Origin of the sequence: Paenarthrobacter sp. R1 (genome assembly GCF_030264015.1) — a bacterium.
Lineage (GTDB): Bacteria > Actinomycetota > Actinomycetes > Actinomycetales > Micrococcaceae > Arthrobacter > Arthrobacter ureafaciens.
Genome location: NZ_CP127115.1, coordinates 228965 through 342964, shown reverse-complemented (window position 1 = coordinate 342964; position 114000 = coordinate 228965). Strand labels below are relative to the sequence as shown.

The window sequence follows — 114000 nt, the reverse complement described above, 5'->3', positions numbered from 1 at the left end:
TGGTAGCAGTTGTACAGCGTGACCTTGCCCCACATGTCGTCCAGGCGCTGCTCGAGCGTACCCGGGTCCATGCCGGTCGCCGCGGCGTACTCCCGCAGCTCGCGCTCCTCCTCGAGGTAGTAGTCGATGAGGCCGTAGGCCGCGCGCTTGAAGGCGTTGTTCGCCGCGTTCGGCCACACCGGGTCCTCGCCGCCGTCGAGCGGGAAGAAGACCTCGCCGATGTTCTCGATGTAGAGCGCGCACTTGGTCGAGTCGCCCTCGCGGGCGGCGTCGGCCGCCATCCCCAGCGGGTTGTAGATGTCGGTCTTCATCGAGTTGATCAGGTTGAACTGCACCGGCTCGAAGCCGCGCGTGACCAGCGGGATGTAGTTCTTGACGAGCAGTTCGCCCTTGGGGTCGTTGATGACCATGTTCGAGGGCTTCTTCTCCCGCGACCACATGTCGATCATCGGCTCGATGTAGGTCTGGCCCTTGCCCGCACGGGTGATGGCCAGCACCATCGTGTTCACCGGAGCGGTGTCGACGATGTAAGCACCGGCAGGACGCTGGACCTCGTACGCCGGGAACTCCCAGTCATCCTTGATCAGGTCCGCCACCGTACGGTACGGCCCGAGCTTGTCGCGGTTCGCGCCTTCGAGCCTGCCGGGGTCCTTGGCCTCCTTGGCCTTGCGCCGGCTTTCCTCGGTCGGCGGGTTGTACGGGATCACGGTGGCGTCGTACTTCTTGCGCAGCCGCTTGTCCCGGGGCAGACCCGAGGCGTCGAAGAGTGCGTCACCGAACTCCTCGTCGATCGTGGGCAGGGTATCGACCAGCGGCTCGCCGTCGTCACCGTCCATGACCTCGCCCTTGTAATAGACGATGTTGCCGTCCTGGTCGATGATGTCGGCTTCGGCACGCCGGGAAACCTTGACGGTACCCAGCCCCTTCCTGCTGAGCATCATGTGGCTGATCATCGAGCTGACCTGCACCGCCGAGTGCGCGCCGGCGTCCGGGAACCAGTCGTAGTTCTGCTGGACCTCCTCCGGAAGCGCGATGTGCTGGTCGTTGCGGTGGTCGTTGATGTCCGTGTGGTCGACCGTCGCGTTGTGCTTGGCGACCTGGCGTCCGGTCCAGGTGGAGATCACGATCATGACCAGCGCGCCCGCTCCCAGCGTCAGGAAGAGCTTGAACCCGGTGACCTGCCCCAGCTGCCCGCTGAAGCTCGTCGCCGTAGGCGTGGTCCCCTGATCCGCCTTCGGGGCATCCTGGGCGGCGCTGCTTGCCGGGGTCCACCACGCGGGCACCGGTACGTCCTTGAGGTCCGGGTGGCACTTCGAGCCGATCTCGGGGTTGCCCTTCTCATTGACCGCGCGGTAGCACGTCATCGGGGCTCCGCCCTGGCCGGTCGTGGTGTCCTCGATGTAGTACGAATCCGGCTTCCCGCTGCTGTTGCCGCCCAGGCCGCCACTCATCGTGGCTCCGAGTGTGAGCACCGCCGTGGCGATGACCGAGTACAGCACCCATGCCACGACCGCGACCAGCAGGCCGGCAATCCCGGCGAGCACGAGGCCCGGCATGTTCGACTTCTTGGACAGCCGCTCACCGCGGTCCAGCTGCTGGTCCTCATAAACGTCCCGGTTCGTCAGCGTCTCCTCCGGCCGACGCGCCGAGATCTTCTCCCAGCCGCTGGCCTTGGGCCGTGCGGCCCTGCGCTTGCTGCCTGCCATGGTTCTCCCTGCCTGTTCCCGCATCTGTCTGTGTGTCCTGTGCCTGTGGTAGTCCCGGAAGACGCCGACGGCGCACGGGGTGCGAGCCCCGTACGCCGTCAAACCCCGAGCCGATCTCCGGTTCGGATCAGCCGCCCATGGCCGCCCCGCCGATGAAGCCGGCGAGGCCGCCGAGCATGGGCAGCGCGACGATCAATGCGATGAGCATCTTGTTGTAACGGCTCTGGATCTCCGAAGCCCGGGCCAGTTCACTGGCGTAGGAGTCCTTGTCCGCTGCCATCTCCTCCAGCCGCGCCTCGTAGCGGCGCTTGACCGAGTCCTCGACGACCTCCATCTGCTTCAGCAGGTCCGTGTTGCGCTGGGTGGCCGAGTCGGTCTTCTCCTTCTCGAGGGACAGGCTGTGCTGCCACTCCGCCTCACGGGCCTGCATCTGGGTGATCGCGTCCTTGCGGTTGCGGTCGAGCTCGTCCTCCATCCGGCGGATCCGGTCGGCGTGCTCGTTGCGGATCGACTCCAGCAGCGCCTCCTGCTCGCGGCGCAGGACGCCGATCTCGTCGGTGGTGCGCTGGTGCTCGGCCAGGGCCTCGGCCTGGGCGATGTCAGCCTTGCGGTTGTCATCAACGATCCGCTGGATCTCGGTCTTCCACTGCGCCAGGCGCTGCTCCTCGGCCTCGAGGTAGGCCTTCTGCTTCTCGGCCAGGACCTCGAAGATCCGCGTGGTGCCGACCTGCATCTTCAGGGCGGCGTCGGAGCGGCGCACGCGCAGGATCTCCTGGCGGTCGTGCGAGTAGGAGTTCTCGATGACGCGCTCGATTTCAGCGACGGCGTCGGCCTGCTCGCGCTCCATCCGGGAGCGGTTGCGCTCCTTGTACTGGATCTCCGCCTGAAGTGCGGCCTGCTCGGCGATCTTCTTCGCCTGGGCCTCGTAGTCCTGGACGATCTCAGTCTTGCGGGTGCGGATCCGCTGTTCCTTCTCGGACTCCCGCTCGCGGTGCGCCGCCTCGGTGCCGTCCTTGAGAGCCTTGTAGCGAGAGCCTTCGCGGTCGGTGGCGACGTCGCGGATGACCTGCTCGACGTGGGCGGACATGAGGTTCACGTACAGCGTGCGCAGCTCGTCCTCGTGTGCCCACCGCAACTGAGCGAGGTCGGCGTTGGCCTGCCGGTTGAGCTGGGCGACCTGGTCGCCGAGCCATTCGGTCGCACCCTGCGGGACCTCGATCTGCACGACCGGTGCGCCGATGGCGAAGGTCGCGTTGAACTCGTCCAGGCGCACGTCGAGGTCCAGGTCCTCCGAGAGGAAGCGGCGGGCGATGACCTCGCGCACCTGCTCCTGGTTCTCCAGCAGGACGGCGTCCTCCTCGGCCGGGGCGTGGGCCGCAGCGTCGGCGGCCACGGGACCGGGCGCGTCGAACTCCTCAAAGCCGGCCGTGCCGTCGAAGTCAGGCTCCGGCTCCACCGCGACCGGGGCCGCGTCATCGTCCCCGAAGTCGACGGCTTCGTCGTCGAACACCGGCTCATCGCCCGCGGCGTCGAAGACCGGCTCGTCGCCGGAAACCTCATCCCCGCCGGGGATCGAGTCGAAGATCGGGTCGCCGTCGTCGGCGGTGTCCGCGGCCGCAGCAGCATCCGCGAGGAGGGTCCCGCCCTCGTCGGTAGCGATGCCGCTGTGCTCACGCCAGGCCTGAGCCCCGACAGCCTCCTCGAGGCTCAGCGCGCCGGAGGCCACCTCCTGGGCCTGCTTGAACGTCGCCTCGGCGACCAGGTCCACCAGCAGCTCGCCGCTGGGCTTCTGCCAGACGACGGCCCAGGAGTACTCCGCGCCGGTCAGGAGTGAGTACTCCTCCATGCGCGCGAGCGTCTCCGCGTTGGGAATGATGCCGAAGACCTCTTCGCCGAGCATCTCTGCCGTGGCGACGGTCTTGATCTGGTCCGAGTCGATGAGCTCGATGAGCGAACCCTTGGCCTCGTCGCGGCCGTGCCGCTTGCTCAGCCCGCCGATGGACTCGGCAGCCAGCACGAGCATGACCCACGCCGTGCCGCTGGGGAAGACGAACTTGGCGTTCGACCGCAGCAGTTCGACTGCTGCGGGGATCGCCGTCTCCCTGACCACGGACGACAGCAGCTCGTCAGGCTTCTTCTTCCGATCCTTGTTCCGGCTTCCCGTAGCCGAGCCCAGAATGCCCATTGGTGTCGATCCCTTCAATGATGAAACGCAGTTCGCCTGGTATATGAGTATCCTATCGCGCATGAGTCGATAGGTGCAATGATAGGCAGTCCGACACGATGTCGAATGACCTTCAATGACCGGTGGTGCAGATCAGCGCACGGCACTCACCTCGATGCGCGCATCGGAAGTGAGCATGTCCTTGTGGTCGCTCGCCAGCTCCCCGACGACGTCGATCCGGATCCGTCGCTCGGAGGGGTGCTCATTGATGAACGTCGCCACGCCGGTGGTAACCTCATCGGTCATCTTCGCCACCGCACCACGGGCACCGCCGGCATTGGAGTCGGTATCGCCCTTGTCGTCGATGAGGTACTGCAGGACCCTCTGGTCGATGTCCACCCGCACGTTGTGCTTGATGAGGACCTCCTGCACCATGTGCCGCAGCTTGTTGCGCACGATCTGGCGCTGCGTGTCCTCCGACAGCGGCTGGAACGGGACGATGGCGTCGATACGACCCAGCAGCTCGGGCGGGAAGCGGTTGTCCGCCGAAGTCTCAGTGATCGAGCGGCGGATGAGCTTGTCGTACTTCAGCAGCTGCTCGCCCGAGCCCTTGTCGTCGGCCGCGTACTGCGCGATGGTCTTGTAGATCTCTGAGCCCGCGTTCGTCGTCATGACGATGTAGGTGTTCAGAAAGCTGACCTCGCGGTTGTTGTCGTCCGAGAGCCGGCCGTCGTCGAGCACCTGCAGCAGCAGGCGGGTGACCATCGCCGAGGCCTTCTCGACCTCGTCGAACAGGAGCACGGCGTGCGAGAGGTCCCAGACCCGCTTCGTCAGTTCAGAGCGGAAGAGGTCCATCGAGGAGTCCTGGGCGTACTCGGACATGTCGAAGCGGATCAGATGGCGCTGGTCGTCGCCGAAGAGAAGCCGTGCCAGCTGCTTGGCGAGCTCAGTCTTGCCGACGCCGGTGGACCCGGTGAACAGCAGCGAGGCCTCCGGACGGCTCTTGTCGTTCAGGTCCGCCACCGACAGCTGCAGCCGCCGCGCGACCGCGCGCGTGGCCAGGTCCTGGCTGAACACCTTCGAGTCCAGCTGCTCCTTGATCTTCGCGCCGTCGACCTTGAAGGCCACATTCACACCGAGGGACTCCTGGAGCACATCCGAGAGCAGCTCGCGGTCCAGCGCCCGCTTGGTGAGGCGGTGCCAGCCCACCATGCTGTCCAGCACCAGGATCGACTTGCGCGGCTGCGAGCTCGCCGGTATGTAGCGCTCCGTGTACTCATATATCTGGCGGCAGATGTGGTCGTCGTAGAACTGGTCGGCAACGTCGTAGTGCTCGGCCATACCCTGCAGGATCCGGATCGTGGTCTCCTGGTCAGGCGGCGTCAGGTTGATGCGCTGCAGCCGCTCAACCAGCGGCTGGTTCGGCGCGATGTGCCTGTGGAACTCGTCGTAGGTCGTCGCGGCGATGATGCGGATGCCGCGCGCCCCGGAGGCCGCCAATACCGGCTTGATCGCCTCGACCGCGGCGTCGGAAAGCTGGACGATCTGGTGGAACTCGTCGATGAACAGGACCAACTCCTGCTTCTCGACCGCCACGAAGTGCTCGGCCTCGTCGAAGAAGCCCTTGAGCATGGCGGCCATGCGGTCCGCGTCGCCGGCCTCGGAGATCATCCGGGAAGGGTCGACCTCGAGGTAGAGCCGTTCGGCATCGGTGTCCATCGTGGCCTGAACGAGAGCGGTCTTACCCGTACCCGCCTCGGCCAGCAGCAGGGCGTTGCACAGCTCCGGCCGGCTCATCGAGGCTAGCAGCTGGAGCTTCTCGTGCTCGCGGCCGACGATCTCGCGTTCGGCCCTCTTGAGCGGGTCCGACAGCTTCGACAGGAGCGGATAGCCCTCATTCAGGTGCGCTTCGTGGAACATGCTGTGGAAGACCTCTCGCCAAGACTTGATTCATCTGATAGATCAGTCGAAAGTCTATCATGACGCCATTCGACAAGGCGTTGATAGGACAATGAGAGACCCCCGGACTCGTGTCCGGGGGTCTCCTGGCCATTCACGCCGTTCAGCGGCCGTCACAGCCCCTGCTGACGGTCCTCCTGGGACGGGGACTCGTCCTGCTCGAACCGGTAGTCGTACCGCTCGCTCAGCGGCCTGCGGGACTCCCGGTCGCGCCGTTCCCGCTCATTTGCTTCGCGCTGCTGGCGCATCGAGGCACCAACGCGGTCGACCAGGACGCGCCCGGCCTCCGCCCACTGGTCCTTGCCCTCGTCCGGGACCGTGATCTCGTCCAGCCCCAGATCCAGCAGGCTTGTGCCGCTGAGCGGACTGGGATCGTTTGTCGCCATCGCCGTCTCCTCCTCCGTACTTGAATCAGGCCCCGCGCTGATGCTCGATGCCCTCGGGCCCGTCCTGGCCCTCGAATTGGTAGTCGTACCTCTCACTGACCGGCTTGCGGCCCTGTTGCGCGGTGACAGGCGTCTGTTCCCGGGCACCACGGCCGACGATCGAGCCCATCCGGCCGACCAGGTCAGCCCCGGCAGCAGAGCCCTGCGGGAGCTTCTGCTCACCATGTCCGGACAGCTCCGTGTGCAGCCCGCGGGCCGCGCCCATGGCAGCACCCTTGGCAGCGCTGGCAGCGACGCCCGTGGTCGACGCGCCGGACTGCCGGCCCCGGGCGGCATGGGCCGCGGCATCCCGTATCACGTGGGTGCCGAGCCGCTTGGCTCCCTCCCGGAAGCCCTCGGACTGCACCGCCCGTCCAACCTTCGGCTCTGCAGCCCGCTGGGTGAGCGGGACCTTCGCCGGACCCTGAACGGTGCGGGACTGCCCCGGCTTCGGCACGTCCGCAGAGGTGATCATCCCCGGTGCCGGCTCGGCCTGCGGCCGCGGCCGACGCTCGACGACGTTGGGGTTGAATCTCGAGCCCGGCTGGCCGGGAGCGGGGGAGGAGGGCACGCTGTACCGGGGACCCCGCACCGCGCCGAGGCCCGCTTGCGAGCTCGGGCCGCGCTGGGCTCCGGCATCGGGGGTGGCTCCGCGGATCGCCACCAGCTGCTCGGGCGTGTACGACGTCGGACGCTGGCCGTGCTCCGGTCCGCTTTGGGGGCCGTTGCTGAGATCTGCCATGATGATTCGTTCCTCTCTATGCGAAAGGCCCCCGGAGAGATCTCTCCCGGGGGCCTTTCAATGAGTTCTGCTGAGCCGGTGGATCGGTGTCAGCCGACCGCAGGAGCCTCGGCCTCCGCGACCTGCTCGGCCTGGGCGGTCTGCTCCGGACCCGCGGCCTGGCTCTGCTTGGCAGTCGCCTGGGCCTCCTTGGCCGCCTTCATGGAGGCGAACTGGTTGTCCAGGGTCTTGGCGTCGACCTTGAAGTCGCTGGCCTCCACGGACTTGGTGTTGACCACCAGGCCGGTGCCGCGCGAGGCCGGCATCACGTTGCCCTTGAAGCCGTAGACGGTGCCCACCTTTTCGTTGTCCTTGTTGAGCAGCGGCTCCGTGTTCGGACCAGCGGCCTTGATGATCTCCTCCAGCTGGCCCACCGAGTAGGGGGCGGTGTTGGCGAAGCGCTCCTTGCCGTCCGGGCCCTTCACGCGTTCGGACTTCAGGTGCAGGTTGCTCTGCTCCGGTCCGCGCGGGTCACGGGCGTCGACCTGGATGTCGGCGTAGTGCGACTTGCCGTCCTTGGTCGCGCCGTTGTCGTAGACCTTGGCGATGAGGTTGACCCCGGTCATCGCGCCCTTGCCCTTGAGAAGTGCCATGATCTCGTCCTTTCGTCGTTCCGTCCGCCACTCGGCAGAACGGCCTTGATCATTCACATCGTCCGAACAAAGCCTCGAAGTGCCTGCCGAACTGATCTATACACTAATACTCCTATAGATCATTCCGCAACTATTCGAATCATCTTTCCATTCGTTTCCCTACTCGTGCTGCATCCCGCCGGACCGACCGGCCGGCTCCTGCCCGGGGACGGGAAGGGCACCGGTAACGGCCACTGCGGCGTCGACCCGCTGCTGGACGCGGACCACCAGGCCTGCGTCGAGCGAGGAGGCTTTCGACCGGCGCATCCGGGCCTCCTGTTCCTGCTCCTCGCGCAGCGCGGCGATCCTCGAACGCAGTACCGGCCGTGCGGAGCCGTCCTCCACGGCAGCCAGCTCACGCGAGACCCGGGTCATCGCGGCAACGTCGTCGACCGGGAGGTCGGCGATAGCCTCGGACTGGCCCGACTGGTCGAGGTACGCCATGGCCGCCAGCAGCAGCCGGCGGCGCTCGGCCGCGGCAGCGGTGAACTCCTGCCGGGCCCGCTCGCTGATCTCGACGTCGGCTACGAAGTCATAGCCCAGGTGATGCAGGTCCAGCGCCTTGACCTCGTCGAAGGGGTGCGCCGTCCCGGTCTTGATCGACAGTTGGGCGGCGACCTCCGGATTCCCGTCGGCGACGGCGCTGCGCTGGTCTGCAGGGCCGGCGACGAGCACCAGCCCCGAGTCGGCCAGGTCCGTGCGCAACTCCTGGAGCCGCTCGTCGTAGACCTGCTTCATGGTCGCGATCCGCGCGTCCAGCACCGCCCGCCCGACCTTGCCCGCGGTCAGGTGCCGTCCGCCGGGCTGGCCGTAGATCTCCCGGCCCATCTCCTCGGCCTGGTCGGCATCCCTCATCCGCTGCAGCGAGGCGTCCTGGCGCAGCGCCATGAGCGAGAGCAGACGCTGGCCGTACGCGGCGACCTCCTGCTGCTGGGTGTACCACTGGCCGGCGTCGCCGACGAACGGCAGGAAGTGCTGATACTTGCTCATCACCCGCCGATGCCAGTCCTCTTCGAAGCGGTAGAAGTCGTAAAGCGGCCGGGAGTCCTCCACGGCCACGTCGGCCTTCTCGGCCCGCTCCCACTGCCGGGCCAGGTCGCGGTAGGCGCTGGCCTTGGACTTGTGGTGCTGCAGGCGGGAGGCGTAGCTGCGCAGCCGGAAGCCGAAGGAGACGACGTCGTCCTCGGTGCTGCCGTGATGCTGCTGGCGCTCTGCGGCGAGGGCAGCCATCTCGGCGTAATCCATACCCATGACCTCGAGCATCGGCGTGCGCACCCGCAGCTCCTCCTCGGGCAGGGCGCGCAGCATCTGGTAAACGCCATTGACCGCCCGCTCGGTGATCTGACTGCGGCCCGCGTCGACCAGGCGCTGCCACTGGTCGGTGGACAGACCCTCGGCCTCGCGGCGCTGATTGGCGTAATCCACGACCTTCTCCATCGCCGCCGGCAGCGGCGAGCCCGGCCGCTCCAGCTGCTCGGCCACCAGCTCGGAGACCAGGCGGTTTGCCTTGCGCATCCGCAGGTCGTTGGTCCCGGCGCGCCACAGCGTGCGGTCAGCGGGCAGACAGGCCAGCAGGAACTGGGGGAGGGCCTCGGAACGCATGCGCTCGTGCGCCCAGCGCTTGATGAAGGTCGTCACGTTCCTGCGTTCGTAGCCGACGGCGCTGGACAGGTGAGCGACGGCCTGCTTCTCGTCCAGCCAGGCGTCCACGCCGCGCCGCAGCCGGGACTTGTGCCGGTCCAGCAGCTTGCCCCGCTGGGTTCCGTCCTTGGCCAGGTGGCCGTGTCCGGCGTCGACCATCACCAGGTGGCAGTGGACATGCTCGGTGTCGACCTGGATCACGCCGACATAGCGCAGGTCGTCGAAGCCGCTCGTGCCCGAGCTCATGCGCTCCAGCCCGTGCATGATGGCCATCCGCAGCTTCATCTGGTCGATGTGACCGCGGTAGTCCCCGCGGCCCTCGCAGTGGAAGTCCTCGCCGACGATGCGGTGCCGCTTCAGGTACTCCTCATCGAAGGAGAGCACGGTCTTCAGCACGGTCTTGCCGCTCTCGAAGTGCTTCTGGATGTCCCGGGACGCAGCCCGCAGCTGCTCGTCGGAGAGTGACACCGAGCCGTAGCCGAAGGCCACTCCGCCGTCGCCCTGCGCCTGGCGCATGGCCGCCTTGGCCTCGACCCTGCTCATCCCGGCGCGCTCGACTGCACTCTCGCGGGCCATGTAGCGCAGGATGAAATCGTCGGTGCGCAGGCGCTGGATCGGCGCGAGCGACTCGGTCGCCTGCTCCCGGGCCATGTACCGGGTGACGTAGTCGCCGGGGGTGCCGCCCCGGGACCCCTTGCCGCCGGGCAGCGGCACACTGAACTCGTTGACCACTACGATCGAGCTCTTCAGGCTCATCCCGCCTCATCCCTCCGTCTTATGAATGCACGGGACCCCGGCCGCTGTCCTCCAGCGCCCGGGGCCAGTCCTGACTGCTCTGCCCGCCTCGGCCTCAGTGACCCAGGCCGTGCCCGTCGTCCTCGCCGAAGTCGAGGTCGGCGGCGCGGCGGGAGGCCTCGCGCTTGCGCTCCTCAAGCGTCGGAGCAGGCACGTCGTCCTGCCCGGTGTCCCCGTCGTCCAGACCGAAGTCCAGGTCGTGGGCCACGCCGGCGTCCGGCTCCGCGTCCGCAGGGACAGGAGCGTCGTCCGGTCCGTCCAAGCGCAGGGCCGGGGCCACGCGCTCGTGGTACAGGTGCTCGGGCGTGCCCTCGGTGCGCTCCAGTTCGGCCTGGTACCGCTCGCGCTCCGCGGCGATCTCGGCCTCGACCGCCTGCAGCTGCGCGGTGACGCCCTCGGCGGCCGGCTGCTGCTCCCCGGGCCGCTGGAGGTTCTCCGTCTGCGCGACCAGATCGAGCTCATCCTCGCTGAACAGCGAGTTGATCGCGTCGGAGCGGGCCCGCAGACCCCGCTGGTCGACGACGGCCTCGACCGGTCCATGACCGTCCCTGGAGCGGTCAGCGAAGTAGGCTGCCAGGTCGTACTCGGTGGACGCCAGGTCAATCTCGAGGTCAGCGATGCGGTGCACGTTCATGAAAACCACGGGGGCATCGGCCTGATCCTCGGAGGGGGTGAGCACGAGGGCATCCACCGTCGCGGGCAGCTCCCACTCGATCCCCGTGAGCTGCTCGGGCACAGTGAAGGAGGGGCTGAAGTAGCCCTTGGCGGCCAGTGCGACCAGCTGCTCGTCGTCGAACTCGTAGAAGGCGTCGACCTTCTCGCCCTGGCCGTGAGAGTAGGTCACCTGGGTGATCCCGTACGGCAGCGGCTCGGAGGGAGTGATCGAGCGCAGCTCGCCCACGACGTGCAGGTAGGGCCGGTAGTTCTCCTCCTTGCCCCGGTGCTTGAGCTCGACAGAGTCGACCAGCACCCCGATCTGGGCATCGAGCCCGTCATACCGGTGCGCCTGCACGCCCCGCTCCCGCAGGACCCGGTCGGCCCACACGTCGTTCATCATCAGTCCAGCAGTGCGCATCAGTTGCTCCTCTTCCGGTTGGTCTTCTTGCTCGGGCGGGTGGTCCTGGGTGCGGTGCTGACCTGGGCCTGCGCCAGGACGCGGGCCTCGCGCACGGCCTCAATACGACGGGTGGACCAGCGCCACATCCCGCGCATCGCGGCGATCTCCGCGGCGGCCAGGAGCAGGACCACGAACAGCAGCGGGGCTACCCACATCGCGACGGTTCCGGCCATGGTCAGGTCACCGCCGGCCGCGCCCGACTGCCGGTGCAGCCACGCGCCGAGCATCGGGATCACGACCATTGCGGTCATCGAGGCCAGCAGGTAGTCGGCGATGAGCACGACCGAGCGGAAGAACACCGCCCAGATCAGCACCGGCGATCCTCCGGAGCCCTTCCCGGGTGCCAGGCGGCGCAGCGCGCCGGCCAGAGTCGAGGGCCCACGCCCGGCCTTCGGCCTGGCAGGGGCCTTCCCGACGGTGGCCGCAGTGGTGGCCTCCCCACGGGCTTCGTCCTCCGTCGCGCTGCCGGTCTTGTCCAGGGTCTGGATCGTCATCGTCTCGTCCTTCGTTGTTGTCGTGTCTGTGTGGGTGGGCCGCAGGTCAGCCGCTGTGGCCGGGCCCGGGGCTGGCCGTCGGGGCCGGTGAAGCAGAAGCAGGCGGCGTCTGCGCGGCAAGCTGGTCCCGCGTCCGGGCCGAGGCCCGGTACGCCTCAAACGAGGCGACAGTTCCGTCCTGTCCGGTGGCGAAGGTGAAGACCACGTACTCGCTCTTGGCCGTGGGCTTGCCGTCCACGGAGACCGGGTCCAGGCGCGCAACTCCGGCATAGGCGTAGTCCAGGCCTTTCACCGCGATCACGTCGGCATCAAAGTCGGCCAGCTGGTACGCTGTCCCCGCCCCCTGTCCGGCACCGGTTGCTGCCATCCATTCGGGTATGAACTCGGTGAGGCTTCGGGACGAGTTCCCGAGGAACCCGTACCGGGCGTCGAGGGCAACCTGCGTCTCCCTGACGGTCCGCGACGAGGCCGAGGAGTCCGTCAGGCTCAGCAGCACCGAACGCGCTGTGGCCCGATCCCGGTCGGCCCGCTCGGCGTCCATCCCCGGCAGGTCGGACAGCAGCCGGGCGTGCTTGGTCTCAAGGGCCGCCTGCGCGTCCTCCTGCTTACCTTGGAGCTGCACGATGAGCTGGTCGGCTTTGCTGTCGGCGTCCGCCGAGCCGTCGGCCAGCAATGCCGGAACCAGGGAGAGCAAAGACAGCGCCAGCAGCGTTCCGGTGCTGCAGACCAAGACCTTTCCGGCCCTGGCGCGTACCCAGTCCTTCGCGTCCTCGATCACGGTGTCTTCACCTCCTGCCGCAAGGCCTCGCCCGTGGTCGTCGTTCCGGTCTGGACCCCGGAGAAGCTCTTGCGGGTCATGTCGTAGTCGGCGCGTGCCCAGGCCAGCACCCCCGGGGCCTGCCCGGCCGCCGGACGGGTCTGCAGCGCCAGCCAGGTGACCCGGATCGTGCCGCCCACCTCCACCGAGTAGGGGCGCTGGGCGACCCACTCGAAGCCGGAGTCGAAGCTCATCGGGATCTCATTGCCCGCGGGCACGGCCTTATCCGAGGCCAGCAGGTACCAGGGCTGGAGCGCGGCCTGCCCGACGTCGGGGACGAAGTACGGGGTGAGGTTCCGGCGCGTCGGCTCGGCGGCGGTCTGGTCCAACGTCCCGCCCGCGCCCGTCACCGAGGGCGTCAGATGGCGGTACTCGTTCTGCAGGCGGGCGATCTGCTCCGCAGCACCCTGCGCCGTAACCAGGGCGCGGTCGGCGTCCATGGCCTCCGGGAGGGCATCGGCATGCACCTGCGCGGTGCGGATCTGTTCGCGCAGGGAGACGATCTGCTGGGCCTTGTCGTGGCTGACGGCGGCCTCGCCGCCGGAGAGACCCGCGCCGACCACAAAGCACAGTAGCGCAGCCGCTCCCATGCCCACCCCGCCGATGGCCGCCCGGCGGCTCATCAGCGCGCCCGGAACATTTCCGTCCCCGGTGGGCTCGGCGTCGCCCGGTGCAGCACCGGCGTCCGGCGCTGCCACGAAGCGGGTCTTGCGGACAGGCTTGTCAGCCCGCACACCCGACTCGTCGATCTTTGTCGATGCCATTGCCCCTCAACTCGCTCTTCGTCTCGAATACCAGTACAACTCTATCAAGAAGATGAGTCGAAAGGGAGTCGGATCATCTGGAATGGCGAGTCGAACCGCCAGAGGGAATCGCGGACAGGCCCGAGACCTTTCCCTGCGCGTCGACGGTGAGGAACACCAGCACGGTCCGGTACGACTTGACCCGGTCCGGTGCCACCTTGTTCTGGGACACCGCGTCGGAGGTGACCGCCACCTCGACCTGCACCGCGTATGTGTACTGGTCCGCCGTGACCTTCACGACTTCGAGGTCCATGTCGGCATTGACCGACGAGTTCAGTCCCTGCGTATCGATGTAGTAGTAGCGCTTGCCCGAGGCGTCCTCGTTGAAACGCGCCGGCGGCATGAACTGCGTCAGGAACTGCCCGTCCTCGGAGAGGTCGTAGCGCTCCTTCAGGTTCCGGCGCACCGCCTCGTAGGCCTGGCCGGAGTCCCAGGTGAACGCCGTCTTCACCAAACGGTCCACGACCTGCGTGTCGTCATGGATCCGACCCTGACTCACGCCGAGCGACTGCATGACATCCTGCTCGACCTGCTCGGACTTCGCGGCCTCGATCGAGGCAAGGTGCCCCTGCAGGCCCGTGATCGTCTGCTGCTGCCCATCCAGTGCGTTGCGCTGGGACCCCCAGGTCAGTCCGGTCACCGTCACGGCGGTAGCCAGCAGCGCCGCGACCCCTACCACCAGTGCGTTGCGCCGCATGAAGCCGGGCCCCGCCGCTGCTGTCGCGTCCGTGCCTTCGCTGTCAATCTGCTGCTCCTGCATCATCAGCCCTCTCCGCTTCCGTTGCCCGTCGCTGATGCACCCTGCTGGTGCTCCGCCCCGGCGGCGGTCACCACGACCTTGAGGTCGTCGAATGTCCCGGTCCTCCCGTCGTAGGAGTAGGCCGCATTCGCCCACGCCAGCACCTGTCCACTCGCAGTGTCCCGGCACAGCCAGATCACCCGCGCCGTGCGCGTGGTGCCCGTGGCGTCCTGGACGGCGAGGTCCGGCATCACCGACTCGACCGACCAGGCGTACACGTCGGGGGAGGAGGCCTTCACGCCCTCGTAGCGCACGTACCAGGGGAACCGCGGATCGATTTGCGTGCTCGGGTCGAACGGCGTCACCGAGGTCCAGGAGTAGGCTCCCTTCTCGTCGGCCAGGAACGAGCGCAGGCTGAACAGCGGTGCCAGCGTCCGGCGGTGCTCGGCGATCTGCAGCATTGCCGCGTTCGGCGTGCCATTGCCTGCGTTGGGCTGCGTGGCCGCCTCATGGTGCAGCTGCGCGAAGCCCTGCTGGGCCTCGGCGACCTTCCGGGCGTCCTTTGCGGCGGCCTCCGTCAGCCGCATCATTTTCCCGGACAGGTCCGTGGCGACCGGCGTGCTCCTGGCATCCTCGACCTGAACCTGGAGCGAGGCGATCCGGTCGGCGTTGGCCGCGTGCTCAACCTCGAAACCCCTGCCGGTCACTCCCGCGGCCGCCGCCAGCCCCAGGATGGCCACGCCCATCACGCCGCTCAGGACCAGGCGCGTCCGCCGCGCCGACTCCTGCGGGGTGCGGGCCTGCAGCTCGCAGTGCCGCTCGGAACGCCAGCTCTCGAAGCGGGCCTCGAGCTCAACCCCACTGACCCGCCTGCGGGTGGCGGGGGCCTTCAGCTTTTTCGGCACGCCGTCGTCTGCCTTCGCACCGTCGTTGTCCACGACCGTGTTCCCGGCTCTGCCATGCGCGTCATCGTCCGCACTTGTCACGGTGCCCGTCCCTTCTCGCGTTGTCCTCATATATGACTCCAAGTCTATCGGCAATGGTCATTGAATAACGAGTCTGAACCATTCGACAGGTCTCTTTGGACAGATCTGGATGCAGAAAGGGCCGGTGCCCGGATCATCCGGACACCGGCCCTGCAGTCCGCCGGCTACGCCGGCAGCTCGCCGCCCTTGGCGATGAGATCCGTGACGTCGACGAACACCCACCCCTCGGACTTCATCCGCTCGGCGCTGTCGACGCGGACACGGCCCATGAACGCGCAGTATCCGGCCTCGCCGAGAATGACCTTGTCGCCCTGCACGCCCAGCACCACGAGCGTGTGGCCCGCAGACCCCGAGCCGGGCCCGGAACCGACCGAGTACGCCGTCGGCGTGCTCGAGACCTGCTTGCCCGTCATGGACGCGATCGCGTTCGCCGTGTCGATGCCGTTGCCCGGCGGGTACTGCTGAAACGAGGTGTACTTGTTCATGAAGTAGACCGAGAACGACACGCAGTTCATGGCGTGGTTGTCGCCACAGGAGCCCGGTCCGCCAGCGCCGTACTTGTCGTCCAGGAACTTGTCACCCTCCTGGTTGTACAGGTCGACCAGCTGCTGGGCCTGCTCCGCGTTCATGCCGCCGTCGACGAGGCTGCCCGGGCGCACCTTGGTGCCGCTGTCGCAGTTGCCGAAGATGGAGCGGATGCCGCTGCCGACCGTGTCGACGATGCCGCCCACGATGTCCTGGACCCCGCCCACAACCGAGGTGTCGACCGTCCAGCCGCTCATCTTGCCGAACCACATCTCGGCGTCGGCGGCGCGCTCCCGCATCTGCGCGGCGTTGTCCGCCGAGCGCTCCCACTTGTCGTGAAAGTGCTGCGCAGCAGCAGAGGGAGAACCCTGGGAGGTCTTGATCATGTCCTTGAATACGGCCACGTCACCCGGGTTGTCGCCCTCCGCCATGAACGCCAGCTGGGCCTTGATGGTGTACCAGTCGAGGTTCTTGGACTTGGCGTAGTCCAGCAGCATCGTGGTTCGCCCGTTCGACCACTGACCCAGGCCGATGCCGCCGTGCGACTGGCCGGGGATGTGGGTGAAGTTCCCGTCCCAGGCGGTCTGCTTGCGCGGACCGATCTGGTACGGCTCGTTGTAGATGCCCTCCACGCTGGTGGGGTCCACGCCCGACTCCTGCGACCAGTTGCCCAGGATGCCTGCAATGTTCTCTTCGGGCATGCCCCAGGTCTTCAGCACGGAGTAGACGGCCCTGGCGTTCGCCTCGGTGTTCGCCGGGACGTCAGCGCCAGAGCCATTGCGGCTGGTGTTGACGATGCAGTTGGTCATGGTCGAGCCGCGGCCGCCGTCGAGGCCGGACTGGTCCAGCACACCGGTGAGGACCGTGCTGAGCACGGCCGCCACGGCAACAGCAGTGGCCAGACCGGATGCAGCGGTGGCCACCGGGGCGACGGTGGCCGTGACGGTGACCCCGAACACGGCTCCGGCCGCCTTGCCCACCAGGCCGCCCAGCGCGATGAACGGCGCGACGATCGTGTGCCCGACGGCCTTGGCGATCCCGAGGATGAAGCCCCAGATCATGCTGGCCGCGTTGGCGGCCATCGCGAGCATCGCGAAGAACATGGTCTTGAGCCACTTCAGGAACGCCATGAGAATAAGCAGACCCGCAGCCGGGGGAGCGGCCACCGCCGTGCTGCCTACGGCGACTCCCTTGGCGGTCTTGGACAGCAGCTGGCCGTCCTTCTCCTTCTGCGAGGTCCGCTCGTAGCCGGTGCCCCCGGCACCGAGTCGCTTGTCGGCAGGCTCCGCGTCCGGACCTCCGCCGGTGACCTTGGACGCTCCGTCGACAACGTCCTTGCCGGTCTCCAGGCCCACATTCTTGGCAGCGCCGACCGCTGCCCCGGGCAGCGCGCCGACACCGCCGGCGGCGGCTCCGGCCTGCGCGCCGGCGACAGCTCCCGAGGCAGCCGCTCCCGCGTACCGGGCGGCACCGCGGCGGACCGCGCTGCTGCCGTCGCCCTCGACCGCCTTACGGGCCGCTCCTCCGGCTGCCCCGGCGGCGACACCGTCAAGGCTCTTCGCGGCCTTGGCGGCCGTGCTGGGCTTGATGCCCGTGTCAGCAGCATCCGCGGCCTTGTCAGCGGCAGCCGCTGCATCCGTGGCCGGTGCGGCTCCCAGGCTCTTTGACCCGCGACCCGCCGACGTCGAGCCGGCCGGCCGTGACGCGGGGGAGGTCCCCGAAGTCTTCTGCAGGCCCTTGATCTTGTCCGCATCCCCGGACGGGGTAGGAGCGGCGGCCGCCCCGGTACGGGGTCCGGTGCTGCGCGCGCCGGACCCCTCTCGGCGAGGGGGCTGCGGCTCCTCCTTCGCACCCCCGTCTGCGGACCTGCGGTCCCCGCGGGGCGATGCACCGCGCCGTGCCGGGTCATCCCGCCGCGGCGGCTTGTCGATGGCCATGAGCTTGTCCTTTCCGGCTCGATGCCTTGGTGGTGAGAGCCCGCTCCGAGGAGCGCGCTCAGTGGTAGACGGTCAGGAAGTTCCCGGCCGAGTTCGCGGTGCTGTTGGACTGCACGTCGCGCAGCTTCACATCCAGGCCGAGCAGCTCGAGCAGGAGCCCGGACTGGTACTCCGACTTGGCCTTGCCGTAGTCCTGGTAGGCCTGGGAGAGGTTGTTCATCACGTTCGTGAGCGGGCGCATCGTCGCGTCGGAGGACCGGTAGTCCTTCTTCAGATCGGTGCCGTCGGAGAGGACCCACTTCATGTCCGAGACCTGCTGGCTCGTGCTGTCGCTGCCCTCGGCGCGCTTGTCGGCGAGGAACTCCACATAGCCCTTCCCGGCGGGCACGAGCGTGTCGAGGTAGCCGTCGTAGGCGTTGCCCGCGCGCCAGTTGAAGTCCAACCCTCCGGGCACGACATGGCCGGTCTTCAGCTCCAGCGTCGCCTTCCCGTCCTTGGCCTCGGCCGTCGAGGCACCAGTCACCTGGTCACCGGCGAGGGAGGTCGGCACGGCCGGCGGACGGAGGAAGAGCCCGTCGACCTTAGTGGTCGCCAGGTCGGAGGTGTACGACTCGATCTGCTTCAGGCTCGTGCGCATCGCGAGCAGCTTCTGGTCGAGCTTGTCCCGTGTCTGCTGCTCCTGGGCCTTTAGTACGACGTCGTAGTAGGCGCGGGCCGGATCGAAGCTGGCCGCGTCCAATGCCGGGATGTTGGTGGTGCCCGACGCGCCGGGGTTGATGATCACGCGCCACTGGTCGTACTTCTTGAAGCTTGAGTCGCCCACGGCCTGGTCGTCCTTGCTCTGCTGCCGCTCGTCGTAGGTCAGCTCGGCGTTCGCGCGGATGGTCAGGTTGAGCACCTGCCGGTCGAAGGGCCGATCCGCGTCCAGGAGGACCCCGACGTAGCCGGTCGAGCCGAAGACGTGGAAGGTGCCCCGGATCCCGCTGGTGCTGACCTTCTCGGTCTGCAGCTTGTCATTAGTACCCAGCAGGAAGGCTTGGTAGTCCGCCGCGTTGTACGAGATCGCCGCGCTGGCGGGAAAATGCATCATGACCAGCGCCTTGTTGCCGCTGTGATTGGTGTAGACCCCGTCGACCGTGCCCTTGAGCTGGGTCTTCGAAGAGGTGAACTCGGTGTTGTAGAGCGCGGTGTGCGACAGCGCATCACTGCCAGCTTTGAAGGCGGCGGCTCCCGAGCCGGACACCACGACCAGCCCCAGCACCGCGAAGATGCCGAAGAACACCCCGAAGCGCTCGATCGCGTGGTGCGAGTCGAGCTTGAACCGCCTGCCGATGGCCAGCGCCTTGTCCTTGATCCCCATGTCCGTTCCCGTTCGTCCTGTCCTTGCTCTGCCTGTCCTGCTCTTCATCAGCGCCCGTCGTCCGACCCCGGAAACGACGCACCGGGCCGGAAGAGGCCTGGTGACCTCAACCGACCCGGTGCGGTCCGTTGACGCTCTGTGTGCCCGGCCTGATTCCCGCCGCGCCGGGCCTAGCCCAGTCCGCCGCTGGTCAGCACGTGGCTGACCGTCTGCACGAGGACCGAGCCGCCGCCGAGGTCCTCCAGAGTCTTCTGGCCACCGGAGCCGATGGTGTTGATCAGCGACCACCCGCCGGTGCCGAGCGCGCCGCCGACCAGGATGAGCAGGGCGATGGTGCCCCAGCCCTGCTGCTGGCCCGCGGACTGCGGGGTGGCCATCAGCTTCTTGATCAGGAGCACGCCGCCCCAGACCAGTCCGACCGCACCCAGGAGCATGAGCAGCAGCCCGCCCCAGAGCTGGATCTGGGACTTCGCGTTCTCCAGGAAGCTCGTCAGGTCCCAGGCCGCGGTGGGCAGGGCGACCCGCTCGAGTGCCGCCTCGTGGATCTTCGTCATGATTCTTTCCTCTCGCCTATCGAATGGTCGCTTGCATGACATGAGTCACGAGGCGACTGGCACAACCGATTCGCAAAGATAGAGCATAGCGCCCTATCAATAGTCTCTCCCGATGCGGCGTGAGTCCTCGTTGAGCGGAGTCGGGCGCTTGCCGCCAAGCCTCCGGCCACTCTCTAAGGACTCGTATACGTGCACATCTTCAATGACCAATCTACAGCATTTGAGTCATCAGTCATAGTCGTATCAGTGACGAGTCGGATACGAATCTGGAATGTACTCGAAGACCAGCGCAAACGAGGTGTCGGAGGAGGCCTGACGTTCTGCTCAAAAACGTGTAGATTTCACATGACGGGGCGCGCGGTGTGCGGCTCCGGCACGGCTCGGCATACGCTTCTTACTGAGCCCTTCGCGCCCATGTACCGACCAGGAGCCCAAACCAGATGAATGCCTTGCCCGGAGACCTCTTCGCCCGCCGACTGCGACAGGAGAGGGAACGCCTGGGCATCAGCCAGGCTGAGCTGGCCCGCAGGATCGCCGAGATCCTCGGAACGAACGTCGATCCCTCGGCGGTCACCCGGATAGAGCAGCAGATCCGCGCGGTCCGCCTGGACGAGGCGGTTGCCGCCGCCAAGGCCCTGGACATCCCGTTAGCGATCCTGGTTGCCGAGGATCCGGAGGCGGAGAGCGAGGCCCAGCTGCAGCAGTACCTCGCCGACCTCGCAGTGGCCCAGCGCGAGTGGGAGAAGAACAGGCTGGAGGTGCTGCGGCTCTCCAAGGCCATCCAGGTGTTGGGCGGCGGCGCACATCTACAGGGCGCGGTCGACTTCCGCCTCCTGGAAAGCATTGACGCCCGTGTCCCGGTCGAGGAAGACGACAAGGACGGGCACCCGGTTGCCCCCGGTATCGAGGGGCCTACAAACCCAGGCGCATGACGCTGTTGCGTGCCGCCGGGTTGAACTCACGGTCGTAGACGTCCACCGTCGCTGCCCGGCTCCACCGGCCGGCGCGCATGATCTCCTCCGTGCTCGCACCGTTGCGCCGCGCCTGGGTGACATGCCCGGCCCGCAGCGAGTGGAAGCCGTAGGCGGCCGGGTTCATCCCCGCCTCGACCATCCGCGACAGCAGCATCGTGTGCAGCGCATCGCCGCTCACGCCGCGCGCATGGATCCGGGCGTCCTTCCTGTTGCGGTACGTCGCCCGGAGCAGGGGCGCACCAGAGGCCAGGTCGGCGCTGCTGATGAGCGCCACCGAGTCGACGACCCCGCAGACATGCTCCTCGAGGCCGTACGAGAACAGCTGCTGCATAATCCCCCGACGCCGCATGCGCGCGTCGTCGTGCCGGGCGAGCCCGAGCAGCGCGATCCACCGGTGCACCGCACACGGGGGACAGGATGCCGGCGAACTCCCGAACGGCAGCACAACCACGTCCGGCAGCGCGTTCTCCGGGTCGGCCTTCGAGGCTCCCACATGAACGTGGACACCATCGACCGCGTGCAGCTCGAGCCGGTTCAGCGTCAGGGCCGCCGCCTCGCTCCGGCGCAGGGCCCCTGCGAACCCGAGCCAGACCGCCAGGGCGTCCCTGGTGGCCGAGACACCTCCCGGATAGGTGTCATGCTCCATCGCCGCGATGATCCGGACCACGTCGTCCAGCAGCAGAGGACGCTTGCGCCGGGGCCTGGTGGCCCGCAGCTTGGCCAGTCCGCGCACAAGGTCCACGACGCCGCGGTGCGCCGTGGGATCCAGATAGCCTCCACGCAGATGCCTCTCCCCGATGCCGGCCAGGCGCTGGCGGATCGTCGCGACGGAGAACCGGGGCAGGCCGTCGTCGTCAAGCTGGGTGGACATCCAGGCGACGTACCAGCGCACGGTCTCCGGGTGCGCAGGCAGCGCCTCCAGGCCGTGTCCGGCGCAGAAGTCATCGAAGGCACGCCACGCCGTGGCGTAGGCGCGCCGGGTGGCAGCAGAGAGCGTGTGTCCTTCCAAGGACCGCGAGATATCCTCGAGCTCGCGCAGCTCGTCGTCCACCTCCGGCTCCGGCGGGACCGTCGGAGCGCTGAGTGCTGCAAGCCTCGCCTGTGCTGCCATGACTCCAGTCTCGACTCACTGGCCGGAGAATCCAAGTCGCAATGGTCTGTCAGTGGCGATTCCCATACCGCGATCGACGGAGCGGCTTCGAACCGGGTCTCTGGTAACAGCGCTTATCGGGCCATGGAGAACGGGGGGTGTCGCGTGAGCCGGGGGAGGCCGGGCCGGCGTCGCCTCATGGTCCAGCGCACGCCAGGGGAGGACAATCGGGAAGATGACAACCGCAGCACTGCCTGAGCTCTGGTCCGACTGGTGCGCCGTGGCCCGCGTGCCGGAGGACCGGATCGACGACGCCTCGCTTCAGGCCTTCGCCCTGCAATCCGGCCCGTCGAAGGCCGTGCTCGAGCGGCTGCGCAGGGCGGCCGCCCCTCCTGTGGAACCTGCTGTCGCCACGGCCTGGCCGACTGCTCACAGCTGCGACCGCTCGTCGATGCGCCGACTGCTCGCTCGAGGCGACGTGCTCGTGCGCGACCGGGCGACGGACTGGCAGCTGAGGCTGCGCCTGCGGCGCATGCTCTTCGCCGCGGTGCTCAGCGCTCCGGCGTCGCACGGCGGCCTGGGGCTCACGCGCTCCGAGATCCGACAGTTGCGGCCCGAGGACGTCCAGCGCCTGCGTCCCCGCATCGGCGTGGCCGAAGACCCGGAGTCCTGCGCTGCCTGCGCCGTGTGGTCGTGGCTAGAGGTCATCGGTACCAACAGCAGCTGGTCGCGCGCCGGCCTCAGGTCGCTGGCCCACCGCCGCGACGACCAGATGGTGGGCCACCGGCACGAGCTGCCCGACCCCAGCCCGGACTGGCTCACCTGCGTCGGGGTGCTGCCCGCGATCGACCGGTGGGGCTGGATGGACCCATACTCCTCCCTGCACCCGTCGTCGATGTCGGTCGTCGTCCGAGCGATCGACGCGCTGCTGGACGGACCAGCCCCGATGCCAACCCCCGAGCCCGAACCCCGCGCCCCCGTGCGCGTATTCACCGAAGCGGAGCGCGAGGAGGTCTACGCCAGGGCCGACGAGCTGACGGCACGCGTCGCCGCGATCCTCCTCGAGTACGAGCAGCGAAGTTAGGATCGACCCATGGGATTCGACTGGGGTCAGGTGTTCGACGTTGACGAGAAGGCGGCCGGCGGGGTCTACGACCAGGCTGCCTCCGACGCGCTGTATCAGGACCATCCCCGGCAGGTGCCGGACATGATTCCGGGGAGCCCCGTCGATCCTGGCGACAAGAAGATCGTTCTGCCGTTCGACGAGGTGTGAGCGGGAACAGCAGCTCAAGGAGCCTCGTCGTCGGGAGGCATCAAAGGGCCGCAATAAGGCCAACGCGCTGGACCTGGTCCTCGTCGTCCTCGTCGAACTCCTCCGATTCGTCGACGGCGTCAGTCGCGCCGTAGGCCGCCGCTCGCTCGGCTGCACGCTTCTCCCGCAGGTGGTCGATGAAGACCGATGCGATCGCGCTCTTCTGCTCATCGGTAAGCGGCACCGCCGTAGCCCGGATCTTCGCCACGTGCGCCTCATGCCTGGCCTGGGCCGTCATCTCCCTGCCGAAGCACTCGTCCAGGGCTGCCTCGTCGAAGGTGAGCTTCCTCACCAGCCGTCCTCCGCGACCTGGGGTCATCGCGTATTCGCCTCGCAGGTCGCCACGCTTGAATGACTGGCGAATCCGGGCTTCGCTGCAGTTCTGCCGCTGAGCCGCCTCGCGCACGTCGAGCCGTCCTGCGTCGCCGATGTCGACGGTGTGGTTCGCGCGATCGCGGATGTGCGCCAGCGGGCCTGCGAAGGCCGCCTCGAGATCGGCCTCGTCGAAGGTGAGCCTCTTCTGGACGGATCCGTTGCGCCCGGGGTACGTCTCGTATCGCCCCTCGATGCCGCCCTGCTTGAACAGGCGTCGAAGCGTCTCGTGGTTGCAGCCGTACTTGTCGGCCGCTGTCATCACGTCCAGGCGCATACGTCCCCCCTCGGGAAGATCGAAGACCGCCTGGTTAGTCTGCCGGGGGTCGAATCGAATGGTCATCTGATAGATGACTGTACACGATTCGACTCATCTATCAAATGACCTATGCGATGGCCCGGCTAATCCTTCTATGCGGACGGGGGAGTGAAGTCGATGTCCACGAGAGAGGAGTCGAAGCCGCGCGAGCGACCGCTGCCCGGCGGTGCGGGCAGGATCGTGACCGTTGCGATCTTCTCCAGGATGAAGCGCTTGCGCGAGAGCTCCAGATCCTTCCACTCCTCGATGAGGTTCCCTCCCCGGAGCAGGTCTCGCCCCGGATTGCTGGGCGGCGGTGCAAGCTGTCCCTCGATCTTGAGCATCAGGCCGCGGATGCGCCCCGACTCCTCCCGGACGCCCTCCTCGTCGAGGATCCCCGCCGTGAAGAGGCGTGCGAGCCCGCTGTACTTCTTCCGCAGCTCTTCGAGCTCGTCCTGCAGCTTGTCGCGATCGATCGACTTGTCCTCGGCGATGTCGAACAGCGCCATGGCGTCCGGCTGGCTCAGACGCCACAGCACCTGCTCCTCGACGAAGTCGTCGACGGGCTGCGCCGTCCGCGACAGATGCTTGTGCTTGAGGCAGGCGTACAGCCTCTTCGGCTCGAACTCCCTGTACACGCCGTCCTTCCCCGTGTACGCCGAGCGCTGGTAATACTGCGTGAACAGGCGCGTGTCGTCGTCGCAGCGCCCGCATCGGGCGATCCCGCTGAGCAGGTACTTCGGGTCGGTCCCCCAGTCGCGCTCGCGAAGCGGGTCATTGAGCAGCAGCTGGACACTGTCCCAGACGTCCGCCGTAACGATTGGGTCGAAGTCGCCTGCATAGGACTTGTCGGACATCCTCGCGCCCGCTGCCCGCTTCTTGTCGTCAGACTCCCATTTCGAGATGATCCCCTTGTACCGGGTGTTGCCGAACATCGAGCGCAGATTGTGAGTGCTCCACGGCCGGCCTCGGCTCGTCGTGAAGCCCTGCGCATTCAGGTCGCGGGCTATCTGAGCCATGCCTGTGCCGTTGAGATAGTCCTCGAACGCCTTCTTGACCGCCGCCGCCTCGTCGTCGATCTGAGTCACCCCATCGTCGTCATAGCCAAGGATCCGCACGCGGCCGATGGGCAGCCCACGACGACGCCTTGTCTCGTTGGCGTGGATGGCTCGCTCAGACTTGCGCCGGATCTCGAACCTTGCCACCGCAGCGAGCATGGTCGCCCTGAACTCGCCATCGGCGGTCGTCAGATCGATGTCGCCGTCGACGGTAGCGACCTTCGCCTTGAGGTCGATCAACTTGACCAGGTCCTGCAAGGTCCGCAGCAGGCGGTCGAGGTCACGGGCCACGACGACGTCGAACTTGCCCGCGCGCAGGTCCTGAAGCATCGAGGCCCAGCGAGTAGTCGAGTCGCGGGCCTTCGTCGCTGAGATGCCGTCGTCGATGTACTCCGGACCGTACTCCCAGTCGCGCGCTTCGCAGAAGGCGCGGATGCGTCGTCGCTGCGTCTCCAGGGTCAGCGACTCGTCCGAGTCGTCGTCGGACTTGGAGACGCGGAGGTACACAGCAGCAAGGGTCACGTATCTGAGCCTAACTGCATCAATGCAATAAACGTGTGAAGGACGGTGATGCTCGTGTTCAAGCAGCCAGTGCGGTCAGCCGCATGCCATGCTTGATTGGGTTCCTATCGCCCCGCGCGACTCACGAACCACTGGGCCAAACTCGCCCCTCTCCAGGGAAAATGCCGTCTCGGGAGGTGCGCCGCGACCACTCTGTCTACCCCCGTGCTGTTCGCCACCTGAGTCTTGGCCGAGGTTGCCAACGCCGGCTTCGTGGTCGTCGCGCTCAGCATGAAACCGGTCTTGTAGCCGCGGACCAGAAAGGGCAAGCCCTGGCGGTCCTTCCGTCCGGCACCGCGACAGCCGCCCTGGCCGGCGTCCCGGCGAGTGCGCCGCTCGGCACAGTGATGGTCGCGTAGACGTGGCGCGTACCTACTTCCGTGCGAGTGCCTCGCCTCAGACACGAGACAGGATGTCACGTTACTGATACACGTCCGTGTAAAGTCTCTGATACAGGAATAAGAGCGACAGCAGGAGCAAGCACGTATGGCCGAGTTGGCAGAGGCATCCAGGAAAACGACCGCGCGGATCGTCTGGGACACCGCTGACAAGTACCTGCGCAACATCGTCGACGAAGAAGACTACGGTGACTACATCCTTCCGTTCACGGTGCTCCGCCGACTGGAGTGCATGCTCGCCGACACCAAAGACGACGTCATCAAGTTTGTCGATTCATTCGCCAATATGCCCCAGCACCTGATCGACATCGCGGTCAAGGACAGGTTCGGCTTGGGCTTCTACAACGTGTCCCGGCTAGACCTGGCGACGATCGCATCGGTAGACGACAACGTGGACAAGTCTCTCAAGAGCTACATCGACGGGTTCTCGAACAACATTGCGGACATCTGGGTCTCGTTCGACTTCAATCGGCGCGCGAAGGTCCTTGCCGACGCGAACAGGCTGCACGCCGTTGTCAAACATTTCTCGACGCTCGATCTCAGTCCGAACAGCCTCAGTAATACTGGCATGGGCGACGTCTTCGAGGACGTCATGTACCGGGCCTTCAATAAGAAGGGCAAAGCCGCCGGTAACTTCTACACCCCGCGAGACGCAATCCGGCTCATGGTAGACGTACTGATCAGCAACGACGACGACACTATCGCCTCCGATCACGCCGCGCGTTCGGTCTACGATCCGACGGCCGGCTCCGGAGGCATGCTGCTGATCGCGCAGGAAGCGCTGAAGCGCACCAATGAGAAGGTCGACGTCACTCTCTATGGCCAGGAACTCATGCCGTCCGCGTTCGCGCTTGGTAAGGCCGACCTGCTCATCCAGGGTGGCCGTCCCGACGCGATCAAGAAGGGCAACACCCTCGTTGAGGATCTCTACGAGGAGCAAACCTTTGACTACGTACTCTCGAACCCTCCGTTCGGCGTCGACTGGGAGGTCGAGGAGAAATCGGTGCGCGAGCAAGCGAAGACGCCGGGATCTCGCTTTAGCCACGGTCTTCCCAGCACTGCCGACGGCCAGATGCTCTTCTTGGCCCACTGCGCGTCGAAGCTCAGCCCGGCAGCCAAGAATGGGCAAGGGGGCCGCGCTGCTGTGGTCTCGAACGCCGCGCCGCTATTTGGTAGCGACAAGGGACCAAACGCGATCCGCCAGTGGCTGCTGGATGAGGACCTCATCGATGCGATCATCGCGCTGCCTACAAGCATGTTCTACGGCACCGGAATCGCCACATACGTGTGGATCCTGGACACCAACAAGGATCCGGAACGCGAAGGCAAGATCCAGCTCATCGACGGCTCAGCGCAATGGGAGACCATGCGTAAGCCAATGGGCGACAAGCGCCGTGAGATGAGCAAACGCAACCGGAGCGTCGTGCTGGAGGCGTACAGAGCCTTCGAGCTTGCTGACCCTGCGATCTCCCGCGTCATGACGCCGGATGACTTCAAGTTCCAAGACATTCCCATCTTCCGACAGGCGCGATTCTCGACCCAGTTCAGCGAGAAGGTCGTCGAAGAATTACGCGCGCGCCGCGACTTCTCGGATGGTCATGTCGACGTGCTGAAGAAGCTCGACGGAACGGCATGGAACGAAATACCTCAAGTGTTACCGAAGCTTGCAAAAGCTAATGGGCTCAAGGCCGGTATTGGGCTGGTGGATGCTGTCATGAGGGCGATGGGCGTCCCAGACGAGGCGGCGGCTCCGGCCGTTGATCGTAAAGGCAACCCCGTCGCAGCGGATGGCTGGAAGATCACTGAACGCGTCCCCCTGAGCGAAGATATCGATGAGCACATGAAGCGTGAGGTGCTTCCATTTGCACCAGACGCGAGGTGGGACCCGGCGAAGGCCAAAGATGGGAATGACATCCCGTTCACAAGAATCTTCTACACGCCAGAAACGCCACACTCACTCGCCGAAATCGATGCCGACGTCGAACGGATTATGGGCGAGCTTGTCGATATGTTCAAAGTCGTGAGCGACGAATGAGAAAAGATATTGCTGCACGTCTAGGGGTAGCCAGATGGAATCTCCATCCACTATGGTCGCTTGCGCCACGTGTGGACTGTAAGAACGTCGGACTGATCGAAACCAATCTGCTCTCGTTGTCGTACGGAAACATCATCCGCAAAGACATCGACGAAGCCGGTGGGCTGCGTCCAGAGTCTTATGAGACATACAACATTATCGAAGCTGGCGACATCGTCTTGCGGATGACTGACTTGCAGAACGACAAGAAGTCGATCCGCACAGGGTACGCGACAGAGCGCGGGATTATTACCTCCGCTTACATCACGGTTCGGGCCGATCCTTCAAGGGTAGAACCGCGCTTCTTGGCGGCCGTGCTTCGCGCATATGACGTCAAGAAGACGTTCTACGAGATGGGTGCAGGCGTTAGGCAGACGTTGAAATACAGCGAACTGGCGGACATTCCTGTTCCGCTGCCTCCGCTCGCTATTCAACGCAGGATCGCGGAGTACCTTGACCGGGAAACGAGCGAAATTGACACGATGATGGAGAAACTGGATGAGCTCTCCGCAACATTGGAGACGCGCCGTCGCCGTGCCATCGATAGTTCCTTTCGGTCCATATCAGATCGCATCCCGCTTTGGGCGCTCACCGACGGGGTGATCGACTGTCCTCACACCACGCCAGTCGCCGACAATAGCGGCGCAGCGGAGGCAGTCAGAACAACATCAGTTCGGAACGGCGCGTACCGCCCCGGGAACGGGATCATTGTGTCAGTAGATACTGCTAATGAGCGCAATGGGAGCTACCCGCCGAGGCCTGGTGATGTATTTTTCACGAGGGAGGCCCCTGCTGGTGAGGCCTGCCTCGTGCCTGATGGCAGCTTCTGTCTGGGGCAGCGCATGGTCTTAATCCGTCCAACTCCTGGTGTGCTCGACGGCCGCTTCCTCGTGTATGCGATGTACACGGATGAGGTGCAGGACGAGTTCGCGCTGTCCGCAGGCGGATCGACAGTGGTGAATCTCAAGCTCGGCACGATCAGGTCAACAAGGATTCCGTTGGCACGGTTCGATGAACAGATCCAGATCGCCAGTTACCTCGACGAGGTGACCGCCAAGATCGACACCATGCTGGCGAAAGTCGCTGATCTCAAGTCCCTGCTCTTAGAGCGCCGAGCGGCGCTCATTACCGATGTCGTCACGGGCCAAAAGGAAATCGCATGAGCCACGCGCAGTTGATGGAGCTCGAGTTCGAGGAGAACCTTTGCTCCGCGCTGGCCGATCGCGGCTGGCTGTACGACGACGACGGAAAGCCGATCGGCTGGGACGTAGGTCTGGCGATGCTGCCCGCCGACGTGCTGAATTGGCTTAGCGCCCAGTACCCGGACGAGTACGAGAAGGCCGTCCCCGAGGATTTGGTTGACGAGCAAAAGGTCGCCGCTGAGCGGAAGCTCCTCGAGCACATCACCAAAGAGCTCGCCAAAACGACGCGCATGGACCCGACGACTGGTCACCCCGTCGGCGGTCTGCTTGGCGTGCTGCGCAAGGGCTTCTCCTATGCTCAGATCGGCCGTCCCACCGCGAAGTTCGGGCCGATGATGGCCTTCCCGCCAGCGAACCCGAACCTGACCGAGGTCGTCGAGGCGGCAGACTCGGTCCGGCTGCGCGTTCTACGCCAGGTGCGCTTCGACACGAAGACCAACGAGAGCATTGATGTCGTGCTCCTCGCCAACGGCCTGCCGGTCGTCACGCTTGAGCTCAAGACCGACAATACGCAGACCGTCAACCACGCGATCCGCCAGTACAAGGAAGACCGCAAGCCCGGCAGGAACCGCCCGCTCCTCGCTCCCGGTCGCGCGCTCGTGCACTTCGCGGTGTCCAACGACCTGGTCTACATGACGACCAAGCTGCAGGGCGGGGACACCGTCTTCCTGCCCTTCAACCAGGGCAACGAAGGACACGAGGGTAACCCTCCTTCGAGCACGGGGTCATCAACCAACTACCTGTGGCGCGAAATCCTTGCTCGTCCGACCTTCATGCGCATCCTCAAGGACTTCGCTCTTTTCGAGCCGGGCAAGTCCGGCAATAAGGACGACGGCAGGCTCGTCTTCCCGCGGTTCCACCAGCTGAGGGCCGTCGAGCGCGTGGTCGCCGACGTCGAGGCGAACGGCCCGGGCAAGCGCTACTTGATCTGGCACTCGGCCGGCTCGGGCAAGACGAAGACCATCGCCTGGCTCAGCCATCGCCTGATCCGACACATGAGCGCCGACTCGAAGTCGACGTTCGACTCGGTCATCGTCGTCACCGACCGCACCGTCCTCGACGAGAACATCCGCGACGACATGAACCTGGTGCAGTCGAGCAAGGGCCTCGTTGTGGCCGTAGGCGAGAAGTCCGGGGCGAAGTCGCCGCAGCTGAAGAAGGCGCTCCTCGAGGGCGACCACATCATCACTTGCACCCTGCAGACCTTCCCGGAGGTCATGAAGCTCATCGAGGACACCGAAGAACTGCGCGGAAGGCGCTGGGCCGTCGTTGCCGACGAAGCGCACTCATCGCAGTCAGGCTCTGCGGCCAAACAGCTCAAGGAGCTGCTCGTGGACGTCGAGATCGACCCCGACGAGGAGATCAGCGCCGACGATTTCCTGGCGGCGAAGGATTCGGCCATCGCGGCCTCAGCCAACATCACCTTCGTCGCCCTGACCGCCACGCCGAAGGGAAAAACCCTGCGTCTGTTCGGTAACCAGGTCGGAGAGCGCTGGGAGGCCTTCGACACGTACACGATGGCGCAGGCGATCGAGGAAGGCTTCATCCTCGACGTGCTCACCAACTACTCGACCTACGACATGTTCCTCCGGGTAAAGAAGACCCTCGAGGGCGAGGAGTCAGAGAGCGAGGTCCAGGTCAACACCGGCGAAGCGGTCTCGAGCATCGTCCGTTACGCGAGGCTCCACCCAACCGCGATCGCACAGAAGGTCCGGGTCGTGGTCGAGCACTTCCGACGCAACGTGCAACCGCTCCTCGGCGGCCAGGCGCGCGCCATGGTCGTGACCAGCTCACGCATGGAAGCGCTGAGCTGGTCCCGGAAGATGGACGCGTACATCGCCGAGAAGGGGTACGACCTTCACACGCTCGCAGCATTCTCGGGCTCGCTCACCGATGAGGCCGGCGAGAGCGTCACAGAGGTTTCGGAGAACGGGGTCAGCGACGTCGGCCGGGCGTTCCGGGAGCAGGGTGTCTACCGCGTCCTCATCGTTGCGAACAAGTTCCAGACCGGCTTCGACGAGCCGCGCCTGATGGGTATGTACGTCGACAAGAAGCTCTCGGGCGTCGCGACTGTGCAGACCCTCTCGCGGCTGAACCGGATCTACCCTGGCAAGACCGCGCCGATGGTTGTCGACTTCCGGAACACCCCGGCGAGCGTCCAAGCCGACTTCAAGCTCTACTACTCTGACGCGCACGTCGACGGTGACGTGGACCCGAACGCCCTGATCACGGTGGGCGAGCGGCTGGACACGGCAGGGCTCTATACCCACGAGGAGATGGACGCCGTCGCCGACGCGTTCCTGACTGACGCCGGCGGCGAGGCCATTGCCAAGGCGCTGGCTCCGATCAAGAACCGCTGGAGCGGACAGTGGCGTCAGGCCGTGCTGTCGAAGGACAAGAAGCAGAAGGAGGCGCTGCAGTCGTTCCGCGCCGACGTGCTCGGCTACCGCAACGCCTGGCAGTTCCTCAGCCAGATCGTCGATTACCAGGACCCGGAGCTGCACCGCCGCGCCATCCTCGCGACCCTGCTGGGCCGAAACCTTCACGCTGACGGCGACGACCGCGACGACAGCTTCCTCGAGGGCGTGCAGCTCTCCGGCGTCAAGCTCGTCCCGTCCGCTATCGAGGAGGACCACTCGCTCAGCGAAGGCAGCCAGGATGGCATCAAGCTCCCGATCTTCGACGGCGAGTACGGCGGCAGCGCCACGCCGAAGAAGGGCCCCCTCGACGAAGCAATCGAGAAGGTCAACGAGATGTTCAAGGCCAAGGGCGTCGAGGTGAGCCCCGAGAGCGTCTCCGGGTTCATCACGACCTTCTGGGGTTTCCTTGACGCCAACGAGGAGGCCGTGGCGATGGCGAAGAACAACACGGTCTCCCAGCTCAAGGCGTCCGAGGGCTTCAGCGGTGCCGTCGGGCTCGCGGTGCTGAAGACAGTGAACGAGTCGAAGGAGATTCAGTCGTACATGACAGATCCGGCCTTCATTGGTCAGATCGCCGACATCGCCGCGGACGCCCTCCATGCCCAGCACCGCCCCGACACAGACGCGGGCTCTGACCCGGTAGGGGAATAAGCATGGGCGAGGCGGAGCAACACGGCTTCGGCGAAGTCATCCGCGAGGCCCGGAAGAAGCAGGGGTGGTCGCAGGCGGAGCTTGGGGAGAAGTCCGGGCTGTCGCGCCCGACCATAGCGCGCGTCGAGACGAACCACGACGTGTCGACCGCGACCATCGCGAAGGTCGCGCAGGCGCTGGGCCTGAAGCTCGAGCTCAGGAGCGACGTCTAATCATGCGGATCCCGTTTAGCTTGTCTCCGCGCATCTTGAGTCAGTGGTCATCAGTATGGTCGTCTCGTCTAATGAGGGAGGGAAGACTGTGACGCTGACGACGTCTCTCGCCGACAGGGTTCGAAGGCTCGTCGGGACAGAACCGCCCAAGAGTGAATTGAATCATGATTGAGTGACGAGTCGATTGGCGATTCGACTGACGATTGAGTGAATGTCACAAACGTGTGTAGTTGGGTTACTTCGCCCGCTCGCTGAATGCGTACGGCCGGGCGGGGGAACCATGCAGCCGCTGCGAGGCAGCGGGCCTTCGCGGGATCATCAAACGCGAACAGTTCATGAACCGTTCTTCCTATACGTGTCCCATCTGCCAGCCCCGGCCTCGTAACGGCCGCTGGTAACCGGTTTTTCACAGGGGAAAACTGTTCCGGATTGGCGGGCTCGATGGTTTACTGTCCCCATGAAAAGCTTGGCGGTCAAAATCGCCATCGCACTTGTTTTCAACGCCATCACCTTGTGGGTGGCGTCGGTGCTACCCGGGGTCCGGTTGGGGTCCGGGTTCCTCTGGGCCGTCGTGGTGTTCACGGCCGCCACCCTTCTGGTGAAACCGTTGGTTACCGGGCTGCTGCGCAGGCGGTGGGACCAGCGACAGCAGGCCGGCGGGCAGGAGCGCAGGACCTGGCTGATGACCAAGGTGTCCACCCTGGGCGCAAGCTTGCTGGCCACGCTGGCCGTCCTGATCTTGACCAGCCTCTTCTCGCAAGGGTTCGCCATCACAAGCCTGTTCGGCTGGATTGCCGCCACGATCGTCATCTGGCTCGCGTCCTTCATCTACGACTTCGTTGACGACGGTCTTGAAGCGAGGGCGCACCAGCTCCTTGGCGGCTCAGCCAACCCGGGGAAGCCATGAATGCCCGGCGGCTGGTCATCGCGGGCCTGGCCCTTGCCGTGCTGATCGCGGTCATCGCGGTCGTCTTTGACCAACTGGCCGTGCGTCCGGCCCAAACGACAGCCCAAAACTCCAGCCCTGCCAGCCCCTCTGCGGCGGGTTCCTCGCCCACCGGAAGCGGGGAAGCAGGCTCCGGCCCGCAATCCTCCGGAAGTCCGACGTCGGGCCCTTCCGCCGGCGGGGACGGCAACGGCGGTGCGTCCCCGGGTGCCAAACCCCTTGAAGTCCTGCCGCCTGTGACGGTGACCCCTACGGGCCTGCCGGAACCATCAGCTGCAGCGCCCCTGCTCAAGGGGAAACTGCCGGACCCTGGAAACGCTACAGGCGCCGTCGTGGACGGGTGGCCGAGCAGCGTCCTGACGCTGCCGGAAGGCACCACGATCGGGTCCACGAGTGTTTCGGGTTCAGGCGACGTCCTGCAGGTGATTGCCGACGGGGTGGTGGGCAAGCCGCAACAAGCCGTGATCGAGGATTTCAGGGCTTCGTTGGTTCCCCATGGTTTCTGGTCCGAAGAAGCACCTGCCCCGGACGGCGCGACGGCTGCCCGGTTCGTCCGCGGCACCGACACGATTACGGTCTCCGTGGCCACCACCGGAACCGGTAACTCGCGCTTCCAACTGCTGGGCAGTCTGCACTCGGACACGGAGTAGGGGTAGGCATGTACATTTCGCTTTCGGACCGCAGCGGCGGTAAGCGCGGAAAGTCTCCCAGCGAGCAGACGGCACTGTCGAAGGTGCCGTTTCGTTTGTCCCCGGTCATCGTGTGGCTTGGAATCGTCAGCATGGTCACGGATATCTCCTCCGAGTCGGTCACGGCCATCCTGCCCTTGTACGTCACGGGCTTCCTCGGTTTGTCGACCATAGCCTTCGGCTTCATCGACGGAATCAACCAGGGCGCGAGCGCCATCGTCCGGATCGCCGCAGGCTGGGCGTCAGACCGCAGCGGCCATCCCAAACGGATCGCCCTGGCCGGTTACGGACTGTCCATGCTGGCAAGGATCGGATTCCTTTTCGCCGGGGGCTTCTGGGCCGTAGCGGCGATCGTCACGGGGGATCGGATCGGCAAGGGAATCCGGACGGCGCCCCGGGATGCGCTGATCACGGTGTCGGCGCAACCGGAGCATCTGGCGCGGTCCTTCGGTATGCACCGGATGCTGGACAACATCGGTGCAGCGGCAGGGCCTCTGATTGCTTTCCTGATTCTGCTGGTCATCCCCAATGGCTTCAGCACAGTCTTTGTGGTGTCTTTGGCGTTTGCCGTGATCGGCGTGGCCGTCCTGGGATTGGTGGTTCCCGACCTCCGCGCACGGAGCGCGAAGGATGCACCGAAGGGCCAGCGGCTTCTTGCTTTTTCCTGGCGCCACTTCAAGGAACCGGGGTTGGGGAAGCTCCTTGTCGCTGCGGGACTCCTCGGGCTGGTGACCATCGGTGACGGCTTTATCTACCTGGTGCTCCAGGACCGGGACTCGTTCGCCGTCCAGTGGTTTCCGTTGCTGTTCGTGGGCACCAATGTCGCCTTCCTGGTGATGGCCGTCCCCTTGGGCCGCCTCGCCGACCGTTTAGGCAGGGTACCGGTCTTCATCGCAGGGCACGTGGCACTCCTGGCCTGCTACTTCCTGGCTGCGGCTCCGCTTGGTGGTCTCTGGGCAACGTTGACGTGCCTGCTCCTGCTCGGTGCGTTCTATGCGGCAACCGACGGGGTGCTGGCCGCGTTGGCGAGCCAACTGACGCCGGAGGGAAAGCTTGCCACCGGCATTGCCGCGGCCCAGACGGTCGTGGCTTTGAGCCGGATGGCGGCTTCGGCAGGGTTCGGTGTGCTGTGGTACGCCGTGGGGGCATCAGCTGCCGTCACGATCGCCGGCATCCTGCTGGCCTGCGTTGTGGTGGCAGTGATCTTCATCCTTCCTGGAGCCCGGCCCGGGCGGGCCGGCGCATGAGCGGAAGGATGGCTGGCGCAAAGCTTCGTTGGGGCATCCTGCTGGCTGTTACCGCCCTCATGCTGACGGCGGCGGGGGTTTACGCCGTCGGCGCCTACCAAAGATTTGAGCAAAGCCGGACGGCTGCCCCTTCCGTGGGGGTGACTGCGGGACAACCCTTGCCGCAGGCTCCCTTCGTCCTTTTCCGCAACACCGCGGCCGGTCAGGGTTATGGCAACGCGGCAACGGTACCCCTCGCCGATCCGAAGGGCGAACGTGCCGTCAGCGAAAAGGCGTGCGACAGGGTCTACGGAACGTCAGCCGAAGTGGTGTGCTTGAAAGCGAACAGGGGACTGGTCACGGCATTTGAGGCCACGGTCCTGGACCGGAACTGGCAGCAGCAAAGATCGTGGGCCTTGCCCGGCATTCCCAGCCGGACACGCATCAGTGCCGATGGCTCCCTGATCGCCACCACAGTGTTCGTGACCGGGCACTCCTACTCAACCTCCGGGTTCTCCACCGCAACGGAAATCAGCCGTGGAACCAGCAACCTGGGAAACCTCGAAGACTTTGCCCTCATGGTCAACGGCGAGCGCTTGGTGGCTGCGGACAGGAACATCTGGGGCGTGACGTTCGTCCCCGGCCAGGAGGATTCCTTCTACGCCACGGCCGCGTCGTCGGGTCGTCTGTGGCTGGTCAAGGGCAGCCTCTCCGGCAGGACGCTCACTGCGGTGCATGACAACGTTGAGTGCCCGTCCATCTCGCCGGACGGTACCCGGATTGCGTTCAAGAAGAACGACGGCGGTGCGCTGGGGACGCATTGGAAGGTGGCCGTTTTGGACCTCGCTACCGGGGCGGAAACGGTCCTGTCGGAAAAGCGGAGCGTTGACGATCAGATCGAATGGCTGGACGAGGATACGTTGCTGTATGGCCTGCCTGACCAGGCTGTTGAGGGCGACAGCAACATTTGGCAGCTGGACATCGAACCCGCGGCACAACCGGAGTTGTTCATCGCCCACGCCTGGTCACCGAGCGTCGTCCGCTGACAGCGAGGCTCAGCAGAGCATCAGAAGACCGCACAGGAGTCCACCTACTGCGTGGCTGTCGGTGTCGGCGTCGGTGTGGGTGTCGCCGTCGTCGTTGGCGTTGCAGTGGCTGTTGAAGTCGCCGTTGGCGTCGGCGATGCCGTAGCCGTCTGCGCTTGTGTCTGGGTGGCTGTCGAGTAGACCACGTCCACGAAGTAGTTGGTGGCATTCCATGAATTGGCTGGCATCACGCCCCCGCTGCCGTAACGGTAGAGGCCGTTGTTGGGGCCCGAGGCCGTGAAGACACCGCTTGTCCAGGTGGTGTTGAAGAAGCCCTGGGTGTACGAGTAGCGGCCATTGGGAGCGCGGTAGGACACCACGTATGTCTGGCCCGTAGACAATGCCACCGGGGTGGACAACGTGGCGGTCTGCCAGCCCGTTGCGGTCTCGTTGGTGAACGTCACCTGGGCCAGCCTGGTGCCTGCGGAGTTCCACAGCGAACCTACGTGGGTGCCGGTGTTGCCGGTGCCCTTGTAGAACCGGATACCCGTGACGCTTCCGGCCTGGGAAACCGTGAAGGCAGTTCCCAGTTCCACCGACTTGGTTTCCGGTGCCGCAAGCACCTGCGGAACGAGCGAGCCGAAGATGGTGCTCTGCTGGACGGAGGCGCTCGCGGTCGTGAATTGCCACGTGGTGGTCGGCAAGGTCTGCCCCTGTTGGTTGGCCACCCCGGAAACGCTTGCCGTGATGACGGTGCTCGCGGGCAGTGCGGAGGTCGGTGTGAAGGTGATGACCCGGGCGTCGGCGGACAACGCCGCCGACCCCGCCACCGGGCTTCCGTTGGCCGACAACGTGAAGGTAGCGCCCGGGTTAATGGCAGTGGAGAAGGTCATCGATGGCCTCACGTCGGTGGGTATCGACGTGGCTCCCGGCGCGGGCACTTGCGCAGTGATGCTCAGGGGTTGTGCAGGCTGCTGGAACAGCAGGTCCACGAGGTAACTTGCCGTGGAGCGGGTGCCGGGGAAGTCACCGCTGTAGGTGTACATGCCGGAGTCGGCGTCAACGCGCAGGGGGCCGCTGGTGAAGCCTTCGGGACCGAAGCCTCCGCTCGTGTAGGAGTACTTGCCGCCGGGCACCTTGTAGGCGGCAATGTACTCGGTGTCCGCCTGGATGCTGACGGGTTGGCTGAACGTTGCCGTTTGCCAGCCGCTGGTGGACTCGTTGGTGAAGGTAACCGTGGCCAGCAGTTGGCCCGCAGCCGTGTACAGCGAGCCCGTGTGCGTTCCGGTGTTACCACTGGATTTGTAGAACCGGACGCCGGTTACCTGCCCGGCCGTGTCACTGCTGAAGCGCACACCCAGGGTCAACGGAACGGCGTCATCCACTTCCATCGTGCCGGGGGTCACGGTGTCCTGGTAAAGGGTGCAGGGGCACACTCCAGGCGTCCTGGCCGGCGGGACTGTGGCGAAAGTCCAGGTGTTGCCGGTGATGGGAGTGCCGGATACCGCCGTTGCGGTCACTGTGGCCGTGTAGCTTGTGCCTTCGGCCAGTGGAGCGGACGGAGTGAACGTGACCTTGCGTGTTGCGTCAACGTAGGCGCTGGTTCCCGCAACGGCGGTGCCACTGGCGGTCTTGAGCGCCAGTTTGACGCTGGAAGCCACTGCTGCCTCGGACAGCACTCCACTAACAGTCGTCGTCAACGGAACGCTGGAGGCGCCGCTTGCCGGTGACTGGCTGCCGACGGTGAATGCCGGAGCGGCGACCATGACCACGACGTCCACCAGGTAGCTGGCCGTCGACCGCGAACCGGGGAAGTCGGAGTTGTAGGAGTAAGCCCCTGCGTCCGGGCCTGTCCGCAGCGGCCCGACGCTGAGGCCCTGTCCAAATCCGTTGCTGGTTGCCGAGTACGCTCCGGTGGTGGATTTGTAGGCAGCGATGTATTCGGTATTGGCAGCCATTTGCACCGGTTGGCTGAACATCGCAGTTTGCCATCCTGCGCTGCTCTCATTGGCGAACGTGACTGTTGCCAGCAATTGACCCGAGGCCGTGTACAGGGAGCCGGTGTGCGTTCCCGTGTTGCCGGCCGACTTGTAGAACCGGACGCCGTTGACAGTGCCGGCTGAAATGCTCGTGAAGCGCACACCGAGTGTCAGCGGTACGCCGTCCTGGATTTCCGCGATCCCGGGAGTGACGCTGTCGTCATAGAAACTGCACGGGCAGGCGCCGGGAGAGGGGGCGGTTGCGGCCGTGGTGAATGTCCAGGTACCGCCGGAGGCGACTTGGCCGCCCACGGCATCGGTACCGGCCAGGGTTGCCGTGTACTGGGTGCTGAAGGCCAGCTGGGATGACGGGGTGAACGTAGCCTTCCGGGTGGTGGCGTCATAGGTGGTGGTACCGGCCACCGGACCTGCCGCCGAACGAAGTGTCAGTTGCACGCTGGCCGCCGTGACGGGCTTGGAGAAGACTCCACTCACGGTGGTTGCGACCGAAACGCTGGACGATGACGGGATGGGGGTCTGTGAGCTGACAGTCAGGGGCGAATTGTCCGTTGTGCTGAAGATGGCATCCACGAAGTAGTTTCCACCGTTGAAGCTGGCTGTTGGGAAACCCTGGGACGTGTTGTAGACACCGGCGGGTTCCGCGCCGAAACCGCCGGCAACCTTCATGGGCGCGTCGTTGAAGCCCGAATACGCCCATTGGAAGTCCTTGGTGGCGTAGTGGCCTCGGGGTGCCCAGTAGGAGACCGTGTACTTCTGCCCGGCCGCCACGGGCACGGGTTGGCTGAAGAGGACGCTCTGCCAGCCCGAAGCGGTTTCATTGGCGAACGTTGCGGTGGCAAGGCGGGTGCCTGCGGAGTTCCAAAGGGACCCAATATGGGTTCCCGTGTTCGCGGTGCTCTTGTAGAAGCGTGCACCGGTGATGAAGCCGTCCACGGACGGTGTGAAACGCAGGCCCATCTCGTACGCGCCGCCGTCGCCGGAGTCAACCACCGGTGGAACCGCCTGGCCGAAGACCGTGTACGGGCCGTTCACGGTCAGGTTGCGCGTGGCCACCGCGCCGATGTTCGCGCTGTCGTCCACAGCCCGCACTTGGATGGTGGCAGTCGCCAGGCCCTTCTGCACATAGCTGTACGTCCAGTTCGCCTTGCCGGTGGCAGGGTGCCAGGATGTGCCGCCGTCGGTTGAAACCTCGACGCCGGCAACCACGCCGCCCGCGTCCGTTGCCGTTCCGCTGACGGTGACGTTGCTTCCGTGGGCCACAGCGGCATTGTTGGCAGGGGCGTTGATGGTGGTGGTGGGGCCTGTTTTGTCGCCGCTGGCGGTGGTCGCCACCAGGCCGGATGCCAGGGTTGCCGGTTGGGCACCCATGTCGGCAAGCAGGTTCACCTGCGCCTGCCGCATCCGGATATCGGCAGGGGCGCCGTTTCCGTCGTGTTCCTGGTCAAGGCCCCATGTCCACTGCACGCTGCCGGCGGAGAAAACCAATGCACCGCTCGCCGCCTTGTACAGGGTGACGCTGTGCTTGGTGGTGCCCGGCGCCACCGTGTTCCCGAAGTCCTGCAGGTATTGGCTGACACTGCCGGTGGTTGTGGACAAGCGGATGAGCCCGGCCGGCCGGAAGCCGTTGTCCAGGTCTTCGTTCGATTCGTAGCCGATCGTGTGGGGCGCCAACGCAGCGGAGGTGCCTGCCGACATCGATGCCAGGGAAGTATTGCGCCAGAGCCGGGTCTTGCCCTCTTCGGCGGAAACTGTCACGGGGAGGTCCGTGTAGTTGGACATGTAGAGGGTTCCCGTGAGGCCGTTTTCGGGCAGGCCTCCGCCGTTTGCCTGGGAAGCGAACCGCGGATCCCGCCAGGTGCCCGTCCACTGGGTGGTGGGATCGATCTTGGCGTTGGACCACGTTTCCTTGTAACTGGTCAGCGTCCGGCCCGGCGTACCGTCCACGCTCGAAGGCTCGAACCGGGTTCGCCAGTACATCTCATTGCCGGAAAGGAACTGGAGGTTTACCCCCGCATCCCGTGCTGCCGTGACATTGGCGCGCTGGTTTCCGGACCAGTACTCGTCGTGCCCTACGGACAGGAACACCTTATGGTTGAGCAGTTCGGCGCCGCGGGTGTCCGTATCCAGTCCGCTGATGTAACTGACGTCATAGCCGTTCTGTTCGAGGAACCGGACCATGGGGTATTCGTTGGCGAAGTAGAAATCGCGGCCGTCCGGTCCGCTTCGGCTGGCCATGGGGCGGTTATAGCTGATCTTGTAGGCACGCCCGTTGACGGCACCTTGATAGAAGTCCGCGCCCCCGTAGGTGTTGTAGGCCTGCCACGTCGTATCCGACGTCTGGAAGAGCACGCTTGACCGGTTGCCGTCATTGCGCACCACGAACGTGATGTGGCTTTGCCCGCCGGTATCCGGCCGGGTCAGCAAAGCAAAGTAGACGCCGGACACCGCCGTTGCCGGGACCTGCCACGTTGCCGATACCGCCCAGGTGCCGCAGTCATAGAGTTCAGTGGCCAGGTCGGTGCGGCATGCCGGTTGGTTCTGCCGGAAGGCCGAGGGTGTCACGGTGGCTATCTTGCGTGCCCCGTTTCCGCCGTACCAGCCGCTGCGGTAAATGGCGATCGTGTAGTTGGATGCCGAGGTATCGACTTTGAATTGGATTGATTGGCCGGCGTTGACACTCATGGCTGTGGAGAAGCCTTGGATGCTGTCATCGCCGGCGCCGTCGATGTCCCATTCCGACGGCGGGCTGCCCGGTTTTGAGTTCTCGCACACCACGGGATTCACCACGGGGTCGCACGGGCCCGCTGCGAAGGCGGCAGGTACCGTCAAGGGCAGCAAGGACGCAACCATCGCAACGACCAGAGGTACAAAGAAACCTTTGAAGAACCGTGGTGGCCGGGTAGCGGAAGGACCGGGCATCAGAACTCCTGGGTGGTACGCCGATTGCTAAACAAAGGTCCGCGCACATGCCCGGTCCCTGCTCACCGCTCCCCAGCCAGGGTAAAACCAGATCTTCAGTTGAAAACCATCACAGCCACAGCCACCATGCCCATGTATTCCGAATTTCGGACCGCGACCCGGCGGACCCGGCAAACCGGGGATCCGGCCGGATCACCGGAACGCATGCGCCAGGTAACCCTAGGCAGGAGTGTAGGGATGCGGGCGGGTGCCCGCAAGGCTTTCCCGCCATGGATCCCGGGTTTTCAACAAATCCGCAGTAGATTTAGTGGGATACCGCCACCGGGGCCATCCAGGAGAACCAACCACCTTGCATTTGAAGAGTTTGACCGTCCGCGGGTTCAAGTCGTTTGCGTCGGCCACGACGTTCGACTTCGAGCCGGGAGTCACTGCGGTGGTGGGGCCCAACGGCTCCGGCAAGTCCAACGTCGTTGACGCCCTGGCGTGGGTCATGGGCGAACAAGGGGCCAAGACCCTGCGTGGCGGCAAAATGGAAGACGTCATCTTCGCCGGCACGTCCGGCAGGCCGCCCCTGGGCAGGGCACACGTGTCGCTCACCATCGACAACACCGACAACGCGCTTCCCATCGAATACAGCGAAGTCACCATTTCGCGCACCCTGTTCCGCACCGGCGGCTCCGAGTACGCCATCAACGGTGCGCCGTGCCGCTTGCTGGATATCCAGGAGTTGCTGTCCGATTCGGGACTTGGCCGCGAGATGCACGTCATCGTCGGCCAGGGCCAACTGGACCGCGTGCTGCACGCGACTCCGGAGGACCGCCGGGGCTTCATCGAAGAAGCCGCCGGTATCCTCAAGCACCGGCGGCGCAAGGAAAAGACAGTCCGCAAGCTGGAGGCGATGCAGGCCAACCTTTCGCGGCTGGGAGACTTGACCGCCGAGATCCGCCGCCAACTGACGCCCCTGGGCAAACAGGCAGAAATCGCCCGCCGCGCCCAAACGGTCCAGTTCGACGTCCGCGATGCCAAAGCAAGGCTTTTGGCCGACGACCTGATGCAGCTCACCAGCAGCTTGGAGCAGGACGTGGCCGATGAAGCAGCCCTCAAGGAACGCCGTCAGGTGGTTGAAGCGGAACTCGGGCACGGGCGGCAGCGGCAGGCAGAGCTGGAACAGCGCGCCGCTGAAGCAACGCCGCGCCTCAACGCCGCACGCGATCGCTGGTACCAGCTCTCGGCAAACCGGGAACGGCTCCGTTCCCTGGCCTCGCTGGCGGGTGAGCGCCGGCGTCTCCTGGGGGCCTCGGAAGCCTTGCCGGACTCCGGCCGCGACCCTGAACACCTTGAACGCCAAGCGGCCAAGGTGCGTCAGGAGCAAGCAGCCGTGGAACACGATGTCCTCGCCAAACAGGCGGCCCTCCTGGAAGCAACCGTGGCCAAGGACAGCGCGGAGGCGCTCGCAGCCGCCGAGGACAAGCGCTTGACCGCCATGCTGCGGGCAGCGGCAGACCGCCGGGAAGGCTTGGCCCGGCTCGCCGGGAAAGTGGCCGCGGCCCGTTCGCGGGTGGATGCTGCCGAAGCCGAACGCGGACGTATCCGGGAATCGCTCGCAGCTGCCGATGAGCGGCGCCGTTCCGCACACAGCGAGTTCACCGCCCTCGAATCCCAGGTTGCCGGAGTCGAGGACGGCGAGGAAAGCCTCGACGCCGATTACGAGGAAGCCAACCAGGTCCTCGATGCAGTCACCGCCGAGATCGAAGAACTCAAGGCCGCCGAGCGCGGCGCCCTGCGGGAACGCGACGCGCTGGTTGCCCGACGCGACGCACTGCAGCTGGGCCTGAACCGCAGGGACGGTTCGCAGAGGCTGCTCGGTGGGGACGTTACAGGCATCCTCGGGCCCTTGGCCGGGATGCTCGCCATCGAACCCGGCTACGAAACAGCGGTATCTGCAGCCTTGGGTGAGGCATCCGATGCCTTGGTCGCCGCCGATACCGCAGCAGCCCTGGCTGCGTTCAGCACCCTCAGGGCGGACGACGCGGGACGTGCCGTCCTGCTTCTGGCTAGCAGCGACGGGCCGGAGACCGCCAACGACGGCGCGTTGCCGCAGGGCTGCCGGTGGGTACATGACGTCGTCAAAGCCACTGAAGCGCCGGCCCAGAGTGCGCTTGCCCTACTGGCCGGGGCGGTCGTCGTCGAGGACCTGGCAGCAGCGGCGGAACTGATCGCTGAGCGCCCCGGGCTGAGGGCGGTCACCAGGTCAGGCGATGTGTTGACATCATTGGCCGCGCACGGCGGATCAGCGACCGTGCCGTCGTTGATCGAGGTCCAGGCCGCCGTCGACGACGCCGTTGCCAGGCTCCAGGACGTTACCGCCGGTTTGGAGCGCAACCGTTTCCGCCTGGCGGCAGCGAAGGCGCGGCAGGCTGAAGCCCGGGACCGGGCAGACGCTGCGCTGGAGAAGCTGCACGAATCCGATGCCCGGCTGGCGGCCGTGGCCGAACGGTTGGGACACCTGAACTCCGTCCTGCGTGGCGCCGTAGGGGAAAGTGAAAGGCTTGCGGCCACGCTGGCCAAAGCCGAGGCGAACATCGCCGAAGCCACCATGGATCTGGACGTGGCCTCCGAGCGCCTGGAAGCAGCCCAGGAAGCCCCCGACGATGAACCCTCCACCGATCTCCGGGACGAACTTGCCGAACAGGCCCGCACCGCACGAGCCAAGGAAATGGAAGCACGGCTGGCGCTCAGGACCGCAGAGGAACAGCTCGGCGCCGTGGGCAACCGGGCCGCCTCGCTGGAAAGGGCTGCAGCAACCGAACGCCGGGCCCGGGAGGAGGCCGCACGCCGCGCGCAAAGGCGCCGTGCCCAGGCAGCCCGGGCAGCAGCCGTCCAGGCGGGAGCCACGCACACGCTCCGGTTCCTGGACATCTCCGTGGAGCTCGCTGCGGGCGAACGGGACCTGGCCGAGGAAATCCGCGAAAAACTCGACAAGGAACTTGCCCACGTCCGTTCCGTCAACGAGGAACGTGCCAAGGAATTGGCGGAGCTGACCGATTCGGTGCACAAGGACGAGCTGGCCCGTGCGCAGCAGCGACTGCGTATTGAGGCGCTTGAAGCCAGGTCAATCGACGAACTTGGGATGTCCGCAGGGCAGTTGGTGGCGGAGTACGGTCCGGACCAGCCGGTTCCGGTGCCCGCAACTGCAAGTACTGGAAAAACGGACAAGTGGGCGGAGCTCAGGGCGCCCGTTGACGAGGACGGGCAACCCCTTCTCCACGGTGTTCCGTTTGTCCGTGCCGAGCAGGAGAAGAGGCTGAAGAAGGCTGAACGGGACCTCGCTTCGCTGGGCAAAGTCAACCCTTTGGCCTTGGAAGAATTCGCGGCCTTGGAGGAACGGCACCAGTTCCTCAGCTCCCAGCTGGAAGACCTCAAAGCCAGCCGGAAGGACCTGCTGGACATCATCAAGGAAGTCGACAACCGCGTCCAGCAGGTGTTCACTGAGGCCTTCGCCGACACCTCCGCTCAGTTCGACCACGTCTTCGCTCGCCTCTTTCCGGGCGGCGAGGGCCGCTTGGTGCTGACCGATCCGGACGACATGCTGACCACAGGGATCGAGGTCGAGGCGAGGCCTGCCGGCAAGAAGATCAAGAGGCTTTCCCTCTTGTCAGGCGGCGAGCGGTCGCTCACCGCAGTGGCGTTGCTCGTCGCGATTTTCAAGGCGCGGCCTTCGCCCTTCTACGTCATGGACGAGGTGGAAGCCGCGTTGGACGACACCAACCTTGGCCGCCTCATCACGATCTTCGAGGAATTGCGTGAGTCCAGCCAGCTGATCGTCATTACGCACCAGAAACGGACCATGGAGGTGGCCGATGCCTTGTACGGGGTAACAATGCGCGGGGACGGTGTGTCCACGGTTATCAGCCAACGCCTCGGGGACGGGGCCTAGCTGTGTGAGAAGGTAGGGGAGTGAACGATTTCCTACCCATAATCCTGTCCATAGTCGCTGCGCTCGTGGTGATTGGCGGACTGGTCCCGGTCCTGCTCAAGGCCCGTAAGTCCGGCTCCAAATACCCCGGGACCCGCGACGCCAACGACCCCCTCCAGTCGCCGGCAGCAAGCGGCGGAACCTTGGTGGAGGACCGGCCGGAGCCCGCCCCCGCGCCCGGCCGTCACGGCTCCCTCGAAGAGACCTTGGTCCCGGACGATGCCGCCGGGCTGGAAACCATTGCCGTGGAGACCCCGGCACCCGTGGAGGGCCGCCTTACCCGTCTTCGCGCACGCCTGGTCAAGTCCAACAACATCCTGGGCAAGGGCCTGCTGGCCCTGCTTTCGGGTGACAAGATCGACGAGAACGTGTGGGACGAGGTGGAGGAGACCCTTCTCCTGGCAGACCTTGGAACAGAACCGACCATGGAACTCGTGGAGTCCCTGCGCGAGCGCGTCAAGGTCCTGGGAACCCGCGATCCGGAGCATGTCAAGGCCATGCTCCGGGAAGAACTCATCAAGCTCGTTGACCCGTCCATGGACCGTTCCTTGAACGTCGCCCGCCAAGGTGACCGTCCCGCCGTCGTGCTGGTGGTAGGTGTCAACGGCGTCGGCAAGACCACCACGGTGGGCAAGCTGGCGCGTGTCCTGGTGGCTGAAGACAAGGACGTCCTGCTGGGAGCAGCGGACACCTTCCGTGCGGCAGCGGCCGAACAGCTCGCCACGTGGGGCCAGCGCGTGGGCGTGCCCACGGTGAAGTCGGACATCGACGGCGCGGACCCCGCTTCGGTGGCCTACGAGGCAGTCAAGGCCGGCATCGACCAGGAAGTCGATGTTGTCATGGTGGATACCGCGGGCCGCCTGCAGAACAAGACCGGCCTGATGGACGAGCTTGGCAAGGTCAAGCGCGTCATCGAAAAGCTGGCCGAAGTGGACGAGGTCCTGTTGGTGCTGGATGCCACCACCGGCCAGAACGGGCTGAACCAGGCGCGGGTCTTTGCCGAGGTGGTCAACATCTCCGGCATCGTCCTGACCAAGCTCGATGGCACCGCCAAGGGCGGCATCGTGGTCGCGATCCAGAAGACGCTGGGCGTGCCGGTCAAGCTCATCGGCCTGGGCGAAGGGCCCGACGACCTCGCGCCTTTCGACGCCGAGGGCTTCGTGGACGCACTGCTGAACTAGTTCTTCAACTGACTGGCAATAGGGGTTGTTCTGAGCGTTCAGAGCAACCCCTGTTGCCAGTCAGTTTTGTTTAACCGCGGGTTCGCGGGCGGGAAGCCACGCTGCCGCGGTCACCAGGAGCACCCCGCCGGTGATTCCAAAAGCCCAGGCGTAGCCCAACTGGTCCGCCAGGAGCCCGGCAACCACCGGGCCGATGATGGCTCCGGTATCGGCCGCCATCTGGAACACTGCCAGGACGCGGCCACCGGAGCGGCCCCGGCCAATCACATCGGCGACGGCGGCCTGCTGCGCCGGGCCCAGCAAGCCGGAGCCGAAACCCGCCACGGCGGAGGCAACGAGGAACCACACCAGGTCACCGGTCACGCCGATGAGCCCCGTAGCGGCTCCCGTGATGACCAATCCCGGGATAAGCAGCGGCTTCCGTCCCCAGGAGTCCGAAAGCCGGCCGGAGAACGTCAAAGCGAGTGCGTTACCCATGGCGAACACAGCAAGCGCCCACGCCGCCGTTTCCGGACGTGACTGCAGGACGGCCGTGGCAAACAAGGGGATGGTGGCCATGCGCACACCGAAGGTGACCCAGCCGTTGCCGAAACTTGAGAAGACGGCCGCCCGGTAGGCCGAATCGGCGAGTGCCTCTTTCAGCGTCATGGCAGGCGCGTGCCGTGCCTCCTCACCCAGATGGTTCGTGCCGGTCAGCATCGTCCGCACAACGACGGCGGCGAGCAGCAGGGCAGCGGCGTACACCAGGAACGGCACGCGCAGGCCGAAACCGGCCAGGAGTCCGCCCACCACGGGCCCCAGGACGCTGCCGATCAGGAAGGCCGAAGCGTAGGCTCCCGAAACCTGGCCCCTTCGCTCCGGCGGCGCCAGCCGGATCAGCAGGCCCATGGCGGCGACGGTGAACATCACCGAACCCGCTCCGCCCAGGCCGCGGAAGATCAACAACTGCCAGTAGTTTTGCGCGAAAGCGCACGCCGCAGTCGACGCGGCAACAATCAGCAGCCCGCTCACATAGACGCTTCGCTCCCCGAAGCGGACGATCAGCTGCCCGCCCGCCGGCGCGAAGACAAGGCGCATGAAGGCGAAGATACTGACGATCACTGCGGCGGCCGTCGCGCCGACGTCGAAGGTCGTGGCAAATTGCGGCAGTACCGGGGCCACCAGCCCGAAACCCAGGGCGATGAGGAAGGCGGCGGCCAGCATGACCTTCACGTCGCGGGGAAGCGGCTCCCTCTGCTGCCTGATCCTTGGTGGCTGGGTGGATCGGGGCGACTGTGGCATCCGGGGTGGTCCTGTCAGGGTCGAAGGTTTTGCGTTGGCGCGGTACTCGTCCCGGGCCTGTGTGACGCATGAAACATATCCGTAACAACGAGGTTATGCATCATTTACGTTGGGGAGGTTGATGTAACAGGCCCGCAATCTAAATCCCGCGCAGGTGAAACACTGCGGCACAAAACTTTATTGCAGGACGCAAAAGGCGTCAGGACAGCGGACGAACCGCAGTACTAGCAAGAGAGGACGTGCACCATGGAACTTACCGCAGGTCACGTATGGGTCATGGTGGCGGCAGCGCTTGTGCTGTTCATGACACCGGGATTGGCATTCTTCTACGGTGGTATGACACGGGCCAAGGCCGCCCTGAACATGATGATGATGAGTTTCATCTCCATCGGCATCGTGGGCGTTGTATGGGTGCTGTGGGGGGCATCCATGAGCTCCGGCGAGGGCTTCATGGAGATCGTGGGGAACCCGTTTGCATCATTTGGACTGGCTGGAGTGGACGCCACTCCTGACGGTTACATCAAGGTAGGCTTCGCAGCCACGTTCGCCATCATCACGGTGGCCCTGATCAGCGGCGCGATCGCCGACCGTGCCAAGTTCGGCGCCTGGAGCCTCTTCGTTCCCGTATGGGTCACGCTGGTCTACTGCCCCTTGGCCTACATGGTGTGGGGCGGCGGCCTGTTCGGTCCCGAGGGTGCCATCGGCAAGGCGCTCGGCCCGGCCATCGACTTCGCCGGCGGAACGGTAGTGCACATCAACGCCGGCGTGGCCGCACTCGTCCTGGTGCTGATCATCGGCAACCGCCGCGGCTTCGGCAAGGACCCCAACCACCGCCCGCACAACATTCCCTTCGTGATGCTCGGTGCAGCCATCCTGTGGTTCGGCTGGTTCGGGTTCAACGGCGGCGCAGCAACCACCGCTGAGCAGGGCGGCCTCATCTGGGTCAACACCCTCGCAGCTCCGGCCGCAGCAATGATCGGCTGGCTCATCACCGAACGCATCCGCGACGGCCACCCGACGTCCCTCGGCGCTGCGTCCGGCGTCGTGGCAGGCCTCGTTGCCATCACCCCGGCTTGCGCCAACGTCGATCCCATCGGCGCCCTGGGCCTGGGCCTGGTCGCCGGTATCGCGTCCGCCCTCGCCGTAGGCCTGAAGTTCCGCTGGGGCTTCGACGACTCCCTGGACGTGGTGGGAGTACACCTGGTCTCCGGCATCATCGGAACCGTAGCACTGGGCTTCATCGCAAAGCCGGTGGACGGCGTTGGCGGCGGCCTCTTCTACGGTGGCGGCATGGCCCAGATGTGGGCGCAGCTCGCAGCGGCCGGCATCGCCATCGCCTTCTCTGCCATCATGACGGCGATCATCGCCCTGGCCATCCACAAGACCATGGGCTTCCGGGTCTCCACTGAGCAGGAGAACGTCGGCGTTGACCTCAGCCTCCACGCCGAGACGGCCTACGAGTTCGGTGTAGGCGGCCACGGTGGAAGCTTCCAGCCGCTGCACGACGTGATGACCGGCAAGAACGACGCCGCAGTGGAATCCAAGGCCACCGCAGCCGAAGGCAAGGAGAGTGTCCAGGCATGAAACTCATTACAGCGATCGTCCGTCCGGAGAAGCTTGAAGCAGTCCGGGAAGGCCTGGAAGCGTACGGCGTCCAGGGGTTGACGGTCAGCGCGGCCAGCGGCTATGGCCGGCAGCGGGGCTACACGGAGGTGTACCGCGGTGCTGAATACAACGTGGACCTGCTGCCCAAGATCCGCATCGAGGTTCTTGCCACCGACGAACAAGCGGACGACATCCTGGATGTCCTCATTGCAAGCTCCAACACCGGCCGGGCCGGTGACGGGAAAGTCTGGACCGTGGACGTCTACGAAGCGGTCCGTGTCAGGACCGGGGAGCGCGGCGCGGCGGCCATTTAGGCGGACGGCCGGACCCCGGCTGTTGATCCGGGAAACGAACAGCGGGCCGGGTACCGAAAAGGTACCCGGCCCGCTTGGCCGTTAACAGTCAGCCGTCCCGAAACAGTCAGCCACCGTGGGACAGTCAGCCCCTGTGACTTGCCGCCGCAGGACTGTTACTGCCGGTGTGCCCGCTGTCGCTGCGCCCGCCGCTGGTGCCCCACGCTGCCGGCCCCTGGCTGCCGGCGTCGTACTCCTCCAACGGGACCGCATCCTGCGCCCAGGCACCGAGCACGGGTTCCATGATCCGCCAGCAGTCCTCCGCAGTGTCGCCGCGGACGGAGAGGAGCGGATCGCCGGTAAGGATGCCCTCCAGGACTTCGCCGTAAGGCAGCATGCCGGCAGCGTTGAGCTCGGTGATCAAGCTCGCCCGGTCCAGGGTGAACACGTCGCCAGGGCCGTTGACGTCGACGTCGAGCTGCAGGACGTCGGGACCGAAACCGATCCGGAGGTGGTTGGGGGAGTCGACGCCGGAGAACCCGACCGGCAAATGCGGCACGGGACGGAAAGTCACCACGGCTTCCTTCCGTTTGTGGCCCATCGCCTTGCCGGAGCGCAGGATGAACGGGACGCCCTTCCAGCGCCAGTTGTCGATCTCCACCGTGACCTGGGCAAGGGTTTCGGTGTTCCTGGCGGGGTCTACGCCCGGCTCGGCCGCGTAGTCGGGAATGGTGCGCTCGCCGAGCTTCCCGGCTGTATAGCGGGCCCGGCGGGTCGAATCCTGGAACGGGGCCTTGATGCTGCTGGCACGCAGGACCGCGGCCACGGCGTCACGGAGATCGCGTTCGTCGATGGAGGCGGGGGCGTCGATGGCCAGGAAAGCCATGATGTGGAGCAGGTGGCTTTGGATCATGTCCTTGAGGGCGCCGGCATGGTCGTAATAGCGGGCACGGCCTTCCAAAGCCAGGTCTTCGTCGAAGATGATCTCGACTTTTTCGATGTGGTCGCGGTCCCACACCGGTTCCAGGAAGCGGTTGGCGAAACGCAGTCCGAGGATGTTCAGCACCGTGGCCTTGCCGAGGAAGTGGTCCACCCGGTGGATGTGGTCTTCCGGGACCAGCGCGGCAAGTACCTTGTTCAGTTCCCGGGCCGATTCCAGCCCCGCGCCGAAAGGCTTCTCCAATACCAGCCGGGTTCCAGGCGGAAGCTGGTCACGGCGCAGGAGGGCACAGGCTTTCTGGCTGACTTCCGGGGGAAGGGCGAAGTAGATGGCAACCGGCCCTTCCAGGTGCGCCAGCAAGTCGGCGAGCCTGCCGTCCGCCGTGACGTCGACCTGATGGTATTCCGTGGATGCGGCCACCGAGTCCAGTACTGACCGGCCTGCGCTTTCCGCGGCGCCGGCTGCTGCAGCGAAGGATGTGTCCACGCGTTCCTTCCACTGCCGAGCGGTCCAGGGATCGGACCCGGCCCCGACCAGTCGAAGCCCGCCAACCCTGCCTGTGGCAAGGAGGCCGGCAAGTCCCGGAAGGAGCAGACGGCCGGTGAGGTCGCCTGAAGCGCCGAGAATGAGCAACGTTTTCACAGTTGTTTTGCTGGTCACTGTGCCAGCATGCCATCTTGGGGACGCGACTTGGTACCCTAGATAGTCGAGTCCCCTAGTTGACGCTGATTTATTAGGGTTGAGACACATTGTTGGGGCAGGAACGTCAAAGACTCCGGTGAGCCGCAAGGCCGCCATTCGCAGACCATCGAAAGAAGTGCACGGCGCGTGTTCAATTCACTCTCTGACCGGTTGACAGCAACCTTCAAGAACCTCCGTGGCAAGGGCCGCCTGTCGGAGGCCGATGTCGACGCCACAGTCCGGGAGATACGCCGCGCCCTGCTGGATGCCGACGTCGCGGTTCCCGTGGTCCGTGAGTTCACGTCGCGGATCCGCGAGCGTGCGCTCGGCGCTGAAGTGTCCGGGGCGCTGAACCCGAGCCAGCAGATCGTGAAGATCGTCAACGAGGAACTCGTGGAGATCCTCGGCGGTGAAACGCGGCGCATCAGGTTGGCCAAGACCGGCCCTACCATCATCATGCTGGCCGGCCTCCAGGGTGCGGGTAAGACGACCCTCGCGGGCAAGCTGTCCAAGTGGCTTAAGTCCCAAGGCCACAGCCCCATGCTCGTTGCCTGCGACCTGCAGCGGCCCAACGCCGTCACCCAGCTCCAGGTGGTGGGCCAGCGCGCAGGCGTTCCGGTGTTTGCTCCGCACCCGGGCGCCACCTCTGAACTTGAACACCCGGCAGGCGATCCGGTGGCCGTGGCCAAGGCGGGCGTGGAGGAAGCCCGCCAGAAGCTTCACGACGTCGTGATCGTTGACACCGCCGGCCGCCTCGGCGTCGACGCCGAAATGATGGACCAGGCGCGGCGCATCCGCCAGGCGATCATCCCGAACGAAGTCCTTTTCGTCATTGACGCCATGATCGGCCAGGACGCCGTGAATACGGCAATGGCCTTCGACGAAGGCGTCAACTTCACCGGCATCGTCCTGTCCAAGCTCGACGGCGATGCCCGCGGTGGTGCCGCGCTGTCAGTAGCGTCCGTGACGGGCAAACCGGTCATGTTCGCTTCCACGGGTGAAGGGCTCGACGATTTCGAGTTGTTCCACCCGGACCGCATGGCCTCGCGCATCCTGGACATGGGCGATGTCCTGACCTTGATCGAACAGGCTGAGAAGGCCTGGGACAAGGAAGAAGCTGCCCGGATGGCGAAGAAGTTCGCCGACCAGGAAGACTTCACGCTGGACGACTTCCTTGCCCAGATGCAGCAGATCCGCAACATGGGCTCCATGAAGAAGATGCTCATGATGATGCCGGGTGCGCAAAACATCCGGCAGCAGCTGGAGAACTTCGACGAACGGGAAATTGACCGCGTTGAGGCGATTGTCCGGTCCATGACCCCGCACGAGCGCGTGGCTCCCAAGATCATCAACGGTTCCCGCCGTGCCCGTATCGCCAAGGGCTCCGGCGTCCACGTCTCCGAGGTCAACGGCCTGCTGGAGCGGTTCGCCCAGGCTCAGAAGATGATGAAGAAGATGGCGCAGGGCGGCGGCATGCCCGGTATGCCGGGAATGCCCGGCCTGGGTGGACCCGGCGGCGGCCGCAAGGGAGGCAAGAACGCCCCCAAGAAGAAGGCGCGTTCGGGCAACCCCGCCAAGGCTGCGCAGGAGTTGCGCGAGGCAGAGGCCAAGCGCGCAGCTGCCGCGGCTGCTCCCAAGGGTGCAGCGTTCGGCCAGGGCGCCGCTGACTTCGATCCGTCCTCGTTGAACCTGCCCAAGGGCTTCGACAAGTTCCTGGGTAAATAAAGCGCAGGCAAGGCTGACCGGCCTCCGGTCAGCCCGGCATGCCCCGTCGTCCTCCCGTGATGTCGCAGCCCTCGCATAGGCTGGTCCAATGCACAAACAGCGCGTAGTTTTTGTCCACGGCCTGGGCAGTTTCGGCGCTGCGGCCTGGCCAAAACAGCATGGCCTTGCCCTGCGGTATGACTGCCTTTTCCTGAGGCGGCACGGTTTCGATCCCGTGGCCGAGCCCCTTGAGTCGGACATTTCCGCGGATGTGGCCATCCTTGTTGACGCGCTGGCCGACTCGGGCGGGGGACACGTGGTTGCCCACGAACAGGGTGCCATTTCCGCCATGCTCGCCGCGGTGGAGCGCCCGGACCTGGTGTTTTCGTTGTCCTTGGTGGAACCGGCGTGCTTGTCCTTGACGGCCGAACTTCCCGCTACGGCGTCGCACCGCGCCCTGATGCAGCCCTTGTTCGATGTCCGTAGCCAACTCGGCGACGCCGACTATGAGCGTGAGTATTTCCGGCGGGCCTACGCTGCGGAGGCGGGCGGCCTGCAGACACCGGAAGCGCGGCGCTCAGCCCGGCGTTTGAGGTTGCAGGCCCCGCCGTGGGAAGCGCCCCTGCACATTGTGCCCGGTGTTCCCACGCTGGTGCTGACCGGTGGCTGGGAGCCGTTGTACGAGGAAATTGCCGGGTATTTGAGGGATACCGGTGCCCTCCACCGCGTAGCTGCAGGAGGGCACCGTCCCCAGGACTCCGCCGACGGCGACCGGTTCATCCGGTCCTTCATTGCCGACGTCGGACGGGGTTTGTCGGTCAGGGCGTCGTGAGCCGCTGGTCACCGCGGGCCGGCAGCTGGAGTTCGGGCAGGTAGACCTTGCCTCCGGTCGCCAGGAACTCCTCGCTCTTTTCGCGCATGCCGCTGTACATCTCCGCTATGGCCGCCTGGGCCTCGGCGGAACCGTATTCATCCCGGATGTCCTGGCTGATGCGCATGGAGCAGAATTTCGGCCCGCACATGGAACAGAAGTGCGCGGTCTTGGCGGGTTCAGCGGGAAGCGTCTCATCGTGGAAGGACTCCGCGGTCACCGGGTCCAGTGAGAGTGCGAACTGGTCCCTCCACCTGAACTCGAACCGCGCCTTGGACAGCGCGTCGTCGCGTTCGTGCGCGCCGGGGTGGCCCTTGGCCAGGTCTGCGGCGTGGGCTGCAATCTTGTAGGTGATGACTCCGGTTTTGACGTCGTCCTTGTTAGGCAGCCCCAGATGCTCCTTGGGGGTCACGTAGCAAAGCATCGCCGTGCCGTACCGGGCGATTTCCGTGGCACCGATGGCCGAGGTGATGTGGTCGTAGCCCGGCGCGACGTCAGTGACCAACGGGCCCAGGGTGTAGAACGGGGCGCCCTTGCACAACCGCTGTTGCCGTTCCACGTTTTCACGCACCAAGTGGAACGGAATGTGGCCCGGGCCTTCGACCATGACCTGGACGTCGTACTTCCAGGCCCGCTCCGTCAGCTCCGCCAAGGTATCCAGTTCCGCGAACTGTGCGGCATCATTGGCGTCTGCGGTGGCGCCGGGCCGCAGTCCATCGCCGAGCGAGAAGGCAACGTCGTACTTGGCGAAGATTTCGCACAGTTCGTCGAAATGCGTGTAGAGGAAGTTTTCCTGGTGGTGGGCAAGGCACCAGCCGGCCATGATGGAGCCGCCTCGGGAAACAATTCCGGTCACCCGGTTGGCCGTCAGCGGCACGTACCGGAGCAGGACGCCGGCGTGGATGGTCATATAGTCCACACCCTGTTCGCATTGTTCGATCACGGTGTCCCGGAATATTACCCACGTGAGCTTGTTCGCCTCGCCGTTGACCTTCTCCAGGGCCTGGTAGATGGGGACGGTGCCAATGGGAACGGGGGAGTTCCGGATGATCCATTCACGGGTGGTGTGGATGTCATCGCCTGTGGAGAGGTCCATGACAGTGTCCGCTCCCCACTGGGTGGCCCACTGCAGCTTGTCCACTTCTTCGGCGATTGAGCTCGTCACGGCTGAGTTGCCGATGTTGGCGTTGATCTTCACCAGGAATGCCTTGCCGATGATCATGGGCTCGGACTCGGGGTGGTTGATGTTGCTGGGGATGATGGCGCGGCCGGCGGCCACCTCGCTGCGGACCAGTTCAACGTCGCAGTTCTCCCGCAAGGCCACGAAGCGCATCTCCGGGGTCACTATGCCCTGCCGGGCGTAGTGCATCTGGGTGACCCTTTTGCCATCGACGGCGCGGCGAGGCACGGGTTGTGCGCCCTTCCATTCCGCTGAAGCCGCACCGCGGCGCACGGCTGACTTGCCGTCGTCGAGCAGGTTGCGTTCCCGTCCCGTGTAGCTTTCCGTATCGCCGCGCGCCTGGATCCATGCCGCCCTGAAGGGTTCAAGCCCGACGACGGGATCGCTGCCCGGCCCTGCCGTGCGGTACACCCTCAGCGGATCGTTGGCCTTCCCGTTGGGGGAGGGCTCCAAGGCAATCTCGGTCACCGGGACGCGGATGCCGTGGCCAGGGTCCTCCACCCAGGCAAGCGAGTGGGATTTCAGCGACTGCGTGACGGCGTCCCCGCCGGGAGCTGTCAGGTTTTGGGTAGGGCTGTGCTGTGTTTCTGTGGTGCTCAAGGATTACTCACTTCCTTCGCCGGCATTACCCGGACAGGTTCAACGGTCGCAGACTGCTTCAGTCCTTTTCTCAGCCCCTGCAGGGGCTCCCGTGTGGTCAGGGACGAAGCTACCACAGCTGCGGCGGGTGCTCCCAGTCATATGCGGTCCGGATCCGGACTGTGGCCGCCGGCACTAAGCTTCTGCCATGCCGAACATCATTGAATTCAGCGGTCCGGTGCTGGTTTCCGCGCATGAGGAACGCCGGGGCCTGTGGTCCGTGGACGGCCGCCTGACCTTCAGCCGTCCGGAAGCTGCCCCGGATACCGTGCTGGAGGGCTGGGTCCTGCCCGGATTCGTTGATGCCCACTGCCACATTGGCCTGGGAGCCGGCGGGGCAGTGGATGAGGCCACCACCCTGGAGCAGGCCCGTACCGATTTGTCCGCCGGGACGCTGCTGGTCCGTGATGCCGGCTCCCCGGCCAATACGAGGTGGGTCCAGCAGCGTACGGACCTGCCAAGGCTGATCCGGGCGGGACGGCACATTGCGAGGAGCCGGCGCTACCTGCGCGGCCTCGGACACGAGGTGGAGCCGGAGCAGCTGGTGGAGACCGTTCGAAAGGAAGCGCGCGACGGCGACGGTTGGGTCAAGCTGGTTGGCGACTGGATCGACCGCGGCGTGGGAGACCTGGCGCCTTCTTTTCCGGCGGCGGTGGTCAAGGACGCCATCGCTGCAGCCCACGACGAGGGCGCACGGGTAACCGCGCATTGCTTCGCGGAAGAAACCTTGGATGACATGCTCGATGCCGGCATCGACTGCATCGAACATGCCACCGGGCTCCTGCCGCGGCACATCCCGCGGCTTGTGGAACAGGGTGTCCCGATCGTTCCCACCCTGGTCAACATTGCCACGTTCCCCGATATCGCGGCCCAGGCCGGGCCCAAGTTCCCCGACTACGCGCAGCACATGACCGCATTGTGGGAGCGCCGGCGCGAACGGGTCCTCGAGGCCTATGAAGCCGGTGTTTCCATCTATGCCGGCACTGATGCCGGGAGCGTTATCAAGCATGGCCGCATAGCCGACGAGATGCAGGAACTGCACGACGCCGGCCTGCCGCCTTCAGCGGTCCTCGAGGCTGCTGCGTGGGGCGCCCGGAGGTGGCTGGGAGCCGAGGGCGTCAGCGAAGGGGCGAGTGCCGACGTCGTGATTTGCAGGGAGGATCCCCGCCGCGCCCTGGCTACCGTGCGTGAACTTAGCCACGTGGTTCTGCGGGGCACCATCGTTCGTTAGGAATAAATTGAAGCTTCAAGTAATTTAGTAAGGTAGAACGTGCCGAAAGGCGGCCGCCGAACTACCGGGAGCATCACATGACCACGCCATCCAGCCAGGACCTCCTGCCAGCCGAACTCACCATGGGCACTGTCATGCTCAGGGTCGGCGACATGAAGGTGATGAGCGACTATTACCAGCGCGCCCTCGGCCTGCAGGTCATAGCGGAGCAGGACGGCGGCCTGTACCTGGGCCGCCTGGGGAAGCCGGTGGTCCATCTGGCTCCCGCAGCGGGCTTGCAGCTGCCCGGGCGCGGGGAAGCGGGGCTGTTCCACACCGCAGTCCTGTTCGAGGACCAAGCGTCCCTCGCCGCCACCATTGCCACGGCCGCGCAGTACGAACCCCGCGCGTTCGTTGGCAGCGCTGACCACTTGGTGAGCGAAGCCTTCTACTTCACCGACCCCGAAGGCAACGGCATCGAGTTGTACTACGACAAGCCGAGGAACGTCTGGCAATGGGACGGCAAGAACGTGGTCATGGACAACGTGGCGCTGCCTCCGCAGGCGTACCTCCAGCAACACCTGAGCGAGGCCGCCATCGTGGGGCAGCAGGGGGCCGCGGCCGGGATCGGGCACGTCCACCTCCAGGTGGGCGATGTTTCCACAGCGCAGAAGTTCTACGTTGACACCCTTGGCTTTGAAAAGACCGCGGGGTGGCATGGCCAGGCGCTGTTCGTCTCGGCGGGCGGCTACCACCATCACATGGCCATGAACGTCTGGAACAGCAGGGGAGCGGGCCCGCGCAAGGACACTCTGGGCCTGGGTGAAGTGCTCATCGAAGTCCCGTCGAATGATGACGTCGCAGCGCTCGCCGACCGTCTCCGCGTGGCCGGCCTGCAAAGCCACCACACCGGCCTTGAGCTCCGCTTCGAGGATCCGTGGCGCAACCAGCTGCGGGTTGCCGTCCGCTGAGGCGGCATCCGCCGGCGCGTGGCTGCATTAGGCTAGGCGATGGCGGTGCCGGTTCCATGTCCTGCGCAGCCTCCCGCGGTTGGGCGGGGCATGTCAGCACGAAGGAAATGAGTACGTTCCATGGGCTTTGCCGAAATCTTTGTAGCCACCCACGATGAAGCCCTCAAGCGGGCAGCTGCACTCGAACGCGGCGCCGATGTGGCCGGTTCTGCTGTGCGCATCGAAGGCATCACCGATTTTGAGGTGGAGCAGCTCGGTGATCTTGCAGGGCAGGCAGTGCACGCCTCCGGCGCTGATTATGAACTCGCCCTGGTGGACGTCACCAGCGATTCGCTGCTGGGTGTTCCGGAAGCAATGGTGCGGGCCCTCGCCGAGCTGCTGACCTACCAGAGCGAAGGCGACGGCAACGTGCTGGACGACGTCGCAGAGGCCTGGACTTCCCAGGAGGACATGCCGTTCGGCGCTGCGGAATCCCGCGGGTACGTCCAGCAGTTGGCTGCACTTGCCAGCGATGTCGAAAAAATCGACCGCGCCGGCCTGTATGTGTGGTCAATTTCCTGAACCTCGCAGGCAAGTGCGCGGGGCGAAGTCGTAAATACTCCTGTCATCTGGCACAATAGACAGGTACTCGATCGGTGCGGCCCCTCTCTCCGTGCTCGTATCTTGTCCTTCGAACCCCCTAGTATGGCCCGCCCCACGGGTGCAGAACGTCGGGTTCACCCTCGTTTCAGAAACAGGAGTGACCACAAAAGTGGCCGTAAAGATTCGCCTTAAGCGCTTCGGTAAGATGCGCGCACCGTACTACCGCATTGTCGTCATGGATGCCCGCGCCAAGCGCGACGGCCGTGCCATCGAAGAAATCGGCAAGTACCACCCCACCGAAGAGCCGTCGTACATCGAGGTCGCTTCCGAGCGTGCCCAGTACTGGCTGTCCGTTGGCGCCCAGCCGACCGAGCAGGTTGCCGCGATCCTCAAGATCACCGGTGACTGGCAGAAGTTCAAGGGCCTGCCTGGCCAGGAAGGCACCCTGAAGACCAAGGCTCCGAAGGAAGCTTTCGTGGCTCCGGAGAAGGGTTCCGTCATCATTCCGGAAGCCATCACCAAGAAGGCCAAGAAGGAAGAAGCCGTCGAGGCTGAAGCAGAGACCACCGAGGCTGAGTAAGTTGCTGGCAGAAGCGCTCGAACACCTGGTCCGTGGGATTGTTGACAGTCCGGACGATGTCAAGGTCAGTGCCAAGAACAACCGCCGCGGGGAATCCCTCGAGGTGCGTGTTCACCAGGACGATCTCGGCCGGGTAATCGGTCGCCAAGGACGCACCGCACGCGCACTGCGCACGGTGGTTGCGGCTTTGGCCGGTGGCGATCAGGTCAGGGTTGACGTCGTCGACACCGACCGCCGCCGGTAACGCGCTCAGCATTATTTGCCTTTGGTCCGGCCCCTCCACCGAATATGGTGGAGGGGCCGGATTGCTTTATCAACCAAACACCCCCGCGGCCACGGCCCGCGGATGAAACCAGAATTCAGAGGAACCCATGCAGCTCCAGGTGGCCCGGATCGGCAAACCCCACGGCATCCGCGGCGAGGTCACGGTCCAGGTACTGACCGACGCTCCCGCTGAGCGGTTCGTCGCGGGAACAGAGTTCGTAGTGGAGCCGGCCTCCTCCGGACCGTTGACCGTCCGCAGCGCCCGCTGGAACAAGGACATCCTCTTGCTCGGTTTCGAGGAAGTGGCAGACCGCAACGCAGCGGAACTGATCCGCGGAGCCAAGCTCTTCATCGAAACCGAAGACCTTGATGAGGACGACGACGAAGGCTGGTATGAGCACGAACTGCTGGGCCTCCAGGCCAGGGTCGGCTCCCAGGTAGTGGGGAAGGTCGCGGCGCTCAATACGATGCCGGCGCAGGACCTGCTCGTGGTCGAAACCGGAGACGGCAAGGAAATCCTCATTCCGTTCGTGGATGAGATCGTCCCCGAAGTCAACATTGAGGCGGGCTACATCCTCATCACTCCGCCCGCAGGGCTCTTCGAGATCAACGACGACGCCGAACCCGCCGAGGGGTCCGCTGAATGAGGATCGACGTCGTCAGTATCTTCCCGGAGTACCTCGCGCCCCTGGAACTCTCGCTCATCGGCAAGGCCCGCCAGGACGGGATCCTGGAACTGAATGTCCACGACCTCCGGACTTTCACCTCCGACAAGCACCGGACAGTGGACGACACCCCTTACGGCGGCGGTGCAGGCATGGTCATGAAGCCCGAGCCGTGGGCCCGGGCGCTGGAGTCCGTGGCCCCGGACGCGCAGAAGAAGCCGGTCCTGATTGTGCCATCCCCGGCCGGAGAGCGTTTCAACCAGGCACTCGCCTACGAGCTCGCCGAGGAGGAGCGCCTCGTTTTCGCGTGCGGCCGCTACGAAGGCATTGATGAACGGGTTATCGACTGGGCGCATGAGCATTTCACGGTACGCCCGGTCAGCCTGGGGGACTACGTCCTGAACGGTGGCGAAGTGGCGGTGCTTGCGATGGTGGAAGCAATCGGCCGCTTGTTGCCCGGTGTCGTGGGCAACCCGGAGTCCCTGGTTGAGGAGTCCCACTCCGATGGGCTGCTGGAGTACCCGGTCTACACCAAGCCTTCATCCTGGCGGGAGCATGACGTGCCGGACGTCCTCCTCAGCGGCAACCACGGAAAGATCGCGCAGTGGCGCAAGCACCAGCAGTTCCGCCGCACAGCGGAACGCCGGCCGGACCTCCTTGCCGGTTTTGACGCCTCCGGATTGAGCCGCGCAGACCGAACCGCACTGGCTGACCTGGGCTACGACGTCGTTGACGGGCGCCTGAGCCCCCGCCCTGGTGCCGTCCCGGACGAAAGGTCCTGACCGCCGTCGGGCGCTGACCGGCCTGATTGGCTCGTTGGTGCCGCTTATGGCAGAATTAACCCTTGTGTCTACTGGGCTGCCACCTGCCACAGGGGGAGTTCAGCCAACAGCCGGACAAACGGTGGCGCCAATCAGCGGCGGCACCGTTCACAAAGAATCTTCGGCGGAAATTTCCGTGGGCCTCACTGCCCCGGGCTTGTCCGCCGTGACCCAAAGTGAATGACCTGTGGCGTTCACCAGGAGTGGATTAATGCATATCCTCGATAGCGTAGATGCAGCCTCGCTGCGTAACGATGTTCCGGAGTTCCGCGCGGGCGACACCCTCAAGGTTCACGTCAACATCATCGAAGGCAAGAACTCCCGCGTCCAGGTATTCCAGGGCTTCGTCCTGGGTCGCCAGGGTGACGGCGTTCGCGAAACCTTCACCGTACGCAAGGTTTCCTTCGGTGTCGGCGTAGAGCGTACCTTCCCGGTACACTCCCCGATCATCGACAAGATCGAGGTCGTCACCAAGGGTGACGTCCGCCGCGCCAAGCTTTACTACATGCGCGCACTGCGCGGTAAGGCTGCGAAGATCAAGGAAAAGCGCGACTTCGCCAAGTAAGTCCACCAACTTACGCAACGGGTCCAGGATTCGTGCCCGGAGGGTTCCGGAGCAATCCGCAACGCAACACAGGATACGAGTCATGGACACAGCAGAACGCCAGCCCCGGAAACAGGGCTGGCGTTTTGCGTTGCTGGCGCTGGTGCTCGCGGTGGCCATCAGCGGCCTGGTCCGGTCGCTGTGGATCGACGTCTATTACATCCCGTCCGAATCCATGGAACCGCTCCTGGAAACAGGCGACAGGATCCTTGTATCCAGGACGGCCTTCAGCGATGAACCCATTGCCCGGGGCGACGTCATGGTTTTCGACGGCCGCGGTTCCTTTGCCCCGCTCAGCAGTGGAAAGGGTCCCTTGGTGGACGCCGTCAACGCCGCCGGGCAGTGGTTCGGCCTGATAGGCAGCGATACCACCTATGTGAAGCGGGTCCTGGGTATTCCCGGTGACCACGTGCAGTGCTGCGATGACGCCGGACGCGTGACGGTCAACGGCCAGGCCGTTGAGGAGCCCTACCTCTTTCCGGGCGACGAGCCGAGTAAGCAAAAGTTCGACGTCGTTGTGCCCGAGGGGCGCTTGTGGCTGATGGGCGACCACCGTTCCCGTTCCGCCGATTCCAGGGCGCTGCTGGGGGCGCCAGGTGGCGGTATGGTTCCGATCGACCGGGTTATCGGTAAGCCGGTCCGGATTATCTGGCCACTTGATAGATTTGCAGAGATGCCTCGCTACCCGCAGGCCACCCCGACAAAGAACGGACACTAAATGCCGGACAGAGTTCCAGAAAATCCCGAGCGGCACGACGACGACGCGCGGCTCTTGGATGGAACCCCCGGCACCGAAGGTGCCACTGAACGGGAAACGGGTACCGAAGGTGCCACTGAACGGGAAACGGGTACCGAAGGTGCCGACGACACCCGGGCTTCGCGTAACGCACGGGGAGGCAAACGCACGCAGAACGTGGCGATTGTGTGGCTCAAGGAAATCGTCACGGTGGTGGCCATCGCGTTGGTGCTGTCTTTCCTCCTGAAGACATTCCTGTTCCGTGCGTTCTGGATTCCGTCCGAGTCGATGGAAGCTACCTTGGACGTCAACGACCGGATCTTCATCAACCTGCTGGTACCGGGGCCCTTCGACGTGGCCCGCGGGGACGTGGTGGTCTTCAAGGACTCCCAGGGGTGGTTGACGCCGATCGAGAAGAAGCCGGCGGGCCCCATGGACTGGGTCGGTGACACCCTTGAGTTCGTTGGCCTCATGGCCGATGACAGCGAACAGCACCTGGTCAAGCGTGTTATTGGACTGCCCGGAGACCATGTGACGTGCTGCGACGCCGGGGGACGGGTGAGCATCAACGGCGTTCCCTTGGACGAGACCTACATCAATCCCGCAGAGGTGCCCACCCCGGACACCTTCGATGTGGTTGTTCCCGAGGGCAAGGTCTGGGTGATGGGGGATAACAGGAACCACTCGGCGGACTCACGCTTGCATCAGGAGGCCAACGGTGGCTTCATCAATATTGAGGATGTGGAGGGCAAAGCGGAAGTCATCGCGTGGCCCATCAGCAGGTGGAGCGTCCTGGACAGCCACTCCGACGTTTTCAAGAATGTACCCGCCGGCACAACAGGTAAGTAGATGGCAACGGCAGCAAACCGAACCAAAGGCACGGCCCCGGCCAAGGCAAAGGCGAAACTCAAAGGCGGCCTGAAGGCCAGGGCGAAGCAGGTTGTGGAATTTCCCACTCTGGACGTCGAACGCACCTTCCTGGCCTCCGGTGCCCGGCTCCTCGCCGGCGTTGACGAGGTGGGCCGGGGTGCGCTGGCAGGTCCGGTAAGTGTTGGAATTGCCGTGGTGAACCTTGAGGATCATCCGCTGCTGGCCGACGTCCGGGACAGCAAGCTCCTCAAGCCCGAGGACAGGGACAGGTTGGAGCCCTTGGTCAGGGAGTGGGCTGTTGCCAGCGCGGTGGGGCATGCCTCGTCGCAGGAAATCGACTCGATCGGGATCATCGCCGCCCTTCGCCTTGCCGGCACCCGGGCATGGTGCGAGATCCTCTCCGGAGGCATCACGCCGGATGTGGTGTTGTTGGATGGCAGCCACAATTGGCTTTCTCCTGAAGTCCAGGTTTCGCTGTTCGACGCGGCGCCGGAGGGGCCCGGCTGTGAGGCTCCGGTCCACACCCGTATCAAGGCGGACATGAGCTGCTTGAGCGTGGCCGCAGCCAGTGTCTTGGCCAAAGTCGCCAGGGACCGCATCATGGTTGATTTGCACGCCGAGGTTCCGGCGTACGGATGGAATGAAAACAAGGGCTACGCCACTCCCGCGCACCGTGAGGTTATCCGGACCCGGGGCCCAAGCGCGTACCACCGGACAAGCTGGCATCTGACGGGCCCGGAGGTCTCTTGACGAGCCGCGGAGTGCCGGCCCGACGCTCCTGGCTTTGTGGATCCGGCCAATGGTGCAAGATGGAACTATGAGCGCCGAAGACCTTGAGAACTACGAAACCGACATGGAGCTGCAGCTCTACCGCGAGTACCGGGATGTGGTCGGGCTGTTCAGCTACGTGGTTGAAACGGAACGGCGTTTCTATCTGGCCAATCACGTGGACCTGCAGGCCCGGAGCGCCGATGGTGAAGTCTACTTCGACCTGACCCTCCAGGATGCCTGGGTTTGGGACGTCTACCGTTCTGCGCGCTTCGTCAAGAACGTCCGCGTGATCACGTTCAAGGACGTGAATGTGGAGGAACTTCCCCGCAACGAGGACCTGGCGCTGCCCAAGGATGGCGACCTGGGGGATCTCGGCAACTAGCTCCCGCTCCACTTTTCCTCCACATTCGTCCCGTGTGGATGGATTGTCCACATAGACGCATCATGAGCTGCCCTCAAAGGTCGCCAGCCGGAAGGCTTGGTGGCGGAGGTGGTGCTCATGCGAGCAAAGGACGTTCTTGGCCGCGAAGGCGAAAGCGTGGCCGCTGCATTTCTTGAAGGCCAGGGAATGCAGGTTGTCGATCGCAATTGGCGGTGCGGGGAAGGCGAAATAGACATCGTCGCCCTTGACGGCGACACCCTGGTCATCGCCGAGGTGAAGACCAGGCGAAACGTGGCCTTCGGCCATCCCTTTGAAGCAGTGGGACCGGAGAAGCTGGCCCGGCTTCATCGGCTGACATCCTCATGGTGCAGGGAACGCGGGGTGAACCCGTCGCGCCGCCGCGTGGACGTCGTGGGCGTTATCCACGACGGCGTGGGGTCACCGCACGTCGAACACCTCCGGGATGTGTGCTGATGGCCGTCGGGCGCAGCTACGGAGTAGCCCTCGTGGGGCTGAACGGCTACATCGTGGAAGTCGAGGCCGATATCGGCCAAACGCTCCCCGCCTTTGTGATCCTGGGTCTTCCGGACGCTGCGTTGAATGAGGCCAAGGAACGGATCCGGTCTGCTGCCAGGAACTCCGGGATTCCCTTGAGCAGGCGGAAGATCACCGCCAACCTGATCCCCGCATCGCTGCCGAAACGGGGTTCGGGGTTTGACCTTGCTATTGCCATGGCGGCATTCCAGGCTGCCGAGGACGTCAGGTCAACCAGCGGCACGGTGTTCATCGCCGAACTGGGCCTGGACGGCAGGCTGAGGCCCGTGAGGGGTATCCTGCCCGCCGTCATGGCTGCGGTGAATGCGGGCTACCCGGACATTGTGGTGGCCGAAGCAAACGCAGCAGAGGCCAGGTTGGTGCCGGGCGCGCACGTCCGCGGGTACACCACGCTCGCGCGGCTGGCCTACGATTTTGGCGCAGATCCCAAAGAGCTGGCTTTGGACTTTGACCCACCAGCGGAGGACGCGCCTGAGGGAGACGGCTGCACGGAAGCCCTGCCGCCCGACCTGAGCGACGTATCCGGCCAATCCGAAGCGCGGCAGGCATTGGAGGTCGCAGCGGCCGGTGGTCACCACATGCTGCTGACCGGACCTCCGGGTCCATGCACTTAACCATAGATATGATAATTCGCTCGTATACGAGGCATTCCTGGCGCCGGCACTGCCGCCGGAGACGTCCGGAAACCGAGTGATCAGCGGCCGTCCCCCTCGGAGTCTGGGTGCTCATTAGTTGTCTTGGGACCGCCTGCCATGCAGCGCGCAGCAATCTGAAGCCCCGACAAACTTGGGGAATCGTCCCCACCTCGGGCCTGACAGAGCTAGCCTTGATACAGGTGATGGATCCCACCCTGGCGGGTTGAATGCCTGTCCGGACCGCCGATTGGCTGATGGTTCCTGTCCGGCTGCAAGGGCAGGAGGCTGTTATGACAGGAAATCAAGGTCGGCTCGGCTTCTTCGAAACGCCGCAGCGTGACAGGCTCACCGGGGTGTTGGTGCCCCCGGGTCCGTTGGAACTCTCGGTTGAGGAAGTGCGCCAGCTGTGGTCTTTCGTTCATGGGGACATCATGGACGGGAGTTTGCGCCGGTTGCTGCGCGCCTCGTTGGGCTTGTGCCCGCGTCATGCGTGGGCCTACGCGGTGGTGGAAGTGGAGTTGTGGCAGGCAGGTGCCGGTGCGCGGGGAGGGCACCAGCCTTTTGATGTCACGATCCTTTATGAGGATCTGCTGGAACATGTCGCGGATGGGTTGGACCGGAAGAGCGGGCTGTTGCACCGGCATCCGGAGGAGGTGCTTGTGCCGGTCGGACCCTGTCGGATCTGCCAGGATCTGGCGTCCCCGGATCTTCCGGGGCTGCGCATGGGCTATGCAAATTCGAACACCGAAGCCCTGACCGTTGAGGCGAACGCCCTGGTCCACACCACCACGTGGTGTCTTGAGACTGTGGGTCTCTGGCGGGACAGGGTCTGCCCGGATTGTGATCCCGGCGCACCGGAAGGGGCAGGGGATCCGGTGTTGTTGTGCCGCTTCCACCTGGCTGGGAGAGGCCCGTTGCCGGAGCAATTGAGGCACGCGGTAGCGGGCCGGCTGCGGGAAATCCGGGGTCGGATGCGGCACCTGACCGAATCCATGACGGATTACGGGAGCCCGGCGGGTGCGGTGGAAAACACGTCATGGATCGAGGCTCTTGGCTTCTTCGCCGGCTGGGGTCTGCCCTTGTATCTGGCGACCGACCCGCGGGAGGCGTGGCCCGCGCCGGGCAGCCAAGGCACTGAACAGGGCGGATGACCGCGTCACATTCTGGCGCGCGTAGCCAATGTGCCGGTAGTCTCTGTTCACGGTGATGGATCCCGCCGGAATACGTTGCACCTAAGGGTGCGGGTGTTCGAACCGCCGCATGGCTGATGGTTCCTGCCTTTGCTATACGAAGGTAGGTGACCCATGCCCGCAGCCGGCAACCTGGTCCTGCTCCGCCACGGCCAGAGCGTCCTGAACGCACAGGACCGGTTCACCGGGTTGCTTGACACGCCCCTGAGCGCCGCCGGCAAAGCCGAAGCAGCCCGCGCAGGAACGTCGCTGGCGTCTGCGCCTTTCAGTCCGGCCGTCATCTATACCTCCACGCTTAGGCGCACCGTGGATACGGCCCGCCTTGTCCTGACCGCGCTGGAGAACCCTGCCGTGCCGGTGGTTCCGGTGTGGGAGTTGAACGAGCGCAGCTATGGGGCGCTGACCGGCCGGGCGAGGAGCGAGTTGTTGTGTGAACTCGGGCCGGAAGTTTTCCACTTTTGGCGGCGCTCCTACTACGGGGCGCCGCCGCCCATGTCCGGGACCCAGCTGAACCGGATCCGCCGCAGCAGCGCTTTTGAGGGCCTGCCTCCGGAGGCGTTGCAGGCCACTGAATCCCTGTGCGGAGTGGTCAAACGGGTCAGGGCCTTTTGGTATCGGCGACTTCGTCCCCGTCTGGAGGCCGGGGCGGATGTGCTGGTCGTCGGTCACGGGAACTCCCTGCGGGCCTTGTGCTGCGTGGTGGACCGGCTCACCGAGGGCGAGGTCGAGGCGCTGAATATCCCCACCGGGCACCCGCTGCTGTACCGGTTCACCCCTGGAATGGTGCCCGTGGTGCGGGGCGGCGAGTATCTGGATCCGCTGGCGGCGCGGACCGCCGCCGCCCTGGTCGACGCCGCCGGCGGGACCTGACACCGAGGACGAGGAAATGGAGCACAGCATTATGAATGACCTTCAGATCACCGGGGTACGCGCCCTGCAGATCCTGGATTCCCGCGGTTACCCGACCGTTAAGGTCTGGCTCACCGCGAATGACGGGACCATTTCGGTTGCATCCGCCCCGTCCGGGGCCTCCACGGGTGCGCACGAGGCGGTGGAGCTGCGCGACGGCGGAGCGGAGTATTCGGGCCGGGGCGTGGAAAAAGCTGTGGATAATATTCGGGGTGAAATAGCCGACCTTTTGACCTCCCGTTCCTGGGGCACCCTGGCGGATCTGGACCAGGCCCTCGTCTCCCTGGACGGCACCCCCGGCCGGTCCAGGCTGGGGGCCAACGCGATCGTTGCCGTGTCGATGGCTGCAGCCCGGGCCTTCGCCGCGGCCGCTGGCGCCCCTTTGCATGTCTGGATTGGGCAGCGGCTCGGGCGGGGTGGCCGGTTGCCGGTGCCGCACTTCAATGTCCTCAACGGCGGCCAGCACGCGGCGAACCCGCTGGAGTTCCAGGAATTCATGATCGCACCCGCCGGGGCGCCGTCCTTCGCCGACGGCCTGCGCTGGGGTTCGGATGTCTACCACGCCCTCGCGAAGCGGCTGAAGCAGCAGGGACTGGCGACCGGTCTGGGTGACGAAGGCGGCTATGCCCCGGCCATTGCCCGGCCCGAGGAAGCGCTGGATCTGATCGTGGCCGCGATCGAGGACGCCGGATACACCCCGGGCCGGCACGGCATCGCGATCGCCCTGGACCCGGCCGCGAACTCCTTCTACACCGAGGGAACCTATACCGTCGCAGGCCGCGCCCACAGCACTGACCAGATGATCCACTACTACGAGAAACTCATCGCTGATTACCCGATCTGGAGCCTGGAGGACCCTCTGGCTGAAGAAGACACCGACGGGTGGCCCGCGCTCACCGCAGCCCTTGGGAATCGGGTGCAGGTGGTTGGTGATGACCTGTTCGTCACCTCAGCGGACCGTGTCCGGGACGGAATCAATACCGCTTCCGCGACCGCGGTGCTGATCAAACCCAATCAGGCCGGCACCGTGAGCGAAACCTTCGACACCCTCACCGCCGCGGCCGAGGGCGGCTTCGGTGCCATGGTCTCGCACCGGTCCGGGGAAACCGACGATACCTTTGTGGCTGACCTTGTCGTCGGAGCAGGGTGTGGGCAGCTGAAATCCGGGGCACCGGCCCGCGGGGAACGCGTCGCAAAATACAACCGCCTCCTGGAGATCCAGGACGAAAACCCGGACCTGCCCTACGGACCCACCGGAACCCACCTGAACGACCAATAGCCCCCGCGACAGGAGACCTTATGAACGAGCCTGCGAAGGACACCCACCCCGCCGGGCCCGCCTACGTGCCCAGGAAAATCAGCGGACCGGTACTGATGGGAGTGGTCCCCGGCCAGCCGCTGGCTGTGGCACACCGTGCCGCGGAACTTGCCTACAGCCTGGGGGTGAAACTGATCTGCGCCTACGTAGACATCACCTCCTACCTCGCCGAGGAACCCGACGGCCGGGCCGAGGCGCTGCCGATAGACCCTGACGGCATCGATGACGACATCGAAGGCATCAGCGCAGGGATCTCCGAACACCTCGCCGACGCCCTCCAGGATGCAGGCATTGACTGGTCCTTCGTGACCCTGGCCGGGGACCCGGCCAGGGCACTGGGACGCCTCGCTGAATCCACGGACGCGTCTGTCATCGTCGTCGGGACCCGGGAACGGGGGTTCGGCGCCCGCTTCGAGGAAATCCTCGTCGGCTCCGTCGCGGTCCATCTCACGCACCGCCAACACCGGCCCGTCCTTGTCGTCCCCCTCGCCCCACATACCAAGCACCATCCGAAGGACGGCCGCTGATGGAACCGCCCATTCCCGGGTCGGGAGCACCGTCCCGCACCTCCGGGGCAGCCGAAACGACGTCCGGGACGGACGAAGATTTGCTTCCTATCGACAGTGACGCCCCCGAGGTAACCGCGGGGGACATTGATCTTGATGCGGGGACCCTCGGGGAGGTCCGTGCTCACCGCCCGATCCACCTGCACCCGGGATTTGTCCTGGTCGTGATCGCCGGCGGCGTGTTCGGCGCCCTGGCCCGGTACGGGCTCAGTACCGTCCTGCCAGCACCGGGCGGGTGGCCGCTGCCCACCCTGGTGACCAACCTGGCCGGGGCCCTCCTGCTCGGTGGCCTGCTCGAAGCTCTGGTCCGGCGGGGCCCGGACGCCGGCAGGCGCAGGATCATCCGCCTGCTCGCCGGGACCGGGTTCATGGGCGCGTTCACCACCTACAGCACCCTGGCCCTGGAAACGAACACCCTCCTGGACGCCGGCAGGATCACCGACGGCCTGCTCTACCTCGCCACGACCCTGATCGTCGGAGCCGCGGCGACAGTGGCAGGAATCTGGTTGGCCGCAGGCCACCACACCCGGGCAACCACCCGGCAGGAGGGCGGCCGGTGAATCCACTGACCATCATCCTGCTTGGTCTGGCCGGCGGGCTCGGTGCCGGGACCCGCTTCGTCGTGGACGGGCTGGTCCGTTCCAAACTCCGCAGCGCCCTGCCGGTCGGGACCATCGCCATCAACATCACCGGGTCCTTCCTCCTGGGCCTGGTCGCGGGGGCGGTTATCTTCCATGCCGCACCCGTGGAGCTGCAGGCCATTGCCGGGACCGGGTTCCTGGGCGGCTACACCACGTTCAGCACCGCCAGTTTCGAAACCGTCCGGCTCATCCAGTCCGGCCGCACCGGCCTGGCCCTGGCCAACAGCATCGGTACCGCTGTCGCGGCGGTCGGCGCAGCAGCTGCAGGCTTCGCCATGGCCGGCCTGCTGTGAACCTGAACGCCGGAGGGGTATGCGGCCGGACTTCTTTAACCGGAAATCGTGGGAGGGCAAGGTGGGGTTTGATCTCATCGCCCGGCAGGTAAAAGTTCTGGCCGGTGCTGTGATCGCGATGGAGACCAGGCGCCAGATGGGGAGCAAGAAACTCCTGCCGCTCGACTACGGGTTTTTCGTGCCTGCGGCCGTGCCCTCCTGGCTGCGTGCAAACCTGCGGGCGATGACCACGTCAGTGGAGGAGTGGGAGAGGATGGACAGGACGATGACGAGGGCGACGAGGTGGTAGATCTGGTCAGCCAGTGCGATGCCTGATTCGAGGATGATCAGGCCGTAGACGACCGAGGCGAAGCCCTTCGGCCCGAACCACATCGCGGTGACTTGTTCGCCGAGACTGAGTTTGGCGCCGATGAAGGACACCAGCAGTGCAAGGGGCCTGGCGATGAGGAGGGCGAGCAGGGCGAAGATCCACCCGGCGAAGGGTATGTCGCCGAACAGGAAGGCCGGGGTGATGAGGGCGCCGAAGACCATAATGGCGGCCAGTTTGAGCAGCTCGGTGACGAGTTCGCCGAACTGTTCGAAGTCGTGTCTCAGTCCCTTGCCGAGCGTGGCGACGGTGATGCCCGCGGCGAAGGCGCCCAGGAAAAGGTTGGCGTGGGTTGCCTGGCAGATCGCCAGGACGAGGAGTCCGATGGAGACTGCCAGGAGGGGCTGCATTGACCGGATGGCCTGGAGGAAGGGCAGCCGTTCGAGTCCGAGCACGATGACCGGGACGATGACGCCGACGGCGATGCCGAGGACGATCTCGAGCAGGAGTTCCTCTCCGTGTGCGTTGCTGCCACCGGCGGCGGCGAGCAGGATCAGCACGATGGGCAGCGCCAGCCCGTCGTTGACGCCGGATTCGACGTTCAGCAGGTGCCTGAGCCGGGCGGGGACTTCTTCCCTGCCCACGATGGCGGCGGCGAAAACCGGGTCCGTGGGGGCGAGGATGGCGCCGAGGAGGAAGGACTCCAGCCAGGGCAGCCCGACGAGGTAGTGGGCGAACACCGCGGTCAGGGCCAGGGTCAGTGGCAGGCCGAGCAGCAAGGCCCGGCCGGGGAGCCGCCACGCAGTTCGCAGGTCCCGGAACCCGACGCGCATCCCGTCGGTGAAGAGGACCGAGAACAGCGCCAACTCGGCGAGTCCGCTCACGATCGGATCACCGGACGTGACCGTAATGAATCCGAAGGCTCCGGGCCCCAGGAGGAACCCGCCGACGAGGAAGAGCACGGCGGTGGACAGCACGGTCCTGTGGGCCCGTTCGGAGATCAGCACCCCGATGAGCAACAGGACCGCGAAGGACAACAGCAACGCAGTGGCCACGGATCCCTCCTATTGTCGGTTTCATCAACCCTCGCACAGTGCTGTCGATGGAGGCCGCGACGATAAGACAAATCCAGGCCAGGGTGTCTTACTCAGGAAGGCATCCACTGACGCGGAGCACTGTATTGGGTAGGACAAAAGACCTGTCGCATCTGGGCGTGTTGAGCGAGAATTGAGGTGGTGATGGGGCTCGCCGCGAACTGCATCAAGGTGATGCTGATGGCCTCTACGTGATCAATGCTCGATGATTGCGGGAGGTGGAGGCATTGTCCAAGCTTGTGGTCCATGTGTCATCAACGGTCGGCTCAACCATGCATGAGGACACCGGCCCCGCCGGGGTCAACGGCGGACGGACCGATCTGCGCACCGGGTGGCCTGTGGGGTGGGGTCGGGTAGAGAAGACACTGACTCCCGACGGCCGGGAAGCAGAGGCGCTGGTCCTGATGCGCGAGCCGGCCCTTCCCGGGGTCGACGTCACGGCCCGGCCTGTCGCGGTACTGCATCTGGGAGGCGATGAGCCCGGGGACGAGATTCTGTGCGTGGCTGAAGAACAGTGCTTTTCCGCCCTGACCGACAGGAAGGATCTGCCGCACTGGCACGCGGATCCGGATGCCTGGGCATCGGTGCTGGACCGGATGCTGCCCGGTCATGCCCATCAGGTGGTGGGCTGCAGCTCCGCGGTCGAGGCGGACCACCTCGTCGATGAGGTATACCGGGCTTACCTGCGCTCGACCGGTTGCCCGGAGTGAGTGGCCAGGGCAGGCGCTGAGATGACTTCGTCGTTTGAATCCCCGGTCTCCGCGGTGGACCTGACTCGGTTCGGCCGCGCGTTCTGGCTTCCCCCGTTCGGGGAAGGCAATGGCCTGGACGCCCTCTTTTGGGCCTGCCTGGCAGAACTCCCGCGCCGGACGGTCCGCCGCGCCTTGGAGGCCCTCCGCGACGAGGACATCCCCGGCTGGGCGGCGCCCTTGAAAAAACCAAAGGTTCTCCCACGGGTCAAGGACGGCGATGAGCCGTATCAGCTGTGGGTCGCGACCGTGCGATACAACGGCGCCGAAGATGTCCTCATCCGCGTCCTGAATGAAGAGCGCTGATTACCATGCCCTCTCCGGAAACTGCCGCTTCGATGAGGGAAGGAGCCCAGCTCTCAAGCCAAGCACTGCCTTGCTTGGAAACCGTGGAGGTTCCGTTGCACGTCAACGTCGACGTGCGCGGTTTGGGGCAGAGCCCGATGCAGGCCCTGAGGGTGCTGCTGGTCGCCGATGTGCTTCGACGCCTGGCCGAGGAGCTGCACGGTGTGCCCGTCGTGCTGGCCGTCCTGGACGACGGGAAGGGAACGCCAACGAGCCAAGCTTCCTGGACCAAGACATTCCGCATCCAGGAGCCTTCCCTGCGCGGCCGCTCCGAGTCAGAGGTGCTGGCGTTTTTCGGCGGCCCGGCTGCTGCCGCTTTCAAGACTGCAACCCCGGCAGGTGCGATCAGCGCTGTTCCGGGAGCAGGGAAGGTTCTGGAGATCGGGCCGGTGCAGGCTCCTGTTCCCGCCGATGTCCCACCTCTGACATCAGGCCTGCTCGGCAACCATGACCCGCTCGCGCTGCGCCTCTGCCTTCTCCGGTTCCCCTACGCCGGCCCGGCCGTCCTGTCACGGGCCAGGCTGCACCGCGCGGAGGAAACCCTGCAACGGTGGCGGTTCAAGGTCGCCAACTGGAAGGACATGCCGGTCGCTCATGCCGTCCCCGACGTTCTCGCCGCAGCCGACGGTGCTCTCACCACCGCCCTGGACACGGCCTCGGTGCTGACGCTGCTTCACCGGCTCGAAACGGACCAAAGCCAGGCCTCGGGCAGTAAGTTCGCAACCTTTACACGATTGGACCGTGTGCTCGGGCTGGACCTGCTCCGGATGGTCGGCAAGATCCGCTGGTAAACCAAACCCGTTCCGACTCTGCTGATAGGACCGCAACGTGTGTTTCCCGCTCCTCACCAAGTTCACCAGAGCCCGGCTGGACAGCACCTTCAAATGGATCGACGTGTTCGGGGTATCGCTGCTGGCCGGCGTCGGATTCACCGTCTCGCTGCTCGTGGCCGAACTGAGTTTCGGCCACGGAAGCCTGCACGATGACCACGCGAAGGTGGGTATCCTCGCAGCGTCCGTGCTGGCCGCTCTGCTGGCCGTTGCCGTGTTGCGGACCAGAAACCGGCAGTGCCGGCAGGCCCACGAAGCGGAGATGATCGATTCAGACCACGACGGCATCCCCGACGCCTACGAACCCCGGAATTCCTCCTGACCATTTCCATGAGTGCCATCCCGCGGACGATCGTTCAGCGAAGCTGCAAGGAATGTGACAGCCGGGACGGACCGGCCCGGCAGCCACTCCGCCGTTGCCACGACCCTGACGACAAAGCACCTCCCGGTTTCCCGGAAGGTGCCTTGGTCGTGGGTTCCTGAGCGAACCTGTCAGTGGCCTGCGCCGAGTTTGCCTCCGAGGCGTTCGCGCATCAGGACGCTGGCGTCGTTGAGCCCGACGATCTTCACGTCTTTGCCGTGGTGGTGGTACTTCTCGGTGATCGCGTCCAGCGCGGCGATGGTAGAGGCGTCCCAGAGGTGGGAGGCGTGCATATCGATGACCACGTGCTCGGGATCCCGGGCGTATTCGAACTGGGTGTAGAGGTCGTTGGAAGAGGCGAAGAACAGTTCGCCGTCCACGACGTAGGTGGCGGTTTCGTGGCCGCCGATGGTTTTGACGGTGCGTTCGACGGTGACGAAGTGCGCGACGCGGCGCGCGAACATGACCATGGCCACGAGCACGCCGACGCCGACGCCGATGGCCAGGTTGTGGGTGGCGACGGTGACGATGACGGTGGCGAGCATGACGATGGTTTCGCTCTTGGGCATCATCTTCAGGGTTCGGGGGTGGATGCTGTGCCAGTCGAAGGTGGCTACGGAAACGAAGATCATCACGGCCACGAGAGCGGCCATGGGGATGACGGAGACGATGCCGCCCAGGGCTACGACGAGGATGAGCAGGAAGACGCCGGCGAGGAAGGTGGAGATCCTGGTGCGGGCGCCGGAGGCTTTGACGTTGATCATGGTCTGGCCGATCATTGCGCAGCCACCCATGCCGCCGGTGAATCCGGTGACGATGTTCGCCACGCCCTGGCCCCAGGCCTCGCGGGTCTTATGGGAGCGGGTGTCGGTGACGTCGTCGACGAGCTTGGCCGTCATGAGGGACTCGAGCAGGCCGACGAAGGCCATGGCGAGGGCGAACGGGAAGATGATCTGCAGCGTCTCCAGGCTGAAGGGCACGTTCGGGATGAACAGCGTCGGCAGGGAATCGGGCAGGTCGCCCTTGTCACCCACGGTCGGAACTGCGACGGCCGCAAGAACGGTGATCAGGGTCAGGACCACGATGGCTACCAGCGGGGCCGGGACGGCCTTGGTGAGCTTGGGCAGGCCGAAGACAATGACCAGGCCCAGAGCCACGAGGGGGTAGACCAGCCAGGGAACGCCGAGGAGTTCGGGGACCTGGGACATGAAGATCAGGATGGCCAGGGCGTTGACGAAGCCCACCATGACCGAGCGGGGTATGAAGCGCATGAGCTTCGCGACGCCGGAAAGGCCCAGGATGACCTGGAAGATGCCGGCGAGGATGACGGCGGCGACGAAGTAGTCCACGCCGTGGGACTTCACCAGCGGCGCGATCACGAGGGCGATCGCACCGGTGGCCGCGGAGATCATGGCCGGACGTCCGCCCACGAAGGCGATGGTGACGGCCATGGTGAAGGAGGCGAAGAGCCCGATCCGCGGGTCGACGCCGGCGATGATCGAGAACGCGATGGCTTCCGGGATCAGGGCCAGTGCGACGACGAGTCCGGCGAGGACCTCGGTCTTGAGCCGGCGCGGTGACATCAGGGTTCCCCGCACGGATTGCAGCTGTTCAGGTGTGAACGCCGGGGGGTGTTCGGCTTTGGTGACGGCCATTTCTGGCTCCGTTCATGGTCAAGAAGACGCGCGTCTGCGGCTTCGTTTTGCTAATGAATGAGGGGGCGCAGCGCCGCGCCGGGAAGAGGGGGAATTAGGCTTGAAGGTCTCACCCCACTACCCAAACACTACCCTAACGTGATGGTAGAGTTTAAATCCGAACAGGACGGAGGCGCTGATGACGGCTAAGGCCAGCAGCACCAACACCATGCACATCGGTGAACTGGCAGAACGGACAGGCCTGTCCCTGAGGACAATCCGCCACTACGACGACGTGGGGCTTCTCCCTGCAACGGCGCGGACCGAGGGCGGCTTCAGGGTGTTCTCCGAGGATGACTTCGAACGCCTCATGGTCATCAAGCAGATGAAGCCCCTGGGGTTCTCGCTGGAGGAAATGGCCGAAATTCTTGGCCTCCTCGCCGCCCCGGACGACACCGCACCTGATGGATCCAAGAAGCTCGCGGACTTCCTGGAAAGAGCTGTCCACCAGCGGGCCAAAATGGCCCGGAACCTGGCCCAGGCCGATGAGTTCATCCAGAGGCTCGGCGGGTAGCGTCGGCCAAGCGCTGACAGCTGATCTCACCCCGGCATGGAGCGGCGGAGCGGTGGAGGGAAGGCCCGAACTCGGCGAGAATCCCTGACTCTGGTCTTCCTTGCCGGCCCCATCATCGGTGTCCTGGGCGGCATGATCGGTCTGGGCGGTGCCGAGTTCCGTCTGCCTCTGCTCATCGGGGTCTTCGGCTTCGCCGCGTTACAGGCCATCATCATGAACAAGGCCATGAGCCTGGTCGTCGTCATCACAGCCCCGCCTGCCCGCCTCTTCGGCGTCCCCCTTGCAGAGTTATCGCCCTACTGGTTCATCGTCGTGAACCTTTTGGCGGGCAGCCTTATCGGCGCCTGGATTGGAGCCCACTGGGCGACACGGCTCAAGTCCAAAACGCTCTACCGGGTCATCGCGGTCCTGCTCGTCCTGATCGCCGTGCTGCTGTTTGTCACCCATTTCTTCGCTGTGGACCCGCTCAACATTCCCGCCGGTCCACGGACGGTGCTTGGAGTCGTCGCCGGCATCGTCATCGGTGTCGTGGCTGCCGTGATGGGTATCGCCGGCGGGGAGCTGCTTATCCCCACGATCGTCCTGCTCTACGGCACCGACATCAAGATCGCAGGGAGCCTATCCTTGGCGGTGTCGCTTCCCACCATGCCCGTGGCGTTCGCCCGCTTCAGCAGAGACAAAAGCTTCGCCGTTCTCGGACAAAACAAGCCGTTCCTGGTCGCCATGACGCTGGCTCCATCACGGGAACCGTGATCGGCGGGCTCCTGCTGGGCGTTGTTCCCAGCCTGGTCCTCATTCCCCTGCTCGTCCTGCTGCTGCTGCTGTCTTCGATCAAAGTCTGGAACCACAGCTAGCAACCGTTTCAAAGACCCTAAAGAACGTGCCGGCTGGGGCCAAAAATAACCGTCCTGCCGGGGCCAACAAAGGTTGACATAGCGACCCGGTTATTGCCCGGCACAGGCCGGGGTTGGACGCGCCGGGTTGCTGCCCTTTGGTTTATGGCTCACGCCTGGTACCGCGGGCCATCGTGGACTCGGTCATCTTCCCGGGCTGCCGGGAACATGCGGCGTCCGTGGCGGCCCTGGGTGCCTGCACGAGCACGGCCAGCGGGGTTCGGGTCAGGCGCAGCAGCAGCCGCGACACCGGCCGGTGAAGTATCCACTGGAGGACGAGGGCGATGAGCGCTCCTGCGGCAAGACCTGCCATGGTGTCCGTCGGGTAGTGCATGCCCGTATACACGCGGCCGAAAGCCAGGGCCGCGGCCGCAATTACCGCCACGATCCCCAGTCTCCTGCTGACAAAGAACAGTCCTGCCATGAATGCTCCGGCCATGATGCAGTGGTCACTGGGCATCGAGAAGTCCTGGCCACATGGCAGCAACGCCAGGGCCCCGGCAACGGCATGGCACGGCCGGACACGACCGACCACCGGGGAAAGCAGCTGCTGGTTCAGGACCACTGCGGCCACTACGGCCACCCCGGTCAGCAGAGCCGAGGCTGAGCGTGCAGGAGCATCTGGCTGCAGCCGCCCCCTCAGCCAGCCGATGACGAGCAGCACCGACAGCAGCACCAGGCCGCCCCACAGGGCATAGGAGGCCATAAAGCCATGGAGCCACGGCGTCTGCCGGGCCAGCAAGTTTAGGGCCAGGTACCAGTCACGATCCATTAAGTTCTCCTCCCGGGCCGCGGCACGGCCCCATGAGTTGTGTGATGTCTACAATCGGCCTGTTTGGAAGTGGCCCGTGGCGCCCGGCGGCGTTGCTTGACCAGGCGTTGCTGGTAATGGACTCCACCCCGGGGTACGTGTGGGGGCCGGGCGTACAAGGGCGGGCCAAGGGAAATCCTGGGACAGGACGGGGCCTTCGCGCGGGCGGTCCCGGGCGCCGGGCATAGGTCACCTACCTTCGGTCTCAAAGGCAGGAACCATCAGCCATGCGGCGGTTCGAGCTGTCCAGCTCAGGCGGGATCCATCGCCGTGGCAACTTTACCTTGCCTGGCTGGTCTTCGGTTTCCCTGCCGGGGCCGCGGTCAGTGCTTGTGAACCCTGGAGGCGGGGCCAGGGGCTGTCGGCTGCCCCCCTGTCTGTGTTCGGTCCTGCCCCCGGTGCTACCGTATCGTTCCCGGGACAGGTAAAATAGTGTTCAGGCGGTGGATCCCGCCAGGACCGGAAAGGTTACCGGTCCAAACAGCCTCACGGCCTATGGTTCCTGTCCGAAACTGACGGCGGACGGAGCCCTGACATGCCAGTCTTTAACCAGGCATTTCCCACACCCGGAATCCATCATGGTGCCGCATTGGCGCCGGGCTGCCTTGCGGCAACCGCCAGGACCGGTGGTGCGCCATGGCAGTGAGTGTTCTTGGGGCGGTGCCAGCCACAGAAGGTCCTCTGTTCCGGGAGACCCTGAAGGATCTGCAGCTCGATGCCATCATCGGGACGGTGACCTCCGGCCGCGCCGGGTATGACCTCGTCCCCTTCTTCCATGCCCCATGCCAGGACCCGGACACGGTAAGGTTCCGGCACGAGGTGTTCGCTGATCTGGAAAACCCGTCCTGCCTGGCATCGATCGAAGATTTCAGCCGCAGGATGCAAGTGGTCCGCGAGCAGCTGGGCCAGGCGGGGAAGCTCCATTACAAGCTGCAAAAACAGGCCCTGATCCTCGCTGCAGCACAAACGTATTGCTCTGCCGTTGTTGCGCTGTGTGAGGAGCTGACCGCCGCAGGTGTGCGCTCGTCCGGGCTGAGGGCGTTCACGGCGTTCCTGGACACCTACGTTTCGTCCGGTTTCTTTTCCGGGCTCCGAACGGACGCGGACGGAATACGGGCTGATCTTGACGCGGTCTCCTACAAAATTCGTATCGATGGAGGACATGTCAGCGTCAGCCCCTACCGGGGGGAGGTGGACTACACCGCCGAAGTGGAGGCAACGTTCGCCAGGTTCCGGCAAGGGGCAGTGAAGGACTACAGCAGCAAGCTCCCGACCTCGGTCGAGATCGACCATGTCGAAGCGCAGGTGCTTGACCGTGTGGCGGTCCTTTTCGCCGACACCTTCACCCGGCTCAAGGACTTTTGTGCCCGGCACGCATCGTTCCAGAACCCTGTCATTGCCCGGTTCGACCGGGAAATCCAGTTCTACACCTCCTACCTGCGGCACATCCGCCCCCTGAAAGAAGCAGGCCTGCGCTTTTGCTACCCGCAGGTCTCCGCCACCTCCAAGCAGACCAGCGCCGCGGACACGTTCGACCTGGCACTGGCCGTGAAACTCGTCCGCGACAAGGCGCCGGTGGTCACCAATGATCTTGAGCTGACAGGGGCTGAACGGATCCTCATTGTCTCCGGCCCGAACCAGGGCGGGAAGACCACCTTCGCCCGGACCGTCGGCCAGCTGCATTACCTCGCCGCCCTCGGCCTGCCCGTTCCGGGCACCCGGGCCAGGCTGTTCCTTCCGGACGGGATTTACACGCATTTCGAGCGTGAAGAAAACCGGATGGACCTGCGGGGCAAACTCGAAGATGACCTGGTCAGGGTCCAGCGGATCCTCGCCCAGGCGACACCGCGCAGCGTCATCGTTCTCAACGAAATTTTCACCTCCACGACCTTGAACGACGCCATCTACCTGGGCCGGGAAGTGTTGGAACGTGTCGTTGCTTTGGGCCTGATCTGCGTATGTGTGACGTTCGTCGAGGAGCTGGCCTCGGTCAGCACCACCACGGTGAGCATGGTCAGCACCGTCATGCCCGAGGATCCCTCGGTCCGGACGTTAAAAATTGTCCGGCGCCGGGCCGACGGCCGCGCCTACGCCAAGGTCCTGGCCCGCAAATACGGCCTGAACTATGACGCGCTCAAGGAACGGATCCACTCATGAAGGCATTCCTGCTCTACCGCGACAGCGACCCCGCACAAGCCGACCTGCCACTGCCACCGAACGCCCCCGAGCTCATCAACGATCTGGCCCTTAACCCGGTTATCGAGGCCATGGCCGACGGCGATGAATTCCTCCGCGACGTTGCCCTGCGGACGGTTATGGCAAGCATGAGCGCGCCCGATGACATTATCTACCGTCAGCAAATCCTCGTGGACTGCCTTGAACACCCCGGCACGGTCCGGAAACTCTACGGGCTGGCCGTGGAAGCGGTCGAGGCCGAAAAGAAGATTTACCGCAGCATTTTCAACAACTACCCCGAGGCCGTGCTGGGCCGGTCCATCGAATCACTGAACGCCCTGATGGCCGTTTTGCGTCACCTGCGCCGGCTGGCCGCCGACGCCCTCCAGGACTTCACGTCTCCCGGCATGCGTCGTTTCTTCACCATGATCACCGATGAACTCAGCGACGAGTATTTCGACGCCGTCGACATCCACCTCAGGCGCCTGAAATTCCGCGGGGGCGTGGAGATCAGTGCAGGTCTCGGAACGGCCAATGAGGGCGCCGGGTACAGGCTGCGCAGATCCGCGGCGATTCCAGGCGGCCGGCTCGAACGGCTCCTGCGCCAGTGGTTCGTCCCGGACCGGTCAGCCCTGTCCTTCCAGATCCCCGACCGCGACGAGGGCGGTTACCGCGCCCTGTCAACGCTGCGGGACCGCGGCCTAAACCTTGCCGCGAACGCCCTGGCCCAGGCCGATGACCACATCGTGGATTTCTTCAAAGCACTGCGGAACGAACTGGGCTTCTATGTCGCCTGCCTGAATCTGCGCGAACGGCTCGAAGCAGCCGGGGCGCCTCTGTGCCTGCCCAAACCAGAAGCGTACGAGGCCGGGACGGGGCCCGTGTGTTCGGCCCGTGAGCTCGGGGACCCCTCCCTGGCCCTGGCCGGGACCACCGTCACCGGCAACGACCTCCCCGCCGACGGGAAAACGATGGTGATCATCACCGGCGCGAACCAGGGCGGAAAATCGACCTTCCTGCGCGCGGTCGGGCTGGCGCAGCTGATGATGCAGGCCGGGATGTTCGTTTGTGCCGACTACTTCAGCTCCACCCCCTGCGACGGCCTGCACACACACTTCAAACGGGAAGAGGACGCCAGCCTCACCAGCGGAAAGCTCGAGGAGGAGCTGGCCCGCATGAACACCATCACCGACAGGCTCACCAGCTCCTCCATCGTCCTGTTCAACGAATCGTTCGCGGCCACCAACGAACGTGAAGGCTCCGACATCGCCCGGGACGTGATCCTTGCCCTGACCGAGCGCGGAGTCCGGGTCTTCTTTGTCACCCACCTGTTCGACCTCGCCCACTCGCTATTCACCCAGGGCCTGCCCGATGCCCTGTTCCTGCAGGCCGAACGGCGTGAAGACGGCCAACGCACCTACAAATTGCAGCAGGGCGAACCAACAGCGACCAGTTACGGCAAGGACCTGTACCTGCGCATCTTCGCCAATCAGCACGGACCCGCAGCCCCCGGCACGGCCGAGGAACGACGGGCTGCCGATCCGCCGCCAATCACGACAGGCACCCAACGGACCCTCTAGAAACCGCCCCGCCGTCCCTGCTGAACATCACGGGAGGAGACCCGGGCCGGCCCCCGGGCCTTGTTGACTCCTTGCCCTGGCGGCCTTGTACTCGTGGAAGTGCCGGACGGAGGATCAATCCGCCGGCGGCCGCCGGACACCGCCGGCGAAGATGAGCACGGCCCACACACCGTACTTGGGATGGAAACTTGCCCTGGCGGCGGTGCCCTCATTCCACAGCCGGTCCGCTTCCCGGAAGGCCGCCCGGCGAGCAGCCGGACCCGTGCCATACGGGATGATCCGCTCGATCGCCACCGGGCGCCGCCGGTTCATCTCACCCTCCGGCTGATCGCTCATCACGTCGGATGGCAGCATGTGCCGGCGGGCTGTGTGCTCATGCCATCAATCCTCTCGCTCTGAAGGCCCTTGAGTTACTCCATCGAGCCGTTTCGCGCACCAAGTCCGAACGTCCAGCCTGGCCCGGAAGGCGTGGTGAGTCTACGCGGGCCACCTTTCCCTGCGACCGGCGCAGGGCCCGCGGCAACGCTGGAAAACATCGCCGTCCCTTGCTTCTGCTGGGGCTAATGTGATTGATTACTGGGGAAACGGTGATGGATCTCGCCGGGACAGGAAATTCTCCCTGTCCGAACCGCCGAGCCGGCTGATAGTTCCTGTCTGGTGATGTATGCCTGGACAGGAGAGCCATGAGAACTTTCGGCCCAAAACCCCCGCCGCAGACGCCCCTTGGCACGGCAGCATCTTCACCTCAGAACCCTGACGGAATCCACCCAGGAACATGCCGGGGACGGCGGACGGAACACCATGACTGATTTCAATTCCCTCTACAGCTGCGGGGACTACCAGCACGGCCTCGTGACCGGTGTGATCGACATCCCCATGGGGTCGAGCCACAAAATCGAATGGGACAGAACAACCGGAGCATTCCGTCTGGACCGGGTGGACCCCATGATTTTTGCCAAGCCTGTGAACTACGGCTTCATCCCGCAAACGCTGGACGAAGACGGTGACGAACTGGACATCCTCTGCGTGACCCGCGAGCCGCTGCCCACCGGACTGGTCATCTCCGGCCGCATCCTGGGTTTACTGGACTTTCGCGACGGGGACGACCCCGACTACAAAATCGTCATTGTCCCCGCCGATGACAGGGACGCCGGGGACAGAATCCGGTCCCTCGAAGACCTGGGCACTCGGTGGCAGGAACAGATCCGGCACCACTTCGACCACTACAAAGACCTCCACCAAGGATCACCAACGCAGGTTTTGGGCTGGGGTTCGATCCAGGATGCCATCACGATCGTCGACGCCTGCAGCAAACGCTGGCAGGAACACCAGACACCAGGATCGGGCTAAGGCGCAGAACCCCGACATCCCCTTCGCCACGACCAGAGGAGACCCATGGAACATTCCACCGCGCCGGCCATCGCAGCTCCGGTAATGATGCTGGTCGTGGGTGCCGGTGCGCTGGCCGGGTCACTGATCAGGACACTGCTTCAACGCCTGCTCGGCGATACCCGGACCAGGAAAATCTGGGCAGCTGAAACCGGGACCGCCCTGGTGCTGGGCCTCATCACCGGAGCCATCGTTGCAGCAGCCGGCCCAGGACCACTTTCCGCCCTTGGCCTGGGCGCAGCATCAGGACTGTGCACCTATGCCGGAACCTGCTTCGCGCTCTCCGTCCAGGCAGAGGGACACGGAGGCTTCACCGTCCCGGCCACCCACCTAGCCGTCGCGCTGCTGGCTTCCATAGTCGGCACGGCCGCAGCGGTCACCTCCTCAGCCTTCATCTCGTGACCGAAAAATTAATGACGGAGGTGCCCGGACGCCATTGCAGCCACAGGAGAATCATGAAGACACTGAGCCAGCCCGACGAGCGTTTGCGGCGCCATGGCTGAGAGCACCCCCCAAACCGGCGGGACGGACCCGGAACAGATCAGCAACCGGGCCGGTGATCCTGTGCAGGAACCGGATACGGACCGCACCTGGCTGAACAAAGGCATCATCGGCGTCGGAAGTGCATCGTTTTTCAGCGACTCCGGCCACGAACTGGTCACCTCGCTGCTCCCTTCGTTCCTGACCTCAACACTGCACGCGGGTCCGGCCGCGCTGGGAGCCATCGAGGGAGTCTCGGACGCGCTGGTCGGGCTGAGCAAACTGGCCGGCGGCCCCTTATCCAACGAGCCCTCACGCCGCGCGAAGATCGCCTCCGGCGGTTACCTCCTCACCGCCGTAGCAACCGCCCTGATCGGCATCTGCACCATGGTGTGGCAAGTGGGCATCCTGCGCGGCATAGCCTGGGCTTCCCGCGGCGTCCGTTCCCCGGCCCGGGACACCCTTCTCGTCTCCATCACCCCGCGCGCAGCATACGGACGGGCCGCCGGTCTCGAACGGGCCGGCGACAACGCCGGCGCGATCGCCGGCCCCCTGCTCGCCGGAACCCTCGTAGGACTCATAGGTATCCGCGAAGCGATCCTGCTGTCCTTCATCCCCAGCATCTTCGCCGCCGTCGCGATCACCATAGCAGCCCGGCACGCCAGGAACATCCTCTCCACACCAACCGGGCGGCAGAAACTCAGCTTCAACCTCGGCGAACTGCGCCGCAGCGGCGTGGCCAAGGCACTAATACCGGTATCGTTCTTCGAACTGGGGAACCTGGCCACCACACTGCTGATCCTTCGCGCCACGGAACTGCTCACCACCGAAGGGCGCGAACCCGCAGCGGCAGCATCCCTCGCGATCTTCTTCTACGCCGCCCACAACGGCGCCGCGACCATCGCGTCCCTCGCTGGCGGTCACCTTGCCGACCACGCCGGCCCCCGGCCCGTCTTCGCCGCCGGCGGCACCGCCTACCTCGGCGCTTACCTGCTGTTCGGTTTCGGGCCACCCGGCTGGGCGCCAGTCCTGGCAGGATTCCTGCTCGCCGGAATCGGCATCGGCTTTGCCGAGACAGCAGAAGCAACAACCGTCGCGCTGTCCCTGCCGGACCGCCTGCGAGGTAACGGCTACGGGATTCTCGGCTTGATCCAATCCGCCGGAGACCTCGGTGCCACCGTCACAGCAGGGATCCTCTGGGCAGCCTTCTCCCCAACAGTCGCGTTCACCTATGCCGCCGCTTGGATGCTCGCCTCAGTCATCTCCTCATCAGCTCTGCACACCCGCCCCGCAAATGACTAAGTCAGGCTGGGTTAAACAGTCAGCTCCACGCGGCGCACCACTCGGATCGACCATGCTCCGGATTTCTCACTTACTGAGCAGGTCGTCCTCGCCGTGCGATGGCATGCAAGTAGAACGCCGGCACCTGAGCCCATCCGGGCCACAGCGTCCTGCCCAGCCGGCCAACCTCTTCAGGCCCTTCCGGCAGGCCCTTGAACAACTGCTCATTCACTTTCTGCATGCCACGCTTGCTGGTCCACCCATGGGTATGCTGAAAGGCGTCGATGACGTCCTGGTACACCAAGGTAAGTGACGCCCAAAGCAACCTGATCATCGTGGTCGGCCCGCTGGCGTTACAGCCAGGCGGAGCCCGGCCGGGTGCATCCTGACGGTCTCAGATCGAGAATCCTCACAGCCGAGTGACAGTCCCAAAACCAAGGAGAAGCATCCATGAACAATAACGAGCTGGCCCAGTTGGGCCTCGACACGGATGGCCTTACGCCGGACGCCGACTACGTCCCGAACCCCTTCACCGCTGATGACGGTGTGCACGTCGATCTCGTGTACCGCGCGTACCTGCAGCTCGAGCAGATCAACGCGCTGGGCGGTATCAGCCTGCTCGGCGGCTCGCGCGAGCGGCTGGAGGACATCTATGGCGGACTTGAGGATGGCATGGACCTGATGACGGCGGTGGCGCGCTTCGGCGACGATGAGCAGCAGCAGCGCGCCCAGCAGCTCATCGCGGCAGGGAAGATCAGCGGCTCCTGACAGGCCTCAACGGAACCCCGACAGCCCAGGCTGTCGGGGTTCTTTCTTTTCGTTATGCAGACCGAGCTGGCGAGAACACCTGGATATGCCGGGGCCTGGCATGCGTCGCGCGGACATCAACTGAACCAGGCGGGCCCCACTCTTCCCCTGGGCAGGGACGACGGGAACCTCAGCATTTGGTGCCATAGCCGCTCATTATCCGTCCATGCCCCGGCTGCTGTCTCCTGGCAGATCCATGCGCCTAAACAGACAGAAGTACGACCCTGATGTTCATGTGGTGTTCGCACCGTTCTGCCTGATAATGCAGGGATCGCAGCACCGTCAGTCACACTGTTATTCGCATTCCTCCGGGGGTATGTCCTTAACCGTGTATGCGTGAGGGCATACGAGGTTGGCCGACTTGCCGTCAAACATTGCGCGCGACATTCATCGTGGAAGCAGCACCTGCCCGAGCCTGGGCGAGCTGCTGCCCGGGCCGCCTTGGGCGACGTACGAGCGGTGAGCGCGGACCTTGAGGCGAAGATGAAAGCCAGCGGCCTAAGCCGTCGCACTGCGGTCTCCGGAGGCGCAGATTGGGTCATCGCGAGGACTAACGAGCCCGACGCGGCATAGAGACGGAGAAGCTGGAAAGCAACCGTACTTTCCAGTTTTTCCTATTGCCTCGAGACCGCGCACATAGAGAACGTAAATCCCGTCAAACGAAATGGCCATGAATTTGCGACTTTTTAGAGATTTCCCAACACGCTCCAAATCCACACCATAATGTCGCTTATGATGTGGATTATGTGAGAAGGTCAATTATGGATCTCGCTTATAACACCGCCGTGTCTCGAAACGCAGATAGACACGCCCACATAATTGCGGCGTGGCAGTTGGCGCAGAGTTCACCGCACACGCTGGCTGCTTATACCCGAAATCTTGCCGGGTACTGTCTCTGGCTCGATGATCTGAACCTGGACCTGCTCACGGTGCGCCGGGTGCATGTGGACGGCTACCGGCACACCCTGACGGGAGCACTTTCGACGGTGGCCAGGACGCTCGCTGCGGTGTCGAGCTTCTATCGGTATGCACTGGCTGAAGACGTCGTGGACCGGAACCCGGTGGCGACCGTGGTCAGGCCAAATGTGGACGCAGACCACAGTTCGACCCAGGGGCTGAACCGCGACCAGGCGAGGGCACTGCTGGCGGTCGCTCACAGGGACAGTCACCGTTCCAACGCCCTGGTAAACCTGCTGGTGTTCACCGGCGTCCGCATCAGCGAAGCGCTCAACGCGAGAACCGCGGATTATGGCCACGACGCAGGACACCGCACGCTTCGGATACAGCGCAAGGGAGGCAAGTCCGCCAAGGTCGCCGTGCCCGCGCCGGCGGTGGTTGCGCTGAATACTTACCTGGGCACCTCCGGCGCTGACCTGGTTCTGGGCCACGGTCCGGCGCAGAGCCTTCCGCTCTTCACCACAGCCACCGGGAAACCCTGGAACCGCTCAGAGGCATTCCGGACCGTAGAGCGGCTGGCTGGGAGAGCCGGAATACAGGGCCAGATCAGCCCGCACAGCCTGCGGCACACCTTCGCCACGATCGCCCTGGACAGCGGAACCTCGCTGCACGCCTTGCAGGACAGCATGGGTCACGCTGATCCGCGGACCACCAGGCGTTACGACAGGGCGCGGAACAACCTGCTCAAATCAGCCAGCTACGACGTCGCACGGGCGCTGGCGTAAGCCCGGCTCAGTGCGCTGCTGCCAGGGCCGCGGGAAGTTCGGTCAGGGCTCTGATGATGAATTCAGGACCTTCAAATTGGCCCGGGTAGCTACCCCCGGTCCTGTTCAGTCACGCTGTATGCAGCCCGGCACGGGCAGCGCCGTGGATGTCCCACGGATGCACGGCCACCAGCAGCATGCCGGCCGGGTCGGCCCCGGAGGCGGCGGCATATTCATAGGAGGCCCGGGCGGGCTTCCAGGCGGGCGCGTCTTCGACCGAGAGCAGCGACTCAAACGCGTCCCGGATCCCGGCTTCACTGAACAGCCTGTCGGCGATCTGGGCCGAGCCGTTGCTGAGGGTGATCAGCCGGAACCCTGCCGCGGCGAGGGCCTTGACCCCCTCGGGGACATCTGGATGTACCCCGAGGCCGTTCATGCCGGCCATAACATGGTCGACCGCCGCGTCGAGAGGCCGGTTAAGCTCCACCCCGGTCAGGAGTCCCCGGAGTACGTCGGCCCCGATGGCGGCGAACGATCCGTTGTCTCCGCTGGCCGTAAGCGCGAAGCCGTCACGCAGCAGCGTGGCGAACCAGAGCTTGGCCAGCTCGGCCGGCGCCCCGACCTCGCTGAAGCGTTCCCCCATGGGCGACATATCTGACAGGGTTTCGTTGACATCAAAGACAATGACTGAGATGGCGGTGGTCATGAATTCTCCTTGTGGTCGCGTGTATGTCTCGAGTGCAAGTCTGCCGGGCACTATGAATTCAGTAGCGGCGAACTGGCATTGGCCTTGGCTCTCGTTAGAGGTAGCTGCAGATGCGTTCGGGGTCGCAGGCTGCGGGGTCCCCGGCGGCCGCGGCGTCATGGAATTCGGCGACGGTTGCCCGCAGTGCGGTGAGTTCTGCGATCTGGGCATCGAGGTCGCGGAGCTGGTTGGCCAGCAGATCCCGCACGTGCACGCAGGGGGCCTGTCCGATGTCCCGGACCGAGAGGATGTCCCCGATCTGGGCCAGGGTCAGTCCGGCGGTGCGGCCGCGGCGGATGAATTCCAGCCGGCTGATCGTTTCGTGGGGGTAGTCGCGGTATCCGTTAGGGGCCCTGTCGGCGGCCGGCAGCAGGCCCCGGTCCTCGTAGAACCGCAGGGTCTTGGCTGTCAGGCCGGCGGCTGCGGCGGTTTCGCCGATACGCATCATGCACCTCTTGTCCCGGGGAATTTCCCTCTTGACCTTCCAGTTTCGTGGAAGGTCAAGAAACGATACAGGAAACCGTATGGGCCCGCCTGGCCGGGGAAGCCCGCCGTTTTCCGGGGGCGTTGAGCCGGGTCAGGGCTCCACGGTTCCGTGCTGGCGACGCCTCTTGACCTTCCCCCATGGGGGAAGGTGCAGACTGAGGGCAGACCCATACACGACGCGCCGTTGCGGGTATTGCCGGATGGCCCTGCTGTACGACTTTGGAGGATTCATGTCTGAACGAACACCTGATTTTGATCTGGCGGTCATCGGCTCCGGTGGAGGGGCGTTCGCGGCCGCGATCCGGGCGACCAACCTGGGCAAACGCGTGCTGATGATCGAGCGTTCCACCGTGGGCGGGACGTGCGTGAACACCGGCTGTGTGCCGTCCAAGGCGCTGTTGGCCGCGGCGGAGGCCCGACATGTTGCCCTGGACACCTCTGGCCGGTTCCCCGGCATCAGCACCTCCGCCGGGGAAGTGGACATGGCCGGGCTGATCGGCGGGAAGCGTTCCCTGGTAGAGACGATGCGTTCGGATAAATATGTGGACCTGATCGCGGACTACGGCTGGGAGCTGCGTCAGGGCAATGCCGTGTTCGCCGGCCCGCCGGACGATCCGGTTCTGGAAATCACCGGAAAGGACGGTGCTCGGGAATCCGTCCGGGCGGCGCACTATCTGGTGGCCACCGGGTCCGCTCCGTGGGCGCCCCCGATCGAGGGGCTGCAGGACGCGGACTACCTGACCTCCACCACGGCGATGGAACTGGAAGAGGTTCCGGACTCGCTGCTGGTTATCGGCGGCGGGTACGTGGCGCTGGAACAGGCCCAGCTCTTCGCCCGCCTCGGGTCCAGGGTCACCATGCTGGTCCGCTCCCGCCTCGCCTCGGCCGAGGAACCCGAAGCCTCCCGGGCCCTGATGAGTGTCTTCGCCGACGAAGGCATCCGCGTCGTCCGCCGTGCCACCGTATCGTCCGTGCGGACCGACCCGGCCACCGGAGAGATCGTCGCGACCGCGGCCGTCTCCGGCGGGCACGAGGAATTCCGGGCCGACCGGCTGCTCGTCGCCATGGGCCGGCGCCCGGTCACCGAAGGCCTGAACCTGGACACCGTCGGAGTCAAGACCGGAGACCGCGGCGAAATCCTCGTGCAGGACACCCTGGCCAGCACCAACCCCAGGATCTGGGCTGCCGGGGACGTGACCGGACACCGCGAATTCGTCTACGTCGCGGCCTCCCACGGCTCCCTGGTGGTGGAGAACGCCTTCAACAGTGCCGGGCGCGAGGTCGACTACCGGCACCTGCCCCGGGTCACCTTCACGAGCCCCGCCCTGGCGGCGGTCGGGATGACGGACAAGGAAGCCAACGAGGCGGGCATCCGGTGCGAATGCCGGGTCCTGCCCCTGGAATACGTCCCCCGGGCCCTGGTGAACAAGGACACCCGCGGCTTCATCAAGATCGTCGCCGACGCCGACACCGGACGGATCGTGGGAATCACCGCCGTCGCCAAGGACGCCGGGGACCTCGCCGCAGCCGGGGTCTACATCCTGGAGGCGGGGATGACCGTGGCTCAGGTGGCGAACCTGTGGAGCCCGTACCTGACTATGGCCGAAGGGATCAAGATCGCCGCCCAGTCCTTCACCACGGATGTCTCCAAACTCTCCTGCTGCGCCTCCTAGCTGCCAGGAAGGCCGGAGTTCGACGGAGCCCATCCTGGAAGGGGGGTCTACGGGCGCAGGTTTCACCGGACGCGCTTGGCACCCGTCTCATTACCTTGGGATCTGGGCCAACCTCAGGCCCTTGTATGAATCTGACAAGTCAGCGCCTTGACCCAGGCCTCCCTCTCGGCCCAAGCGTTGGCAAGATGCATCACTGATTTGCAGGCACAGTCCTGGCCTGCGGCACAAAAGTCAGTAAAGGTAGACGTCGATGATCAGGGCCGCCAGTGCCGTTGCGGCAGCTGTTCCCGCAATGCTGCGGGGCGCATCGTGCCTGCATGGTCCGATCATCAGGGCTACAGCAGTTCCCGCCAGGGTGAATACGGCTGTTCCAGTGTCCTGCCAGCTGACCGGAAACGGTGCGAACGGCAGGTCGTGGGAAAACAGGCCGATTGCTCCGGTCCAGTTCAGGATCGAATTCCAGATCATGGGCATAAGGAGCGCGGAACCGGCTGCAGTTACCAGGACACTGACCCGGCGTTCCCGGCGCACCAGCACCAGGAGCGCCACGGCGGCAAAAGCGGATAACAGTGCGCCCAGGAACATCGTTGGCAGACTCATCTACGGCCAGACTCCGGCACACGCAAGGCTGTAACCATGGGTTCAGTGTAGGGCCAGAGCGCGGGGCCGCCACCCTGCCGCAGCCCGAGGGGCCGAGTCGGCCGGGCCGACCATGAGTCCAACGCAATCCGATCCAGCTGCCGCGAAAGGGTAGTATTGGTGCATATACATGCACGTATGCACTTAGGGGTTTGGTTGATGTTGTCGGTTCTGCGGAATGTCACGTACCGGCGGCTGTTTGCCGCGCAGGTCGTGGCCCTGATTGGTACCGGTCTGCTGACCGTGGCGCTGGGCCTTCTGGCCTATGACTTGGCTGGCAGCAACGCCGGCGCGGTGCTCGGGACTGCTCTGACGATCAAGATGCTCGCCTATGTGGGCCTTGCCCCGGTGATCAACGCATTGGTCGCGCGGTGGCCAAAGAAGCGGGTCCTGATCGGTGCTGACCTGATCCGGGCCGCCATGGCGCTCTCCCTGCCCTTCATCACCGATGTCTGGCAGATCTACATCGTGATCTTCCTGCTCCAGTCCGCGTCTGCGACGTTCACACCGGCGTTCCAATCCCTGATCCCCACCATCCTGAAAGATGAGAAGGACTACACCCGGGCGCTGTCCCTGTCCCGGCTGGCCTACGACATGGAAGCCCTGGTCAGCCCGGCCATCGCGGCACTGCTGCTCACCGTGCTCAGCTACAACAACCTCTTCCTCGGCACCGTGGGAGGGTTCCTGTTCTCGGCCTTCATGGTCGCGATTACCGTGCTGCCGAAAGTCCCGGCAGCGACTGGGCAACAGGCCTCGCTGTGGCACCGGACCACCCTGGGTGCCAGGATCTTCTGGCGGAACCGGCGCCTGCGCTCCCTGCTGGCCCTGAACCTGGTTGTTGCCGCGCCGACGGCGTTGGTCCTGGTCAACACCGTCGTTTACGTCCGTGACGTCCTGCACCGGCCGAACACAGACCTGGCTCTGGCGTTGGCCTGCTTTGGTGTCGGGTCCATGATCGTAGCCCTGTCCGCCCCGCGGGTCCTGGACCGGTTCGGGGACCGGTCCGTGATGCTCACCGGCGCGGGCGTCATTCCGCTGGTCCTGGCCGGCGCGGCCGCCCTGACACTGTTGGGTGCCCCGGGCACGGGCTGGTGGCTGCTGCTGGGCCTGTGGTTCCTGCTGGGCGCCGCGAACTCTACTATTCTCACACCATCGTCCCGGCTGCTGCGGGACGCGTCGACGGAGGACACGCGGCCTTACGTGTTCACGGCCCAGTTCTCCCTTTCCCATGCCTGCTACATCCTGACCTATCCGCTGGCCGGCTGGGTCGGGGCAATCGCCGGTTTGGGCTGGGCTGCGCTGGCGCTGACAATTATTGCGATGATAGGCAGTGCAGGAGCGTTTCTGTCCTGGCCCCGACACACTTCCCGGACCGGCCAGGGACCGGCCGAGAAGGAGCAGAGCGTTGAGCAGCCAGCCCCACAGCGCATCTAGCCCCGCCCCTGACGTAGCTTCGCTGGTACACCCGGTCACGCCGGGACCACAGCTGCTGGAAACGGCTGCCGGAACCCTGCGGATGCTCGCCGAACCGACCAGGCTGAACCTGCTCTGGCAGCTCACCGAGGGCCCGAAGACGGTCACGGAGCTCACAGCAGCCGTCGGGGTGCCCCGGACTGTGACGAGCCAGCATCTGGCCAAACTCCGGCTCAGCGGCCTCGTGGACACCCGTAAAGACGGCCGCCACGTTATCTACTCCCTCCGAGACGGGCATCTCGTGAGGCTTATCCGCGAGACCATCAACCACGCAGATCACAGAATTACCGGCGAACCCACCCACGGCTGACCGCAGGAAGGGCCGCGAGGCCGACAGGATTACGCGATAGGGGACCCTAAAGTTCGTGTGCAGACGGCTTCTGACATTCGGTGCAGACGACTCCCGAAAATGACACCTACTGACCCAGGATCGGTCAATGGATCAGGCTGTAGGAACTCGTTGCCGGAATCAACGTCCGTCAGAACGGAGGGAGGACGTTTTTGACCAACGGCGGGGGAGCGCGTCGGTAGGCACCGACTTACATTGGTGGAACGCTCCCAAGCGCCCCATAGGGGATCAGCTGAGCACATAACCGCCGAGTCCCATCGCCTCCGCTGGTTTGGCCAGCTATGTCGTGACATCGCTGGCTATTGTCGTTCCGTTGGCATACCTGATTCGATCCAATCTGGCCGGTCCGGGCACGGTGACTTTTCTGGTTGCTTCGGTGGCCATGCTGGCCCTAGTGGTTGCGAATTTTTCCAATCCTTTCATTGCGGTCACTGCAGTTGCGGCTGGCACAATCGGTGACGTTGTCCTTTGTGGCCTGCGGCGCTTTGAAGCCAGCGCGAGAATCCAAGAGTTGGTCTTGGCCGCCCTGCTACCCGCACTGCTATGGTCCGGCCAGCTTCTGGCGCTCAGAGTCACAGGACCCCTCGGATGGTCAGTCGAGATGGTGTCAGGTGTAGTAATGCTCTCGGCCGCGGCCAGTTTTGCCGCAGTTTATGTGCTCGGGCTGGTTGCCACTGACGTGGCAACTCCAGCCGAAGTTTTCCCGCACGTCGACCCGATGCGCGAAGAATGATCACGGAACGGAACCTGAGGCAGTAGCTGTAGGCTCACGTGTTCTTTGGTCTGCATCAAGCGCTTGTGCCTTTGGCTGACCCCGCCCCGGTATTCTTCTGCGCACTGACGGACTCTCCGTACCGGGTGAGCCCACGGGGCTTGTACACGGACAAAATCGTGGTGACGAGCAGCGCCAGCATGGCGGCACCGGCGTCAGCCACGAGCTGTATCCTCATGGCATTCATGTCGGAGGGCCGCAGGTCCGCGGCCGTGGCCATGGCTGCCATCGCGGTAACCGGCTGCAAGTGCACCAGCAACAGGACGGTGGCCAAGGCGGTTATCACGAGCTTGATCACAACCCAGTAGTGCCGGAACAGGCCCCACACTGTGCCGAGCCCCTGGATGATTCCGGAAGCGAGAGAGGCCAGACTTAGCGGGAAGATAATTGACCAGCCGATGAGGTCCATTCCGACATAGGCTGCCCGGACCAGTTGGATGTTGGTGGAGGTCAGTCCAGTGATCGCCAGGACCAGGAACCCGGCGATGGCTCCCAGCCACCCTACGGAAGAGATGATGTGGATTGCCAGCGCTCCTTTCCGGACAGCGGGTCTCATCATCCTCATGGGGTGTGGTTCATGACCATGCCACCACTGAGGTGCACGACCGCAAAGACCACGACCAGCACAGCTGCGGCAATCAGGAACCCCTTCACCCAAAGAGGGGTCCTGTGTCGGGGCGTCTCCCTGCTGTCAGTGGAACCGTTGTCAGGGTTGGAGCCAAGGTTTGTCATGCAGGTCCTTTATTGGTTTTGTGAAACAGTATGTATTCAGGCAGTCATCATGTCTATTGTGCGTCATGTTGTATGATTCGGTCATGCCCAGGCTTTGGAACGAGACGATAGAAACGCACCGGGATGCGGTGCGCCAAGCAGTTCTTGATGCCGCCGCTAACCTTGTGGCTGGTCACGGGATTGCTGGCGTGACCATGTCGGCGATCGCGCAGGGCGCCGGCATTGGACGTGCGACACTGTACAAGTACTTCCCGGATGTCGAATCCATCCTGCTGGCGTGGCACGAGCGCCAGGTCCAGGCCCACCTCAGCGAGCTGCTCAAGATTAGAGAGCAGACGGTGGGAGCCCGCGAGCAGCTTGGAGCCGTTTTACACGCCTACGCGTTCATGTCACACGCCGGCCACGTCGATGCCGAGGTGGCGCGGCTTCACCACAGCAGGCACGCCGGGCAGGCCCAGCAGCACCTCCTGGATTTCCTTGCAGAGCTTATCCACGAGGGCTCGGCGGCCGGCGTCTTCCGTGCGGATGTTGCCGCCGATGAGCTGGCGGCCTTCTGCTTCCATGCCCTCGGAGCCGCGGCCGGGCTTACATCACCTGAGGCCGTGCTCAGACTGGTCACAGTTACGTTGAACGCACTGGAGCAGCCCGCCTAACCTCTGGAAGCGCGTTTGAGGCGCGTCGCTGACGATCGGCCATAGGGCTCTTCGTCACGCCCCTCTTGAACGAAAATAGCAGTGTCCACCGTATGCCACTCTCTTCTGTACAACATTAAAAGCAGTGGTTAGTAATCAAGGAAAACATGACAAATCGGGATGAAAGTCTCCAGTACCAACCGCAAACGTCTCCCGGTCCTCGCCCGGAGGCGCGCATGCCGCTATCTGCCCGGCGCCTGGTCCTGATCGCAGGGGCATGTATTCTTGTCGGGATCTTGGCGGGCCGTTTCCTGTTTGCAGGGCTGATTCTGGCCGCAGCAGGACTGACTGTACTGGCGGTTGCCCTTTCCTATGGATCCGGCAGTCGCTGGTTCTCCCCTGTATCTTGGGTTGTTTGCGTCGCAGGTGGTTTCTGGACTGCAGCCACCGCAGGGTACTGGTTGTCCGTGAGTACAGCAGCGGACGCCTCAGCGAAGGTTCCTGCCATTGCGTCTCTGCTCTTCTACGGTGGGGTGGCCTGCTTCGTCATCATGGCGGGAGGAGTATTGACCGCAATTGTTTTGCGAACAGTACAGGCACGAAAGCTCCCAGCCGCGAGATAGGATCGTTGCCGGTGGAGGGGCTGCCGACCTCAATCCGGAACAGCCAAGACGACAAGGCTGAATGTGTCAAGTATTTCTGGCCCCGGCATGACGGGGTGGATTCTAACCATCGTCGCAACACCTGAGCATTTCAGGAGTTGCAATGGCAGTAGAGAAGAAACGGCAGTTGAAGCCGGGCCCCGCGGGGAAAACGGCCGAGCGGGCGCACTATATTCGGCTCATGAAGCAAGGATTCAATAATTCTGAAGCCTGCCGGATCGTCGGAGTGGGGCGGAAGACCGGCTCGCACTGGCGCAACGGCCGTACGGTCCGGGATCCGGCGACCGGGCGGACACGCAGTTACGCGGCAATCACCATGGTGCGGGAGCAGCCGGCGGTCATCTCCGCCCGGTACTTATCCGAAGAAGAGCGGATCACCATTGCCGACCGGCACCGTTGCGGGGAAAGCCTGTGCTCGATAGCCGCAGGGCTGGGCAGGTCCCCGTCCACGGTCAGCCGTGAACTTCGCCGGAACCGCAATCCGGCGGGACAATACCGCCCGCACTACGCCCAGAAGAAGGCCCGGACCCGGCGTCAGCGACCACGGCAGGGAAAGATCGCTGGGCTCCCTGAACTGAAGGCTTACATCCAGGCAATGCTGGACCGCTGGTGGAGTCCTGGTCTGATCTGCCGTCAACTGAAGAAGGCCTTCCCGGGGCGCAAGGATCTGCACATCGTCCACGAAACGATCTACCAGGCCCTCTACATCCGCGGTCGCGGCGGGCTCTCCAGGGAACTCGTCAAATGCCTTCGTACCGGCCGGGACCGGCGCAAACCCAACAGATCAATTGCCCGAAGATCCTCCAGGTTCGCCGGCGACGTGTTGATGATCAGCGACCGGCCGGACGGAGCCGGCGACCGTTCCGTTCCCGGGGCGTGGGAAGGTGACCTGATCATGGGCACCCAGAACCGGTCCGCGATCGCCACGTTGGTGGAAAGGAGCACCCGCTACCTGCTTCTGGTGCATATGCCGGGAATCAATCGTGCCGAGGACCTGCGCGACGGACTCATCACGGCGTTCAGTCAGCTGCCGCCTGCGTTGCGAACCTCGCTGACCTGGGACCAAGGAAGTGAGATGGCCAAGCACGCCGGATTCACCGCAGCCACCGGCATTCCGGTCTACTTCTGTGATCCCCACTCACCCTGGCAACGCGGCACGAATGAAAACACCAATGGGCTGCTGCGCCAGTACTTTCCCAAATACTCTGATCTGTCCGTTTACTCTCCCCAGCACCTCGCGGATGTTGCAAACAGCCTCAACAACCGGCCCAGGCAAAACCTCAACGACGACACCCCCGCGGAGCGCTTTGCTAGGCTGCTAACCACACATACCTAACCGCCGAGTGTTGCGACGATGGTTAGAATCCACCCGGCTCTAGTTGGCCCCACCCGGATGTCACATGCGGTCGAGCGCCTTCGTCCATGGCAATCTTCCGATAACAGCAGGCTTTTGCGCTATCATCGCCATATGTCGATAATAGGACTGTTGGAATCTGCTGATCAGTGCGGGCGACTCGACCCGGCCGCGGCCCTTTTTCATTCCCTAAGCGACCCGACCCGGCTGGCCATTGTGAAGCGGATGGCCGGCGGTGAGGTGCGCGTCGGTGATCTGACCGGCGAGCTGGGCTTGGCGCAGTCCACTGTCTCGGCGCATGTAGCGTGTCTGCGCGAGTGCGGCCTGGTGGAAGGAAGGGTTCAGGGCCGCAGCGTTTACTACTCCCTGTCGCGTCCGGAACTGATGGACATGCTTGCCCAGGCCGAAGTCCTGCTGGCGGCTACGGGCAATGCGGTCAGCCTTTGCCCGAACTACGGTATCGGCAGCACCGGGACCGCATTGACGAAGCAGGATGCGCGATGAGTGATGCCTGCGGTTGCGGCGACGACAAACCCGAAACCGGCGGATCCGAAGAAGCAGAGGAAGCCGTTGGTTTCTGGCAGGTCAGCGAGGTCCGCGCGGCTGCATTTGCCGGGCTGCTGCTCCTGGCGGGGTGGATCGTGTCCCTGTACGGTGCGCCGCAGTGGTTGACGCTTCCCCTGGAAATTATTGCGCTGCTGGTGGCTGCGTGGACGTTCGTTCCTTCGACCGTCCGACGCCTGTTGAAGGGCAAAATCGGGGTCGGGACGCTGATGACGATCGCCGCCGCCGGCGCGGTCGCCCTCGGGCAGTACGAGGAGGCGGCCATGCTGGCCTTCCTCTACGCCACCTCCGAAGGTCTTGAGGAGTACTCACTGGCGAAAACCCGCCGTGGCCTGCGCGCCCTGCTGGACCTGGTCCCGGCCGAGGCGACCGTCCTGCGCGGCGGCACCGAGGTCACGGTTGACCCGGCAGAACTCATCTCCGGGGACCGGATGGTTGTCCGGCCCGGGGAGCGTCTGGCTACCGACGGCAGGATCATCACCGGGCGCACGTCCTTGGATACCTCGGCGCTGACCGGGGAGTCCGTGCCGGTCGAGGCAGGCCCGGGAACAGAGGTTTACGCCGGGTCCATTAACGGCACCGGCCCGCTCGAGGTCGAAGTCACCAGCACCGCGGAGAACAACTCGCTGGCCAGGATCGTGCACATCGTGGAGGCCGAGCAGTCCCGCAAGGGCCCGGGTCAGCGCCTGGCCGACTCCATCGCCAAAAAGCTCGTCCCCGGCATCCTGATCGCTGCCGTGCTGATCATCGTCTTCGGTTTCATCGTCGGGGAACCGCTGTTGTGGTTCGAACGCGCTCTCGTCGTCCTGGTCGCGGCCTCGCCCTGCGCACTGGCGATCTCCGTACCCGTCACGGTCGTCGCTTCCGTGGGCGCGGCCAGCCGCATCGGCGTGCTCATCAAGGGCGGTGGCGCCCTGGAAACTCTCGGCAAAATCCGCACCATTGCGCTGGACAAGACCGGAACGCTCACCCGCAACAAGCCCGCCGTGATCGATGTCGCGGCGACCGGGACCGCCACCCGGGAACAGGTTCTGGCCCTTGCAGCCGGCCTTGAGGCCCGCAGCGAACATCCGCTCGCCCGCGCCATCCTCGCAGCCGCAACGGACCGTGCGGCCGTCACCGATGTTGACACCGTCCCCGGTGCCGGTTTGGAAGGCAGGCTGGATGGCCGGACCGTCCGCCTCGGCCGCCCGGGCTGGATCAACGCCGGCCCGCTGGCCGCAGAGGTCGAGAGGATGCAGCACGCCGGCGCAACGGCTGTCCTGATCGAGGACGACGGCCAGGTCATCGGAGCCGTCGCGGTCCGCGACGAGCTGCGGCCCGAAGCCCGCGAAGTCATCGCCCGGCTGAGCGCCTCCGGCTACACCACGGCCATGCTCACCGGAGACAACCTCATCACCGCCACGGCACTGGCCAAGGACGCGGGCATCACAGAGATCCATGCCGACCTCCGCCCTGAAGACAAAGCGGAGATCATCCGCACGCTGAAAAGCCGTGCGCCTACCGCGATGGTCGGCGATGGCGTCAACGACGCCCCGGCACTTGCCACGGCGGACACCGGCATCGCGATGGGGGCCATGGGCACCGACGTCGCGATCGAAACCGCCGACATCGCCCTGATGGGCGAGGACCTGAACCACCTGCCTCAGGTCCTGGACCACGCCCGGCGGACCCGACGCATTATGCTCCAGAACGTAGGGTTGTCCCTGCTGCTGATCGCAATACTGATCCCGCTGGCACTGTTCGGCATGCTCGGCCTGGCCGCCGTCGTCCTCATCCACGAGCTGGCCGAAATCGTCGTGATCGCCAACGGCGTGAGGGCAGGACGAATCAGCCGCAACACCACGCTCCGGTCCGCTCAGCCCGTTCCGGCCCTGCAACCGGCAGCGTGAGCGCCTCCGCCGCAGCCCGTCCGGGCCTACCTGCCCGGACGGCACGACGATTCAGGACGGTGCTGCTGCTCTGGGCCGCCATACTGGCAGCCGCAGACCTGACCGTTAAGGCCCTGGCCGAAGCTCAACTTTCCACCGGCACGACGACCGATCTGGGTCCGATCAACGTCCGACTGCTCTACAACCGTGGTGTCGCTTTCAGCTTCGGCGCGGACCTGGCACCCTGGATCGTCATAGCCGCGACCGGGCTAATTATTGTGATCCTGACCTGGTACACCGTCTCCACCGCCCCGTCCGTGACAGGCCTCTCCCGAGCGGGAGCGGCCCTGCTGCTCGGTGGCGCCGCCGGGAACTTCATCGACAGGCTCGACGGGCAGGGCGTCGTGGACTACCTGCACAGCGGCTGGTTCCCTACTTTCAATCTGGCAGACGTGTTCGTCACCACCGGAGTAGCGCTTCTGGTCCTCGGCGCCATGGACTCTCCGCGGACCGGGGCCTAAGTAGGAACCCCACGGCACACCGAATTGGCGCTTGAAGGCCTTCCGGGGGACGAAAATTCGGCTAACCGAAAAAGATGCAAACGCATGCATCGATGGCAGTTATATGTAAGACTTGTCTTATCGAAGGGGAGTAGTTCCCACCGTCCGCATATCGCGGACGCGGCGGCGCATCGACATACTGGCATCCTCCAACAGGACGCCCGGTGCGCCACCCGGCCCAGTAGGTGCCGGGCGAGCGAGACCTTCGGTCAGACACCACTCTGACCGGGGAACCCTTAAATTCAAGCGGGTCCGGGCCAGGGTATTGCCTTTGAGGATGACCATGACCCACCTGCCAAAGTCAGACGCCACCCCCGCTTCCCGGAGTGCGAGCCCCGCGGACCTTCGCCGCTGGCGCCAGTACCTGGCCGACGAACGGGCCGAAGCGGCCGTTTACCGGGACCTTGCAGGCCGCCGGACCGGGGAGGAACGCGAGATCCTCCTGGCCCTGGCCGAGGCCGAAACCCGGCACGAACAGCACTGGCTGGACAAGCTCGGCGATAAAGCAGGCAAGCCGCGCCGCGGAAGCCTCCGGACCCGGTTCGTCGGCTTTCTTGCCCGCCACTTCGGTTCCGTTTTCGTCCTCGCCCTGGCCCAGCGCGCCGAAGCGCGTTCCCCCTACGCGGGCGATGCCCACGCCACCGCCACCATGGCTGCCGACGAGCAGATCCATGAGGAAATCGTCCGTGCCCTCGCCACCAGGGGAAGAAACAGGCTCTCGGGCAGCTTCCGTGCGGCCGTCTTCGGCGCCAACGACGGACTTGTCAGCAACCTTTCCCTGGTGATGGGTATCAGTGCCAGCGGCGCCTCCAACGCGGTGGTCCTGCTCAGCGGGGTGGCCGGTCTTCTCGCCGGCGCACTGTCCATGGGGGCCGGGGAATACGTCTCCGTCCGCTCCCAGCGCGAACTGCTCGAAGCATCAACACCGAACGAGGACGCACACGCCCGGCTTCCGCACCTGAACGGCGACGCCAACGAACTGGCGCTCCTGTACCGTGCCCGGGGTATGGCAGAAGACGAAGCGAATGCAAAAGCCGTTGAGACGCTGCAAAGTCCGCACGAGAAACCGATCGTGACATCCCCGGAGCACGATAAGCATGAAGCCGTCGGCACCGGTCTGGGCGCGGCCACCTCGAGCTTTCTGTTCTTCGCCTCCGGCGCCATCCTGCCCGTGCTCCCGTACCTCTTCGGGCTGGAAGGCATCACCGCGCTGGTCGTCGCCGGCATCATCGTCGGCCTTGCCCTGCTGACCACAGGCGCCATCGTTGCCCTGCTCTCCGGCGGGGCTCCGTTGAAGATGGCACTACGCCAGTTGACCATCGGCTACGGCGCAGCAACCGTGACGTACCTGCTGGGAATGCTGTTCGGAACCAGCACAGCGTAGGCGGCACGACAGAACCCGGTCCGCCCTCGGACGGGCCGGACCCTCAGCCCGCGTCCACACAGATGGCCGGCACGGTGATGGTCACCGTCGGGCTGGTGCCTGGATTATCGGGCCCGCATTGCAGTCCGATCGATTCCGGCCGCCGCGGGATGCCCAAAAACGTACGGCATGATGAGGATCATGACGATTGCAAAATCTGTGCTGCTGTTCATCCTGGCCGCCGTCGCCGAGATAGGCGGCGCGTGGATGGTGTGGCAGGCAGTTCGGGAGGGCCGCGCCTGGTGGTGGGCCGGGATCGGGATCATCGCCCTGGGCCTCTACGGTTTCGTTGCCACCTTGCAGCCCGACGCTCACTTTGGACGTATCCTTGCCGCCTACGGTGGCGTGTTTGTGGCGGGGTCGCTGGCGTGGGGAATGGTCTTCGACGGGTTCCGTCCCGACCGCTGGGACGTCATCGGATCCGTGATCTGCATTGCGGGGGTGGCCGTGATCATGTTTGCTCCCCGCACACCTGTTTCCTAGGACGCGATCAGGGGGTTGCATCGGCGGGCACCGGGTGTTGCCGTAGGAGCAGAAGACGCAGCATTCGCCGGGCTTCGACTTGCTGGTGAGCCCGCACGCGGGACAGCGGTGGAAATACGTGCACGCGTCCGTCGGCATGTCCCGGGTCTCCTGGTTGCGGCATTCCGGGCAGGGCAAGGTACTGCTGGTCTGGATTGCGCTCATGCCGCGGCCTCATCGGCGGTGTGCTTGAAGGCGTGGCGTGCCTCGCGGACGGCGTAATAGATGATAATGGCCCCGGCGAGAGGGTCGGCCCACCACCACCCGAACAGCGCGTTCAGGACCACCCCGGCCAGCACCGCGCCGGCCAGTACGCATCGACCAGGGTCACTTTCCCTTCGGCGCGCAGCACCGGATTTCCCAGGGCGTACCCGGTGCGGATCTTGCCCAGGGCCAAGGCCAGCCTGACCACGAAGGTCAGGGCCGTCCACACGATCCGCAATCCGGAGGTGGCGGGCCGAAGACCGGCGGCCATGACGATGACCAGGTGGATAGACAGGTAGGCGGCGAGCACCGCGAAGGCCACCCCGATCAGCCGCATCGCCCGGTTCTCCCGATCCTTGTGGACGCCCTTGAGCTGCCAGACCACGGCCAGGGAGGCGAAGACCTCGGTCAGGGAATCCAGACCGAACCCGGCCAGGGCCGGGGACCCTGCGCCGAGTGCGGCGGCGGCCAGGACGCCCAGGCCGATGACATTCAGCACAGGGTTGCGTATTCAAGGCGCAGCCCGCGGCGCAGCAGCAGACCGCGGTCGTTGAGTGTGGTGGTGCCGTCGGCACTGCTCAGGAGTTGTTCCTTGTCCTAGTGGGGCAGGTGTTCCTGGTCGCGGTGGGCGGCCGGTTCGAGCTGGAACGTGGAGTGTTCGACGGAGACGTCGAAATGTTCGGCCACACACTGCTGCAGCTCCGCCAGGATCTCGGAGGCGTGACCGTCGGTCAGACACTCATCTTCCAGGGTCACATGCCCGGTGATGATCGGGGTGCCGGAGCCGACGAGTGAGGCGTGCAGGTCGTGGACATCGATGACGTGCGGCAGGGCCAGAATGTGCTTCCGGACCTGATTCAGGTCCAGACCCTTCGGTGTGCTTTCCAGCAGGACATGGACAGTCTCCATGAGCAGCCGCAGGGTGCGGGGAATGATGAGCGCCCCGATCAGCAGGGATACGACCGCGTCCGCGCGCGTCCATCCGGTCAGGGCGATGACGACGGCGGCGACGATGACGGCGACGGAGCCCAGCGCGTCGTTGAGGACTTCCAGGAACGCGGCTCTCATGTTGAAGTTGTGTTTTCGGCCGCCCGCCAGGACCAGCAGGCCTACGGCGTTGCCGGCCAGGCCGATGATGCCGAACCAGAGCATCAGCGAGGATCCGACCTCGGGCGGGTCCAGCAGGCGGCGAATGCCCTCGTATATCACGAACGCGCCAACGATAAGCAGCAGTCCGGCCTGCAGGGCCGCGGCGAGGATTTCGGCGCGTTTGAATCCCCACGTCCGCTTCATGGTCGCGGGACGCAAGGCCAGGGAGGAGGCGATGAGTGCGATGAGCAGGCCGGCCGAGTCGGTGAACATGTGGCCGGCGTCGGCCAGCAGGGCCAGGCTGCCGGAAAGGACCGTCCCGATGATCTCCGCGGCCATTACCAGGACCGTGATGGCGAGGACAAGGATCAGCCGGGTGCGGTTGGCCGCCGGATCCACTGCGTGGTTGTGGTCGTGTCCGCTCATGGGTTCAGTCTCCAGATAGGCAAATTCTTGGGCTGGTCGTCGCATCTGCCGGGTCCGCTGCACGCCGACGGTTGCTCAGCCGTCACGGGCTTGCCGGTGCCAGCTTCCTCGCCGTTTGTTCTGCATTCGACGGTGACCGCACTCATACGGCACAGTCCTCGATCGGGCAGGTGCAGATCCGCTCGACCGTGAGGATGACCTGAAGCAGATCACCGAGCGCGTGGGCGAGCCTGGCGTCGGAGAGTTCATACCGCACCCGGCGCCCCACGGGTTCGGCGACGACAAGGCCGCAGTCACGCAGACAGGCCAGGTGGTTGGACAGGATCTGCCGGCTCACCCCGATGGATTCGGCCAGGTCTGCGGGGAACGCAGGGCCGTCCTTGAGCCGGAGCAGAATTGAGGACCTGGTCGGGTCAGCCAGCGCCTTGCCGAACCGGGCTAGAACATCTGTCGTAGAAAGAGTCTGCATACTCTCATGGTACAGATATTCATGTACTAACGAGGGTTTGGGCTGATCCCTGCCAGGGCACCATTAAGCCACTACGCAGAAGGCGCGGCCAACGCTGAACGGCACCCCCGCAGTGCAGAGGACTTCTGACATTCCGTGCAAACGACTTCTGATCTCAGCTGGAGCTGCTGCACACGCACTGTAGGTTGGTCCCCGCTTCCCCGAACGCACTGTCAGGGGTTCTCTGTAAACGGGGCTTGTCGATGAACGTTCAGGGCCCGGTCTTTGGCTTGTCCGGACGTTTCGGCTTGGCGCGCCCTTCCCGCGTGGCGGTACAGATCCTGGGCCCATTCAAATTCGGCAGCGGCGGCGGCGTACAGTCCTTCGTCGAAAAGGCGCCTGCCGATCTGATGGCGTACGAGAGCTTCCCGGGTTCGGGTACGGGCTAAACAGAGGGCCTCTTCCTGGAGTCTTGCAGCCTCCCTCCATCGGTAGGTCCTTTGGTAAGCGTGGGCCAGGACAAGCAAGGCCTTGAATGGATCCTCCGAGCTTTCCACGAGCGCATGGCCTTCCGTGATCGCCTCATCGCTGTGGCCCAAGAGGGTGAGTACCCATACTCGTTCCACGGCTGTGCAGTCTGCGAGCCGGGCCTCCATGGCGGCACGGTCTAGAACCACATCCAGCATCGTCGCTGCATCCGTACACCACATGTTCTTCTGAATTTCCATGCACTATCCGCTCATTCGTGCTGTCCGAAAGCGACTTCTTTCGTTAAGATTCCCTGACCATCCGGGTCACCCAAGGCCTCTCCTCCCCGGACCGGGCCCATCGTCACGGACAGTCCACTTGATTTCCCGTGTGCCCTCATTCAGCCTGTGCGCTGAGGATCAGGGTCTTGAGGATGCCCTGGTCTGCCAGGCCAAGGATCCTGCTGGCGACCCGCCCTTGCCTGTCCAGGACGAGGGTCGTGGGTACGGCCTGCGGCGGAACGTATTGCGCCATTGCCAGCAGGATCCCGCCGTTCTTATCCTCCATGCTCGGATAGGTGATGCCGAACGTCCGTTCAAAGGCGGTGGCGGTTTGTTCCTCGTCTCTGATGTTGACGCCGTAGAACCGGACTCCGTCCCGTTGAAACTGCTCCCAGAGGGCCTCCAGGCGCGGGGCTTCGAGCCGTCAGGGCGCACAGGCGGCGTACCAGAAATTAAGTACGACGACTTGGCCTGCCCAGTCCGCTGAGCTGACGGCAGTCCCGTCGTAGAGCTTGCCGGTCAATACCACCGGCGGGGTCCGCTGCGAGGGGGCATATTCGGTGACGGAACCGTCCCCGGCGATGTAGTTCTTGTTATCACCCGCCTTCGCTTGTTGGGCAAGGGCGTCATTGGAACCGCATCCTGCGAGGACTGTGATGCTCGCTGCCCCCAATAGGGCAGCGGAAATCAGCCTTCGCCGTGAAAGGATAGGGGCTTTTCCCTGATCAGACCGAGGGGGGAGAGGGGGTGTGAAATCGTGCACGATCATCCCTTGCTGTTCTGGGTGAGGGCCCGGTCGACATTCATCCACGAGCCGTCCGGGCGCCTTTTATTAGGGCTGCAAATCTTGGGAGTGGTCCTTCGAGCAAGGGCTTGCCCGGTATGAGTGTTGGCGCCGGCCGGTATGCAGGGAGCGTCGATGCTCTGGCGCCTTCCGGGAAAAAGGCATGCTGCCTCCGGCATCACGACGGCCCCTGGGTTACGTTCGGCCCGTTCAAATGTTCGCGGTTGAGCGCCTCGAGCTGCTCCTCGGTGAGGCTGTCGTAGGAGCTCGCTTCATTCCGGTCACTGCGGGCGAAGCGGACGAACATGAGGATGATGAGTGGCACGTCGACTATTTCCGCCAGGAACCACAGTAGGTCACCAGCAAGCTGTTGGTCCCGGAGCGGTCCCGGGAGCCAGCCTGGATGGCCCGTGAGGGGCACGGTGGCGCCGTCCAGGATCTGCGGGCTGATCCGCATCATGATCCCGGGCACGGCGTCCGCGACCAGTTCGATGAATACGTAGATGAATTCGACGATGATCAGTGCGCTGACGGTCTTCGACGAGGCATCTTCGATGATGGGCACGACCATCAGCATCCCGGTCAGCGGCACGAGAACGGTGAGGGCCATGTCCCAGAACGGGTCGGTCCGCAGGGGGTGGAACAGGGGCGTCAGGAAAAGGGTGAAGATTCCCAGGCCCAGCAGCGCGGCGACGACGGTGTTGCTCAGCGCCCGCATTACAGGGTGTGCCAGAAATCGGTCCAGCCTTGCCGTACCGGCGGGTCCGAGGGTTGCCCTGGCCAGGGTGAGGGGTTTGCCTGCAGTAAGGAGCAGCGGGACGATGAACAGGTATGAGGTGATCTTCAGGGTGAAGACCCACCGTAAATCGTGGCTGTACACCCCGGTAAATCCGAAGCTCAGCACGGCGAAACTGCCCAGGCCCAGGGCGTAGAACGTCGCGGTGCGCCGCCACGGCCACCGGATCCGCCGTTGCCGGGCGGCCCGGAGGCCCCGGGCGTAGAGCAGCACGGCCGTGGTCAGGAGCGCCAGGGCCGGCCAGTTCACGGTCCAGGAGGTCAGGACAATATCAAGGGGCGGCATGCTCAGCGTTTCTTCGTCTCGGTGCGGCCAGCAATGACAGCGCCGAAGAGCAGCAGCAGGCCACCGGTGGGGTAGCCGATGAAGATGTCCTCGGTAATTCTGGGCCCCTGCCCTGTAGCGGCCAGGTGGGCGATCCAGTGGCTGATGGCGACGAGGGCACCGGCGGCCATGAGCACCTGTCCGATGCGGACGAGCCGCCGGTGCCGGCGGTGGCGTGATTCGGCGTCGGTCTCTTGTTTTGGCTTGCGGTAGTTTTTCATCGTGTTCCTTGACGAAGCCGGTCAGCCGTTGGTTCCGCCGGTGCAGGCGGCGCCGGGTTCGGGTGCGTTGGGTGATTGTGCGTAGGCACGGATGAACGCGGGAATGCGCGTGTCGTCGGCGTTCTGGGCCGTCAGCTGGGTTCCCCAGGCCGTGGCGGCAACGGGGGCGCTCTGTTCCTTGTCAGGGCTCAGGAGCACATAGGGCTTGTCCTTGGCCAAAGCTGTGAGCGTTGCGATGTCGGCGGCGGGCAGGTCCGGCCTGTAGCTCAGCCATACGGCGCCGTGTTCCAGGGAATGAACGGCGCGTTGTTCGTTTATCGGGTCCGTGTAAACCCCGCAGTTCGTCCACACCGGGGCGTGGTCCCCTCCCACGCCGGGTTCCTGCGCATAGTTCACAGCTGTCTGGACGTGGTTGCGGGAGAGATCAGCGAAAGTCTGGACACCTTCGATGGGTTTCCGTGCTTCTGCCGCCGCTTGGTTGCGTTCCTGGACGGAGCCCACCACCGTGATGGCTACAACGGTGATGATGGCCGTCAGGATGAGGCCAAAGCTTCCATAGACCAGAAGGTTCCATTTGCGTTGTTTTGCTTTCTGCGTGGCCCGGATCGAGGCAACTATCGCCTGGTGTTCACTGCGTCGCTTATCCGCGTTGCTCATAGCGGTGTTCCTTTGCTTTGAATGTCAGGAGTGTGCCGGGTCGTGCTGCCGTGGACCTGCCCGACGGCCGAGCGTGGCCGGCGCCTGCGGATCTGGAACAGAACCAGCCCTGCGATGAACAGCAGCGCCGCTACCCAGGTGTTGACCCGCAGCCCCAGGATGGTGTTGGCGTAGTCGGAGCGGATCAGCTCGAACACGAACCGGCCGGCGGTATAGAGCGTTATGTACAACGCGAACACTGATCCCGCGCCGAGTGAAAACTTACGGTCCAGGAACATGAGCAGGGCCGCGGCCGCCAGACACCAGAGCGATTCGTAAAGAAAGGTCGGCTGGAAGTAGCCGATGATGTCGGGGGTACCGTCAGGTGCCGTCAGGGCCTGGCCCGTGGCTTGGTTCATGGCATGGATCTGGAGTTTCCAGGGCAGGTCCGTGGGCCCCCCGTAGAGCTCGTTGTTGAACCAGTTGCCCCAGCGTCCCAGCCCCTGCGCTATGAGCAGGCCTGGGGCGGCGGCGTCCACGAATGCGGTGAAGGGGACCCCTGCGCGCCGGGCGCCGATGAGTGCGCCGACGAGCCCGAGGGCGACGGCTCCCCAGATCCCCAGACCTCCTTCCCAGATCCGGAGCGCACCCCACGGGTCCTTTCCCGGAGCAAAGTAGAGCTGGTTGTCCGTGATGACGTGGTATAGCCTTCCTCCGACAATGCCGAAGGGTACTGCCCATGCCACGATGTCCAGTGTCTGGGACGTGGTGCCACCCCGGGCCCGGAGCCGGCGGGCGGTGAGCCAGACGCCGACCACGATGCCTGCCAGGATGGCGAGGGCATAGAAGCGTATGGTCAGCGGCCCGAGCTGGAAGGCGCTGACTGTAGGGGAGGGAAAGAACAGTTCTATCGCGGCAGCGGCGTTCATGGTCAGGTCCCTTATTTGGTGTAGGAGAAGACGGCCATCATGCCTCGTTCGGCATGGTAAGCGTTGTGGCAGTGGGTGAGCCACTGGCCCGGGTTGTCGGCGTCGAAGATCACCGTCACGGTCTGTTTGGGCCGGACAATGACCGTGTCTTTGCGCGCGCCCCCGCCGGACACTTGGAAAGTGTGTCCGTGCAGGTGCAGGGGGTGCCACATGGCGGTGTCATTGATGAAGTTCACTTCGACGCGTTCGCCGGCCTTGATGTCGAAGGCGTTCTCGAGCGGCTTGGTCATGTCGAAGCGGTTGCCGTTGATGCCCCAGTCGTATTTCGCCATGGTGCCGGTGAGGTGAACGTCGTGGGTCCGGTCGGGGGCTTTGTCCGCCAGGGTGACCGTGGGGTCGGCCTTCAGTTGGCCGCCGTCGACGACGGTGCCTTCGAGCTTGTTCGGCAGTGTTGCCGGAAGCGGCTGTTTGCCTGTGCCGGTGCTGATGAACCCGAGTGCCTGGCCGGTTTTACCCTCGGCCAGCGCCATCACGGGCGTGAAGCCTTCCCTGACGGTGAGGAGGGCGTCGATGCGTTCGCCCATGCCGAGCACGACGGCGTCAACGTCCTGGTGCTGGACCGGGAACCCGTCCGTATGGGTGAGGGTGAGCTTTTGGCGGGGGATCCCGACGCGGTAGGCAGTGTCCCCCGCGGCGTTGATGATCCTTAACCGGATGACTTGCCCCGTCGTGGCGGTCAGGATCTCTGCCTGGTCCGGGGCTTTGGAGTTGAAGAGGTGGAACGGGTAGCTGACGTCGCCGGCGTCGCCGCCGAGGAAGTCGCTGCGGGAGCCCATCAACATGTGTTTCATGCCTGATGATCCTCCGGAGGGGGCGGGCGTGGATCCCATGGATCCATGGTCCATGCCGGGCATGGAGCCGGACATGGGCATGCCGCCGGAGAGTTCTTTCACGACGTCGTCCGGGGTGCCGGTGATGCCGTCCATCCAGTCGTCGAGGACGATGACCCAGTCCCGGTCGTACACGAGTTTTTCGGCTGGATCCTCGATGATGAGTGCTCCGTAGAGGGCGCGTTCGCGCTGCATTTCGACATGGGAGTGGTACCAGTAGGTGCCGGGGTGGGCGAGCCGGAAGTCGTAGGCGAATTCGGTTCCTGCGGCCACGGGGTCCTGAGTGAGGCCTGGGACGCCGTCCTGATCATTGCGCAGGGCAAGCCCGTGCCAGTGGATGGAGGTCTCCTCCTGCAGGGCATTGTTCAGGTTCACGGTGAGCCGGTCCCCGGCCTTGGCACGGATGGTGGGAGCTGCCAGGCCTGTGTTGTAGCCCCAGGTGCTGACGGTTTTGCCGGCCACCGCTGCAGTGAAAGCAGCGGCGTTGAGGGGCTGGTTCACGGTGTTCCCAGAGGAGGGGCGCCGGGATTCATAGTCCGTGACTACAGGGTCGGTGGGCAGAACGCGTTCTGCCGTTGTTCTCGGTTCGGGGTTCCGGGTGCAGGCCGCCAGTGCCGCGGCCGAGGCGGTTGCCACAGACAAGGCCAGGAAGCGGCGACGGTTGAGGTTGGTGTACATAACTGTTCCTTCAGTAGGCGGACTTTGCAGCATCCGCCGGATGTCAAATGGGGGTGAGGAAGGTTCCGGAGAGGTTCTGCAGCTGATAGATGAACTGGACCCAGACTCCGGTAACCATGAGGATGCCCAGGACGATAAGCATGGAGGCGCCGGCAATGTTGACGGCACGGATGTGCTTGCGGACGAAGGTCAGAGCGTTGCTGACCCACCCCAGTCCCAGGGCTGTGAGGGCAAAGGGAATGCCGAGCCCCAGGCAGTACGCGAACGCCAGCAGCGCCCCGCGTCCGGCGCTGCCTGTTGTGACGCTCAGCGACAGTACAGCACTCAAGGTAGGACCCATGCAGGGTGTCCAGCCGAGCCCGAAGACCACTCCGAGCAGCGGGGCCCCGGCCAGGCCGGTCCGTCGGCCGAGGCTGATTTTGCGGGTCTGTTGCAGCCACGGCATCAGCCCCAGGAGCGCCAGCCCCATGAGGATTACCACAACGCCCATGCCGCGCATGAGTGCGTCCTGCCACCGCAGGAGCCAGGAACCGATCGCACCGAATGCTGCCCCGTACAGGGTGAAGACTGCCGCGAATCCGAGCACGAACAGCCCCACGCCCGCCAGGACACGGCGCCGGTTCTTCGGCTGTGTCGGATCTGTCAGGCCGGAGACGAAACCGAGATAGCCGGGCACCAGGGGCAGGATGCAGGGGGACAGGAACGATACCAGGCCCGCACTCATTGCCAGCGGGATGGCAATCAGCAGCGCACCGGAGGTAACGGTGGAGGCAAAGAACCCGCCGATGTCCATCGGCTCAGGCGGCGTCAGCGGGACGGAAGGTGGCCCCGCCGTCGGTAGAGACGACCAACCCGGCAGTGGTGGCGGCCCAGATCCACGGACTGCCTTCGGATCCCTCGGAGGCGGCCACGGCCTGGACACTGCCGTCAATCTTTCCGGTGCTCTTCCAGCTGAGGCCCCCATCCGTGGAGATATAGACGGTGCCGTCGGGGGCGACACCCGTTGCTTCGGCGGTGCTGGCGAAAGCGGCGAACTGAATCACCGGCGCCGCCGGGACCAGGGTCCACGTGGTCCCGGCATCCGCCGACCGTTGGACGCCCTCGGGGGTTGTTGCGAGCACGGTGTCGCTGTACGGGTTCCCGGCCAGGACGGCCGGGGTGAAGCCGGCAGCGGCGGGCTTCCACGTCGTGCCGTCCGTGCTGGTCCGCATTGTTCCGTCAAAGCCGACGATTCCGGACTTGGTTGTCGTGAGCGCATGGAAGTCCGATTCCCGTTGCCGGGAGACCTGTTCCCAGGTCTTTCCCCCGTCCGTGCTCTTGATCAGACCTAGCGGATTGGGCATTGTCGAGTCTTTGCCGGGATGGCCGGAGGCGTAAAACACGCCCTGGTCCATGGCGGCCGTGAAACCCATCAGATCGTTTGTGGGTCCAATTTTGACACTCGTGTTTTTTGAGATGTCGAAGAGCCCCTCGTGGGTCGCCAGCAGTATCTGTCCGGTTTCGGAGTTCACGCTTAAACCGTGGACGTGGGAGCTGGGCAGGCCTGAGGCGGCGGGAGCGGGTGTGGCGCCCGGAGCGGCGGTTGCGCCCGGGGTGCATGCGGACAGCGTAAACAGCAGGGCGCTGGCCGCTGCGAGGGCAGCAACAGGCCGGTGACGGGGTGAAGAATGCAGGGGCACGGGAAACTCCAGGGGTGGGCCGGATGAACCGGGAAGAATGAAGGGGAGGTGCCGGCCCCCCGGGGGGGTGGGGAAGGGGCCGGCACCGGACTTATGCTGGCTACAGGGTGGCCAGCAGGTCTTTCATTTCCTGGATCTCGGCGTCCTGGGAGCTGACGATGTCCTCGCTGAGCTGGACCGCGTCCGCGTTCTTGCCGTTGGTGGTTTCAGTCTTGGCCATCATGACCGCGCCTTCGTGGTGGGCGATCATCTGGGTCAGGAACAGTTTGGCGGCTTCGGCGCTCTGGGCGGCCTCGAGTTTGGCCATGTCATCCTCGCCCATCATCCCCTCCATGCTGTGCGCAGAAGACATCTCGGTGGGCATCATCGTGGGCTGGCCCCAGCTTTGAAGCCAGCTGGTCATCTTTTCGATCTCCGGGCCTTGGGCTGCCTTGATCTTGGTGGCCAGGTCCGTCACAGCGGGGGGAAGGCCCGCTTTTTTGAGCATGATGTCGCTCATCGTTACTGCCTGGACATGGTGCGGCATCATCATCTGTGCGAACATCGTGTCCGCGTCATTGAACTCAGCCATAGCTGCTGCTGAAGTTGCCGGGGCGGAGTCCGATGACATCCCGGAGCTGCCGTGGTTCATGCCGGACATGCTGCCGGTCCCGGAACTGCCGGAGCCCGACCCGGCCGAGCAACCGGCAAGAGCGAGGGCTGCGGCGAGGGCGGCAGCAGAAATTGTCAGGGTCTTTTTCATGAAAATCAGGTCCTCAAAAGTATCAGCGGCGTCTGGGCGCCCTTGGTGATGGCATGCAGCGGCAAACCCGCGCCGGGCTCGGCTGTTTCATGCAGGTCATTGGCTGGACGGTGCGCCGGTGGAGAGCTCGGCGCAGAGGAGTGGTTTACGTCCGGCTGATACAGAGGTCACCGGGGGAGGGGCTGCCCGGTGAGTAGGAGTAGGTGCTGCTGAGAGCAGCGGCGGCACCAATAGCAGGCAGCTCATAGGGGGCTGTTCCCGGCATCGGGGCTGAGAGGGTGGTGTTTCCCGGGGCCAGGACGCAGGCACCGTCGCCGGCCGACATTTCCGGGCACGAACCTGCCGGGGCGCAGGTAGAAGAAGAGCCACCGGTGACCGCAGTCTCAATGGCGGCCGCGCCGGTGGTCGTCCCCGTTACATGCGAGTGGCCGGCCGGCATGGCCTGCAGCTGCAGCGTGGAGGGGCCTGCCGCTGTCATGCCAGGGCCTGGTGCCATGTGGTGGGCACCGGTCATGACGTGCATGCCGAAAATGCCGGCAATGATGGCCAGGGCCGCGGTCAGGAATCCTGCCCGCAGGAGGAAGGCGGTGAAGCGACCATAGGGTGTCGTAGTCACAACTTCCTCCTTTCCGTGCAGGTTCGATGTCATAAGGGTACCGGCAAGGGGGTGTTGTCCCTTCCGGTTACCGCCTTTTCAACGCGTCTGGATGGGATTTGGTTTCACTGTTTCCACCGGCTAGTGATGAACGGGGCGATCCGCGACGCCTGTTCAGGAGCGGATTCCGGCCGCCCGTGTGCCAGCGGGACCGGTGGCCCGTCCATTGCCCTCCTCCCGGGGTGCACAACGCCCCCGGGAGGAGGTCCGCAGTGGAAGTGTGGAAGTGCGGATGTTAGGTGCTGGCAAGGGTGTAGCCAGCGGAGGTGACAGCCTCCCGCACGGCTGCCTCATCGGCCCTGCCTCCCACCAGCAGGCGGGAGCGGCCGCCGGGGACGAGATCAACGGAGGCCGATTCCACACCATCAAGGGCAGCGACGGCCTTCTCAACAGTCTGCACGCAATGCCCGCAGGTCAGACCATCCAAAGCGAATTCAACGGCGCCGGTGCCTGCGGCTGTGGTGGGCTCAGAGGAGGCTTCGGTCGAGCAGCAGCTGCACCCCGATGCGGAGGAGGCCAGCGGCAGCTGGGTACGGTTTTCGGTTCCACACATGTCAGTTTCCATTCCTTGACGAAGGAGTAATGGGCGCTGGGGTTGAACGGCTGTGAGAGGCGGTGCGGTGCACTGCCGGGACATACCACTTCACGGACAACACCCATAGCTTACCCCTGGGGGGTATCTCCAACAAATGGGACACGTGTGACGTCGGACTCGCCGTTATTCAAATGTGACAAATGCTGCTTGTGTGAACTACGGTCTAAGCCGTGCCGGTTTCGCCGAATGCGGCACTCCCGAGTCGATTGCCTAACTCTGCCGCTGCCCGGGATCCGTTCGCAACTTTCGTCCGGCAGAGACGGGGAACCCAACAACGGCCTGCTTAAAGCGGGTCTTGGGGTGAAGCCGTGTCTGGTGCGTTTTGCGTACCGGCCCGGCCGGGTGTCTCCCATCCGAATCCGACAGCTAACCTCGCAGGCAGTGGGAGAGGCCCTTTCATGCCCATTCGCAAAGCTCACGGCCGCCGCCGTGCGGTCCCTGTCCAGACCAGCGCCCTCGCGGTACTGTCCAAATCCGTCGCTGCAAACGCCGGCGGTGTGGGCCGCCAGGCCGCTGTCATCGCGGCAGCGTCCGGCCTTGTCCTGACCAGCGGTATCGCCGAGCAGGCAGCCGCGGCCCCGACTCAGCGCGATGCGGAGCCGACCTCGAACCTGGAACTCACCAGCCAGGTACAGACTCCCCTCAGCGCGGACGCCACAGTCCAAATCTCCTTCGAGCGTCCTGCCGTGGAGACCACGCCTGCGCCCGTCGTAGCAGTAGCCAAGCCAGTCGTCGCTGAGGCGCCTGCAGCCCCTGCCGTCACCGCGCCGGCTGCACCTGCTAAGGCTAAGGCGCAGATCACCGTCACGCCTGCAGCGGCTCCTGTTGGGGCGCCGGCCGCCGGCGGCGTCAACGCCATCATGGTTTCCTCCGCCTATGCCCAGATCGGCATGATCCAGGACTGCACACGGCTGGTGGAAAACGCACTCAACGCTGCAGGGATCCCGGTCG

At 64.9% G+C, this 114000-nt stretch carries 106 protein-coding genes, 6 pseudogenes and 7 riboswitches (2 of these 119 only partly in view); of the genes and pseudogenes, 63 read left to right on the top strand and 49 right to left on the bottom strand.

The window, feature by feature from the left end:
• From QN084_RS01645 to QN084_RS01570, 16 genes are all read right to left on the bottom strand, one after another.
• Positions 1-1706: the 5' end (the start) of a type IV secretory system conjugative DNA transfer family protein gene (locus QN084_RS01645; protein ID WP_069695223.1), read on the bottom strand. The gene continues 2389 nt to the left of window position 1, outside the view; 1706 of the gene's 4095 nt are visible here — the first part of the coding sequence; it begins with the start codon at positions 1704-1706; its stop codon lies beyond the left edge, outside the window.
• A 127-nt stretch (positions 1707-1833) separates the two neighbouring features.
• Positions 1834-3909 carry a coiled-coil domain-containing protein gene (locus QN084_RS01640; protein ID WP_139126757.1) on the bottom strand — a complete coding sequence of 692 codons (2076 nt, stop codon included), beginning with the start codon at positions 3907-3909 and terminating at the stop codon, positions 1834-1836.
• Between the two features lie 114 nt (positions 3910-4023).
• Positions 4024-5790, bottom strand: a complete 1767-nt coding sequence (locus tag QN084_RS01635) for an AAA family ATPase (RefSeq protein WP_069694996.1) — start codon at positions 5788-5790, stop codon at positions 4024-4026.
• 152 nt (positions 5791-5942) lie between these two features.
• Positions 5943-6215, bottom strand: a complete 273-nt coding sequence (locus tag QN084_RS01630; RefSeq protein ID WP_069694995.1) for a hypothetical protein — start codon at positions 6213-6215, stop codon at positions 5943-5945.
• A gap of 25 nt (positions 6216-6240) precedes the next feature.
• Complete coding sequence (locus tag QN084_RS01625) at positions 6241-6996, bottom strand: hypothetical protein (protein WP_069694994.1); 756 nt, start codon at positions 6994-6996, stop codon at positions 6241-6243.
• An 89-nt stretch (positions 6997-7085) separates the two neighbouring features.
• Positions 7086-7628 carry a hypothetical protein gene (locus tag QN084_RS01620; RefSeq protein ID WP_069694993.1) on the bottom strand — a complete coding sequence of 181 codons (543 nt, stop codon included), beginning with the start codon at positions 7626-7628 and terminating at the stop codon, positions 7086-7088.
• Positions 7629-7787: 159 nt separating this feature from the next.
• Entirely contained in the window at positions 7788-10064 is a 2277-nt protein-coding gene (gene mobL / locus QN084_RS01615) for a relaxase MobL (RefSeq protein WP_175430144.1), read from the bottom strand.
• 94 nt (positions 10065-10158) lie between these two features.
• The gene (locus tag QN084_RS01610; RefSeq protein ID WP_069694992.1) at positions 10159-11178 is read right to left on the bottom strand and encodes a hypothetical protein; all 1020 of its coding nucleotides are present in this window, start codon (positions 11176-11178) and stop codon (positions 10159-10161) included.
• Positions 11178-11714, bottom strand: coding sequence for a hypothetical protein (locus tag QN084_RS01605; RefSeq protein ID WP_069694991.1), 537 nt, complete (start codon positions 11712-11714; stop codon positions 11178-11180). Before QN084_RS01605 ends, QN084_RS01610 begins: the two co-directional genes overlap by 1 nt.
• Before the next feature lie 46 nt (positions 11715-11760).
• Positions 11761-12492, bottom strand: coding sequence for a hypothetical protein (locus QN084_RS01600; protein ID WP_069694990.1), 732 nt, complete (start codon positions 12490-12492; stop codon positions 11761-11763).
• Positions 12489-13295, bottom strand: coding sequence for a hypothetical protein (locus tag QN084_RS01595; RefSeq protein WP_069694989.1), 807 nt, complete (start codon positions 13293-13295; stop codon positions 12489-12491). The genes QN084_RS01600 and QN084_RS01595 overlap by 4 nt, the downstream gene beginning before the upstream one ends.
• Before the next feature lie 73 nt (positions 13296-13368).
• On the bottom strand, positions 13369-14097 hold the full coding sequence (locus tag QN084_RS01590; protein ID WP_069694988.1) for a hypothetical protein: 729 nt from the start codon (positions 14095-14097) through the stop codon (positions 13369-13371).
• The gene (locus tag QN084_RS01585; protein WP_069694987.1) at positions 14097-15089 is read right to left on the bottom strand and encodes a hypothetical protein; all 993 of its coding nucleotides are present in this window, start codon (positions 15087-15089) and stop codon (positions 14097-14099) included. The genes QN084_RS01590 and QN084_RS01585 overlap by 1 nt, the downstream gene beginning before the upstream one ends.
• Before the next feature lie 134 nt (positions 15090-15223).
• Positions 15224-17521, bottom strand: coding sequence for a phage tail tip lysozyme (locus QN084_RS01580; protein WP_069694986.1), 2298 nt, complete (start codon positions 17519-17521; stop codon positions 15224-15226).
• 58 nt (positions 17522-17579) lie between these two features.
• The gene (locus QN084_RS01575) at positions 17580-18881 is read right to left on the bottom strand and encodes a hypothetical protein (RefSeq protein WP_069694985.1); all 1302 of its coding nucleotides are present in this window, start codon (positions 18879-18881) and stop codon (positions 17580-17582) included.
• Positions 18882-19051: 170 nt separating this feature from the next.
• Positions 19052-19435, bottom strand: coding sequence for a hypothetical protein (locus QN084_RS01570; protein ID WP_069694984.1), 384 nt, complete (start codon positions 19433-19435; stop codon positions 19052-19054).
• Positions 19436-19875: 440 nt separating this feature from the next.
• Between QN084_RS01570 and QN084_RS01565 the strand changes: the two genes are divergently transcribed.
• Positions 19876-20367, top strand: a complete 492-nt coding sequence (locus QN084_RS01565; protein WP_069694983.1) for a helix-turn-helix domain-containing protein — start codon at positions 19876-19878, stop codon at positions 20365-20367.
• Here QN084_RS01565 and QN084_RS01560 read toward each other — a convergent pair.
• A complete protein-coding gene (locus tag QN084_RS01560; protein WP_069694982.1) occupies positions 20348-21520 on the bottom strand; it encodes a site-specific integrase in 1173 nt (390 codons plus the stop codon). The two genes, QN084_RS01565 and QN084_RS01560, sit on opposite strands and share 20 nt — an antisense overlap.
• Positions 21521-21734: 214 nt before the next feature.
• Between QN084_RS01560 and QN084_RS01555 the strand changes: the two genes are divergently transcribed.
• Both QN084_RS01555 and QN084_RS01550 read left to right on the top strand, forming a co-directional pair.
• Positions 21735-22583, top strand: a complete 849-nt coding sequence (locus tag QN084_RS01555) for a hypothetical protein (protein WP_069694981.1) — start codon at positions 21735-21737, stop codon at positions 22581-22583.
• Between the two features lie 9 nt (positions 22584-22592).
• Positions 22593-22772, top strand: a complete 180-nt coding sequence (locus QN084_RS01550) for a hypothetical protein (protein ID WP_069694980.1) — start codon at positions 22593-22595, stop codon at positions 22770-22772.
• A gap of 40 nt (positions 22773-22812) precedes the next feature.
• Here the strand turns inward: QN084_RS01550 and QN084_RS01545 are convergent, their stop codons facing one another.
• Together QN084_RS01545 and QN084_RS01540 are read right to left on the bottom strand one after the other, a co-directional pair.
• A complete protein-coding gene (locus QN084_RS01545; protein ID WP_069694979.1) occupies positions 22813-23526 on the bottom strand; it encodes a hypothetical protein in 714 nt (237 codons plus the stop codon).
• 68 nt (positions 23527-23594) lie between these two features.
• On the bottom strand, positions 23595-25061 hold the full coding sequence (locus QN084_RS01540) for a recombinase family protein (RefSeq protein WP_083261878.1): 1467 nt from the start codon (positions 25059-25061) through the stop codon (positions 23595-23597).
• Positions 25062-25586: 525 nt separating this feature from the next.
• On the opposite strand from QN084_RS01540, the gene QN084_RS01535 reads away from it, so the two are divergent.
• From QN084_RS01535 to QN084_RS01495, 9 genes and pseudogenes are all read left to right on the top strand, one after another.
• Positions 25587-27533, top strand: a complete 1947-nt coding sequence (locus QN084_RS01535; protein ID WP_069694976.1) for a type I restriction-modification system subunit M — start codon at positions 25587-25589, stop codon at positions 27531-27533.
• Between the two features lie 71 nt (positions 27534-27604).
• A complete protein-coding gene (locus tag QN084_RS01530; RefSeq protein WP_069694975.1) occupies positions 27605-28735 on the top strand; it encodes a restriction endonuclease subunit S in 1131 nt (376 codons plus the stop codon).
• Complete coding sequence (locus tag QN084_RS01525) at positions 28732-31845, top strand: type I restriction endonuclease subunit R (protein WP_069694974.1); 3114 nt, start codon at positions 28732-28734, stop codon at positions 31843-31845. Before QN084_RS01530 ends, QN084_RS01525 begins: the two co-directional genes overlap by 4 nt.
• 2 nt (positions 31846-31847) lie before the next feature.
• Complete coding sequence (locus QN084_RS01520) at positions 31848-32057, top strand: helix-turn-helix domain-containing protein (protein ID WP_069694973.1); 210 nt, start codon at positions 31848-31850, stop codon at positions 32055-32057.
• 233 nt (positions 32058-32290) lie between these two features.
• Positions 32291-32455, top strand: a pseudogene (locus tag QN084_RS01515) (bifunctional DNA-formamidopyrimidine glycosylase/DNA-(apurinic or apyrimidinic site) lyase); the annotation flags it as partial.
• Positions 32456-32514: 59 nt separating this feature from the next.
• Positions 32515-32964, top strand: a complete 450-nt coding sequence (locus QN084_RS01510; protein ID WP_069694972.1) for a phage holin family protein — start codon at positions 32515-32517, stop codon at positions 32962-32964.
• The gene (locus QN084_RS01505) at positions 32961-33653 is read left to right on the top strand and encodes a hypothetical protein (protein ID WP_069694971.1); all 693 of its coding nucleotides are present in this window, start codon (positions 32961-32963) and stop codon (positions 33651-33653) included. The genes QN084_RS01510 and QN084_RS01505 overlap by 4 nt, the downstream gene beginning before the upstream one ends.
• Positions 33654-33661: 8 nt before the next feature.
• Positions 33662-34939: an MFS transporter gene (locus tag QN084_RS01500; protein WP_170828546.1), complete on the top strand. Its 1278-nt coding sequence runs from the start codon at positions 33662-33664 to the stop codon at positions 34937-34939.
• Positions 34936-35964: a PD40 domain-containing protein gene (locus tag QN084_RS01495; RefSeq protein ID WP_062097053.1), complete on the top strand. Its 1029-nt coding sequence runs from the start codon at positions 34936-34938 to the stop codon at positions 35962-35964. Before QN084_RS01500 ends, QN084_RS01495 begins: the two co-directional genes overlap by 4 nt.
• 9 nt (positions 35965-35973) lie before the next feature.
• Here the strand turns inward: QN084_RS01495 and QN084_RS01490 are convergent.
• Positions 35974-40862 (bottom strand): annotated as a pseudogene (locus QN084_RS01490) (DUF4082 domain-containing protein).
• 349 nt (positions 40863-41211) lie between these two features.
• On the opposite strand from QN084_RS01490, the gene smc reads away from it, so the two are divergent.
• Positions 41212-44799: a chromosome segregation protein SMC gene (smc, locus tag QN084_RS01485; RefSeq protein ID WP_170828545.1), complete on the top strand. Its 3588-nt coding sequence runs from the start codon at positions 41212-41214 to the stop codon at positions 44797-44799.
• A 20-nt stretch (positions 44800-44819) separates the two neighbouring features.
• Positions 44820-46019 (top strand): signal recognition particle-docking protein FtsY, encoded by a 1200-nt coding sequence (gene ftsY / locus QN084_RS01480; RefSeq protein WP_021470810.1) that lies wholly within the window; start codon positions 44820-44822, stop codon positions 46017-46019.
• A gap of 60 nt (positions 46020-46079) precedes the next feature.
• On the opposite strand, the gene QN084_RS01475 is transcribed toward ftsY, so the two are convergent.
• The gene (locus tag QN084_RS01475) at positions 46080-47300 is read right to left on the bottom strand and encodes an MFS transporter (RefSeq protein WP_069694969.1); all 1221 of its coding nucleotides are present in this window, start codon (positions 47298-47300) and stop codon (positions 46080-46082) included.
• Positions 47301-47546: 246 nt separating this feature from the next.
• Here QN084_RS01475 and QN084_RS01470 point away from each other — a divergent pair, with 246 nt between their 5' ends.
• Positions 47547-48884: an ammonium transporter gene (locus tag QN084_RS01470; protein ID WP_021470808.1), complete on the top strand. Its 1338-nt coding sequence runs from the start codon at positions 47547-47549 to the stop codon at positions 48882-48884.
• On the top strand, positions 48881-49219 hold the full coding sequence (locus tag QN084_RS01465) for a P-II family nitrogen regulator (protein WP_017199639.1): 339 nt from the start codon (positions 48881-48883) through the stop codon (positions 49217-49219). Before QN084_RS01470 ends, QN084_RS01465 begins: the two co-directional genes overlap by 4 nt.
• Positions 49220-49343: 124 nt before the next feature.
• Here the strand turns inward: QN084_RS01465 and QN084_RS01460 are convergent, their stop codons facing one another.
• Positions 49344-50798: a glucose-6-phosphate dehydrogenase gene (locus QN084_RS01460; RefSeq protein ID WP_069694968.1), complete on the bottom strand. Its 1455-nt coding sequence runs from the start codon at positions 50796-50798 to the stop codon at positions 49344-49346.
• 168 nt (positions 50799-50966) lie between these two features.
• On the opposite strand from QN084_RS01460, the gene ffh reads away from it, so the two are divergent.
• Positions 50967-52544, top strand: coding sequence for a signal recognition particle protein (gene ffh, locus QN084_RS01455; RefSeq protein ID WP_021470806.1), 1578 nt, complete (start codon positions 50967-50969; stop codon positions 52542-52544).
• 88 nt (positions 52545-52632) lie between these two features.
• Complete coding sequence (locus QN084_RS01450) at positions 52633-53355, top strand: alpha/beta fold hydrolase (RefSeq protein ID WP_069694967.1); 723 nt, start codon at positions 52633-52635, stop codon at positions 53353-53355.
• On the opposite strand, the gene thiC is transcribed toward QN084_RS01450, so the two are convergent.
• A complete protein-coding gene (thiC, locus tag QN084_RS01445) occupies positions 53342-55174 on the bottom strand; it encodes a phosphomethylpyrimidine synthase ThiC (protein ID WP_083261876.1) in 1833 nt (610 codons plus the stop codon). The two genes, QN084_RS01450 and thiC, sit on opposite strands and share 14 nt — an antisense overlap.
• Positions 55169-55277, bottom strand: a riboswitch (TPP riboswitch). It overlaps the preceding gene by 6 nt.
• 84 nt (positions 55278-55361) lie before the next feature.
• On the opposite strand from thiC, the gene QN084_RS01440 reads away from it, so the two are divergent.
• The 20 genes and pseudogenes from QN084_RS01440 (at position 55362) to QN084_RS01345 (ending at position 69776) form a co-directional block, all read left to right on the top strand.
• On the top strand, positions 55362-56444 hold the full coding sequence (locus QN084_RS01440; RefSeq protein ID WP_069694966.1) for an amidohydrolase family protein: 1083 nt from the start codon (positions 55362-55364) through the stop codon (positions 56442-56444).
• 77 nt (positions 56445-56521) lie between these two features.
• Positions 56522-57394 carry a VOC family protein gene (locus tag QN084_RS01435; RefSeq protein ID WP_021470802.1) on the top strand — a complete coding sequence of 291 codons (873 nt, stop codon included), beginning with the start codon at positions 56522-56524 and terminating at the stop codon, positions 57392-57394.
• Between the two features lie 120 nt (positions 57395-57514).
• The gene (locus QN084_RS01430; RefSeq protein WP_069694965.1) at positions 57515-57955 is read left to right on the top strand and encodes a hypothetical protein; all 441 of its coding nucleotides are present in this window, start codon (positions 57515-57517) and stop codon (positions 57953-57955) included.
• 190 nt (positions 57956-58145) lie between these two features.
• Positions 58146-58556, top strand: a complete 411-nt coding sequence (rpsP, locus tag QN084_RS01425) for a 30S ribosomal protein S16 (RefSeq protein WP_031216024.1) — start codon at positions 58146-58148, stop codon at positions 58554-58556.
• Position 58557: 1 nt separating this feature from the next.
• Entirely contained in the window at positions 58558-58800 is a 243-nt protein-coding gene (locus QN084_RS01420; protein WP_021470799.1) for an RNA-binding protein, read from the top strand.
• Between the two features lie 127 nt (positions 58801-58927).
• Positions 58928-59467, top strand: coding sequence for a ribosome maturation factor RimM (gene rimM, locus QN084_RS01415; RefSeq protein WP_021470798.1), 540 nt, complete (start codon positions 58928-58930; stop codon positions 59465-59467).
• Positions 59464-60267 carry a tRNA (guanosine(37)-N1)-methyltransferase TrmD gene (gene trmD, locus QN084_RS01410; RefSeq protein WP_069694964.1) on the top strand — a complete coding sequence of 268 codons (804 nt, stop codon included), beginning with the start codon at positions 59464-59466 and terminating at the stop codon, positions 60265-60267. Before rimM ends, trmD begins: the two co-directional genes overlap by 4 nt.
• 250 nt (positions 60268-60517) lie before the next feature.
• Entirely contained in the window at positions 60518-60871 is a 354-nt protein-coding gene (rplS, locus tag QN084_RS01405) for a 50S ribosomal protein L19 (protein ID WP_014922079.1), read from the top strand.
• A gap of 82 nt (positions 60872-60953) precedes the next feature.
• A complete protein-coding gene (lepB, locus tag QN084_RS01400) occupies positions 60954-61628 on the top strand; it encodes a signal peptidase I (protein ID WP_069694963.1) in 675 nt (224 codons plus the stop codon).
• The gene (gene lepB, locus QN084_RS01395; RefSeq protein ID WP_062097035.1) at positions 61629-62495 is read left to right on the top strand and encodes a signal peptidase I; all 867 of its coding nucleotides are present in this window, start codon (positions 61629-61631) and stop codon (positions 62493-62495) included. It abuts the gene before it with no gap.
• Positions 62496-63266 carry a ribonuclease HII gene (gene rnhB / locus QN084_RS01390; protein WP_021470794.1) on the top strand — a complete coding sequence of 257 codons (771 nt, stop codon included), beginning with the start codon at positions 62496-62498 and terminating at the stop codon, positions 63264-63266. It begins immediately after the preceding gene.
• Between the two features lie 67 nt (positions 63267-63333).
• Positions 63334-63669, top strand: a complete 336-nt coding sequence (locus tag QN084_RS01385; protein WP_021470793.1) for a DUF2469 domain-containing protein — start codon at positions 63334-63336, stop codon at positions 63667-63669.
• A gap of 108 nt (positions 63670-63777) precedes the next feature.
• Positions 63778-64143: a YraN family protein gene (locus tag QN084_RS01380; RefSeq protein WP_170828544.1), complete on the top strand. Its 366-nt coding sequence runs from the start codon at positions 63778-63780 to the stop codon at positions 64141-64143.
• Positions 64143-64826 (top strand): annotated as a pseudogene (locus QN084_RS01375) (magnesium chelatase domain-containing protein); the annotation flags it as partial. The gene QN084_RS01380 and the pseudogene QN084_RS01375, both read left to right, overlap by 1 nt.
• A 223-nt stretch (positions 64827-65049) precedes the next feature.
• Positions 65050-65130, top strand: a riboswitch (Fluoride riboswitch).
• Between the two features lie 19 nt (positions 65131-65149).
• Positions 65150-66010, top strand: a complete 861-nt coding sequence (locus QN084_RS01370) for a hypothetical protein (protein WP_139126756.1) — start codon at positions 65150-65152, stop codon at positions 66008-66010.
• 42 nt (positions 66011-66052) lie between these two features.
• A riboswitch (Fluoride riboswitch) is annotated at positions 66053-66143 on the top strand.
• A gap of 20 nt (positions 66144-66163) precedes the next feature.
• Entirely contained in the window at positions 66164-66919 is a 756-nt protein-coding gene (locus QN084_RS01365; protein WP_069694961.1) for a 2,3-bisphosphoglycerate-dependent phosphoglycerate mutase, read from the top strand.
• 31 nt (positions 66920-66950) lie between these two features.
• Complete coding sequence (eno, locus tag QN084_RS01360) at positions 66951-68237, top strand: phosphopyruvate hydratase (protein WP_069694960.1); 1287 nt, start codon at positions 66951-66953, stop codon at positions 68235-68237.
• Positions 68238-68257: 20 nt separating this feature from the next.
• Positions 68258-68803 (top strand): universal stress protein, encoded by a 546-nt coding sequence (locus QN084_RS01355; protein ID WP_069694959.1) that lies wholly within the window; start codon positions 68258-68260, stop codon positions 68801-68803.
• Complete coding sequence (locus tag QN084_RS01350) at positions 68803-69402, top strand: fluoride efflux transporter FluC (protein ID WP_139126755.1); 600 nt, start codon at positions 68803-68805, stop codon at positions 69400-69402. The genes QN084_RS01355 and QN084_RS01350 overlap by 1 nt, the downstream gene beginning before the upstream one ends.
• A gap of 5 nt (positions 69403-69407) precedes the next feature.
• Complete coding sequence (locus tag QN084_RS01345; protein WP_069695219.1) at positions 69408-69776, top strand: fluoride efflux transporter FluC; 369 nt, start codon at positions 69408-69410, stop codon at positions 69774-69776.
• A gap of 165 nt (positions 69777-69941) precedes the next feature.
• Here the strand turns inward: QN084_RS01345 and QN084_RS01340 are convergent, their stop codons facing one another.
• Positions 69942-71138, bottom strand: coding sequence for a cation:proton antiporter (locus QN084_RS01340; protein ID WP_083261875.1), 1197 nt, complete (start codon positions 71136-71138; stop codon positions 69942-69944).
• Positions 71139-71308: 170 nt separating this feature from the next.
• Positions 71309-71374, top strand: a riboswitch (Fluoride riboswitch).
• A gap of 30 nt (positions 71375-71404) precedes the next feature.
• Here QN084_RS01340 and QN084_RS01335 point away from each other — a divergent pair.
• From QN084_RS01335 to QN084_RS01320, 4 genes and pseudogenes are all read left to right on the top strand, one after another.
• The gene (locus QN084_RS01335; RefSeq protein WP_139126754.1) at positions 71405-71887 is read left to right on the top strand and encodes an inorganic diphosphatase; all 483 of its coding nucleotides are present in this window, start codon (positions 71405-71407) and stop codon (positions 71885-71887) included.
• A 21-nt stretch (positions 71888-71908) separates the two neighbouring features.
• Positions 71909-72232 (top strand): hypothetical protein, encoded by a 324-nt coding sequence (locus QN084_RS01330; protein WP_139126753.1) that lies wholly within the window; start codon positions 71909-71911, stop codon positions 72230-72232.
• 74 nt (positions 72233-72306) lie between these two features.
• On the top strand, positions 72307-73062 hold the full coding sequence (locus tag QN084_RS01325; RefSeq protein ID WP_139126752.1) for a cysteine--tRNA ligase: 756 nt from the start codon (positions 72307-72309) through the stop codon (positions 73060-73062).
• Between the two features lie 49 nt (positions 73063-73111).
• Positions 73112-73423: pseudogene (locus QN084_RS01320) on the top strand (Na+/H+ antiporter NhaA); the annotation flags it as partial.
• Between the two features lie 170 nt (positions 73424-73593).
• Here QN084_RS01320 and QN084_RS01315 read toward each other — a convergent pair.
• Positions 73594-75117 (bottom strand): SulP family inorganic anion transporter, encoded by a 1524-nt coding sequence (locus tag QN084_RS01315; RefSeq protein ID WP_069694955.1) that lies wholly within the window; start codon positions 75115-75117, stop codon positions 73594-73596.
• Between the two features lie 178 nt (positions 75118-75295).
• Between QN084_RS01315 and QN084_RS01310 the strand changes: the two genes are divergently transcribed.
• Positions 75296-75670: a helix-turn-helix domain-containing protein gene (locus QN084_RS01310; protein WP_069694954.1), complete on the top strand. Its 375-nt coding sequence runs from the start codon at positions 75296-75298 to the stop codon at positions 75668-75670.
• Between the two features lie 36 nt (positions 75671-75706).
• A complete protein-coding gene (locus tag QN084_RS01305; RefSeq protein ID WP_206599676.1) occupies positions 75707-76423 on the top strand; it encodes a sulfite exporter TauE/SafE family protein in 717 nt (238 codons plus the stop codon).
• Positions 76424-76666: 243 nt separating this feature from the next.
• Here QN084_RS01305 and QN084_RS01300 read toward each other — a convergent pair whose 3' ends face one another.
• Positions 76667-77335 carry a phosphatase PAP2 family protein gene (locus tag QN084_RS01300; RefSeq protein WP_069694953.1) on the bottom strand — a complete coding sequence of 223 codons (669 nt, stop codon included), beginning with the start codon at positions 77333-77335 and terminating at the stop codon, positions 76667-76669.
• 244 nt (positions 77336-77579) lie between these two features.
• A riboswitch (Fluoride riboswitch) is annotated at positions 77580-77653 on the bottom strand.
• Between the two features lie 381 nt (positions 77654-78034).
• On the opposite strand from QN084_RS01300, the gene QN084_RS01295 reads away from it, so the two are divergent.
• Together QN084_RS01295 and QN084_RS01290 are read left to right on the top strand one after the other, a co-directional pair.
• On the top strand, positions 78035-79531 hold the full coding sequence (locus QN084_RS01295) for a MutS-related protein (RefSeq protein ID WP_206599675.1): 1497 nt from the start codon (positions 78035-78037) through the stop codon (positions 79529-79531).
• Entirely contained in the window at positions 79528-81129 is a 1602-nt protein-coding gene (locus QN084_RS01290; protein ID WP_069694951.1) for a MutS-related protein, read from the top strand. The genes QN084_RS01295 and QN084_RS01290 overlap by 4 nt, the downstream gene beginning before the upstream one ends.
• Before the next feature lie 114 nt (positions 81130-81243).
• Here QN084_RS01290 and QN084_RS01285 read toward each other — a convergent pair whose 3' ends face one another.
• Complete coding sequence (locus tag QN084_RS01285; protein ID WP_139126751.1) at positions 81244-81465, bottom strand: hypothetical protein; 222 nt, start codon at positions 81463-81465, stop codon at positions 81244-81246.
• A 241-nt stretch (positions 81466-81706) separates the two neighbouring features.
• Positions 81707-81789: riboswitch (Fluoride riboswitch) on the top strand.
• A 141-nt stretch (positions 81790-81930) separates the two neighbouring features.
• Here QN084_RS01285 and QN084_RS01280 point away from each other — a divergent pair.
• The 5 genes from QN084_RS01280 (at position 81931) to QN084_RS01260 (ending at position 86768) form a co-directional block, all read left to right on the top strand.
• Positions 81931-82479 carry an inorganic diphosphatase gene (locus QN084_RS01280; protein ID WP_069694949.1) on the top strand — a complete coding sequence of 183 codons (549 nt, stop codon included), beginning with the start codon at positions 81931-81933 and terminating at the stop codon, positions 82477-82479.
• Positions 82480-82524: 45 nt separating this feature from the next.
• Positions 82525-82920, top strand: a complete 396-nt coding sequence (locus tag QN084_RS01275; RefSeq protein ID WP_069694948.1) for a hypothetical protein — start codon at positions 82525-82527, stop codon at positions 82918-82920.
• A 93-nt stretch (positions 82921-83013) separates the two neighbouring features.
• Positions 83014-84300: an MFS transporter gene (locus tag QN084_RS01270; protein ID WP_083261873.1), complete on the top strand. Its 1287-nt coding sequence runs from the start codon at positions 83014-83016 to the stop codon at positions 84298-84300.
• Positions 84301-84729: 429 nt separating this feature from the next.
• Positions 84730-85047: a hypothetical protein gene (locus QN084_RS01265; RefSeq protein WP_069694946.1), complete on the top strand. Its 318-nt coding sequence runs from the start codon at positions 84730-84732 to the stop codon at positions 85045-85047.
• 824 nt (positions 85048-85871) lie between these two features.
• Complete coding sequence (locus tag QN084_RS01260; protein WP_069695215.1) at positions 85872-86768, top strand: tyrosine-type recombinase/integrase; 897 nt, start codon at positions 85872-85874, stop codon at positions 86766-86768.
• 109 nt (positions 86769-86877) lie between these two features.
• Here QN084_RS01260 and QN084_RS01255 read toward each other — a convergent pair whose 3' ends face one another.
• Positions 86878-87453, bottom strand: coding sequence for a haloacid dehalogenase type II (locus tag QN084_RS01255; RefSeq protein ID WP_069694945.1), 576 nt, complete (start codon positions 87451-87453; stop codon positions 86878-86880).
• Positions 87454-87547: 94 nt separating this feature from the next.
• The gene (locus QN084_RS01250; protein ID WP_069695214.1) at positions 87548-87937 is read right to left on the bottom strand and encodes a heavy metal-responsive transcriptional regulator; all 390 of its coding nucleotides are present in this window, start codon (positions 87935-87937) and stop codon (positions 87548-87550) included.
• Positions 87938-88208: 271 nt separating this feature from the next.
• On the opposite strand from QN084_RS01250, the gene merA reads away from it, so the two are divergent.
• The gene (gene merA, locus QN084_RS01245; RefSeq protein WP_069694944.1) at positions 88209-89651 is read left to right on the top strand and encodes a mercury(II) reductase; all 1443 of its coding nucleotides are present in this window, start codon (positions 88209-88211) and stop codon (positions 89649-89651) included.
• 231 nt (positions 89652-89882) lie between these two features.
• Here the strand turns inward: merA and QN084_RS01240 are convergent, their stop codons facing one another.
• Positions 89883-90251, bottom strand: coding sequence for a hypothetical protein (locus tag QN084_RS01240; RefSeq protein WP_069694943.1), 369 nt, complete (start codon positions 90249-90251; stop codon positions 89883-89885).
• Positions 90252-90449: 198 nt separating this feature from the next.
• Between QN084_RS01240 and QN084_RS01235 the strand changes: the two genes are divergently transcribed.
• The 3 genes from QN084_RS01235 (at position 90450) to QN084_RS01225 (ending at position 92845) form a co-directional block, all read left to right on the top strand.
• Positions 90450-91724 (top strand): MFS transporter, encoded by a 1275-nt coding sequence (locus QN084_RS01235; RefSeq protein WP_069694942.1) that lies wholly within the window; start codon positions 90450-90452, stop codon positions 91722-91724.
• A complete protein-coding gene (locus QN084_RS01230) occupies positions 91696-92073 on the top strand; it encodes an ArsR/SmtB family transcription factor (RefSeq protein WP_069694941.1) in 378 nt (125 codons plus the stop codon). Before QN084_RS01235 ends, QN084_RS01230 begins: the two co-directional genes overlap by 29 nt.
• Before the next feature lie 310 nt (positions 92074-92383).
• Entirely contained in the window at positions 92384-92845 is a 462-nt protein-coding gene (locus QN084_RS01225; protein WP_069694940.1) for a hypothetical protein, read from the top strand.
• Positions 92846-92900: 55 nt separating this feature from the next.
• On the opposite strand, the gene QN084_RS01220 is transcribed toward QN084_RS01225, so the two are convergent.
• Both QN084_RS01220 and QN084_RS01215 read right to left on the bottom strand, forming a co-directional pair.
• Complete coding sequence (locus tag QN084_RS01220) at positions 92901-93449, bottom strand: DUF2269 domain-containing protein (protein WP_206599674.1); 549 nt, start codon at positions 93447-93449, stop codon at positions 92901-92903.
• Entirely contained in the window at positions 93446-93616 is a 171-nt protein-coding gene (locus tag QN084_RS01215; RefSeq protein ID WP_168529610.1) for a hypothetical protein, read from the bottom strand. The genes QN084_RS01220 and QN084_RS01215 overlap by 4 nt, the downstream gene beginning before the upstream one ends.
• Positions 93617-93699: 83 nt before the next feature.
• Between QN084_RS01215 and QN084_RS01210 the strand changes: the two genes are divergently transcribed.
• From QN084_RS01210 to QN084_RS01180, 7 genes are all read left to right on the top strand, one after another.
• Positions 93700-94269 (top strand): TetR/AcrR family transcriptional regulator, encoded by a 570-nt coding sequence (locus QN084_RS01210; protein WP_069695212.1) that lies wholly within the window; start codon positions 93700-93702, stop codon positions 94267-94269.
• An 822-nt stretch (positions 94270-95091) separates the two neighbouring features.
• On the top strand, positions 95092-96246 hold the full coding sequence (locus QN084_RS01205) for an IS30 family transposase (protein WP_206599673.1): 1155 nt from the start codon (positions 95092-95094) through the stop codon (positions 96244-96246).
• 132 nt (positions 96247-96378) lie between these two features.
• A complete protein-coding gene (locus QN084_RS01200; protein ID WP_069694938.1) occupies positions 96379-96768 on the top strand; it encodes an ArsR/SmtB family transcription factor in 390 nt (129 codons plus the stop codon).
• On the top strand, positions 96765-98720 hold the full coding sequence (locus QN084_RS01195; RefSeq protein WP_069694937.1) for a heavy metal translocating P-type ATPase: 1956 nt from the start codon (positions 96765-96767) through the stop codon (positions 98718-98720). The genes QN084_RS01200 and QN084_RS01195 overlap by 4 nt, the downstream gene beginning before the upstream one ends.
• Positions 98717-99220 carry a signal peptidase II gene (lspA, locus tag QN084_RS01190; protein WP_069694936.1) on the top strand — a complete coding sequence of 168 codons (504 nt, stop codon included), beginning with the start codon at positions 98717-98719 and terminating at the stop codon, positions 99218-99220. Before QN084_RS01195 ends, lspA begins: the two co-directional genes overlap by 4 nt.
• A gap of 322 nt (positions 99221-99542) precedes the next feature.
• Entirely contained in the window at positions 99543-100643 is a 1101-nt protein-coding gene (locus QN084_RS01185) for a VIT1/CCC1 transporter family protein (RefSeq protein ID WP_069694935.1), read from the top strand.
• 180 nt (positions 100644-100823) lie between these two features.
• Positions 100824-101165 carry a YnfA family protein gene (locus tag QN084_RS01180; protein WP_069694934.1) on the top strand — a complete coding sequence of 114 codons (342 nt, stop codon included), beginning with the start codon at positions 100824-100826 and terminating at the stop codon, positions 101163-101165.
• A gap of 75 nt (positions 101166-101240) precedes the next feature.
• Here the strand turns inward: QN084_RS01180 and QN084_RS23975 are convergent.
• From QN084_RS23975 to QN084_RS01100, 17 genes and pseudogenes are all read right to left on the bottom strand, one after another.
• Positions 101241-101303: pseudogene (locus tag QN084_RS23975) on the bottom strand (hypothetical protein); the annotation flags it as partial.
• A gap of 62 nt (positions 101304-101365) precedes the next feature.
• Positions 101366-101491 carry a hypothetical protein gene (locus tag QN084_RS01175; RefSeq protein WP_275775144.1) on the bottom strand — a complete coding sequence of 42 codons (126 nt, stop codon included), beginning with the start codon at positions 101489-101491 and terminating at the stop codon, positions 101366-101368.
• Positions 101482-101907 (bottom strand): hypothetical protein, encoded by a 426-nt coding sequence (locus QN084_RS01170; RefSeq protein WP_259362420.1) that lies wholly within the window; start codon positions 101905-101907, stop codon positions 101482-101484. The genes QN084_RS01175 and QN084_RS01170 overlap by 10 nt, the downstream gene beginning before the upstream one ends.
• Positions 101908-102005: 98 nt before the next feature.
• A complete protein-coding gene (locus QN084_RS01165) occupies positions 102006-102923 on the bottom strand; it encodes a cation diffusion facilitator family transporter (protein ID WP_069694933.1) in 918 nt (305 codons plus the stop codon).
• Between the two features lie 142 nt (positions 102924-103065).
• The gene (locus tag QN084_RS01160) at positions 103066-103392 is read right to left on the bottom strand and encodes an ArsR/SmtB family transcription factor (RefSeq protein ID WP_069694932.1); all 327 of its coding nucleotides are present in this window, start codon (positions 103390-103392) and stop codon (positions 103066-103068) included.
• 212 nt (positions 103393-103604) lie between these two features.
• A complete protein-coding gene (locus QN084_RS01155) occupies positions 103605-104099 on the bottom strand; it encodes a hypothetical protein (RefSeq protein ID WP_069694931.1) in 495 nt (164 codons plus the stop codon).
• 136 nt (positions 104100-104235) lie between these two features.
• Positions 104236-104889, bottom strand: a pseudogene (locus QN084_RS01150) (TlpA family protein disulfide reductase).
• A 193-nt stretch (positions 104890-105082) separates the two neighbouring features.
• Entirely contained in the window at positions 105083-105985 is a 903-nt protein-coding gene (locus tag QN084_RS01145; protein WP_083261871.1) for a cytochrome c oxidase assembly protein, read from the bottom strand.
• A 2-nt stretch (positions 105986-105987) separates the two neighbouring features.
• The gene (locus tag QN084_RS01140; RefSeq protein WP_069694930.1) at positions 105988-106245 is read right to left on the bottom strand and encodes a hypothetical protein; all 258 of its coding nucleotides are present in this window, start codon (positions 106243-106245) and stop codon (positions 105988-105990) included.
• A 21-nt stretch (positions 106246-106266) separates the two neighbouring features.
• Complete coding sequence (locus QN084_RS01135; protein ID WP_069694929.1) at positions 106267-106902, bottom strand: thioredoxin-like domain-containing protein; 636 nt, start codon at positions 106900-106902, stop codon at positions 106267-106269.
• Positions 106899-107810, bottom strand: coding sequence for a prolipoprotein diacylglyceryl transferase (lgt, locus tag QN084_RS01130; RefSeq protein ID WP_069694928.1), 912 nt, complete (start codon positions 107808-107810; stop codon positions 106899-106901). The genes QN084_RS01135 and lgt overlap by 4 nt, the downstream gene beginning before the upstream one ends.
• A gap of 11 nt (positions 107811-107821) precedes the next feature.
• Positions 107822-109378, bottom strand: a complete 1557-nt coding sequence (locus QN084_RS01125) for a multicopper oxidase family protein (RefSeq protein WP_069694927.1) — start codon at positions 109376-109378, stop codon at positions 107822-107824.
• A 43-nt stretch (positions 109379-109421) separates the two neighbouring features.
• Complete coding sequence (locus tag QN084_RS01120) at positions 109422-110171, bottom strand: cytochrome c biogenesis CcdA family protein (RefSeq protein ID WP_069694926.1); 750 nt, start codon at positions 110169-110171, stop codon at positions 109422-109424.
• Between the two features lie 4 nt (positions 110172-110175).
• The gene (locus QN084_RS01115) at positions 110176-111057 is read right to left on the bottom strand and encodes a F510_1955 family glycosylhydrolase (RefSeq protein WP_083261870.1); all 882 of its coding nucleotides are present in this window, start codon (positions 111055-111057) and stop codon (positions 110176-110178) included.
• Positions 111058-111157: 100 nt separating this feature from the next.
• The gene (locus QN084_RS01110; RefSeq protein WP_069694925.1) at positions 111158-111799 is read right to left on the bottom strand and encodes a DUF305 domain-containing protein; all 642 of its coding nucleotides are present in this window, start codon (positions 111797-111799) and stop codon (positions 111158-111160) included.
• 145 nt (positions 111800-111944) lie between these two features.
• A complete protein-coding gene (locus tag QN084_RS01105; RefSeq protein ID WP_069695209.1) occupies positions 111945-112415 on the bottom strand; it encodes a hypothetical protein in 471 nt (156 codons plus the stop codon).
• Positions 112416-112689: 274 nt separating this feature from the next.
• Positions 112690-113007, bottom strand: coding sequence for a heavy-metal-associated domain-containing protein (locus QN084_RS01100; protein ID WP_069694924.1), 318 nt, complete (start codon positions 113005-113007; stop codon positions 112690-112692).
• Between the two features lie 239 nt (positions 113008-113246).
• Positions 113247-113444, top strand: a riboswitch (cyclic di-AMP (ydaO/yuaA leader).
• A gap of 3 nt (positions 113445-113447) precedes the next feature.
• Here QN084_RS01100 and QN084_RS01095 point away from each other — a divergent pair.
• A protein-coding gene (locus tag QN084_RS01095) for an NlpC/P60 family protein (RefSeq protein ID WP_069694923.1) crosses the window boundary here: on the top strand, positions 113448-114000 show its 5' portion. The gene runs 215 nt beyond the window's last position; only the first 553 of its 768 coding nucleotides appear in the window; the start codon lies at positions 113448-113450; the stop codon falls past the right edge of the window.

Bases quoted from the DNA above. Each gene is read 5' to 3' on its own strand.
- QN084_RS01605 (WP_069694991.1), bottom strand. From the start codon at position 11,714: ATGACGATCCAGACCCTGGACAAGACCGGCAGCGCGACGGAGGACGAA.
- QN084_RS01350 (WP_139126755.1), top strand. From the start codon at position 68,803: ATGGAACCGCCCATTCCCGGGTCGGGAGCACCGTCCCGCACCTCCGGG.
- QN084_RS01160 (WP_069694932.1), bottom strand. From the start codon at position 103,392: ATGCAGACTCTTTCTACGACAGATGTTCTAGCCCGGTTCGGCAAGGCG.
- QN084_RS01580 (WP_069694986.1), bottom strand. From the start codon at position 17,521: ATGGCCATCGACAAGCCGCCGCGGCGGGATGACCCGGCACGGCGCGGT.
- QN084_RS01305 (WP_206599676.1), top strand. From the start codon at position 75,707: ATGGAGCGGCGGAGCGGTGGAGGGAAGGCCCGAACTCGGCGAGAATCC.
- QN084_RS01465 (WP_017199639.1), top strand. From the start codon at position 48,881: ATGAAACTCATTACAGCGATCGTCCGTCCGGAGAAGCTTGAAGCAGTC.
- QN084_RS01525 (WP_069694974.1), top strand. From the start codon at position 28,732: ATGAGCCACGCGCAGTTGATGGAGCTCGAGTTCGAGGAGAACCTTTGC.
- QN084_RS01385 (WP_021470793.1), top strand. From the start codon at position 63,334: ATGAGCGCCGAAGACCTTGAGAACTACGAAACCGACATGGAGCTGCAG.
- QN084_RS01120 (WP_069694926.1), bottom strand. From the start codon at position 110,171: ATGGACATCGGCGGGTTCTTTGCCTCCACCGTTACCTCCGGTGCGCTG.
- QN084_RS01205 (WP_206599673.1), top strand. From the start codon at position 95,092: ATGAAGCAAGGATTCAATAATTCTGAAGCCTGCCGGATCGTCGGAGTG.
- QN084_RS01475 (WP_069694969.1), bottom strand. From the start codon at position 47,300: ATGCCACAGTCGCCCCGATCCACCCAGCCACCAAGGATCAGGCAGCAG.
- QN084_RS01155 (WP_069694931.1), bottom strand. From the start codon at position 104,099: ATGGAAATTCAGAAGAACATGTGGTGTACGGATGCAGCGACGATGCTG.
- QN084_RS01550 (WP_069694980.1), top strand. From the start codon at position 22,593: ATGGGATTCGACTGGGGTCAGGTGTTCGACGTTGACGAGAAGGCGGCC.
- lepB (WP_062097035.1), top strand. From the start codon at position 61,629: ATGCCGGACAGAGTTCCAGAAAATCCCGAGCGGCACGACGACGACGCG.
- QN084_RS01430 (WP_069694965.1), top strand. From the start codon at position 57,515: ATGGGCTTTGCCGAAATCTTTGTAGCCACCCACGATGAAGCCCTCAAG.
- rplS (WP_014922079.1), top strand. From the start codon at position 60,518: ATGCATATCCTCGATAGCGTAGATGCAGCCTCGCTGCGTAACGATGTT.
- QN084_RS01310 (WP_069694954.1), top strand. From the start codon at position 75,296: ATGACGGCTAAGGCCAGCAGCACCAACACCATGCACATCGGTGAACTG.
- eno (WP_069694960.1), top strand. From the start codon at position 66,951: ATGAATGACCTTCAGATCACCGGGGTACGCGCCCTGCAGATCCTGGAT.
- lgt (WP_069694928.1), bottom strand. From the start codon at position 107,810: ATGAACGCCGCTGCCGCGATAGAACTGTTCTTTCCCTCCCCTACAGTC.
- QN084_RS01590 (WP_069694988.1), bottom strand. From the start codon at position 14,097: ATGATGCAGGAGCAGCAGATTGACAGCGAAGGCACGGACGCGACAGCA.
- QN084_RS01145 (WP_083261871.1), bottom strand. From the start codon at position 105,985: ATGCCGCCCCTTGATATTGTCCTGACCTCCTGGACCGTGAACTGGCCG.
- QN084_RS01210 (WP_069695212.1), top strand. From the start codon at position 93,700: ATGCCCAGGCTTTGGAACGAGACGATAGAAACGCACCGGGATGCGGTG.
- rnhB (WP_021470794.1), top strand. From the start codon at position 62,496: ATGGCAACGGCAGCAAACCGAACCAAAGGCACGGCCCCGGCCAAGGCA.
- QN084_RS01610 (WP_069694992.1), bottom strand. From the start codon at position 11,178: ATGCGCACTGCTGGACTGATGATGAACGACGTGTGGGCCGACCGGGTC.
- QN084_RS01585 (WP_069694987.1), bottom strand. From the start codon at position 15,089: ATGAGGACAACGCGAGAAGGGACGGGCACCGTGACAAGTGCGGACGAT.
- trmD (WP_069694964.1), top strand. From the start codon at position 59,464: ATGAGGATCGACGTCGTCAGTATCTTCCCGGAGTACCTCGCGCCCCTG.
- QN084_RS01630 (WP_069694995.1), bottom strand. From the start codon at position 6,215: ATGGCGACAAACGATCCCAGTCCGCTCAGCGGCACAAGCCTGCTGGAT.
- merA (WP_069694944.1), top strand. From the start codon at position 88,209: ATGTCTGAACGAACACCTGATTTTGATCTGGCGGTCATCGGCTCCGGT.
- QN084_RS01535 (WP_069694976.1), top strand. From the start codon at position 25,587: ATGGCCGAGTTGGCAGAGGCATCCAGGAAAACGACCGCGCGGATCGTC.
- QN084_RS01180 (WP_069694934.1), top strand. From the start codon at position 100,824: ATGACGATTGCAAAATCTGTGCTGCTGTTCATCCTGGCCGCCGTCGCC.
- QN084_RS01290 (WP_069694951.1), top strand. From the start codon at position 79,528: ATGAAGGCATTCCTGCTCTACCGCGACAGCGACCCCGCACAAGCCGAC.
- QN084_RS01570 (WP_069694984.1), bottom strand. From the start codon at position 19,435: ATGACGAAGATCCACGAGGCGGCACTCGAGCGGGTCGCCCTGCCCACC.
- QN084_RS01125 (WP_069694927.1), bottom strand. From the start codon at position 109,378: ATGTACACCAACCTCAACCGTCGCCGCTTCCTGGCCTTGTCTGTGGCA.
- QN084_RS01440 (WP_069694966.1), top strand. From the start codon at position 55,362: ATGCCGAACATCATTGAATTCAGCGGTCCGGTGCTGGTTTCCGCGCAT.
- QN084_RS01165 (WP_069694933.1), bottom strand. From the start codon at position 102,923: ATGAGCGGACACGACCACAACCACGCAGTGGATCCGGCGGCCAACCGC.
- mobL (WP_175430144.1), bottom strand. From the start codon at position 10,064: ATGAGCCTGAAGAGCTCGATCGTAGTGGTCAACGAGTTCAGTGTGCCG.
- QN084_RS01560 (WP_069694982.1), bottom strand. From the start codon at position 21,520: ATGGCAGCACAGGCGAGGCTTGCAGCACTCAGCGCTCCGACGGTCCCG.
- QN084_RS01255 (WP_069694945.1), bottom strand. From the start codon at position 87,453: ATGACCACCGCCATCTCAGTCATTGTCTTTGATGTCAACGAAACCCTG.
- QN084_RS01315 (WP_069694955.1), bottom strand. From the start codon at position 75,117: ATGGCCGTCACCAAAGCCGAACACCCCCCGGCGTTCACACCTGAACAG.
- QN084_RS01275 (WP_069694948.1), top strand. From the start codon at position 82,525: ATGGAACATTCCACCGCGCCGGCCATCGCAGCTCCGGTAATGATGCTG.
- QN084_RS01470 (WP_021470808.1), top strand. From the start codon at position 47,547: ATGGAACTTACCGCAGGTCACGTATGGGTCATGGTGGCGGCAGCGCTT.
- QN084_RS01300 (WP_069694953.1), bottom strand. From the start codon at position 77,335: ATGGATCGTGACTGGTACCTGGCCCTAAACTTGCTGGCCCGGCAGACG.
- QN084_RS01140 (WP_069694930.1), bottom strand. From the start codon at position 106,245: ATGAAAAACTACCGCAAGCCAAAACAAGAGACCGACGCCGAATCACGC.
- QN084_RS01635 (WP_069694996.1), bottom strand. From the start codon at position 5,790: ATGTTCCACGAAGCGCACCTGAATGAGGGCTATCCGCTCCTGTCGAAG.
- QN084_RS01450 (WP_069694967.1), top strand. From the start codon at position 52,633: ATGCACAAACAGCGCGTAGTTTTTGTCCACGGCCTGGGCAGTTTCGGC.
- QN084_RS01435 (WP_021470802.1), top strand. From the start codon at position 56,522: ATGACCACGCCATCCAGCCAGGACCTCCTGCCAGCCGAACTCACCATG.
- QN084_RS01595 (WP_069694989.1), bottom strand. From the start codon at position 13,295: ATGGCATCGACAAAGATCGACGAGTCGGGTGTGCGGGCTGACAAGCCT.
- QN084_RS01575 (WP_069694985.1), bottom strand. From the start codon at position 18,881: ATGGGGATCAAGGACAAGGCGCTGGCCATCGGCAGGCGGTTCAAGCTC.
- rimM (WP_021470798.1), top strand. From the start codon at position 58,928: ATGCAGCTCCAGGTGGCCCGGATCGGCAAACCCCACGGCATCCGCGGC.
- QN084_RS01135 (WP_069694929.1), bottom strand. From the start codon at position 106,902: ATGAGCAACGCGGATAAGCGACGCAGTGAACACCAGGCGATAGTTGCC.
- QN084_RS01220 (WP_206599674.1), bottom strand. From the start codon at position 93,449: ATGAGGATGATGAGACCCGCTGTCCGGAAAGGAGCGCTGGCAATCCAC.
- QN084_RS01545 (WP_069694979.1), bottom strand. From the start codon at position 23,526: ATGACCATTCGATTCGACCCCCGGCAGACTAACCAGGCGGTCTTCGAT.
- QN084_RS01500 (WP_170828546.1), top strand. From the start codon at position 33,662: ATGTACATTTCGCTTTCGGACCGCAGCGGCGGTAAGCGCGGAAAGTCT.
- QN084_RS01510 (WP_069694972.1), top strand. From the start codon at position 32,515: ATGAAAAGCTTGGCGGTCAAAATCGCCATCGCACTTGTTTTCAACGCC.
- QN084_RS01110 (WP_069694925.1), bottom strand. From the start codon at position 111,799: ATGAAAAAGACCCTGACAATTTCTGCTGCCGCCCTCGCCGCAGCCCTC.
- QN084_RS01270 (WP_083261873.1), top strand. From the start codon at position 83,014: ATGGCTGAGAGCACCCCCCAAACCGGCGGGACGGACCCGGAACAGATC.
- QN084_RS01240 (WP_069694943.1), bottom strand. From the start codon at position 90,251: ATGAGTCTGCCAACGATGTTCCTGGGCGCACTGTTATCCGCTTTTGCC.
- QN084_RS01495 (WP_062097053.1), top strand. From the start codon at position 34,936: ATGAGCGGAAGGATGGCTGGCGCAAAGCTTCGTTGGGGCATCCTGCTG.
- QN084_RS01285 (WP_139126751.1), bottom strand. From the start codon at position 81,465: ATGAGCGATCAGCCGGAGGGTGAGATGAACCGGCGGCGCCCGGTGGCG.
- QN084_RS01185 (WP_069694935.1), top strand. From the start codon at position 99,543: ATGACCCACCTGCCAAAGTCAGACGCCACCCCCGCTTCCCGGAGTGCG.
- lepB (WP_069694963.1), top strand. From the start codon at position 60,954: ATGGACACAGCAGAACGCCAGCCCCGGAAACAGGGCTGGCGTTTTGCG.
- QN084_RS01265 (WP_069694946.1), top strand. From the start codon at position 84,730: ATGAACAATAACGAGCTGGCCCAGTTGGGCCTCGACACGGATGGCCTT.
- QN084_RS01370 (WP_139126756.1), top strand. From the start codon at position 65,150: ATGACAGGAAATCAAGGTCGGCTCGGCTTCTTCGAAACGCCGCAGCGT.
- QN084_RS01280 (WP_069694949.1), top strand. From the start codon at position 81,931: ATGACTGATTTCAATTCCCTCTACAGCTGCGGGGACTACCAGCACGGC.
- QN084_RS01250 (WP_069695214.1), bottom strand. From the start codon at position 87,937: ATGCGTATCGGCGAAACCGCCGCAGCCGCCGGCCTGACAGCCAAGACC.
- QN084_RS01505 (WP_069694971.1), top strand. From the start codon at position 32,961: ATGAATGCCCGGCGGCTGGTCATCGCGGGCCTGGCCCTTGCCGTGCTG.
- QN084_RS01200 (WP_069694938.1), top strand. From the start codon at position 96,379: ATGTCGATAATAGGACTGTTGGAATCTGCTGATCAGTGCGGGCGACTC.
- QN084_RS01330 (WP_139126753.1), top strand. From the start codon at position 71,909: ATGACTTCGTCGTTTGAATCCCCGGTCTCCGCGGTGGACCTGACTCGG.
- QN084_RS01565 (WP_069694983.1), top strand. From the start codon at position 19,876: ATGAATGCCTTGCCCGGAGACCTCTTCGCCCGCCGACTGCGACAGGAG.
- QN084_RS01195 (WP_069694937.1), top strand. From the start codon at position 96,765: ATGAGTGATGCCTGCGGTTGCGGCGACGACAAACCCGAAACCGGCGGA.
- QN084_RS01520 (WP_069694973.1), top strand. From the start codon at position 31,848: ATGGGCGAGGCGGAGCAACACGGCTTCGGCGAAGTCATCCGCGAGGCC.
- QN084_RS01235 (WP_069694942.1), top strand. From the start codon at position 90,450: ATGTTGTCGGTTCTGCGGAATGTCACGTACCGGCGGCTGTTTGCCGCG.
- QN084_RS01555 (WP_069694981.1), top strand. From the start codon at position 21,735: ATGACAACCGCAGCACTGCCTGAGCTCTGGTCCGACTGGTGCGCCGTG.
- QN084_RS01355 (WP_069694959.1), top strand. From the start codon at position 68,258: ATGAACGAGCCTGCGAAGGACACCCACCCCGCCGGGCCCGCCTACGTG.
- QN084_RS01100 (WP_069694924.1), bottom strand. From the start codon at position 113,007: ATGTGTGGAACCGAAAACCGTACCCAGCTGCCGCTGGCCTCCTCCGCA.
- QN084_RS01625 (WP_069694994.1), bottom strand. From the start codon at position 6,996: ATGGCAGATCTCAGCAACGGCCCCCAAAGCGGACCGGAGCACGGCCAG.
- QN084_RS01215 (WP_168529610.1), bottom strand. From the start codon at position 93,616: ATGACAAACCTTGGCTCCAACCCTGACAACGGTTCCACTGACAGCAGG.
- QN084_RS01620 (WP_069694993.1), bottom strand. From the start codon at position 7,628: ATGGCACTTCTCAAGGGCAAGGGCGCGATGACCGGGGTCAACCTCATC.
- QN084_RS01365 (WP_069694961.1), top strand. From the start codon at position 66,164: ATGCCCGCAGCCGGCAACCTGGTCCTGCTCCGCCACGGCCAGAGCGTC.